100 protein-coding genes, 1 tRNA gene and 4 pseudogenes (2 of these 105 running past the window's edge) are annotated in these 113,369 nt (G+C 71.8%); 59 read left to right on the top strand and 46 right to left on the bottom strand.

Features of this window, described 5'->3' with window-relative positions; genetic code table 11:
- Together IG90_RS0115900 and IG90_RS0115895 are read left to right on the top strand one after the other, a co-directional pair.
- Positions 1–73: the final stretch of a helix-turn-helix transcriptional regulator gene (locus IG90_RS0115900; RefSeq protein ID WP_030583956.1), read on the top strand. It extends 893 nt beyond the left edge of the window; 73 of the gene's 966 nt are visible here — the last part of the coding sequence; its start codon lies beyond the left edge, outside the window; its stop codon occupies positions 71–73.
- Between the two features lie 388 nt (positions 74–461).
- Positions 462–677 carry an I78 family peptidase inhibitor gene (locus IG90_RS0115895; protein WP_030583953.1) on the top strand — a complete coding sequence of 72 codons (216 nt, stop codon included), beginning with the start codon at positions 462–464 and terminating at the stop codon, positions 675–677.
- A 101-nt stretch (positions 678–778) separates the two neighbouring features.
- Here IG90_RS0115895 and IG90_RS0115890 read toward each other — a convergent pair whose 3' ends face one another.
- Positions 779–1,804 carry a phosphatase PAP2 family protein gene (locus IG90_RS0115890; protein WP_030583950.1) on the bottom strand — a complete coding sequence of 342 codons (1,026 nt, stop codon included), beginning with the start codon at positions 1,802–1,804 and terminating at the stop codon, positions 779–781.
- A 498-nt stretch (positions 1,805–2,302) separates the two neighbouring features.
- Between IG90_RS0115890 and IG90_RS0115885 the strand changes: the two genes are divergently transcribed.
- Together IG90_RS0115885 and IG90_RS0115880 are read left to right on the top strand one after the other, a co-directional pair.
- A complete protein-coding gene (locus tag IG90_RS0115885) occupies positions 2,303–4,054 on the top strand; it encodes an MFS transporter (protein ID WP_030583947.1) in 1,752 nt (583 codons plus the stop codon).
- A 102-nt stretch (positions 4,055–4,156) separates the two neighbouring features.
- The gene (locus IG90_RS0115880; protein WP_030583944.1) at positions 4,157–5,389 is read left to right on the top strand and encodes an acyl-CoA dehydrogenase family protein; all 1,233 of its coding nucleotides are present in this window, start codon (positions 4,157–4,159) and stop codon (positions 5,387–5,389) included.
- 64 nt (positions 5,390–5,453) lie between these two features.
- On the opposite strand, the gene IG90_RS0115875 is transcribed toward IG90_RS0115880, so the two are convergent.
- A complete protein-coding gene (locus tag IG90_RS0115875) occupies positions 5,454–5,897 on the bottom strand; it encodes a cell division protein SepF (protein WP_030583941.1) in 444 nt (147 codons plus the stop codon).
- Between the two features lie 310 nt (positions 5,898–6,207).
- On the opposite strand from IG90_RS0115875, the gene IG90_RS0115870 reads away from it, so the two are divergent.
- Positions 6,208–7,419, top strand: a complete 1,212-nt coding sequence (locus IG90_RS0115870; RefSeq protein WP_030583938.1) for a DUF5685 family protein — start codon at positions 6,208–6,210, stop codon at positions 7,417–7,419.
- A 41-nt stretch (positions 7,420–7,460) separates the two neighbouring features.
- On the opposite strand, the pseudogene IG90_RS0115865 reads toward IG90_RS0115870, so the two are convergent.
- Positions 7,461–7,659: pseudogene (locus tag IG90_RS0115865) on the bottom strand (ABC transporter substrate-binding protein); the annotation flags it as partial.
- Positions 7,660–7,726: 67 nt separating this feature from the next.
- Here IG90_RS0115865 and IG90_RS0115860 point away from each other — a divergent pair.
- From IG90_RS0115860 to IG90_RS0115850, 3 genes are all read left to right on the top strand, one after another.
- Complete coding sequence (locus IG90_RS0115860) at positions 7,727–8,548, top strand: DUF1684 domain-containing protein (protein ID WP_030583932.1); 822 nt, start codon at positions 7,727–7,729, stop codon at positions 8,546–8,548.
- Positions 8,549–8,778: 230 nt separating this feature from the next.
- The gene (locus tag IG90_RS0115855; protein WP_030583931.1) at positions 8,779–9,678 is read left to right on the top strand and encodes a S1 family peptidase; all 900 of its coding nucleotides are present in this window, start codon (positions 8,779–8,781) and stop codon (positions 9,676–9,678) included.
- Between the two features lie 187 nt (positions 9,679–9,865).
- Positions 9,866–10,345, top strand: coding sequence for a hypothetical protein (locus IG90_RS0115850; RefSeq protein ID WP_030583928.1), 480 nt, complete (start codon positions 9,866–9,868; stop codon positions 10,343–10,345).
- Positions 10,346–10,392: 47 nt separating this feature from the next.
- Here IG90_RS0115850 and IG90_RS0115845 read toward each other — a convergent pair whose 3' ends face one another.
- A complete protein-coding gene (locus tag IG90_RS0115845) occupies positions 10,393–11,319 on the bottom strand; it encodes a DUF4231 domain-containing protein (protein ID WP_030583926.1) in 927 nt (308 codons plus the stop codon).
- A 545-nt stretch (positions 11,320–11,864) separates the two neighbouring features.
- On the opposite strand from IG90_RS0115845, the gene IG90_RS45860 reads away from it, so the two are divergent.
- From IG90_RS45860 to fxsT, 5 genes are all read left to right on the top strand, one after another.
- Complete coding sequence (locus IG90_RS45860; protein WP_233436032.1) at positions 11,865–12,134, top strand: hypothetical protein; 270 nt, start codon at positions 11,865–11,867, stop codon at positions 12,132–12,134.
- A 367-nt stretch (positions 12,135–12,501) separates the two neighbouring features.
- The gene (locus IG90_RS44305) at positions 12,502–12,675 is read left to right on the top strand and encodes an FXSXX-COOH protein (RefSeq protein ID WP_157846324.1); all 174 of its coding nucleotides are present in this window, start codon (positions 12,502–12,504) and stop codon (positions 12,673–12,675) included.
- Between the two features lie 30 nt (positions 12,676–12,705).
- Positions 12,706–15,066, top strand: a complete 2,361-nt coding sequence (fxsBH, locus tag IG90_RS0115830) for a radical SAM/SPASM protein FxsBH, inactivated beta-hydroxylase extension form (protein ID WP_051860154.1) — start codon at positions 12,706–12,708, stop codon at positions 15,064–15,066.
- 75 nt (positions 15,067–15,141) lie between these two features.
- Positions 15,142–16,482, top strand: coding sequence for an FxsC protein (fsxC, locus tag IG90_RS0115825; RefSeq protein WP_157846325.1), 1,341 nt, complete (start codon positions 15,142–15,144; stop codon positions 16,480–16,482).
- Positions 16,479–20,414 carry an FxSxx-COOH system tetratricopeptide repeat protein gene (gene fxsT / locus IG90_RS0115820; protein WP_030583918.1) on the top strand — a complete coding sequence of 1,312 codons (3,936 nt, stop codon included), beginning with the start codon at positions 16,479–16,481 and terminating at the stop codon, positions 20,412–20,414. Before fsxC ends, fxsT begins: the two co-directional genes overlap by 4 nt.
- A 19-nt stretch (positions 20,415–20,433) precedes the next feature.
- On the opposite strand, the gene IG90_RS0115815 is transcribed toward fxsT, so the two are convergent.
- On the bottom strand, positions 20,434–21,345 hold the full coding sequence (locus IG90_RS0115815) for an alpha/beta fold hydrolase (protein ID WP_030583915.1): 912 nt from the start codon (positions 21,343–21,345) through the stop codon (positions 20,434–20,436).
- A gap of 418 nt (positions 21,346–21,763) precedes the next feature.
- Between IG90_RS0115815 and IG90_RS0115810 the strand changes: the two genes are divergently transcribed.
- A complete protein-coding gene (locus IG90_RS0115810) occupies positions 21,764–22,849 on the top strand; it encodes a S1 family peptidase (RefSeq protein WP_030583913.1) in 1,086 nt (361 codons plus the stop codon).
- A 59-nt stretch (positions 22,850–22,908) separates the two neighbouring features.
- On the opposite strand, the gene IG90_RS0115805 is transcribed toward IG90_RS0115810, so the two are convergent.
- Both IG90_RS0115805 and IG90_RS0115800 read right to left on the bottom strand, forming a co-directional pair.
- Positions 22,909–23,406, bottom strand: coding sequence for a phospholipase (locus IG90_RS0115805; protein WP_030583910.1), 498 nt, complete (start codon positions 23,404–23,406; stop codon positions 22,909–22,911).
- A gap of 240 nt (positions 23,407–23,646) precedes the next feature.
- Complete coding sequence (locus IG90_RS0115800) at positions 23,647–24,717, bottom strand: membrane protein (RefSeq protein WP_030583907.1); 1,071 nt, start codon at positions 24,715–24,717, stop codon at positions 23,647–23,649.
- Positions 24,718–25,033: 316 nt separating this feature from the next.
- On the opposite strand from IG90_RS0115800, the gene IG90_RS0115790 reads away from it, so the two are divergent.
- On the top strand, positions 25,034–25,375 hold the full coding sequence (locus tag IG90_RS0115790) for a hypothetical protein (RefSeq protein ID WP_030583905.1): 342 nt from the start codon (positions 25,034–25,036) through the stop codon (positions 25,373–25,375).
- Positions 25,376–25,549: 174 nt separating this feature from the next.
- The gene (locus IG90_RS0115785) at positions 25,550–26,443 is read left to right on the top strand and encodes an esterase/lipase family protein (protein ID WP_030583902.1); all 894 of its coding nucleotides are present in this window, start codon (positions 25,550–25,552) and stop codon (positions 26,441–26,443) included.
- 129 nt (positions 26,444–26,572) lie between these two features.
- Here the strand turns inward: IG90_RS0115785 and IG90_RS0115780 are convergent, their stop codons facing one another.
- Positions 26,573–27,628: a lytic polysaccharide monooxygenase auxiliary activity family 9 protein gene (locus IG90_RS0115780; protein ID WP_030583899.1), complete on the bottom strand. Its 1,056-nt coding sequence runs from the start codon at positions 27,626–27,628 to the stop codon at positions 26,573–26,575.
- A 377-nt stretch (positions 27,629–28,005) separates the two neighbouring features.
- Here IG90_RS0115780 and IG90_RS0115775 point away from each other — a divergent pair, with 377 nt between their 5' ends.
- Both IG90_RS0115775 and IG90_RS0115770 read left to right on the top strand, forming a co-directional pair.
- On the top strand, positions 28,006–29,499 hold the full coding sequence (locus IG90_RS0115775; protein ID WP_078585331.1) for a trifunctional class I SAM-dependent methyltransferase/NUDIX hydrolase/VOC family protein: 1,494 nt from the start codon (positions 28,006–28,008) through the stop codon (positions 29,497–29,499).
- A gap of 243 nt (positions 29,500–29,742) precedes the next feature.
- Positions 29,743–30,126, top strand: a complete 384-nt coding sequence (locus IG90_RS0115770; protein WP_157846326.1) for a hypothetical protein — start codon at positions 29,743–29,745, stop codon at positions 30,124–30,126.
- Between the two features lie 155 nt (positions 30,127–30,281).
- On the opposite strand, the gene IG90_RS0115765 is transcribed toward IG90_RS0115770, so the two are convergent.
- Complete coding sequence (locus IG90_RS0115765) at positions 30,282–30,794, bottom strand: ribonuclease FAU-1 family protein (RefSeq protein ID WP_030583891.1); 513 nt, start codon at positions 30,792–30,794, stop codon at positions 30,282–30,284.
- Positions 30,775–31,695: a GNAT family N-acetyltransferase gene (locus IG90_RS0115760; protein WP_030583888.1), complete on the bottom strand. Its 921-nt coding sequence runs from the start codon at positions 31,693–31,695 to the stop codon at positions 30,775–30,777. The genes IG90_RS0115765 and IG90_RS0115760 overlap by 20 nt, the downstream gene beginning before the upstream one ends.
- Before the next feature lie 70 nt (positions 31,696–31,765).
- Here IG90_RS0115760 and IG90_RS0115755 point away from each other — a divergent pair, with 70 nt between their 5' ends.
- Complete coding sequence (locus IG90_RS0115755; protein ID WP_030583885.1) at positions 31,766–32,140, top strand: GntR family transcriptional regulator; 375 nt, start codon at positions 31,766–31,768, stop codon at positions 32,138–32,140.
- 186 nt (positions 32,141–32,326) lie between these two features.
- Here IG90_RS0115755 and IG90_RS0115750 read toward each other — a convergent pair whose 3' ends face one another.
- Positions 32,327–33,421, bottom strand: a complete 1,095-nt coding sequence (locus IG90_RS0115750; RefSeq protein ID WP_030583883.1) for a DUF5925 domain-containing protein — start codon at positions 33,419–33,421, stop codon at positions 32,327–32,329.
- Between the two features lie 235 nt (positions 33,422–33,656).
- Here IG90_RS0115750 and IG90_RS0115745 point away from each other — a divergent pair, with 235 nt between their 5' ends.
- Both IG90_RS0115745 and IG90_RS0115740 read left to right on the top strand, forming a co-directional pair.
- Positions 33,657–34,460, top strand: coding sequence for an SGNH/GDSL hydrolase family protein (locus IG90_RS0115745; protein ID WP_030583875.1), 804 nt, complete (start codon positions 33,657–33,659; stop codon positions 34,458–34,460).
- Between the two features lie 267 nt (positions 34,461–34,727).
- Complete coding sequence (locus IG90_RS0115740) at positions 34,728–34,991, top strand: hypothetical protein (RefSeq protein ID WP_030583873.1); 264 nt, start codon at positions 34,728–34,730, stop codon at positions 34,989–34,991.
- Positions 34,992–35,040: 49 nt separating this feature from the next.
- Here IG90_RS0115740 and IG90_RS0115735 read toward each other — a convergent pair whose 3' ends face one another.
- The 4 genes from IG90_RS0115735 to hmgA all read right to left on the bottom strand — a co-directional run bounded on the left by IG90_RS0115735 (position 35,041) and on the right by hmgA (position 39,946).
- A complete protein-coding gene (locus IG90_RS0115735) occupies positions 35,041–36,237 on the bottom strand; it encodes a CaiB/BaiF CoA transferase family protein (protein WP_030583871.1) in 1,197 nt (398 codons plus the stop codon).
- A 68-nt stretch (positions 36,238–36,305) separates the two neighbouring features.
- Positions 36,306–37,613, bottom strand: a complete 1,308-nt coding sequence (locus IG90_RS0115730; RefSeq protein WP_030583870.1) for a type ISP restriction/modification enzyme — start codon at positions 37,611–37,613, stop codon at positions 36,306–36,308.
- A gap of 71 nt (positions 37,614–37,684) precedes the next feature.
- Entirely contained in the window at positions 37,685–38,590 is a 906-nt protein-coding gene (locus IG90_RS0115725) for a GntR family transcriptional regulator (RefSeq protein WP_030583867.1), read from the bottom strand.
- Between the two features lie 36 nt (positions 38,591–38,626).
- Positions 38,627–39,946 carry a homogentisate 1,2-dioxygenase gene (gene hmgA, locus IG90_RS0115720; RefSeq protein WP_030583864.1) on the bottom strand — a complete coding sequence of 440 codons (1,320 nt, stop codon included), beginning with the start codon at positions 39,944–39,946 and terminating at the stop codon, positions 38,627–38,629.
- A gap of 246 nt (positions 39,947–40,192) precedes the next feature.
- Between hmgA and IG90_RS0115715 the strand changes: the two genes are divergently transcribed.
- The 3 genes from IG90_RS0115715 to IG90_RS0115705 all read left to right on the top strand — a co-directional run bounded on the left by IG90_RS0115715 (position 40,193) and on the right by IG90_RS0115705 (position 44,847).
- Positions 40,193–40,813 carry a TetR/AcrR family transcriptional regulator gene (locus IG90_RS0115715; RefSeq protein WP_030583861.1) on the top strand — a complete coding sequence of 207 codons (621 nt, stop codon included), beginning with the start codon at positions 40,193–40,195 and terminating at the stop codon, positions 40,811–40,813.
- A 239-nt stretch (positions 40,814–41,052) separates the two neighbouring features.
- Positions 41,053–43,257, top strand: coding sequence for a molybdopterin-dependent oxidoreductase (locus IG90_RS0115710; RefSeq protein WP_030583858.1), 2,205 nt, complete (start codon positions 41,053–41,055; stop codon positions 43,255–43,257).
- Between the two features lie 138 nt (positions 43,258–43,395).
- The gene (locus IG90_RS0115705) at positions 43,396–44,847 is read left to right on the top strand and encodes a CitMHS family transporter (protein WP_030583854.1); all 1,452 of its coding nucleotides are present in this window, start codon (positions 43,396–43,398) and stop codon (positions 44,845–44,847) included.
- A gap of 421 nt (positions 44,848–45,268) precedes the next feature.
- Here the strand turns inward: IG90_RS0115705 and IG90_RS0115700 are convergent, their stop codons facing one another.
- A complete protein-coding gene (locus IG90_RS0115700) occupies positions 45,269–45,622 on the bottom strand; it encodes a VOC family protein (RefSeq protein ID WP_206434067.1) in 354 nt (117 codons plus the stop codon).
- Positions 45,623–45,801: 179 nt separating this feature from the next.
- Positions 45,802–46,302 (bottom strand): DinB family protein, encoded by a 501-nt coding sequence (locus IG90_RS0115695; RefSeq protein WP_030583848.1) that lies wholly within the window; start codon positions 46,300–46,302, stop codon positions 45,802–45,804.
- Positions 46,303–46,567: 265 nt separating this feature from the next.
- Between IG90_RS0115695 and IG90_RS0115690 the strand changes: the two genes are divergently transcribed.
- Both IG90_RS0115690 and IG90_RS0115685 read left to right on the top strand, forming a co-directional pair.
- Positions 46,568–47,962 carry an aldehyde dehydrogenase family protein gene (locus IG90_RS0115690; protein ID WP_030583845.1) on the top strand — a complete coding sequence of 465 codons (1,395 nt, stop codon included), beginning with the start codon at positions 46,568–46,570 and terminating at the stop codon, positions 47,960–47,962.
- A gap of 63 nt (positions 47,963–48,025) precedes the next feature.
- Positions 48,026–49,105, top strand: a complete 1,080-nt coding sequence (locus tag IG90_RS0115685; RefSeq protein ID WP_030583842.1) for a Zn-dependent alcohol dehydrogenase — start codon at positions 48,026–48,028, stop codon at positions 49,103–49,105.
- A 7-nt stretch (positions 49,106–49,112) separates the two neighbouring features.
- On the opposite strand, the gene ppk2 is transcribed toward IG90_RS0115685, so the two are convergent.
- From ppk2 to IG90_RS0115665, 4 genes are all read right to left on the bottom strand, one after another.
- Entirely contained in the window at positions 49,113–50,177 is a 1,065-nt protein-coding gene (gene ppk2, locus IG90_RS0115680; protein ID WP_030583840.1) for a polyphosphate kinase 2, read from the bottom strand.
- A complete protein-coding gene (locus IG90_RS0115675; RefSeq protein WP_030583837.1) occupies positions 50,146–51,126 on the bottom strand; it encodes a DMT family transporter in 981 nt (326 codons plus the stop codon). The genes ppk2 and IG90_RS0115675 overlap by 32 nt, the downstream gene beginning before the upstream one ends.
- Before the next feature lie 368 nt (positions 51,127–51,494).
- Positions 51,495–52,244 carry an ArsR/SmtB family transcription factor gene (locus tag IG90_RS0115670; RefSeq protein WP_030583834.1) on the bottom strand — a complete coding sequence of 250 codons (750 nt, stop codon included), beginning with the start codon at positions 52,242–52,244 and terminating at the stop codon, positions 51,495–51,497.
- Between the two features lie 14 nt (positions 52,245–52,258).
- The gene (locus tag IG90_RS0115665; protein WP_030583831.1) at positions 52,259–52,948 is read right to left on the bottom strand and encodes a TetR/AcrR family transcriptional regulator; all 690 of its coding nucleotides are present in this window, start codon (positions 52,946–52,948) and stop codon (positions 52,259–52,261) included.
- A 91-nt stretch (positions 52,949–53,039) separates the two neighbouring features.
- Here IG90_RS0115665 and IG90_RS0115660 point away from each other — a divergent pair, with 91 nt between their 5' ends.
- The 3 genes from IG90_RS0115660 to IG90_RS0115650 all read left to right on the top strand — a co-directional run bounded on the left by IG90_RS0115660 (position 53,040) and on the right by IG90_RS0115650 (position 55,326).
- Positions 53,040–54,191 (top strand): acyl-CoA dehydrogenase family protein, encoded by a 1,152-nt coding sequence (locus tag IG90_RS0115660; protein ID WP_030583828.1) that lies wholly within the window; start codon positions 53,040–53,042, stop codon positions 54,189–54,191.
- A gap of 109 nt (positions 54,192–54,300) precedes the next feature.
- A complete protein-coding gene (locus IG90_RS0115655; protein WP_030583825.1) occupies positions 54,301–54,591 on the top strand; it encodes a YiaA/YiaB family inner membrane protein in 291 nt (96 codons plus the stop codon).
- A 102-nt stretch (positions 54,592–54,693) separates the two neighbouring features.
- Positions 54,694–55,326 (top strand): TetR/AcrR family transcriptional regulator, encoded by a 633-nt coding sequence (locus IG90_RS0115650; RefSeq protein ID WP_030583822.1) that lies wholly within the window; start codon positions 54,694–54,696, stop codon positions 55,324–55,326.
- A 30-nt stretch (positions 55,327–55,356) separates the two neighbouring features.
- On the opposite strand, the gene IG90_RS0115645 is transcribed toward IG90_RS0115650, so the two are convergent.
- Positions 55,357–55,818 (bottom strand): MaoC family dehydratase, encoded by a 462-nt coding sequence (locus tag IG90_RS0115645; RefSeq protein WP_030583819.1) that lies wholly within the window; start codon positions 55,816–55,818, stop codon positions 55,357–55,359.
- A 113-nt stretch (positions 55,819–55,931) separates the two neighbouring features.
- Here IG90_RS0115645 and soxR point away from each other — a divergent pair, with 113 nt between their 5' ends.
- The 3 genes from soxR (at position 55,932) to IG90_RS0115630 (ending at position 58,168) form a co-directional block, all read left to right on the top strand.
- Positions 55,932–56,399, top strand: coding sequence for a redox-sensitive transcriptional activator SoxR (gene soxR, locus IG90_RS0115640; RefSeq protein ID WP_030583816.1), 468 nt, complete (start codon positions 55,932–55,934; stop codon positions 56,397–56,399).
- Between the two features lie 621 nt (positions 56,400–57,020).
- The gene (locus IG90_RS0115635; RefSeq protein WP_051860155.1) at positions 57,021–57,389 is read left to right on the top strand and encodes a hypothetical protein; all 369 of its coding nucleotides are present in this window, start codon (positions 57,021–57,023) and stop codon (positions 57,387–57,389) included.
- Positions 57,390–57,511: 122 nt separating this feature from the next.
- A complete protein-coding gene (locus IG90_RS0115630; RefSeq protein ID WP_051860156.1) occupies positions 57,512–58,168 on the top strand; it encodes a helix-turn-helix transcriptional regulator in 657 nt (218 codons plus the stop codon).
- A 108-nt stretch (positions 58,169–58,276) separates the two neighbouring features.
- Here IG90_RS0115630 and IG90_RS0115625 read toward each other — a convergent pair whose 3' ends face one another.
- On the bottom strand, positions 58,277–59,311 hold the full coding sequence (locus IG90_RS0115625; protein WP_030583807.1) for a methyltransferase: 1,035 nt from the start codon (positions 59,309–59,311) through the stop codon (positions 58,277–58,279).
- A 97-nt stretch (positions 59,312–59,408) separates the two neighbouring features.
- Positions 59,409–60,311: a phytanoyl-CoA dioxygenase family protein gene (locus IG90_RS0115620; RefSeq protein ID WP_030583805.1), complete on the bottom strand. Its 903-nt coding sequence runs from the start codon at positions 60,309–60,311 to the stop codon at positions 59,409–59,411.
- Positions 60,312–60,707: 396 nt separating this feature from the next.
- Between IG90_RS0115620 and cmdF the strand changes: the two genes are divergently transcribed.
- Genes cmdF through IG90_RS0115600 form a run of 4 tightly spaced genes read left to right on the top strand, consistent with a single transcriptional unit; the run spans position 60,708 to position 65,956 of the window.
- Positions 60,708–62,315, top strand: a complete 1,608-nt coding sequence (gene cmdF / locus IG90_RS0115615; RefSeq protein ID WP_030583802.1) for a tyrosine 2,3-aminomutase — start codon at positions 60,708–60,710, stop codon at positions 62,313–62,315.
- A 49-nt stretch (positions 62,316–62,364) separates the two neighbouring features.
- Positions 62,365–63,465 carry a phenylacetate--CoA ligase family protein gene (locus tag IG90_RS0115610; protein ID WP_030583799.1) on the top strand — a complete coding sequence of 367 codons (1,101 nt, stop codon included), beginning with the start codon at positions 62,365–62,367 and terminating at the stop codon, positions 63,463–63,465.
- Positions 63,465–64,898 (top strand): aldehyde dehydrogenase family protein, encoded by a 1,434-nt coding sequence (locus IG90_RS0115605; protein WP_106972957.1) that lies wholly within the window; start codon positions 63,465–63,467, stop codon positions 64,896–64,898. Before IG90_RS0115610 ends, IG90_RS0115605 begins: the two co-directional genes overlap by 1 nt.
- Before the next feature lie 14 nt (positions 64,899–64,912).
- Positions 64,913–65,956, top strand: coding sequence for an alcohol dehydrogenase catalytic domain-containing protein (locus tag IG90_RS0115600; RefSeq protein ID WP_030583793.1), 1,044 nt, complete (start codon positions 64,913–64,915; stop codon positions 65,954–65,956).
- A gap of 250 nt (positions 65,957–66,206) precedes the next feature.
- Here IG90_RS0115600 and IG90_RS0115595 read toward each other — a convergent pair whose 3' ends face one another.
- On the bottom strand, positions 66,207–66,821 hold the full coding sequence (locus tag IG90_RS0115595; RefSeq protein WP_030583790.1) for a hypothetical protein: 615 nt from the start codon (positions 66,819–66,821) through the stop codon (positions 66,207–66,209).
- Positions 66,822–67,054: 233 nt separating this feature from the next.
- On the opposite strand from IG90_RS0115595, the pseudogene IG90_RS39465 reads away from it, so the two are divergent.
- Positions 67,055–67,536: pseudogene (locus tag IG90_RS39465) on the top strand (GNAT family N-acetyltransferase).
- A 50-nt stretch (positions 67,537–67,586) separates the two neighbouring features.
- Here the strand turns inward: IG90_RS39465 and IG90_RS0115585 are convergent.
- On the bottom strand, positions 67,587–68,867 hold the full coding sequence (locus tag IG90_RS0115585; protein ID WP_030583786.1) for an exo-beta-N-acetylmuramidase NamZ family protein: 1,281 nt from the start codon (positions 68,865–68,867) through the stop codon (positions 67,587–67,589).
- Positions 68,868–69,101: 234 nt separating this feature from the next.
- Here IG90_RS0115585 and IG90_RS0115580 point away from each other — a divergent pair, with 234 nt between their 5' ends.
- The 4 genes from IG90_RS0115580 (at position 69,102) to IG90_RS0115565 (ending at position 73,855) form a co-directional block, all read left to right on the top strand.
- On the top strand, positions 69,102–69,872 hold the full coding sequence (locus IG90_RS0115580) for an SDR family oxidoreductase (protein WP_030583783.1): 771 nt from the start codon (positions 69,102–69,104) through the stop codon (positions 69,870–69,872).
- Positions 69,869–71,551, top strand: coding sequence for an AMP-binding protein (locus tag IG90_RS0115575; RefSeq protein WP_030583779.1), 1,683 nt, complete (start codon positions 69,869–69,871; stop codon positions 71,549–71,551). Before IG90_RS0115580 ends, IG90_RS0115575 begins: the two co-directional genes overlap by 4 nt.
- A gap of 49 nt (positions 71,552–71,600) precedes the next feature.
- A complete protein-coding gene (locus tag IG90_RS0115570; protein ID WP_030583776.1) occupies positions 71,601–72,194 on the top strand; it encodes a TetR/AcrR family transcriptional regulator in 594 nt (197 codons plus the stop codon).
- Between the two features lie 323 nt (positions 72,195–72,517).
- Positions 72,518–73,855 (top strand): M28 family metallopeptidase, encoded by a 1,338-nt coding sequence (locus tag IG90_RS0115565; protein WP_030583773.1) that lies wholly within the window; start codon positions 72,518–72,520, stop codon positions 73,853–73,855.
- Between the two features lie 78 nt (positions 73,856–73,933).
- Here IG90_RS0115565 and IG90_RS0115560 read toward each other — a convergent pair whose 3' ends face one another.
- Positions 73,934–75,148, bottom strand: a complete 1,215-nt coding sequence (locus IG90_RS0115560) for an acyl-CoA dehydrogenase family protein (RefSeq protein ID WP_030583770.1) — start codon at positions 75,146–75,148, stop codon at positions 73,934–73,936.
- A 5-nt stretch (positions 75,149–75,153) separates the two neighbouring features.
- Positions 75,154–76,176 (bottom strand): phosphotransferase family protein, encoded by a 1,023-nt coding sequence (locus tag IG90_RS0115555; RefSeq protein ID WP_030583766.1) that lies wholly within the window; start codon positions 76,174–76,176, stop codon positions 75,154–75,156.
- Positions 76,177–76,413: 237 nt separating this feature from the next.
- On the opposite strand from IG90_RS0115555, the gene IG90_RS0115545 reads away from it, so the two are divergent.
- The gene (locus tag IG90_RS0115545) at positions 76,414–77,349 is read left to right on the top strand and encodes an NADP-dependent oxidoreductase (RefSeq protein WP_030583763.1); all 936 of its coding nucleotides are present in this window, start codon (positions 76,414–76,416) and stop codon (positions 77,347–77,349) included.
- Between the two features lie 51 nt (positions 77,350–77,400).
- On the opposite strand, the gene IG90_RS0115540 is transcribed toward IG90_RS0115545, so the two are convergent.
- From IG90_RS0115540 to IG90_RS0115530, 3 genes and pseudogenes are all read right to left on the bottom strand, one after another.
- The gene (locus IG90_RS0115540; protein WP_030583761.1) at positions 77,401–77,712 is read right to left on the bottom strand and encodes a DUF202 domain-containing protein; all 312 of its coding nucleotides are present in this window, start codon (positions 77,710–77,712) and stop codon (positions 77,401–77,403) included.
- Positions 77,709–77,993: pseudogene (locus IG90_RS0115535) on the bottom strand (YidH family protein); the annotation flags it as partial. The gene IG90_RS0115540 and the pseudogene IG90_RS0115535, both read right to left, overlap by 4 nt.
- 133 nt (positions 77,994–78,126) lie before the next feature.
- Positions 78,127–78,636, bottom strand: coding sequence for an NUDIX domain-containing protein (locus tag IG90_RS0115530; RefSeq protein WP_030583756.1), 510 nt, complete (start codon positions 78,634–78,636; stop codon positions 78,127–78,129).
- Between the two features lie 118 nt (positions 78,637–78,754).
- Here IG90_RS0115530 and IG90_RS0115525 point away from each other — a divergent pair, with 118 nt between their 5' ends.
- Positions 78,755–80,413 carry an FAD-binding dehydrogenase gene (locus IG90_RS0115525; protein ID WP_030583753.1) on the top strand — a complete coding sequence of 553 codons (1,659 nt, stop codon included), beginning with the start codon at positions 78,755–78,757 and terminating at the stop codon, positions 80,411–80,413.
- A 62-nt stretch (positions 80,414–80,475) separates the two neighbouring features.
- Here the strand turns inward: IG90_RS0115525 and IG90_RS0115520 are convergent, their stop codons facing one another.
- A complete protein-coding gene (locus tag IG90_RS0115520) occupies positions 80,476–80,901 on the bottom strand; it encodes an ASCH domain-containing protein (protein ID WP_030583750.1) in 426 nt (141 codons plus the stop codon).
- Positions 80,902–81,104: 203 nt separating this feature from the next.
- Here IG90_RS0115520 and IG90_RS0115515 point away from each other — a divergent pair, with 203 nt between their 5' ends.
- Together IG90_RS0115515 and IG90_RS0115510 are read left to right on the top strand one after the other, a co-directional pair.
- A complete protein-coding gene (locus IG90_RS0115515) occupies positions 81,105–82,076 on the top strand; it encodes a hypothetical protein (RefSeq protein WP_030583748.1) in 972 nt (323 codons plus the stop codon).
- Positions 82,077–82,129: 53 nt separating this feature from the next.
- The gene (locus IG90_RS0115510; protein WP_030583745.1) at positions 82,130–83,701 is read left to right on the top strand and encodes an APC family permease; all 1,572 of its coding nucleotides are present in this window, start codon (positions 82,130–82,132) and stop codon (positions 83,699–83,701) included.
- Between the two features lie 85 nt (positions 83,702–83,786).
- Here IG90_RS0115510 and IG90_RS0115505 read toward each other — a convergent pair whose 3' ends face one another.
- Both IG90_RS0115505 and IG90_RS0115500 read right to left on the bottom strand, forming a co-directional pair.
- Positions 83,787–85,184 carry a GntP family permease gene (locus IG90_RS0115505; protein ID WP_030583742.1) on the bottom strand — a complete coding sequence of 466 codons (1,398 nt, stop codon included), beginning with the start codon at positions 85,182–85,184 and terminating at the stop codon, positions 83,787–83,789.
- A gap of 11 nt (positions 85,185–85,195) precedes the next feature.
- Complete coding sequence (locus tag IG90_RS0115500; RefSeq protein WP_030583739.1) at positions 85,196–85,705, bottom strand: gluconokinase; 510 nt, start codon at positions 85,703–85,705, stop codon at positions 85,196–85,198.
- A gap of 131 nt (positions 85,706–85,836) precedes the next feature.
- Between IG90_RS0115500 and IG90_RS0115495 the strand changes: the two genes are divergently transcribed.
- The 3 genes from IG90_RS0115495 (at position 85,837) to IG90_RS0115485 (ending at position 88,359) form a co-directional block, all read left to right on the top strand.
- Positions 85,837–86,538 (top strand): FadR/GntR family transcriptional regulator, encoded by a 702-nt coding sequence (locus tag IG90_RS0115495; protein ID WP_030583736.1) that lies wholly within the window; start codon positions 85,837–85,839, stop codon positions 86,536–86,538.
- 106 nt (positions 86,539–86,644) lie between these two features.
- Positions 86,645–87,730, top strand: coding sequence for an S-(hydroxymethyl)mycothiol dehydrogenase (locus IG90_RS0115490; protein ID WP_030583733.1), 1,086 nt, complete (start codon positions 86,645–86,647; stop codon positions 87,728–87,730).
- Complete coding sequence (locus tag IG90_RS0115485) at positions 87,730–88,359, top strand: MBL fold metallo-hydrolase (protein ID WP_030583731.1); 630 nt, start codon at positions 87,730–87,732, stop codon at positions 88,357–88,359. Before IG90_RS0115490 ends, IG90_RS0115485 begins: the two co-directional genes overlap by 1 nt.
- Before the next feature lie 13 nt (positions 88,360–88,372).
- Here the strand turns inward: IG90_RS0115485 and IG90_RS0115480 are convergent, their stop codons facing one another.
- Together IG90_RS0115480 and IG90_RS0115475 are read right to left on the bottom strand one after the other, a co-directional pair.
- A complete protein-coding gene (locus tag IG90_RS0115480; RefSeq protein ID WP_030583729.1) occupies positions 88,373–89,311 on the bottom strand; it encodes an RluA family pseudouridine synthase in 939 nt (312 codons plus the stop codon).
- A 62-nt stretch (positions 89,312–89,373) separates the two neighbouring features.
- Positions 89,374–89,461, bottom strand: a tRNA-Leu gene (locus IG90_RS0115475).
- Between the two features lie 184 nt (positions 89,462–89,645).
- Between IG90_RS0115475 and IG90_RS0115470 the strand changes: the two genes are divergently transcribed.
- The 3 genes from IG90_RS0115470 (at position 89,646) to IG90_RS0115460 (ending at position 92,322) form a co-directional block, all read left to right on the top strand.
- Positions 89,646–90,980, top strand: a complete 1,335-nt coding sequence (locus IG90_RS0115470) for a M20/M25/M40 family metallo-hydrolase (RefSeq protein ID WP_030583727.1) — start codon at positions 89,646–89,648, stop codon at positions 90,978–90,980.
- 153 nt (positions 90,981–91,133) lie between these two features.
- Positions 91,134–91,367, top strand: a complete 234-nt coding sequence (gene chpH, locus IG90_RS0115465) for a chaplin ChpH (protein WP_003970136.1) — start codon at positions 91,134–91,136, stop codon at positions 91,365–91,367.
- Positions 91,368–91,506: 139 nt separating this feature from the next.
- Entirely contained in the window at positions 91,507–92,322 is an 816-nt protein-coding gene (locus tag IG90_RS0115460; RefSeq protein ID WP_030583724.1) for a chaplin, read from the top strand.
- A gap of 71 nt (positions 92,323–92,393) precedes the next feature.
- On the opposite strand, the gene IG90_RS0115455 is transcribed toward IG90_RS0115460, so the two are convergent.
- A complete protein-coding gene (locus tag IG90_RS0115455) occupies positions 92,394–92,582 on the bottom strand; it encodes a DUF5703 family protein (RefSeq protein ID WP_003970138.1) in 189 nt (62 codons plus the stop codon).
- A gap of 47 nt (positions 92,583–92,629) precedes the next feature.
- Here IG90_RS0115455 and IG90_RS0115450 point away from each other — a divergent pair, with 47 nt between their 5' ends.
- Positions 92,630–93,289, top strand: coding sequence for a hypothetical protein (locus IG90_RS0115450; RefSeq protein WP_030583721.1), 660 nt, complete (start codon positions 92,630–92,632; stop codon positions 93,287–93,289).
- 124 nt (positions 93,290–93,413) lie between these two features.
- Here IG90_RS0115450 and IG90_RS0115445 read toward each other — a convergent pair whose 3' ends face one another.
- Together IG90_RS0115445 and IG90_RS0115440 are read right to left on the bottom strand one after the other, a co-directional pair.
- A complete protein-coding gene (locus tag IG90_RS0115445; protein WP_030583717.1) occupies positions 93,414–95,765 on the bottom strand; it encodes a helix-hairpin-helix domain-containing protein in 2,352 nt (783 codons plus the stop codon).
- Complete coding sequence (locus tag IG90_RS0115440; protein ID WP_030583714.1) at positions 95,762–96,745, bottom strand: aldo/keto reductase; 984 nt, start codon at positions 96,743–96,745, stop codon at positions 95,762–95,764. Before IG90_RS0115440 ends, IG90_RS0115445 begins: the two co-directional genes overlap by 4 nt.
- Positions 96,746–96,883: 138 nt before the next feature.
- Between IG90_RS0115440 and IG90_RS0115435 the strand changes: the two genes are divergently transcribed.
- Both IG90_RS0115435 and IG90_RS0115425 read left to right on the top strand, forming a co-directional pair.
- The gene (locus tag IG90_RS0115435) at positions 96,884–97,933 is read left to right on the top strand and encodes an LLM class F420-dependent oxidoreductase (protein ID WP_030583711.1); all 1,050 of its coding nucleotides are present in this window, start codon (positions 96,884–96,886) and stop codon (positions 97,931–97,933) included.
- A 243-nt stretch (positions 97,934–98,176) separates the two neighbouring features.
- Positions 98,177–98,965, top strand: coding sequence for a hypothetical protein (locus IG90_RS0115425; protein WP_030583707.1), 789 nt, complete (start codon positions 98,177–98,179; stop codon positions 98,963–98,965).
- 26 nt (positions 98,966–98,991) lie between these two features.
- On the opposite strand, the gene corA is transcribed toward IG90_RS0115425, so the two are convergent.
- Complete coding sequence (gene corA / locus IG90_RS0115420; RefSeq protein ID WP_030583705.1) at positions 98,992–99,984, bottom strand: magnesium/cobalt transporter CorA; 993 nt, start codon at positions 99,982–99,984, stop codon at positions 98,992–98,994.
- Between the two features lie 54 nt (positions 99,985–100,038).
- Between corA and IG90_RS0115415 the strand changes: the two genes are divergently transcribed.
- The 5 genes from IG90_RS0115415 to IG90_RS0115395 all read left to right on the top strand — a co-directional run bounded on the left by IG90_RS0115415 (position 100,039) and on the right by IG90_RS0115395 (position 106,753).
- Positions 100,039–100,761 (top strand): histidine phosphatase family protein, encoded by a 723-nt coding sequence (locus IG90_RS0115415; RefSeq protein ID WP_030583700.1) that lies wholly within the window; start codon positions 100,039–100,041, stop codon positions 100,759–100,761.
- Positions 100,762–100,832: 71 nt separating this feature from the next.
- A complete protein-coding gene (locus IG90_RS0115410) occupies positions 100,833–101,423 on the top strand; it encodes a DUF3090 domain-containing protein (protein ID WP_030085580.1) in 591 nt (196 codons plus the stop codon).
- Positions 101,387–102,226, top strand: a complete 840-nt coding sequence (locus IG90_RS0115405; RefSeq protein ID WP_030583693.1) for an SCO1664 family protein — start codon at positions 101,387–101,389, stop codon at positions 102,224–102,226. The genes IG90_RS0115410 and IG90_RS0115405 overlap by 37 nt, the downstream gene beginning before the upstream one ends.
- Before the next feature lie 114 nt (positions 102,227–102,340).
- Positions 102,341–103,570: a cysteine--1-D-myo-inosityl 2-amino-2-deoxy-alpha-D-glucopyranoside ligase gene (mshC, locus tag IG90_RS0115400; protein ID WP_030583689.1), complete on the top strand. Its 1,230-nt coding sequence runs from the start codon at positions 102,341–102,343 to the stop codon at positions 103,568–103,570.
- A gap of 126 nt (positions 103,571–103,696) precedes the next feature.
- Entirely contained in the window at positions 103,697–106,753 is a 3,057-nt protein-coding gene (locus tag IG90_RS0115395; RefSeq protein WP_030583687.1) for an NPCBM/NEW2 domain-containing protein, read from the top strand.
- Between the two features lie 90 nt (positions 106,754–106,843).
- Here the strand turns inward: IG90_RS0115395 and IG90_RS0115390 are convergent, their stop codons facing one another.
- The 6 genes and pseudogenes from IG90_RS0115390 to IG90_RS0115365 all read right to left on the bottom strand — a co-directional run.
- Positions 106,844–107,896, bottom strand: coding sequence for a PAC2 family protein (locus IG90_RS0115390; RefSeq protein ID WP_051860158.1), 1,053 nt, complete (start codon positions 107,894–107,896; stop codon positions 106,844–106,846).
- 129 nt (positions 107,897–108,025) lie between these two features.
- Positions 108,026–108,238 (bottom strand): annotated as a pseudogene (locus tag IG90_RS45855) (hypothetical protein); the annotation flags it as partial.
- Between the two features lie 229 nt (positions 108,239–108,467).
- Positions 108,468–110,078 carry a glycerol-3-phosphate dehydrogenase/oxidase gene (locus IG90_RS0115380; protein WP_030583679.1) on the bottom strand — a complete coding sequence of 537 codons (1,611 nt, stop codon included), beginning with the start codon at positions 110,076–110,078 and terminating at the stop codon, positions 108,468–108,470.
- A gap of 14 nt (positions 110,079–110,092) precedes the next feature.
- Entirely contained in the window at positions 110,093–111,637 is a 1,545-nt protein-coding gene (glpK, locus tag IG90_RS0115375; RefSeq protein WP_030583676.1) for a glycerol kinase GlpK, read from the bottom strand.
- A gap of 45 nt (positions 111,638–111,682) precedes the next feature.
- Entirely contained in the window at positions 111,683–112,474 is a 792-nt protein-coding gene (locus IG90_RS0115370; protein WP_030583673.1) for an MIP/aquaporin family protein, read from the bottom strand.
- A gap of 369 nt (positions 112,475–112,843) precedes the next feature.
- Positions 112,844–113,369, bottom strand: partial view of an IclR family transcriptional regulator gene (locus IG90_RS0115365; protein WP_030583670.1) — the 3' portion only. Its footprint extends 239 nt past the window's final position; the window shows 526 of its 765 coding nt (coding positions 240–765); the start codon falls outside the window, past its right edge; the stop codon is at positions 112,844–112,846.

Raw genomic sequence — 113,369 nt, 5'->3', positions numbered from 1 at the left:
CGAGCCGCCCGAGCTGTCCGAGGTCCTGCGGGAGGCGCGGGACCGGCTCACGCGTGCGCTCGAGGGACCGTGAGACTCCGTCCCGTGAGATGTTCCCCCTCACCCCGTCCGGCGGGCGGCGTGAGGGAAACGTAACGAAAGGAAAGGCCGGTTTAAGGGTGCGGGAAATTCCGGTGTCCCGGCCCTTAGGGCGGTACTCACCGCGATGGCAGAAGAGGCAGGTCGCCCCGTGATTCCGGAAGGTTTCCGGTACCCCCGTCACGCCGGTGAACGGGGTTCTCGGTTATTGCGTACAGATGCTTCCGGCCGGGCCGTTCGAGTGAATGGAAACGCATGGAAACGCGTATACGTGTGTGGGGATCCTGTGACACAAGCGTGACCGCCACGGCATGTGGAGATGCAGGGGAAGCCCGTTCCGGTCCGGCCTTCCGTCACGGTCCGGGGCCGCCTACGGTGAAGGCATGGCATCTCTACCGACCCCTCCAGCACAGCCGGACGACGCCGCCGAGTCGTACGTCGGCCTCGCCGTCGACGCCGCCGAGCGGCAGGCCAGGAGCCGCGGCTGGGACACGGTCCGGGCCGTTCCCCCGGGCACCTTCCTCACCATGGAGTTCCGCCACGGCCGCATCAACTTCCAGGTCGAGGACGGCACCGTGACGCGCTGCTGGGTGGGCTGACCCGCAGGCCGCACCAGGGTGCCCCCGACGGCCGAAGGCCCCGACCGCGGTCGGGGCCTTCGGCCGTCGGGCATCCCCGTGGTTCCGGGGGAGCGGTGTGGTCAGCCGCCGGACATCGGGCGGGCCGGGCTGCCGGCGGCGCGCGGGCCGCGCTCGGTGTGCGGCGGCGGACGGCGGACGCCCGCCGGGGCGACCGGCATCCCGCCCGGACGCGCCGGGTGCCCCCCGTGGGCCCGCGCTCTGGCGCCCGCCGCCGGATGTCCGGCGGGGAGCACCGGCTCGACCGGGGCGGTCACCGCCTCGGCGGTGAGGCCGTCGGTGGCCATCGACTGCGGCAGCAGCACCGGCTGCGGCCCGGCCTCCGCCCCGGTCACGGTCGCCGGACGGGCGTCGCCGCGACGCTCCCGCAACCGCTCGCGCATCGCGAAGATCCAGGCCTCGGTCCGGGCGATCAGCGGCTCGAACCAGGGTAGCGCCAGCAGGATGAGCAGCCCGGCCGCCCAGCCCAGCACGACATCGCTCAGCCAGTGCGTACCGATGTACACGGTGGTCAGGCCGACGCCCAGCGAGACCGTCGCCGACACCGCCGACAGATAGCGCCTGGCGCGTGGCGTGGTGGCCAGATAGGCGAGGATTCCCCAGGTCACGACGGCGTTCGCGGTGTGCCCGGAAGGGAATATATCGCCGCCGGCGAACATCTCGGCCGAGCCGATCTGGGTCGCGTAGTGCGGGCCCAGACGTCCGAGCCCCAGCTTGACCGCGCCCACCGTCACATTGAGCAGCAGCAGGGACGTGCCGAGGACCAGCAGCGGCCGGAGCGTGTGCTGACGCCAGGAGCGCCAGCCCAGCCAGCAGGCGACCATCACCGCCGTGGGGCCGCGCTGGCCGAGCACGACGTAGTAGTCCAGGAAGGCGTGGAGTTCGGGCCACTGCTGGTAGGGCCGGAACAGCATGACCTTCCAGTCCAGGGCCACCAGCCAGGACGTGATCAGCACCGCCCAGACGATGGCGAGATAGAACGCCAACGTCCCGCCGAAGAGGGCGATGCGGTGACGGCTCATCCGCGGTGCCTCTATCTTCGGCGGTTCCGGCTCCCGGTCCAGCCGGGCAAAGATGTCGGTACGCACCCAATCGACGTTACAGCGAGTGAGTGTGTGAGCAGGCCAATCCGGGCTCTTTGTGATGACGATGTGATGTGGACTTTGTCTCGGAACGGCGTCTTTTCCGGGCCCGCCGAAGAATCTCCGTGATCTTGCGCCCAATAGTCCGCCGGTTCCGATCGCAAGCGTGTTTGATCTCTCGAAAAAGGGGCCGCACGGGAATCCGCGGCAATTGATCCCGCCATTCGGGGGAGGCGCACGCCGTCGCGCCGCGTCCCGCCCCGAGCGCCCGGACCCCCGCCCCGACGGAGCTCCGCGGCCCCTCGGACGGGAGCCCCCGACCCGGCCCGGAATGGCGTACGCCACACTGTGCGGCGGACCGGGGTATGACGTGGACCACGTCTGACCACACCGAACTCGCGTACGCTGACGGATCACTCGCCCGCCGATGCCGGGCCCGAGGGACGCACACCCCACGTCACCGTCGGTCCGCCGAGCGCGAGGGACTCATCGGGAGGTACGCAGATGTCCGGGACGACCACGGCCGGGGTCCGGCTGCGCAAAGCCGCCGACGACGCCAACCGCTGGGTCGTCCTCGTGGTCCTCTGCCTCAGTCTCCTGGTCGTCGCCCTCGACGCGACCGTGCTGCACGTCGCCGTTCCGGCCGTCACCGAGGACCTGCGCCCGAGCGGCACGGCCCTCCTCTGGATCGTCGACGCCTACCCCCTCGTCTGCGCCTCGCTGCTCATCCTCTTCGGCACGCTGGGTGACCGGATCGGCAGACGACGCGTACTGCTCCTCGGCTACGCGCTGTTCGGCGTCGCCTCCGCGCTCGCCGCCACGGCCGACACAGCCGCCGTCCTGATCGCGGCCCGCGCCCTCCTCGGCGTCGGCGGCGCGATGATCATGCCCGCCACGCTGTCGATCCTGCGCCAGGTCTTCCCCGACCGCCGGGAGCGGGCGCTCGCCATCGGCGTGTGGACCGCGGTCGCCGCGGTCGGCGCCGCCACCGGACCGGTCGTCGGCGGCTTCCTCGTCGAGCACTACTGGTGGGGCTCGGTCTTCCTGATCAACATCCCGCTGATGGCCGTGATCCTGCCGCTGGGCCGCTGGCTGCTGCCCGAGTCGCGCGGCGGCGGCGACGGCCCGTGGGACGTGCTGGGCGCACTGACCGCCGCGGCGGGCGTGCTCTGCGTCGTCCTCGGCGTCAAGCGCCTGGGCGGCGGCGCGGGGCTCCTCGACCCGGTCTCGCTGGGCCCGCTGACCCTCGGACTCGCACTGCTGATCTTCTTCGTACGCAGGCAGAGGCGCCGCAGGCATCCCCTGATCGACATCGCGATGTTCGCCCGCCCGGCCTTCTCCACCGCCGTCGGCTGCATCGTGCTCGCCATGCTGGCGCTGGTCGGCCTCCAGCTGATCGCCGTCCAGTACCTCCAGCTGGTGCTGGGGCTCAGCCCGCTGGAGACCGGGCTGCGGCTGCTGCCGCTGACCTTCGCGGCGATGGCCGCGGGCGCCACCGGCTCGTACACCCTGCGGCGCATCGGCCCCCGCCGCATGGTCGGCTGGGGCTTCGTCCTCACGGCGTCCTCGGTGCTGCTGCTCACCTCGATGGGCCAGCACGACCGGCCCGCGCTGCTGACCTGCGCCTTCGTCCTGCTCGGCTTCGGACTGCAGACCACGCTCTTCGGGGCGTACGAGTCGATGCTCAGCGACGCCCCGCCGGAGCGGGCGGGCGGCGCGGCGGCGATCGGCGAGACCTCCTACCAACTGGGCGCGGGCCTCGGCATCGCCCTGCTCGGCAGCGTCATGAACGCCGCCTACGCCCCCGGCCTCGCCTCCCTGCACGAGAAGGGCGTCCCCGCCCGGGCCGGGGCGGAGGCCTCCCACTCGCTGGGCGAGGCCTACCAGGTGGCCGCGCAGCTCGGGGGCCCGATGGGGGACCTGCTGCGCTCCACGGCCCGGCACGCCTTCATCGGCGGACTCCACGTCACGCTCTTCGTCAGCGCGGGGCTGCTGCTGCTCGGGGCGCTGGCCGCCCTGCGGCTGCCGAAGGTCATGGACTGCCCGCCGAAGGAGGACCGTCTCCGGAGCGGGCCCGACGCCGCCGGGTCCCATGCCGCCGCACCCGGGGCTTTCGAGGTCGCGGCCCCCGTGATCACGGCTTCCGCGGCCTCCGGCCACCAGGCCCCCGAAGCCGCCCGCCCGGCCCCGCGCCCGATACTGCCCGCGCGGCGCGAGCCGGCCGAGGCGACCGGCTCTGGACGAGCGGCACACTGAGCCGTAACGTCAGCACGACGCCCTGACTACCACTGCTAGTTTTCGGAGGGCGGGCGTCTCCCGGTCCCTCCGAGCACCGTGCGAGCCGCCGGAGGCACCCTCATGTCCAGCACCGAGTCCAGCACCGAGTCCGCGAAGCCGTCGAAACTCCCGCCGTTCGACGCCTCGGATCCCCTCGGCATCGACGACCTGCTCGGCCCCGACGACCTCGCGATCCGCGACACCGTCCGCACCTGGGCCACCGACCGCGTCCTGCCGCACATCGCCGAGTGGTACGAGAAGGGCGAGCTGCCCGGCATCCGCGAGCTGGCCCGCGAGCTCGGCGCGCTCGGCGCGCTCGGCATGTCGCTGGAGGGCTACGGCTGCGCCGGGGCGAGCGCCGTCCAGTACGGGCTCGCCTGCCTGGAGCTGGAGGCCGCCGACTCCGGGATCCGCTCGCTCGTCTCCGTACAGGGGTCGCTCGCGATGTACGCGATCCACCGCTTCGGCTCCGAGGAGCAGAAGCAGCGGTGGCTGCCCGGCATGGCCGCCGGCGAGATCATCGGCTGCTTCGGTCTGACCGAGCCCGACCACGGCTCCGACCCGGCCGGGATGCGGACGTACGCCAAGCGCGACGGCGAGGACTGGATCCTCACCGGCCGCAAGATGTGGATCACCAACGGCTCGGTCGCCGGGGTCGCCGTCGTCTGGGCACAGACCGACGAGGGCGAGGACGGCCGGGGCATCTCGGGCTTCGTCGTACCGACCGACGCCCCCGGCTTCTCCGCCCCGGAGATCCACCACAAGTGGTCGCTGCGCGCCTCGGTCACCAGCGAGCTGGTCATGGACGAGGTGCGGCTGCCGGCCGACGCGGTCCTTCCGGACGCGCGGGGGCTGCGCGGCCCGCTCAGCTGTCTGAGCCACGCGCGCTACGGCATCGTCTGGGGCGCCATGGGTGCGGCGCGGGCCAGCTTCGAGTCGGCCCTCGACTACGCGAGGACCCGGGAGCAGTTCGGCCGGCCGATCGGCGGCTTCCAGCTCACCCAGGCCAAGCTGGCGGACATGGCCCTGGAACTGCACAAGGGCGTCCTGCTCGCCCACCATCTGGGCCGCCGGATGGACGCCGGCAGGCTCCGGCCGGAGCAGGTCAGCTTCGGCAAGCTGAACAACGTGCGGGAGGCGATCGAGATCTGCCGCACCTCACGCACGATCCTCGGGGCCAACGGGATCTCGCTGGAGTACCCGGTGATGCGGCACGCCACGAATCTGGAGTCGGTGCTCACCTACGAGGGAACCGTGGAGATGCACCAACTGGTACTGGGCAAGGCGCTCACCGGTCTCGACGCCTTCCGGTGAGAGCACGTCCGAAGGGGCGCGCCGACCGGAGACGCTGACCGGATCTTTCCGGCGAGCGCCCTGCTCAGCTCTGGTTGAAGAAGCCGTCGGCCTTGCGGCCACCGGCTTCGCCCGCCACTACCTGGGTGTCGGCGGGGGACAGCAGGAAGACCCGGGTGGCCACCCGGTCGATCGAGCCGCGCAGGCCGAAGATCAGCCCGGCGGCGAAGTCCACCACACGCTTGGCGTCGGCGGGGTCCATGGCCGTGAGGTTGACGATCACCGGGACGCCGTCCCGGAAGAGCTCGCCGATGGCCCGTGCGTCCCGGAAGCTGTCCGGGGTCACCGTGGCGATCCGGCGGTCCTGCTCCTCGGCCGCCTCCGCGGCCACCTGCGCCCGCGGGTCGGTGACCCAGGCCTGATTGCCCGTACCGGTCTCCGCACCCTCGGAGTACTCGTCGTCGTAGTACCGCTCGTCGTTGTCCTCTACGAGGCCCAGCCAGGCACTCGCCTTGCGCACCGATCCCATGGACGCCTCCTCTCACCGCGGTTCCTTGGTGTTCCGCATCTCTTTCGTAACCCTATGGTCGTCCATGATGCGGATACCGCGCCAAGTGGATAGTCGGCGCGCAGGTGATTCGTGACGGTACTGGTGCAGAAGATGTGGCGGTTCGTCAGGGTTCCTCCTGCATAAGAGGGCTTGCGGAAGGAAAATATGATGCTCCGGGCCGTACGGGTGATCCGGGGGACGTACGGGTGAACTGCTCACTCGATACGATGCACGACGCTTCGGTGCAGCGAGCGGCGCGCACCGGCTGAACGGCTCTCGGGGGATCGTCGTGTTCGGAATAGTCAGGCCCTGTACCCACCGGCTCTCCGAAGGCCTCAGGGTCGAGTGGATGGCTCATCTCTGCGGTCTCTGCCTGGCCCTGAGGGCCGATCACGGACAGTTCGCCCGTATCGTCACGAACTATGACGGTCTGATCGTCTCCGTCCTGACGGAGGCTCAGGCGGGCCGTACGCCCGAGGGGCGCCGCACCGCCGGCCCCTGCCCCCTGCGCGCCATGCGCACCGCGCCGGTAGCCAAGGGGGAGGGGGCGCGGCTCGCCGCAGCCGTCTCACTCGTCCTGGCCTCGGCCAAGGTCCGCGACCACGTCGCCGACCGGGACGGGCTGCTGGCCCGCCGCCCGGTCGCCGCCGCCGCGCGCCGGGTGGCCGCGGGCTGGGACCGGGCGGGAGCGCGGACCGGGGCGGCCCTCGGCTTCGACACCGCGCTCCTGGTCGACGCGGTCGACCGGCAGACCGGGATCGAGACGCTCGCCGGGCTCGGCACCCCGCTGCTGACGGTCACCGAACCCACCGAGACGGCCACCGCCGCCGCCTTCGCCCACACCGCGGTACTCGCCGGGAAGCCGCAGAACGCTGCGCCGCTCGCGGAGGCCGGCCGGCTCTTCGGGCGGCTCGCGCATCTGCTGGATGCCGTCGAGGACCGGGAAGCTGACGCCGCGTCGGGCGCCTGGAACCCACTCACCGCCACCGGCACCCCGCTGTCCGAGGCGCGCCGCCTCTGCGACGACGCGCTGCACGGCGTACGGCTCGCGCTGCGCGAGGTGGAGTTCACCGACGGCAAGCTCGTCCACCTCCTGCTCGCCCATGAGCTGCGGCGCTCGGTCGACCGGGCGTTCGGCACCTCCTCCTGCTCGCACCAGGAGGGCCAGGGGCTGCTGGCGCCCGACGGCTCCTTCGGGCCGCCGCCGGGGAATCCGTACGGCCCGACCCCCGGCCATCCGTACGGTCCGCCGCCCGGCGGCCCGGCCGCCCCGCCCCCGCCGCCCCGCGACCGGCGCGGACTGATCGCCGGATGCCTGGTGTGGGCCGGGCTGGCCTGCACCTGCCAGATGTGTTGCGGGACCTTCGAGGACCCCTGGAGCAGGGAGCGGCGGCAGGCGCCGTGCAACGACTGCGGCGACTGCTGCGAGGCGTGCAACTGCTGCGGCCAGTGCGGCGAGGGCTGCTGCTGTTGCGGGGACTCCTGCGGCTGCGACTGCTGAGGCCCGCCCGCGGGCCCGCCGCCCGCCGCGCCGGCGTCAGGTCACTTCAGCCCGGGCGGAGAGATCGGAGGTCTCGATCGCGGACTCGGTGGTGCCCCACTTCTTCAGGATGCGGTCGTGGGCCCCGTCCTCCTTGAGCCGGTTCACCGCGGCCTGGAAGGCGGGGGCCGACGGGGTGCCCTTCTTGAAGGCCAAGCCCTCGACGAGCCGCTTGAACTCGTTGAGGTAGCGCAGCCCCTCTGCCGGCTCACCGCGTAGCACATCACCACATCGGGTTCCGCTGGAGCCGCTATGGAAAGGTCGACGCATGAGCACGGACGCACAGCAGCAGGAGCAGGGCGGCGGGCCGGACGCCGCACGGGACTGGCAGCGGTGGCACGAAGGGCGCGTCGTCGCCGTAGCCGCCCCGTACGGCCCCCTCTCCCTGACCGGAACCCACTGGCTCTCCGACTACCCGGAAGGGCGAATTCCGGCCGTCCCGGGGCACTGGCGTGACGGCGGCGACGAAGTGGTTCTCACGGCCGCCGCCGAGGACGGCATCGTCATCGACGGCAAGCCGCTGACCGGCGAGATCAGGCTCGGAGCGGACCGCGGGCCCATCGACGACTCCCGGGTGGCGCAGGGGCAGCGCCGACTGGTGGTGCTCCGCCGCGAAGGGCTCTGGGCGGTACGGGACTTCGACCCGGGATCGGCCGCCCGGCACGCCTTCTCGACCATCGAAGCCACCCCGTACGACCCCCGCTGGGCGCTGCCGGGGACCTTCCGTCCGTACGACGGGGAGCGGACCGTACGGGTGGCCAACGCGGACGGGGCCGAGCGCGGTCTCGGGCTCGGCGGCGAGATCGCCTTCACGGTGGACGGCGACGAGCACACGCTCCAGGTCGCGGTCGAACCCGACGGGTCGCTGTGGGCCGTCTTCGCCGACGCGACCAGCGGGAACAGTAGCTACCGCTTCCGTTTCCTGCGGCCCGGCGCGCCCGCCGCCGACGGCCGGGTGGACGTCGACTTCAACCGTGCGCTGCTGCCGCCGTGCGCCTTCGCCGATCACTTCATCTGCCCCTTCCCGCCCCCGGGCAACACGCTCACCGCGGCGGTCCCGGCGGGGGAGCGGAACCGGATCGACGCCTGACCCGCGGGCGGACCCTCCGGCCCCGGCAGCCCCACGGCTCCCGGGGCCGGATGCGTAGGTGATCCAGGTGGCCGAAAGGCATTCTTGCGCCTCCTGTCCGGCCCCCTCGATACTCCGGTCAGCGATTGTCAGGGGCACGGCAACTCCGGAATCCGGACAGGCCCCCGACTGCGCCTCACGGGCCCGCCACCCCACAGGAGGGCCCCCGATTCCCCTCGGAGGAACCCGAAGTGAGGATCAAGCGCACCAACAACCGCTCCAACGCGGCCAGACGCGTCCGTACCACGGCCGTGGTCGCGGGGCTCGCCGCCGTCGCGGCGATGGCCATCCCCACCGCGAACGCGGAAACCCCCCGTACGTTCAGCGCCAACCAGCTGACCGCGGCGAGCGACGCCGTGCTCGGCGCCGACATCGCGGGCACCGCCTGGAACATCGACCCGCAGTCCAAGCGTCTCGTCGTCACCGTGGACAGCACGGTCTCGAAGGCGGAGATCAACCAGATCAAGAAGTCGGCGGGCGCCAACGCCGACGCCCTGCGCATCGAGCGCACCCCGGGCAAGTTCACCAAGCTGATCTCCGGCGGCGACGCGATCTACTCCAGCACCGGACGCTGCTCCCTCGGCTTCAACGTCCGCAGCGGCAGCACGTACTACTTCCTGACCGCCGGTCACTGCACCGACGGCGCGAGCACCTGGTGGGCGAACTCGGCCCGCACCACCGTGCTCGGCACGACCGCCGGATCGAGCTTCCCGAACAACGACTACGGCATCGTGCGCTACACCAACACCACCATCCCCAAGGACGGCACGGTCGGCGGCCAGGACATCACCAGCGCAGCCAACGCCACGGTCGGCATGTCCGTCACCCGCCGGGGCTCCACCACCGGCACCCACAGCGGTTCGGTCACCGGACTCAACGCCACCGTCAACTACGGGGGCGGCGACGTCGTCTACGGCATGATCCGCACCAACGTGTGCGCCGAGCCCGGCGACTCCGGCGGCCCGCTCTACTCCGGCACCCGGGCGATCGGTCTCACCTCCGGCGGCAGCGGCAACTGCTCCTTCGGCGGAACGACCTTCTTCCAGCCGGTCACCGAGGCGCTGAGCGCGTACGGCGTCAGCGTGTACTGACCGGTCCCGCCCCGGCCAGGTACGGAGCAGTCCGTACATACGTGCCCCCGTCCGGAACTCCGGACGGGGGCTCCCGCTCGCCCGGGGCTCTTGAGAGGATGTCGCCAGGACGGGGCGTCGCGACGGGGCGACGGGGGCGGTCCCGCCCCCGAGGCGCGCTCCGCTGGCATCAGGGGGTAGCTGGTCCGTGAACCGCATCGGAGTGACCGGTCACCGCTCCATCCCCGCCGAGGCCGAGGCCCATGTGCTCGCGGGCCTGCGGGCCGCGCTGTGCGGCCTCGACGGCGCGACGCAGGCGCTCTCCAGCCTGGCCGTCGGCGCCGACCAGCTCTTCGCCGACCTCGCCCTCGCCTGCGGCGCCGAACTGACCGTCGTGATCCCCAGCGGCGACTACGAGGCCTGCTTCGAGAACGCCGCCGACCTCGCCCGCTACCGGAAGCTCAAGGCCCGCGCGGCGCAGGAGGTCCGGCTCGGCTTCCCGCACTCCACCGACGAGGCCTACTACGCGGCGGGCGCCTACATCGCCGACCACTGCGACCGGCTGCTCGCGGTCTGGGACGGCCTCCCGGCCCGGGGCCTCGGCGGCACGGCCGACATCGTGACGTACGCCCGCACGCTGGGCCGCCCGGTCACCGTGATCTGGCGCGACGGAGTGCTCCGCGGCTGACCGGAAGCGCCTGCCGGAAGAGACCGGTTCAGCCCTCCCGGCACGGCTCATACGCGATGCCTGACCAGCCAGTCGGTGTGCTCGGGCGACACGATCCGCTCGGTCTCGAACACCGCCGCCGGCCAGTGCCGCTCGGTGAGGGTCGTCTCCATGGCGGCCTGCATCGACTCCAGGTCCTGCTCCACCAGCGAGTGCGCCGAGATCAGCGGATGGTGCCGGCGCATCTCGTTCCAGGCGAGACAGGCCGCCGCCGCCGCGGACAGCGCCCCCGTCAGGCCGAACGACCGGCCCACCCCGAAGGTCTGGAACACGCTCAGCGCCAGCGCCGGGAGCGTCAGCGCGACAATGGCGCCCGACCACAGGAGCGCCCCGCGCCGGGAGGCCTGCTGGCGTCTGCGGTACCACCGCCGCTGTTCGATGAGCCGGTCCCGTACATACGTTTCCTTCCGGACCGTGTAGGCCTTGTTCCGTAACGCGCGCATGGATTCCGTGATGAGGCCGCCGGAATCCGGCAGTTCCTCGCGCGGATCGGCCCAGCCCACCTTCCGCAACTCCTGGAGGCCGTCCTCCAGGCGATTGGCGAACAGCGCCTCCGGATGCCCGGACGCGCTGTCGAACGGCGCGCCGTGGACCGCGTAACGCCAGCAGTTGGACTTGATGAACTCGGCGGCGGAGCGGTTCAGTTGCCAGTGTGACTTTGCTTTGCGCTGGGAGGCCAGGAAGGTCACGAAGAGCACCCCCAGGTAGGCCAGCACCGCGGCGCCGTACAGGGCCCGGGCCGCCGGACCGTCCTCGGCGTGCCAGGGCAGCGCCGCGGGCACGGTGCCTGCCACGAGCAGCGCCAGCTGCACCCGGGTGGTGTTCACGGCCTCGCGCTGGCGCGCCACGGCGACCGCGTCCGTGTGATGGAACAGGGCCGGCAGGTCGTCGTTCCTGAAGACCATGGATCTCAGCGGCTCGGGCAACGCCGTCATGGTCGCCTCCGTCTGCAGTTGTCGTTTGACCCGGCCGGTCGTCGCGCCTGCCCCGCCCGGGGCCACGAGAGTAGGGGGGAGGGCCGGACGCGGCAAGAGCGTCCCGGCTCCTCGGACCGCTGCTACGGCGGGGTTCGGCCACTTCCGCGCGCAGGCGTTCTTCCTCGCCCGGCGACGCTGTGGCAAGGTAACCCAACTGGACTGAGAGGCATATGAGTTGACGCACCCCGCAGTGGTCTCGCCCGGCGTCCGGGACGACTGGCCCCGGCGCCAGCAACTGCTGGACATGGAGGCGCTCGGGAGCCTGCCGGCCGTGGCGGCCGGCGCCGTGCTGGCGAGGGCGCAGTACGCCCGTACGGTCCGGCCCCACCTCGGCTGGCGCGGCTCCTGGCGCGAGGGGCTGCTCGCCGAGGGAGAACCCGCGTGGCGCGTGGGGCTACAGAACGGCGGCCAGCACATCGCCGTGATCGAGAGCTGGGAGTGCCGCGTGGTGCTGCGGCGGGTCCGGCGCGGCGAGGGCGCCCTGGGTCGCCGTCCCGGACGTCGTGGCCACCCTGACGGCGGACGGTCTCACGGTGGGGCGGGACTACCAGCTCATCGCCTTCGGGACGGGCTGTCCGCTGGTCGGCACCGGGAACTACGACACCGTGCCGGTGGGGGTGTTCTCGCAGCGGTTCGTCGACCGGGTCGAGGCGCTCCACATCCGGGTGAGGGTCACGGACGTCGTGGGCGACAGCCACGAACGCGTCCTGGACTGCATGCGTGGCTCCCGGACGGAACACAACGTGCCCGGCCCGGAACCGGTGAACGAGTGAACCGCCCTCCCCGCCGAAGCGTTCCGGCGCGTACGGCCGGGGTCGTGCCGGGCGCGTCATGATGCGCCCGCCCGGCACCTGTGCTGATGGCTTCGCCGGTGGCGGGAAGCCTTCCACCTGCAAGGGCCGGCGAAAGAGCGGCCGGCTCTCCGGCCCGCCGATTCCGCCGCCCGTCCCCCGCTCACCCGAGCGGCCGGACGGAAGGCGTGATTCGACTTTCGAAACCCGGTGTGAAGGCTCGTCCGCCGGCATGTGGATGGGCCTCAGCGGTAGTAAAGTGCGCGTGCCGGGCCGTGTGATGACGCGGAATCCGTGCAGCGTTTCAATGTCCGGAAACAGACCCCTTCAGGATCCCCCTAGGACGGCCGTGAAGACCTACGGAACCACCCCCGCCTTCGCCCCCGCGAAGACCCGCACGACGCGTACGACCCTCGCGGCGACCGACGTCCGCAGCGCCGAGGCAGCCAGGAAGCTCAGCCGTGCAATCGGTTCGACAACGGCCCGGTCCACCCGGATCTCCACTTTCAGTTCGGCTCTCTGAGCCGGCGTCAGGAGTGTCTAGAATGGCGGAATGACAGGACCCCTGGTCCCCTTCCGTGAATTCGTGCTCAAAGTGCACAGCAGGTGTGATCTTGCGTGCGACCACTGCTATGTCTACGAACATGCAGATCAGAGCTGGCTGACCCGCCCCAAAACCATCTCTGACGAAGCGATTTCCTGGACTGCCCGGCGTCTGGCCGAGCATGCGAGGACTCATGCGCTTCCCTCCGTCACAGTGATCCTGCACGGCGGGGAACCGCTCCTGGCAGGGCCCGCGCGACTGCGACGGGTCTGCGAGGAGCTCGGCTCGTCCCTGAACGGCATCGCTGAGCTGGACCTCAGGATCCACACCAACGGCGTCCAGCTCAGCCCCCGTTATCTCGACCTGTTCGACGAGTTCCACGTCCGGGTAGGGATCTCGCTCGACGGCGACCGCGCGGCCAACGACCGCCACCGCCGATTCGCCAACGGACGCAGCAGCCACCCGATGGTGATGCGAGCCGTCGGACTGCTCCGCGAGGAGCGCTACCGCCACCTGGACCTCGGCCTGCTGTGCACGGTCGACATCCACAACGATCCGGTGGCCGTGCACGACGCCCTCGCCGGGCTCGAACCCCCGCTCGTCGACTTCCTGCTGCCGCACGCCACCTGGGACGACCCGCCGGCACGGCCGGACGGATCCCCCACCGCGTACGCCGAGTGGCTCCTGACGGTCTTCGACCGCTGGACGGAACAGGGCCGCCCCATGCCCGTCCGGATGTTCGCCTCGGTGCTCTCCAGCCTGAACGGCGGACCCAGCCTCACCGAGTCCCTGGGCCTCGCCCCCACCGACCTCGTCGTCATCGAGACCGACGGGAAGCTGGAACAGGTCGACTCGCTCAAGAGCGCCTACGAGGGCGCGGCCGCCACCGGGTTCGACGTCTTCCGCAACACCTTCGACGAGGTCGCGGCCCACCCCGGTGTGCAGGCGCGCCAGCTCGGTCTGGCCGGAGTCAGCGAGACCTGCCGCCGCTGCCCGGTCGTGCGGTCGTGCGGCGGCGGGCTCTACACCCACCGGTACCGCTCCGAGCACGGCTCCGACAGCGGCTTCGACAACCCGTCGGTCTACTGCGCCGATCTGGCCGCCCTGATCCGGGGCATCGAGGAGCGGACGGCCGCAGCCACCGAGTCGCCCGCCGTCCGGGCGCCGGACGAACTGCGCGCCGCCCACCAGGACCTGACCCGCACCCTGCTCGCGGTGCTCCACGACACCCTCGACGGACAGGGCGGCGAGCTCTGGGACGACGCCTGGCGGCTCGCGGCGACGGTGGAGGCGGACGCCCCGGGAGCCGAGGCGCTCGACGCGGTGCTCGCGCACCCCTACACCCGCACCTGGCTGGTCGGCGCCCTGGAGGACGTCCAGGCAGGCCGGGGCCTGACGGAGCCGGCCGCCGAACGGCTCGCCGCGACCGTGGCCGCCGCCGCCGTCCGGGCCGGACTCGACCTGCCCGTGCCGGTGGCCTACCGGGACGGAAGCCTGCATCTGCCCACCCTCGGCACCGTGGTCATCGGCGACCCGGGGGAGCGGGGAGGGGCCGTGGTGCGTGCCACGGGCGACGGATTCCTCGTCCGGCGGCAGGACGCCACGCCTGGAGCTCCAGGCGCTCCCGGTGCTCCCGGCGCGGAGCTGCGTATCCCACGCGAGGGACCCGGGGGCCCGCACTGGCGGCCCGTGCGCGTCCTGCGGCAGGCGCCGGCCCCCGCCCTCCTGCTGGACGACCTCGATCCCTTGCGCGACTGCTTCGACATCCCTGCCACCGGCCGGCTCGCGGCGGAGCGGGCCGACGCCTGGGCGCACCGGATCGCCGGGGCCTGGACGCTGCTGGCCGACGCCGTTCCCGACCAGGCGGCCGAGGCGGCCCGGACGCTCACCACGGTGACCCCGCTGGCCGCCGGCGCGGCCGAGCCAGGGCGGCACGGACACGGCGCGCTCGGCGTCGGGGAGACCGCCGACGGGAAGGAGCTGGCACTCGGCCTGCTGAGCGGATTCCGCCGGGCGAAACTGCGGGCGCTCGGTGAAGTGACGGATCTTTACGCCTTGGACGGTACCTGGGAACATCGGACGCCTTGGGGGAGCGGTCACGTGACGTTCTCCCGACTGCTGGCGGAGACATTCGAACGGGCGGGGCTCGGGCTTTACGACCCACGCTTCCTCGAAGGCGTTCCGGAGGCACTCGACATGATCGAGAACGCGGCGGAGGTGACGGTCGACGGAAAACAGCTGATCACCGCTGTCCGCAAGGAGATCAGCGGAACACGGAGTGCGGCCGGGAAGAATCAGGGCAGGAACGTCCCGCCGTCCGGTCGTGCGGCGAACGTCCTGGAGTCTGACCGGAAAGTGACGTTCGAATGACCGAACGGCAGGGGGGTGGAAAGCGGTCCGCTCCGGAATGATGAGTTCGCTTGCACTCCCTTCCTCCTTTCCGGGATGCGGGTGCTCACACAGGACGGGGGTCGTGTGCACGCATCGGGGCAACAGCGAGCGGTGGGCCATCGGCCGTATTTCTTTCTGAGTTACGCCCACACGCCGGGGTACGGCGGCGGCACGGACCCCGATATGTGGGTCGAGCGGCTGTTCCAGGATCTCTGCGGCCATGTGATGGCCATGACCGACTTACCCGCGGGCGCGCCCGCGGGATTCATGGACCGGGAGATACGTTCCGGCGAGGGCTGGTCGGAGCGGCTCGGTGACGTCCTCGCCACCTGCCGGGTCTTCGTGCCGCTGTTCTCGCCCCGCTACTTCGCCAGCGAGATGTGCGGCAAGGAGTGGTACGCCTTCGAACAGCGGGCCATCCACCACCGGGCCCGCTCCAACCAGCCGGCCGAGGCCATCGTCCCGGCGCTCTGGGTGCCGGTACCGCCGAGCCAGCTGCCCGGCTCCGCCGAGCGACTGCAGTTCAACCACCGCGACTTCGGGGAACGGTACGTCAGCGACGGCCTCTACGGCCTGATCAAGCTGCGGCTCTTCGCCGAGGAGTACGAACGGGCCGTCTACGAACTGGCCAAACGCATCGTCAGCGTCGCCGACTCGGTCCGCATCGACACCGGCCGGCCGGTCGACTACCGCCTCGCGCCCAGCGCCTTCGGCTCGCCCAGCAGCGGAGTCGGCGCACCCCGGCCGATGCAGATCACCATCGCGGCGCCCACCCGGCACGATCTGCCCGAGGGGCGCAACAGCGACCACTACGGCGACCACCCCCAGGACTGGAACCCCTACTACCCGGCCGCCGCCCGCCCCCTGGCCTATGTGGCGGAGGAACTGGTCCGGTCGCTCAACTACCAGGCCGTCATCACCTCGTTCGACGAGGACCGGCACGACGGCAAGGCCCCGCCCAGCACCCCCGAGATCCTGCTCGTCGACCGCTGGGTCCTGAGGGACGAGGACCACCGCCGCAGGCTCGCCGCCTTCGACGCCGAGAACCGGCCCTGGGTGACCATGGTCGTGCCGTGGAGCCGTGACGACCACCAGAGCAGAGCGGCGGAGACCGAGCTCATCGAGAAGCTCGAAGCGACCATGCCGATCAAGATGGGTCAGGGCCGGGCCCTCTGCCGTGCCGCGGCGAAGGGAGTGCCCACCATGGAGGCGTTCGGCCAACTCCTGCCCCAGGTGGTCGAAGTGGCCGCCCAGCAGTACCTCAAACACGCGAAGGCCTACCCTCCCGGCTCCGGCGGCGGCTCCGGCGAGCGGACCCGGCTCACCGGCCCCATGGGCAGTACGAGCTACATACCCGACCCGCACGACCCTGCGACGGAAGCGGAGGACCTATGAGTGCCGGTCGTGACGGGCGCATCGTCACCTTCTACTCGTACAAGGGCGGCACGGGGCGCACCATGGCGCTCGCCAACACCGCCTGGATCCTCGCGGCCAACGGCAAGCGGGTGCTGGCCGTCGACTGGGACCTGGAGGCCCCCGGGCTGCACCGGTTCTTCCACCCCTTCCTCGACCCGGCCACGCTCGGCGCCACCACCGGCGTGATCGACCTGATCACCGAGTACGCCTGGGCCGCGACCAGCCCCGCCCAGCGCGCCGAGGACTGGCACCGCGACTACGCCCGCATCCAGCCGCACGCCGTGTCGCTGACCCCGGAGTCGCTCGGCTGGGAGTTCCCGCAGGGCGGCACGCTCGACTTCGTCTCCGCCGGACGGCAGAACCGCGAATACTCCGCGACCGTCTCCACCTTCGACTGGGACAACTTCTACGACCGGTTCGGCGGCGGCCACTTCTTCGACGCGCTGCGCGACGACATGAAGGCCAACTACGACTACGTCCTCATCGACAGCCGGACCGGCCTCAGCGACATTGCCGACATCTGCACCGTCCACCTCCCGGACGTCCTCGTCGACTGCTTCACCCTCAGCGACCAGTCCATCGACGGCGCGGCCTCCGTCGCCCGCCAGATCGCGGAGCGCAACACCGGCCGCCCCATCGCCCTCTACCCCGTCCCGATGCGCATCGACGAGGGCGAGAAGGAGAAGGCGGACGCCGGGCGGGCGCTGGCCCGGCTCAAGTTCGACCGGCTGCCCCGCGACCTGTCCGGCGACGAACTCACCGCCTACTGGGGCGCGGTGGAGATCCCCTACCGCCCCTACTACGCCTACGAGGAGACGCTCGCCACCTTCGGCGACGAGGCCGGACTCAGCAACTCGCTGCTCTCCGCCTTCGAACGTCTCACCGCGGTCATCACCGACCGGGAGATCACCTCGATGCCCCCGATCGGCGAAGAGGTCCGCCTGCGGATCCGCGACGCCTTCACCCGGCGCAGGCCCGCCCTGCCCGCCGACCTCCACCTCAGCTATGTGGCGGAGAACCGGATGTGGGCCGACTGGCTCGAGTCGATCCTCACCCGGGCCGGCTTCCGGGTGGTTCCGCGCGACGTCTCCGCCGGACACCCCCCGCAGGAGGACGCCGACGCCACCGCTTCGAGCGCCGCGCGCACCGTGGTGCTGCTCTCCAGCGCGTACCTGAAGTCGCAGCGCGCGGTCGAACTGTGGGAACGCACCGCCGCCGAGGCCATCGGCAGCGGCCGGCGCCGGCTGGTCCCCCTGCGGGTCGGGGACGTACGCCTGAGCGCCCCGTACATCGACCGCAACCCGGTCGACCTCTTCCGGCTGGACGAGGTGCACGCCACCACCGCCGTGATGCGGGCCCTGGACCGCCCGGTGCAGGTGGCCGACGGGGTGTCGCCCGGGCCCCGCTTCCCCGGCACCGTGCCGAGGATCTGGAACGCGCCGCCCCGCAACCCCGGCTTCACCGGCCGCTCGCTCGTCCTGGAGCGGATGCGCGACCAGCTCGGCGGCGGCCTGGCCGTCGTCCTGCCGCAGCCGCAGACCCTGTACGGACTCGGCGGCGTCGGCAAGACCCAGGTGGCCCTGGAGTACGTGCACCGCTTCATGGCCGACTACGACCTGGTCTGGTGGATATCGTCCGAGCAGCCCGACGACGTGGTCGCCTCGCTCGCCGAACTCGCCGTCCGGCTCGGCGCCCAGGGCGGCGACGACATGGCGGCCGCCTCGCAGGAGGCCGTCGACCTGTTGCGGCGCGGCGTGCCCTCGGACCGCTGGCTGCTGGTCTTCGACAACGCGGACGACCCCGAGCAACTGCGCCGCTACTTCCCGCAGGGCGGCTCCGGCCACATCCTGGTGACCTCCCGCAACCAGAGCTGGTCGCAGCACGGGGACGCGCTGCCCGTGGACGTCTTCCTCCGCGAGGAGTCGATCGAGCACCTCCAGCGCCGGGCCCCCGGGCTGAGCGACGAGGACGCCGACCAGGTGGCGACCGCGGTGGGCGACCTGCCGCTCGCCGTGGAGCAGGCCGCCGCCTGGATCGCGGAGACCGCCACCCCCATCGACGCCTATCTCGAACAGCTCGCCCAGCAGGCGCCCCAGGTCCTCGCGCTCAACCAGCCGGCCGGCTACCCGGAACCGGTCGCCGCGACCTGGAACATCTCCATCGCCCGGCTCAAGGAGCGCTCGCCCGCCGCCGTACGGCTGCTCCAGCTCTGCGCCTTCTTCGCCCCGGAACCGATCTCCGCGAACCTCCTCTACAGCAAGCAGATGATCGACGCGCTGAAGCCGTACGACTCCTCGCTCCAGGAGAAGCTGGTGCTGGGCCGGGTCATCCGGGAGATCGGCCGGTTCGCGCTCGCCAAGGTCGACCAGGTCTCCAACTCCATCCAGGTGCACCGCCTCGTCCAGGCCGTGATCAAGGCACAGCTCAGCGAGGAGGAGCAGCGCGAGGCCCGGCACGTCGTCCACCGCATCCTCGCGGGCGCCCGGCCCGACGACGACGAGCCGATCGACAACCCGGAGACCTGGCCGCGCTTCGCGACGATCTGGCCGCACCTCGGCCCCTCCGACGCCCGCAACTGCAAGGAGCCCGAGACCCGCAGGCTCCTGATCGACCGGGTCCGCTACCTCTGGAAGCGCGGCGACGTCAGGACCGCGGGGGCGCTGGGCAACGAGCTGCGGGAGATCTGGCAGGAGAAGCTCGGCGAGCGGGACCTGCAGTATCTGTACCTCTGCTTCCACCTCTCCAACATCCTGCGCACCCGCGGGCGTTACGTGGAGGCCAAGGAGCTCGACGAGATCACCCTGGAACGGCAGCGGGCGGTGCTGGGACCCGAGCACCCGCACACGTACATGACCACCAGCAGCCTGGCGATCGACCTCGGCCTGCTGGGGGACTACGCCCGGGCGATCGAGATGGCGACCGAGGCCCACGAGGGGTTCGGGCAGATCTTCCACGACTCCCACCCCCGGACCCTGGCCGCCGCCAACAACCTGGCCCTGAACCTGCGCAGCGTCGGCCAGTACGCCCGCGCCCGGGAGATCGACCAGGACGTCTACGACCTCCGGTCCCAGGTCCTGGGACCGGAACACCCCTACAGTCTGTCCTCCGCCATGAACCTCGCCCGTGACCTGCGGGAGGTCGGCCGGTACGAGGACTCGGTGGGGCTGCTCAGCACGACGTACAACAGCTTCAAGGAGACGATGGGCCGCAGCTTCCCCGCCACGCTGAGCGCCGCGAAGAGCCTCGCGGTGTCGTTGCGCAGGGCGGGCCGGCTGGAGGACGCCCGCCGTCTCACGGTGGCGACCCGCGCCCGCTACCGGGCGAAGTACACCACCGCCAACCCCGATTCGCTGGCCTGCGACCTCAACCTCGCCGCGGACCTGTTCGCGGCGGGCGAGAGTGCGGAGGCGAGGGACGCGGCGCAGGAGGTCGTCGACCAGTACATGAAGGTGCCGGGGGAGAAGCACCCGTACACCCTGGCGGCACAGAACAACCTCGGCGTCTACCTGACGGGGGCCGGGGAGCCCGAACGGGCGGAGCGGGTGCTGGAGCTGGTCGTCGCCTCCATGCGGGAGACGTTCGGCCGCGAGCACCCGAGCACCTTGTTCTGCGTGATGAACCTGGCCAGCGCGACGGCGGACCGGGGGGAGCTGGACATCGTGCTGGAGACCGAGAAGCGGCTGTCCGCGCAGATGCGCGGGGCGCTCGGGGCGCACCACCCGGAGACCCTGGCCATGACCTCGAACATGGCGGTCACGCTCGACGCCTTGGGGCGGGAGGACGAGGCGGCGCAGTTGCGGGCGGAGATCGTCGTGGAGCTGTCGCGCCAGCTCGGTGACGACCACCCGCTGGCGCGGGTCGCCCGGACCGAGGAACGGTTCCGGCGGGAGCTGGAGCCGATGTCGGTGTGACCGTCCGTGCCGGGAGGGCTCACCCTCCCGGCACGGAGGTCGGCAGCGTCCGGTCCGGGTGCTCCCGCTCGTCCAGCAGCCAGTCGAGGACGCGGGGGAGCATGGGGAACGCGTCGAAGTGGGCTGCCTTCGGTTCCAGTACGGTGGTGGCGCCCGGGATCTGCCCGGCCAGCCAGCGGGAGTGGCCGACCGGGGCGAAGACGTCCTTCACCCCGTGCCAGAGCAGCACCTCCCCGGTGATCCGGGCCGGCTCGAACCCCCAGGGGCTGCAGAACGCGATGGCGTCGTCGATCCAGCCGTAGGCCGAGGCGCGCAGCCCTTCGCTGTAGTTGCGCAGCAGCATGGTCCGGATCCCCGCGTCGTTGACCACCACCCGGTCGGAGTCGGTCAGCTCCCGGCGCAGATCGTCCAGGAGCCTGACCGGGTCCCGCCGGATCTGCGCGGAGCGGACGATGAAGGACTCCGCCAGGCTGTCCGGGTCGTCCGCCGCCGTGGAGTACGCGAGTACGTTGGACGCGGTCATGCCGTCGAACCAGTCGAGACCGGCCGCGTCCGGGGGCGCGAGACTGACCAGAGCCGCGGTCCGGGTGATCCGTTCCGGCATCAGCGCCGCGCAGGCCAGGGCGTGCGGGGCCCCGCCGGAGCGGCCCACCACGGCGAACCGGTCGAGGCCCAACGAGTCGGCGATGGCCCGGACGTCCTCGGCGACGTCCCTGACCCGGCGGCCCTCGTGCCGGTCGCTGCAGCCGTACCCCGGGCGGTCGTAGGTGATCAGCTGCGTATGGCGCTGGTACAGCACCATGCCGCGGGGAGCGGGCCCGAGCCTGCTGCCCGGAGTGCCGTGGAGGAGGAAGACCGGTCTTCCCCGCGGGTCCCCCATCCGCTCCACCATCAGATGCCGCCCGTCCGCCGCGAGCACCCGATTGCGCACCCGTGCCTCCTCCGCTCGGCCACCCGGCGGGCGTGTGCCGCCTTTTCGATGATGACCCATCAGAGGCGTTACGGGGACAGTTCGGCGACAGGAACTGTGAAGGTCCTGGGAGGCTCCCGGTGGACGATTTCCGTCGGCATCCGGACGGGTGGGCACAACATCCGGACCGGCAGGGGCGAAAACCGGACAGGCCTAGTCCTCACCCAGGGGCGGCCGACGGTTGCACCGGGTGTTCGCGAACGGAACCGACGTGGCATGACCCGGGGTAGGTGAACACCTCGCGTGCGAAGCGTCTGTGTCGTGTGCACGTCTGGAAGTCGGCCTTGTGTGCGTTTCCCGGCCTCGGAATAGTGGGCGCCCCATCCTCCGTGTACGAGCACCCCACTTGCTCCGTGCACGGCCCCACAGGAGGTCGAAGTTGAAGCATCGACGCATATCCAAGAAGCGCGCGACGCTGGCCGGCTCGGCCGTCGTCGCGCTGGTCGCAGCGGGATTCACGTTCCAGACTGCGAACGCCAGTGACGATGTGCCGGAGTTCACGGCCAAGACCCTCAGCGCGGACGCGGCCGGAAAGCTGGCCACCGTTCTCGACCGTGATCTGGGCGCGGACGCGGCAGGCTCGTACTACGACAGCACGGCGAAGGCCCTCGTCGTGAACGTCGTCGACGAGGCCGGCGCCGAACAGGTCCGCCAGGCGGGCGGCAAGGCCAGAATGGTGGAGAACTCCCTCGCCGAGCTGAAGTCGGCGCGGCAGACCCTCACCGACAAGGCGACCATCCCGGGCACCTCCTGGGCGGTCGACCCGGTGAGCAACAAGGTGCTCGTCACCGCCGACAGCACGGTCGACGGCGCGGCCTGGAAGAAGCTCTCGGCCGTGGTCGAGGGTCTCGGCGGCACGGCCGAACTCAACAAGACGGCCGGCGAGTTCAAGCCGCTGATCGCGGGCGGCGACGCGATCTGGGGATCCGGCTCCCGCTGTTCGCTCGGCTTCAACGTGGTCAAGGACGGTGAGCCGTACTTCCTGACCGCGGGCCACTGCACCGAGTCGGTCACCAGCTGGTCGGACACCCAGGGCGGCTCGGAGATCGGGGCGAACGAGGGCTCCAGCTTCCCGGAGAACGACTACGGCCTGGTCAAGTACACGTCGGACATCGCGCACCCGAGCGAGGTCGACCTGTACGACGGCTCCACCCAGGCGATCACCCAGGCGGGCGACGCGACGGTCGGCCAGGCGGTCACCCGCAGCGGCTCCACCACCCAGGTGCACGACGGTGAGGTCACCGCGCTGGACGCCACGGTCAACTACGGCAACGGCGACATCGTCAACGGCCTCATCCAGACGACGGTCTGCGCCGAGCCGGGCGACAGCGGCGGCGCCCTCTTCGCGGGCGACACCGCGCTCGGCCTGACCTCGGGCGGCAGCGGCGACTGCTCCTCGGGCGGCACGACCTTCTTCCAGCCGGTTCCAGAGGCACTGGCCGCCTACGGCGCCGAGATCGGCTGACGCACCACCGCATGACGGCGTAAGGAAGGGCCCCCGTTCGGCGGGGGCCCTTCCCGTGCTCAGGCAGCCTGGGGCAGATGGCCGGCTTCGGCCTTGGCCGGGGCGACGCCGAAGATGTTCACGGCCTGGTAGTAGGTCCAGGCCGTGCTGTTGCACGACGTCTTCGTCGCGCCCGAGTAGCCGGCGCACACCCGCTTGAGGTCCTCGTAGAAGGCGGAGTCGATACGGGCCTTGTTGGCGGGGAAGATGCCGGCGGCCTTGTGGTTCCGGTAGCCGAAGTCGTGGCGGGCGCAGGACTTCTGGAAGGGGAAGCCGAACGGGTTGTCGGGGGAGCTGCTGCAGTAGTCCGTCGACCAGTCGAATCCGTACGCGGACCAGGCACCCTGGTTGTTGCGGGCGGTGTTCCACGCGTTGTAGCTGGAGGCGCTCGTCTGGGTCCAGGAGCTGAGCACCTGGGGCTTGTCGGCGGGAGCGGCCGAGGCGGAACCGGCGGTGATCAGGGTGAGCGGGAGCGACAGCGCGACCGCGGCGAGCGGAGCCATGAATCGACGACGCATGAGCGACCTCCGTGGGGGTGGAAGGAGTGGTCCTGACCGTGTTCCTCGTCGGGTGGTACGAGGCCGCTCCAGCATGTCGTCATGCACCTGTCATGACTAGGGGTAGCGCTGACCGGACATCAGGAATTGGGGCACACGTCAGATGAGGCCGCCAACAGGGCGGCCCCACGGTCCGATCATCGCGGCTGAAAAGGGGAGGGGCGGGGCGGGGCGGGGCGGCGCCAAGGGATGGGCCCGGAGTCAGGCCGCGGTCGACCCGCCGGTACCGGGTGCCGGGGCGGCGGCCGTAGCCGTGCCCGTACTGTCCGTCGGATCCGCTTCCGACCGCTTCCGCATCGACAGCAGCAGGGTCAGTGCCGTGCCGACGACCGCCCAGGCGGAGAGCACCAGCAGTGGACCGGTGACCGCGTTGCCCCGGAAGTAGGCGATCGAACGGGCCGCCCAAGTGCCCGCGCCCGGAGGGAGGGCCGGGCCGATCGCCCGCCAGAAGTCCGGGAGCATCGGCAGCGGGAAGGCGCCGCCCGCGCTCGGGTTGCCCGCGATGACGATGATCAGGACGGCCAGGCCGATGCCGATGATGCCGGTGAGGGCCTGCAGGGCGAGCGTGGTCATGCCGACCGCGAAGACGACCAGGGCGCCCAGACCGGCCAGCCCCCAGAAGCTGCCCGGCAGTGCGCCGAGGATCGGCCCGACGACGATCGCACCGCCGATGCCGCCGACGATCGAGTACAGCGCCATGGTCCCGGTCCGGATCGCCGCGCGCTGCCGGTCGGCGGGTTTGGCACCGGCGCTGATCGCCAGGATCGAGGCGCAGAGATAGCCGCCCACGCACCAGCCGACGACCAGATAGAAGGACGAGAGTCCGTTGAAGTCCTCGCCGGAAGCCGGGGCGACGTCCACGGTCCGCACGGCCCGCTGCTGGGAGCCCTCGACCTCGGTGAGGATCCGCTCCAGGGAGGTGGCCAGGGCGGTTCCGCCGCCGGAAGCGACCAGCAGGGTGTCGGTACGGCCCTCCGCCGCGACGACCAGGGCCCCGTCGATGTCGCGGTTCATGATCTGCTCGCGCGCCTCGGCCGCGCTGCTCACCGTACGGGGGTCCAGCGGTCCGCCGGGGAGCCCGTCCAGCCGGTCGACGAGCTGCCGGGACATCTGCTGCGGGGCCACCACCCCGAAGGCGACATCCGTCGGCTTCGGCTTGTGCAGCGCTCCGACGTAGGACGCGATGAACAGCATCTGGAGTCCGAGCACGCCGATGACGAGCAGGGCGGCCCGTGGGGTGACGGCGTTCTTCACCTCGTCGACGAAAGTCATGCCCCCACGGTCCGGGCGGGGCGGTGTTGGCGCAGGCGGGGCGGGGCCGAACGGCGTAGGGCGTGTCCGGCGGATCAGGGCCGGTCCGCGGAGAACCCGACGGACACGGAAACGGCCCTGGGGTGCGTGAGTCGATCGGCGTGCTGCTGGAGGCCTTCCGGTGGGGGTCGGTCTTCCTCGTGGCCGTGCCGGTCATGGTGTCCCCGCTGATTGCGGGCCCTGGTGCTTCCGGAGGCCCCTAACCCCAAGGCCGGCTCGACGTGACCAGCGTCGCGATGTCGCCGGCCGCCATCTCGGCATCGCGGTCCTCGGCAGCGTGCTGAACGTCGCGTACCGCAGCGGGATGGCCGGCTCGGTGCCGGACGGCGTACCCGCCCCCGCCCGCGAGACGGCCACCGGTAACCTGCCCGCGGCCCTCGAAGCCGCCGGCGAGCTGCCCGCGCGGACGGCGGCTCAACTCACCGCCGTACCGCGGGACTCCTTCGCCCAGGGCCTTGCCCGGATCGCGATGGGGGCCGTACCGGTCATGCTCGCGCCGGCCGTCACGGTCACGATGCCGCTGCGGAACGTGGGGCGCGCGGACGGAGGCGCGGACGGCGAAGGGGCGGGGGACGAGGCGGGGGAGGTGGCGTCCACGGCGGGGAGGGCGGCGTCCTGACCGCCCGCCACCCCGCTACTCGATCTGCGGTGAGGCCGCGACAGTTTTTACCGACGCGTAACTTCCCTCTCCACCTTACTCGTGCGTAATTTGGCATGAGCACATAAAGCTTGTGGTCCGGGCCACAGGGCGCACCGCCATCGCACCTCCCTTGAGCCGCAAGGAGACCACACGATGCTGCCCTGGATCCGTGCCGCGCGCGTTCCCCGCGCGCGCGGCCTGCTCGTCGCCCTGCTCCTCTCCCTCACCGTTCTCGTCGCCCCCACGGCGACCGCGAGCGCGGCTTCCCCAGCCGCCGCCGCGGCCACTTCGCGTGGCTGGAACGACTACTCCTGCAAGCCCTCCTCCGCCCATCCCCGCCCCGTCGTCCTGGTCCACGGAACCTTCGGGAACTCGATCGACAACTGGCTGGTCCTCGCCCCCTACCTGGTCAACCGGGGCTACTGCGTCTTCTCCCTCGACTACGGCCAACTCCCCGGCGTGCCGTTCTTCTACGGACTCGGCCCCATCGACAAGTCCGCCGAACAGCTCGACGTGTTCGTCGACAAGGTGCTCGACGCCACCGGAGCCCCGAAGGCCGACCTCGTCGGCCACTCCCAGGGCGGCATGATGCCGAACTACTACCTGAAGTTCCTCGGCGGCGCCGACAAGGTCAACGCCCTCGTCGGCATCGCCCCGGACAACCACGGCACCACGCTGCTCGGCCTCACCAAGCTGCTGCCGTTCTTCCCCGGCGTCGAGAAGTTCATCAGCGACAAGACCCCCGGACTCGCCGACCAGGTCGCCGGATCGCCCTTCATCACCAAGCTCACGGCGGGCGGCGACACCGTCCCCGGCGTCCGCTACACCGTCATCGCGACCAAGTACGACCAGGTCGTGACCCCGTACCGCACGCAGTACCTGGACGGACCGAACGTACGCAACGTCCTCCTCCAGGACCTGTGCCCGCTCGACCTCTCCGAGCACGTGGCGATCGGGACCATCGACCGCATCGCCTTCCACGAAGTGGCCAACGCCCTCGACCCGGCCCGTGCCACCCCGACCACCTGCGCCTCGGTCATCGGCTGACCCACCGCGCAACGGCGGGCCGGGGCCCGGCGTCCGATGGGGCGGACGGCGGACCCCGGCCCGTCACGGCCTGCCGCGCCCGACGTCCCGGAGGGACGCGGCAGGGGTACCGAACGGGGTGCTGCGCGATCAGCGGCTGTGGCGGCCCATCGACGCGGCGGCCCGGCGGCGCTGCGAGGCGAACAGCACGGCCGCGCCGGCGGCGAGGACTCCGGCGCCCCCGATCGCCAGGTACGTGCTGCTTCCTGAACCGCCCGTCTCGGCCAGCACCTCCTCGGTGCCGGCCGCGTTGACCTCCGGGGCATTGCCCTCGGCCCTGCCCTCGTTCTCGACCACAGGGGCGGCCGGAGCGGCGGCGTTGACCTTCGCCCCGGTGCTCGCGTCGTCGTCGCCGTGGCCGTTGTGCTCGACCGACGACTTCACGGAACCCTCGGCGATCGCCTCCTCGGACGGTGCGGAGGGGGCCGGCGCGGGAGCCTCGGCACCGGAGTCACCGCCGGAACCCTGCTGCTCCTTCCCGTCCTCCTGCTCCGCCCCGCCGCCCGCCGAAGCACCGCCGAACGTCACGTCGGAGCATGCGTAGAACGCCTCGGGAGAGTCGGAGCGCTGCCAGATCGTGTAGACCAGCTGCCGCCCGGAGCGCTCGGGGATCACCCCGTCGAAGACGTACGAACCGTTCTCCAGCACCGGGTCGGTGACCTCGGCGAAGGGCTTCGCCTCCAGGTCCGACCAGGCCAGCGGCTTCGTGGCGTCGTAACCGGGCTTCGTCATGTACAGCTCGAACGAGCCCTTGTGCGGGGCCGTCGCGCGGAACCGGAAGGTGTGCTCGCCCGCCGACAGCGCGGTGGCCGGCCAGTCGGCGCGCGGGAGGTCGAGCCCCTTGAACTTGTCGTTGGCCGCGCTGCACAGCTCGCCGTCCGGGATCAGCTCACGGTGCTTGCCCGCCGCGTTGGCGATGTTCACCCCGTTCCAGTCGTACAGCGCCTGGGTCCCGCCCGCCGCGACCGCCGCCTGGCACGCCGCCGACCTCGGGCTCTCCGGACCCTCGGCGAAGCACGCGGACACCCGGCTCACGGGGTCGGTGAGCGAACCGTGCGCGACGGCCGGGGCGGCGGTCAGGCCGGCCAGCGCGAGCGGTGCGAAACCGAGGGCGAGGATCCCGGCGGCCTTGCGACGAACGGTCATGGATGGACTCCTTCTGAACGGCACAGCCAAGGCACGGCTGTTGGGGGGTGGCGATCAGCAAGCTAGCCGCTCGGAGGACCGAAAAGGCCTGCTGGGGATGGGTGATGGCGATCCTTATGGTGGCTTTAAGGCACGGCTAAGAGGGCGCTCAGAAAGCGAGGTCCGCGATACTCGACGGCGAAGGGCGCAGAGGCCAGGGGGACTGCGATGGTCAACCGATGGGGCGAGGACGAGGCGGTGCGGGACGAGAGTCTGCCGCTGGAGTACGACGACCGTGGCCTGGCCGCTGATCAGCCGGCTGATCGTACGGCTGCGCGGTGGCCGGAAGACGGCAGAGGAGTCCCGCACTGTCAGTGGTGGCTGAGAGCATCGGCACCATGACCACGATCGACTGGGACGCGGCTGCCGGATCCTTCGACGAGGAGCCCGACCACGGGCTCCTCGACCCCGCGGTGCGCGACGCCTGGGCCGGGCGGCTGGAGAGCTGGCTGCCCGCCACCCGAGGCGACGTGCTGGACCTGGGGTGCGGCACCGGCAGCCTCTCCCTGCTCGTCGCGGGCCAGGGCCACCGCGTCACCGCCGTCGACCGCTCGCCCCGCATGGCCGAGCGGGCCCGTGCGAAGCTCGCCGGGACCGGTGCGGAGGTCCTCGTCGGGGACGCCGCCCGGCCCCCGGTCGGGGAGCGGGCGTTCGACGTCGTCGTGGCCCGGCACGTCGTCTGGCTGCTGCCCGACCCGGCGGCGGCCCTGGAGCACTGGTTCGGCCTGCTGAAGCCGGGCGGGCGGCTCGTTCTCGTCGAAGGGGTGTGGGGCGGCGCCGGTCTGTCCGCCACCGCGCTCACCGCCCTGCTCTCCGCGCACACCGAGCGCATCCACCACGAGGATCTGGCCCCCGACAGCCGGCTGTGGGGCAAGAAGGTCGACGACGAGCGCTATGCGCTGGTCGCCCGCGCGATGCCGCCGCACCGGCACACCGAGGTCGTCGACGTCCACCTGATCCTGCGCCGAGGCCCGGAGGTCCTGCTGGCCCGTCGCTCCGACACCGGATATGCGGACGGACTGCTCCACATGCCCTCCGGCCACGCGGAGGACGGCGAGGACGTCCGCGAGGCGATGATCCGGGAGGCCGCCGAGGAGATCGGCCTCGATCTGGACCCCGACGAGCTGCGGGTTGCCGTGGTGATGCAGCACCGGGGCCCCGGTGGCGGGGCGCGCATGGGCTGGTTCTTCGCCGCGGAGTACGACCCGGCCCGCCCGCCGCGCAACGCGGAGCCGGAGAAGTGCTCCGAGCTGGCCTGGTTCCCGCTGGCCGCGTTGCCGGACGACATGGTCGCGTACTGCCGTGCGGGCCTGGACGGTTACCGGGCGGGCGAACACTTCATGATCCACTGGCACCGGGACGGGGAGCCGATCGCGTACGTTCCCGGCGGCCCCGGCCGGGCCGTCCCGCTGCCCGCCGCCGGGGAGACCACCGGCCGGGTGCACCACATCGAGCTGTGGGTGGCGGACCTCGCGGAGGCGGAGCGCAGTTGGGGCTGGCTGCTGGGACGGCTCGGCCATGTCCCGTACCAGCACTGGGCCCACGGCCGCAGCTGGCGGCGCGGCGACGCGTATGTCGTGCTCGAACAGTCGCCGGACCTGGTCGCCGGCGGCCACGACCGCCGCCGCCCCGGGCTCAACCACCTGGCGTTCCACATCGGTGACCGGGCCGCCCTCGACGCCCTGACGGCCGAGGCCCCGGCGCACGGCTGGCGGCTGCTGTTCCCCGACCGCCATCCGTACGCGGGCGGCGACGGGCACCACGCCGCCTATCTGGAGGACCCGGCGGGGTACGAGGTGGAGCTGGTCGCCGACTCCCGGCCCCGCCCCTGAGGCGCCCGGCGGTCCGTACGAGCCGCCGCCGGATCGCGCTCGGCCGGAAGCCGTCTGCAACCCGTCCGCGACGTCGTGCAGGCGCGCGCAGCCTAAGCCGTTCGGGCACATCCAGCTGCCCGAGGAGGACGCCGGAGCCCGTCCGTGCACTTCGAAGGTGCCGGGGTGTCAGGGGGCCGCCGTCTTTCCCATGAGCTGTCCGTGATGGACTGGTGTGCGTTCACGGATGGTCAATGGGGAGAGATGACAGCTGACGAGACCACGCCACCGGCACCCGCCCCGGCATGTGCCGCACCGGGGCAGGCCCAGCGGGATGCCCGCCGGATCGACGCCTGGTCGATCGCGTGGATGTTCCTGGCCCTGGTGATCTGGGGATGGTTCGCGTTCCTGATGCTCGCCGACTACGGCCCCGAGTCAGGCTCCGGAGCGATGTGTCGGGGCCCGTTGGTCGGCCCGCCGTCCGAAAGCGTCCTCTGCCGCAGCGAGCTGCGGCAGTGGCCCGCGCTGCTGGGCATCCTCGCGCTGGCGGTCATGGCGACCGTCGTCGCGGCGGCGACCACGGTGTACGCCAGGCTTCTTTCGCGTCTGGCCCGCCGTGACGGGCCCGGCGCGCGGCCGCAGGGCTGAGCGCTGCTCCGTGAACCTCCGTGCGCCGGAGCGTCGGCCATCGGGTGCTGCGGACCGGGCAGTCGTACGGCCCCGCCTCTGAGCCGCCCGGCGGTTCGTACGAGCCCCGCCCCCGAGGCGTACGGAGGCGGGCCGGGCGTACGGAGGCGGGCCGGTCAGGCGAGGAGACCGGCCAGACCCTCCGTCCGGGCCAGGCGTTCCAGCTCGTCCAGGGCCGAGACCGCCGCCCCGGCCGCCGCCGGATCGCGCTCGGCCAGACCGCTCTCCTCGAACTCGTCCTCGTCCAGCCGCAGCACGGACGAGCCGTCGGCCGACACCCACAGATCCAGATCCAGGTCCTCGACCGCCAGCACCCCGTCCGCGAGCGCGGCGGGCCGGGTGATGTCGCAGTACCAGCCCTTGAGCCGGCCGTCGCCGGTGCGGACCTCCTTCACCGCGAACCACCGGTCCCGCCAGTAGTGCTCGGTGAACACGTCGCCCGGCTCGAACCGGACGAAGCCGAAGTCCCGCACCCCGGGCGCGGCCCACGGCGCCCGGACGGTGACGCGGACGCCGTCGTCCCGGACCAGCTCCGCCGGATACCTGATCTTGGTGCGTCCCGCCTTGGACAGGGCGACGACGACGCCCCTCGTCCGGCCGGCGCGGGGCTCAGGGGAGGGTGCGGACATGGCGGACCTCCGTCGCGCAGACCGTGTAGCCGAACCATCGGTTGACGGCCAGCATCGGGCCGTTGCCGGTGTCGTTGGAGGTGTAGGCGTCCGTGTATCCGGCCGCCCGCGCCCGGTGCAGCGAGTCGTTCTTCGTCAGCTTCGCCAGGCCCCGCCCCCTGAAGTCCCGCAGGGTCCCGGTCATGGCGCTCAGATAGGTCCGCAGGCCGTCGGTGGTGGCGGCGCTGAACGCCGCCACCTTCCCGTCCACCAGCGCCACCGAGGTGAGACCCTGGTCGAAGGCAGGGTGCCGCCAGGTGTTCGTCAGCCAGTCCGCGTAGTCGTCCAGCTCGGAGGTGATGTCGCCCGGCTCGTCGGCCGTCACCTCGGCGTCCGCTTCGAACAGCGGACGGGGATCGTCCGCGAAGTCGGACCCGGTACGCAGCTCGACGCCTGCCGGGAGCTCCTGACGCGGCGGCAGGGTCCCGGCCCCGAGGCAGAGATGCTGGAAGTGCGCGGAGCGGCTGGGCCGGTAGCCCCGCCTACGGGCGAACTCCAGGCTCTCCGGGTTGTCCAGGACCCACGCGTACACGACGCTGGCCCCGGCCTCGGCCAGGTGCTCCTCCGCCGTGCGCAGCAGCAGCGAGCCGGCGCCGCGGTGGGTACGGCCGGGAAGCGTCTGCGGTGTGAAGTACCCCTGCCCCGGCTCCGAACTGTCGTGGGCGATGCCCGCCTGCGCCGTGGCGATGATCTCGCCGTCCTCCTCGGCGACCAGCAGCCTGTAGTGCCGGTCCGGATGGGCGTGGGCCAGGTCGTGGACGACCTGTTCGGGGGTGGCCACCATCCAGGGGACCGAGGCCCGGCGGGCGTGGGTCCACGCCTCCGCGTCGGACGGCCGGAAATCACGCACGATCACAGTCATGCGGTGGACCGTATGCGCCGCCGCCTCCCGGACGCCTCCCCTTTTTCCGCCGGTGGGGGAGAATCGGCCCGTGACTGACAAGATCGTCCTCGACCCGGACTCCGGCATCGCGCCGTACGAGCAACTGCGCACCCAGCTCTCCGAACTGGCCCGCTCCGGCGCGCTGCCCGTCGGCCACCGGCTCCCGACCGTACGCGGCTTCGCCGAGGAGCTGGGTCTCGCCGCCAACACCGTCGCCAAGGCCTACCGGGCCCTGGAGGCGGACGGAGTGATCGAGACCCGGGGCCGCAACGGAACCTTCGTCGCGGCCGCCGGTGGAGCGGCTGAACGGCGGGCAGCGACCGCCGCACAGCTGTACGCGGAGACCGCCGAACGGCTCGGCCTCACCCGGCAACAGGCCCTGTCGCTGGCCAAGGACGCGGTACGCGCCGCGTACGGGGACTGAGAGCCTGTCGGGTGGCCTCTGACCGGGCGGCCACCCCCTGGCACGCACGCTTCCGGCGTTGCCGAGATGCCCTGGAAGCTCCGCTACGAGGACCTGTCGGCGCCTTGGAACCGCACGCACCGGACCGCGTCCGCTTTCCGGTCGAAGGCCACCCGACAGGCTCTGAGGCGCCCGCCCGCAAAGCCCTTACAGATACAGTCCCGCGTCCGACCCCGCGTCCTGCTTCGGCACCGACGCGGGGCCGATGCCCCGGCGCAGCGCGTACAACTCGGCCAGCGAGTTGCCCTCCCGGCTCACCCCTTCGTCCGTGCCCAGCCAGGCCACCGACTCCTGACGGGTCAACGGGCCGACCTCGATCCTGGCCAGGCAGCGGCCGGGCCGGACGACCGCCGGGTGCAGCCGCTCCAGGTCCTCGTTGGTGGTGACCCCCACGAGCACGTTGCGGCCCTGCCCCAGCAGACCGTCCGTCAGGTTCAGCAGCCGGGACAGGGCCTGGCCCGCCGTGTGCTTGGCCTCGCCGCGGATCAGCTCGTCGCAGTCCTCCAGGAGCAGGAGCCGCCACCGCCCCTTCGCCGTGCCGTCGTCCTCACCGATCGCGATGTCCATCAGATAGCCGACGTCGTTGAAGAGCCGCTCGGGGTCCAGCACGCAGTCCACCTGGCACCAGTCGCGCCAGGAACGGGCCAGGGTGCGCAGCGCGGACGTCTTGCCGGTGCCGGGCGGACCGTGCAGCAGGAGCAGCCGGCCCGCGATGTCGTCCGGCGTCACCTTCATCAGCCGGCCCATGGCGTCCGCCACCGGCGCGGTGTAGTTGGGGCGGACCTCGTCCCAGCTGCCGGCGGTGATCCGGCGCGTGGTTCGGTACGGGCCGCGGCGCGGGGAGACGTACCAGAAGCCCATGGTCACGTTGTCGGGCTGGGGCTCCGGTTCGTCCTGTGCCCCGTCCGTGGCCTGGCCGAGGACCTGCTCCGCCAGTTCCTCGCTGGTCGCGGTGACGGTGACGTCCGCGCCCCGGTTCCACCGGGATGCCAGCAAGGTCCAGCCCTCGCCCTCCGCGAGCGTCGCGCTGCGGTCGTCGTCACGGGCGGCCCGCAACACCGTGGCGTCCGGCGGCAGCAGGGTCGCCCCGGCCTTGACCCGGTCGAGGGAGGAGCTGTGCGAGTACGGCTGCTCGCCCGTCGCGAAGCGGCCGAGGAAGAGCGCGTCGACGACGTCGGACGGTGAATCGCTGTCGTCGACGGTGAGCCGGATCGGCAGAGCGGATTCGGGGGAGTCTGGCATGGCGCCCATGATCCGGCACGGGCGCACCCCGTGCACCCGGGTTTCGCAGGCTCGCGCGGGACGCGGGCGGCGGCCCGGAAACCGACGGGGCGACAGGGGGAAGTCAAGGAGCGCTCGTTGAAACCCCGGGGGCGGACGGAAGCACACCACTTCTATTTTTGGCATGAACACTTCCGGTGCGGTGGGCGGACTGCTACTACGGAGTAGGTAGATATCCCCTGCTCAAGGAGGTCCCATGAAAATGTCCAGACTCGTGGCGTTCTCGTCCTCTCTCCTGCTCGGTGCCGCCCTCGCCCTCACCGGTGCCGGGATCGCGAACGCCGACTCGTCCGCCGCGGCCGTCGACTACGTCGCCCTCGGCGACTCGTACTCCTCCGGCGTCGGAGCCCGCAGCTACGACGGCTCCAGCTGCAAGCGCAGCAGTCGCGCCTACCCCGCCCTCTGGGCGGCCGCCAACTCCCCGTCCACCTTCGACTTCGCCGCCTGCTCCGGGGCCAGGACCGGAGACGTCACGGGCGGTCAGCTCGGCCGGCTGAACGCCTCGACCGACCTCGTCACGATCTCCATCGGCGGCAACGACGCGGGATTCGCCGACGTCATGACGACCTGTGTGCTCCAGTCCGAAGCCACCTGTCTCAGCCGCATCGCCACCGCCCGCGCCTACGTCGACTCCACCCTGCCCGGCCGGCTCGACTCCGTGTACACGGCCATCCGCTCCAAGGCGCCCTCCGCGCAGATCGTCGTCCTCGGCTACCCCCGCTTCTACCAGCTCGGCGGCGGCTGCATCGCCGGTCTGAGCGAGAAGGAGCGCTCCGCCATCAACGGGGCGTCCGACCACCTCAACACGGCCACAGCCAAGCGGGCGGCGGACCACGGCTTCACCTTCGGTGACGTCAGGACGACCTTCACCGGGCACGAGATCTGCTCGGGCAACGCCTGGCTGCACAGTGTGAACTGGCTCAACATCGGCGAGTCCTACCACCCCACCGCCGCCGGACAGTCGGGCGGCTATCTCCCGGTCCTCAACTCCGCTCTCTGACCCGGGAGAGCGTTCCGCCGCCCGCCGTCCCCCACGCGGGAGACCTCGTCCTCCGAGGCCTCCCGCCGCACGGCCCGGCGATGGGTGACGCAAGGGGCAAACCAACTGAACTGTCCCAAGCCGCCCTGGAATCGCGCGGATTCGGTAACGGGCCGTCAACCTCCGTATGTGTGTGCGCAATCCTGTGGCCGGGATACACGGGTGTCACCGCGGGACGATAGGGTTAACCTGCCCGGACCGGGTGCCCTCGTACGGGTGGGGAGTGACATGGAACAGATAACGGTGCGAAGCAGGCCGCGTGTGCCTGCCATCACATGCGGGAGCGGTGCGACCAGTACGCGCCTCGACCGCCATCTCGCGGTGCTCGGCGGCCCTGTCGTCCCGCAGCGCGACTCGGCGGAAGCGACGCTGCTGATGCGTGAGCTGACCTCGCGTGATGCCGCGCACACCCACCGGAGCAGGAGCGCACGCGTGTCGCTCTTCGCGCCGCTGCGGCGACTGCGGCGCTCGCTCTTCGGCAGCCGCCGCTGACCCACGGCACGGCATCGTCCGTCCGGACCGGCCCGCCGCTCGGGACGGCTCAGGCGATCACTCCGTCCCGGCGCAGCACCGACGCCTGCTCATCCGTCATCCCCAGGGCTCGCAGCAGCGCATCGGTGTGCTCACCCAGCGCCGGTACGGCACCCATCCGGGCCTCCTCGCTCCCGGGCAGCGTGATCGGCGGCAGAAGCGCCCGCAACGGCCCCACCGGTGACTCCACTTCCCGCCACCGGTCCCGTGCCGCGAGCTGCGGGTGGGCCGCCACATCGGCCACCGTGTTCAGCCGGGCACAGGCGATGCCCGCCGCCTCCAGCCCGGCCAGCGCCTCCCGCCCCGTCAGGCCTGCCAGCGCCCGGCCCACCACCGCATCGGTCCGCTCCCGGTTCGCGGTGCGTGCCGCGTTCGTCGCGAAGTCCGGATCCTGCGCCAACTCGGGCCGCCCGAGCACCTGTTCCGCCAGCCGCCGCCACTCCCGGTCGTTCTGCACGGAGAGCAGCACCCGCTCGCCGTCGGCCGTGGGATAGGCGTCGTACGGGGCGATCACCGAGTGCGCGAGACCGGTGCGCGCCGGGGGAGCGGAGCCGTGCATCCCCTGGTGCAGCGGGTGCCCCATCCACTCGGCCAGCGCGTCCAGCATGGAGACCTCCACCGGGCCCCCATGGCCGGCGGTGGCCCGCCGCAGCAGTGCGGCGAGTACCCCGGAGAACGCGTACATGGCCGCCGCGATGTCCGCCGCGGGAACGCCCGCCTTCACCGGCTGCTCCGCCGTCCCCGTCACCGAGACCAGGCCGGCCTCGCACTGCACGAGCATGTCGTAGGCCCGTTTGTGCGCGTAGGGACCCTCCGCCCCGTAACCGGAGATGTCGACCGCCACCAGACGCGCGTGCGCCGCGCAGAGTGAGGCGGCGTCGAGCCCGAGCCGGGCCGCCGCACCCTGGGCCAGATTCTGGACGAACACGTCCGCCCCGGCGACGAGTTCACGGACCACCGCCAGTCCACGCGGGTCCTTCAGATCGACGGCGAGGGACTCCTTGCCCCGGTTGCACCAGACGAAGTGCGAGGCGAGACCGCGCGCCGCCGTGTCGTAGCCGCGTGCGAAGTCGCCGCCGTCCGGGCGCTCCACCTTGATGACCCTGGCTCCGAGGTCGGCGAGCTGCCGGGTGGCGAAGGGGGCGGCGACCGCCTGCTCGACGGCCACCACGGTGATGCCGTCGAGGGGGAGTGGTGAGGTGTTCATGGCCCGTGCTTACCCGGTGACCGGATCTTTCGCCACCTCCGGCCCCTCTTCGGCTCCTCGCCCCGCCGTCAGAGGAGCGCGAACTGCCCCTCCGGGCCCTCCTCCTGGTGTCCGAGCACCGATGCGGGACGCCGTGCCGAGGGCGGGACCGGCAGTACGCCGGCCGCCCGCAGTTCGGCGGGCCCGATCAGCGGCCCCGACTCCAGCCGGGCTCGCACATCCTCGCGGGGCCCCGCCGTGCCGTCCAGGAGGGCCAGTACGGTGATGAGTTCGAGCAGCTCCGAGGTCCACTCCCGGGGCCAGCCGCGCGCACCGACCGCGTCGAGACCGTCCGCGGACGCCCCGTCCGGCCTCCGGCCCGACGCGGCCGCCGCCCGGCGCCCGAACCAGAGCTCCAGCACCCGCACCCCGCCCACCGTGAACTCCCAGGCCGCCGCGGGCACCGGTGAGATCCGGCCGTCCCCGACGATCAGCGCCTCGTCCCCGGCGTCGTACACCAGCTCCGTGGGGCGGGCCGGGAGCGCGGCCCGCACATAGGGCCTGCGCCCGCCCGGCAGCCGGGGGCGCTCCCCGCGGGCCCCGCGCGACTGGAGCCGCATCAGCTCCCGGCCGAGCGCCACCCCCGACGACCACACCTCGGCGCCGGCCGGCAACGGGACCCGGAGGCCGGCGGGGGAGGGCCGGGCGGCGGCCAGGGTCCATGCCAGCACCGCTTCCGGGGTGAACGCGTCCGGGGCCTCCGAGCCGCCGAGCCGCCTGCGCAGCAGGTCCAGGAGACCCGGTGCCAGATTGGGTTCGGTGCCGCCGGGCCTGCGGTAGAGCGGCCTGATCCGGCCGGGCCGCCCGGCGGGGGAGTGCCCGGCGGGCAGCAGCGCGGTCACCGACAGGGCGGGCCCGGCATCCTCGGGGGCGGAGCTGTGGTCGACCGCGAAGAGCTGCTGCCCGTCGGCGACCCGCCACAGCTCCGGACGGGCCGCGTCGATCAGCCGGTGGTCGGGCAGCAGCCACTGTTCGTCGTAGGGGCCGTGCAGGATCCGTACGGGGTCGGGGCAGGGGCCCGGGTCCCGGGCGAAGCGGCCCGTTCCGGCGGACCGGCCGGGCAGGGCCGCCACCGAGGTGTGCGGCGTACGGGAACGGGTGGGCGCGAACAGCCGCTCCTGCTCGGCGGCTTCGGCGGCGGCCACCCGTTCCCAGCGGGCCCGGAGCACCACGGGGTCGGGGCCGCTCACCCAGGCGCGGCCGGTTCTCAGCGGCCTCACGGACCACGGCATCAGCTCGTCCAGCGACACGAGCCCGTCCGGCGGCACGGACGTCCCCGGAGACGAGGACCGGATGTTCCCGTCGCCGCCGGCCGCCGCCGTCCCGTGCGCTGTCACCTGCCCGTCCTCCCCTGCCCGCCGTGCCCCTTTCGCATCGTAACGGCGGGCGGCGTTCCCGGGGGGCGGGGTCAGTGGGCCTCCACCGTCACGGAGAAGGAGAACCGGTCGCCCCGGTAGCGGATCCGGGCCACGTCCACCACGCGCCCCTCCGCGTCGTACGTCACGCCCGTGTAGTGCAGGATCGGGCTGAGCAGCGGGACCTGGAGCAGCTCGGCGGTGACCGGGTCGGCGAGCCGGGCCTCCACCGTGTCGGTGATCCGGGAGATCCTCACCCCGACGACGTCACGCAGGACCTTGGTCATCGGCCAGCGTTCGAGGTCGGCCACGTCGATCTGGGCGGCGATGTCGGGGCGGACCGCGTTCTCCGCCCAGTTGGTGGGCTCGTCGCTCTCGCCGTCGCGGCGCAGCCGCCGGTAGCAGGTCACCTCGGCGCAGTCCGGGAAGAACTCGGCGAGATCACCGGGCACCGCCGTCGGGCCGTGCCCGAGAACGGCCGTCGCCTCCCCGGACTGCTGGGCGACGATCGCGTCGACCGAGCCCAGCAGCCGGACCGGGGAGACCCGCCGGGCGCGCGGCTCGATGAACGTGCCGCGTCGCCGGTGCCGGCTGATCAGCCCCTCCGTCTCCAGTTCCTTGAGCGCCTGGCGCATGGTGAGCACGCTGACCCCGTAGTGCGCGGCGAGCTGCTCCTCGGTGGGCAGCCGGGCGGAGGCGTCCTGCGGACGGCCCAGTATGGAAGCCCGCAGGGACTGGGAGACCTGGTACCAGAGCGGCAGCTTCCGGTTCAGGACGAGGGAGTCGGGGGCGAAGGCGGGCGGGTGCGGTACCGGGTCCGTCTTGGCGGCCGAGCCGGGCCCGTCCGCCGCGTCCCCATCGCTCGCCCCGGTCGTGGTGTCCCCGTCGCTCGCCCCGGCCCCGGTCTCCCCGTGGGTTCTCCGGGCGTCCGCCCCGGCGTGCCCGTGGCTCTCTGTCACGTCGTCCCCGTCCCGTCCCCTTGGGCCGTCCGCCGTCTACGGCCGGAAGTTGCGGCTCAGACCCTGCCACACGTCGTCGTAGCCGCGCTGCAGATGGCCGGCGGCGGCCGCCTGCGCGGTCGCCGTGACCGGCCACCGGGTCTCGAACATGAAGGCCAGACCGTCGTCGATCTTCTGCGGCTTCAGCTCGGCCGCGCTCGCCCGGTCGAAGGTCTCCCGGTCCGGTCCGTGCGCCGACATCATGTTGTGCAGGGAGCCGCCTCCGGGCACGAAGCCGTCCGCCTTCGCGTCGTACGCCCCGTCGATCAGCCCCATGTACTCGCTCATCACATTGCGGTGGAAGTACGGCGGGCGGAAGGTGTCCTCGCCGACCAGCCAGCGTGGCGCGAAGACGACGAAGTCGACTCCGGCCAGCCCCGGGGTGTCGGACGGCGAGGTCAGCACCGTGAAGATCGACGGGTCGGGGTGGTCGTAGCTGATCGTGCCGATCACGTTGAACCTGCGCAGGTCGTAGACGTACGGGGTGTGGTTGCCGTGCCAGGCCACCACATCGAGCGGCGAGTGGTCGTACGTCGCCGACCAGAGGTTCCCGCAGAACTTGTTGACCACCTCCACCGGGCCCTCGTGGTCCTCGTACGCGGCGACGGGGGCGAGGAAGTCCCGGGCGTTCGCCAGGCCGTTGGCGCCGATCGGGCCGAGGTCGGGCAGCGCGAACGGGCGGCCGTAGTTCTCGCAGACGTACCCGCGCGCGGTCTCCTCCAGCAGCTCCACCCGGAAGCGGACGCCGCGCGGGATCAGCGCGACATGGCCCGGTTCGGCGCGCAGCAGGCCCAGTTCGGTGCGCAGCAGCAGGCCGCCGCGCTCCGGGACGATCAGCAGCTCGCCGTCGGAGTCGCTGAAAACCCGGTCCGTCATCGATGTGTCGGCGTTGTACAGGTGGATCGCCATGCCGGCGCGCTGCGCGGCGTCGCCGTTGCCGCCGAGCGTCCACAGGCCGCTCAGGAAGTCCGTGCCGGGCGCGGGGTCGGGCAGCGGGTTCCAGCGCAGCCGGTTCGGGTCCGGCACGGTCTCCGTGAAGGGCGCCGAGCGCAGGCCCCCGTTGTCGGTCCGGGTGAACGCCGGGTGGGCGGCCGAGGGGCGGATCCGGTAGAGCCAGGAACGGCGGTTGTCCGCGCGCGGCTCGGTGAACGCGGAGCCGCTCAGCTGCTCCGCGTACAGCCCGAGCGGGGCGCGCTGGGGGGAGTTGCGGCCGTGCGGCAGCGCCCCGGGAACCGCCTCCGAGCTGTGCTCGTTGCCGAAGCCGGAGGAATACGCCAGCCCTTCGGCCGTCTTCCTCGCCTGGTCGATCGCGCTCATCCCGCACTCCCGGTGTGCCCAAGAAAGCCATCGGATCCGCCGGACGACGAATCCTATGCACCACCGTAGGAATAGGAGCGGGGCGCGTCAACGGCATACATCGCGCCATTCGTGGTGTGTGCCGCACTCTCCGGGGCAGCTGCCGCGCTCTTCAGGGCGGGTGCCCCGCTCTTCGCGGCGGGTGCGGGAAGGGGAGGGCCCGGCCGGTTACGGCTGCTGTTCTCCGGGCGGAGGGGGCACGGCATCATGGGGCCCGTGCCCCCTGTCAACCCGAATCTCCGCCGCGCCCCCGTGCAGCAGCGCAGCGCCGACCGCCTGGCCCGGATACTCGACTCATGCGCCGGGCTCCTCGACGAGACCGGCTACGAGCAGCTCACCACCCGGGCCGTCGCCGAGCGCGCCGATGTGCCCATCGGCTCCGTCTACCGGTTCTTCTCCAACAAGCGCGCTCTCGTCGACGCCCTCGCGCTGCGCAACCTGGACGTCTACGCCGAACGCATCACCGCCCGGCTCGCGGATCTCCCCGCCGCCGACTGGCGCGCCGCCATCGACGCGGTGCTCGACGAGTACCTGGCGATGAAGCGGAGCGTCCCCGGCTTCGCGCTCGTCGACTTCGGACCGCCGTTTCCCGCCGAGGGTGCGGCGGACGACGCCAACCGGCGGCTGGCGGACCGGCTCGCCGTCCTGCTCGCCGGCCACCTCGGCCGCCGGCCCGACGAGGGGCTGTCCCGGGCGATCCTGGTGAGCGTCGAGGCCGCCGACGCGCTGCTCCAGCTCGCCTTCCGTACGGAACCTTCGGGGGACGCGGCCATCGTCGCCGAGACCCGGACCCTGGTCAGGTCCTACCTCGCCCAGACACTCGACTGACCGGTGCCCTTCTGACCGGTGCCCTTTCCGGCCCGTGCTCGTCCGACCGCTGCCCGTCCGGGCGACGGTCCTGAGGGGTGACCCCAGGTCGGGGGCCCGTCCGCCTCCTCCGCCGTCTTCTCCTCCGCGCAACACCTCCCCACCATGCGTACCGGTCGGTATGCTCGGTCGGGCCGGGGCTCCCACGCCCGCCCGGCCCATGTCCACGTGCCGTCGCCGCAGCCGCCCGGGGAGGGCCCATGTCCCACGAATCCCGCACCGCACCACGCATCTGCCCGCTCTGCGAGGCCACCTGCGGCCTCACCCTCACCATCGAGGGGACCGCCGTCACCGGTGCGCGCGGCGACCGGGACGACATCTTCAGCCGGGGCTTCATCTGCCCCAAGGGCGCCTCCTTCGGTGGGCTCGACGCCGACCCCGACCGGCTGCGCGTCCCCCTCGTGCGCGGCGACGACGGGGAGCTGCGCGAGGCTGCCTGGAGCGAGGCGTTCGACCTGATCGCCGCACGGATACCGGCCCTGACGAAGGACCACGGGCCCGGGGCCGTCGGCGTGGTCCTCGGCAACCCCAACGTGCACACGATGGCGGGCTTCCTCTACCCGCCCCTGCTGCTCGGCGCCCTGCGCACCCGTAACGTCTTCACCGCGAGCACCCTGGACCAGATGCCCAAGCACGTCTCCAGCGGCCTGCTCTTCGGTGACGCGCACGCGATCCCCGTACCGGACCTCGACCGCACCGACCATCTCCTGCTGATCGGCGCCAACCCGCTGGAGTCCAACGGCAGCCTCTGCACCGCTCCCGACTTCCCCGGCCGGCTCAAGGCCCTGCGCAGGCGCGGCGGCACCCTCACCGTCATCGACCCGCGCCGCACCCGCACCGCCCGTCTCGCCGACCGGCACGTCGCGATCCGGCCCGGCGCGGACGCCCTGCTGCTGGCCGCGCTCGCGCAGACGCTGCTGGCGGAGAAGCTCGCCGACCCCGGCCCGCTCGCCGAGCACCTGGAAGGAATCGACGAACTCGCCGCGGCCCTCGCGGACTTCACCCCGGACGCCGTCGCCCCCGCCTGCGACGTGGACGCGGACAGCATCACCGCCATCGCCCGCGAACTCGCCGCCGCCCCCACCGCGGCCGTCTACGGGCGCATCGGCAGCTGCACCGTCGAGCACGGCACGCTGGCCAGCTGGCTGGTGGACGTCCTCAACATCCTCACCGGCAACCTGGACCGGCCCGGCGGTGCGCTGTTCCCGCTCTCCGCCACCGCACGCGCCCCACGCGCCGCCGAACCCGGGACCCGTGAAGCGGCCCCGGGCAAGGGCTTCGCGCTCGGCCGCTGGTCGAGCCGGGTGTCCGGGCACCCCGAGGCCAAGGGCGAACTGCCCATCGCCGCCCTCGCCGAGGAGATCGACACCCCGGGCGAGGACCGTATCCGCGCCCTGGTGGTCATCGCGGCCAACCCCGTGCTCTCCGCGCCCGACGGCGACCGTCTGGACGCGGCCCTCGCCGAAGGGCTCGACTTCATGGTCAGCGTCGACCCGTATCTGAACGAGACCTCCCGGCACGCCGATGTCGTCCTGCCCCCGCCGCCGCCCTCGCAGAGCGCCCACTTCGACTTCGCGCTCAACAACTTCGCCGTCCACAACCAGGTCCGCTACACCCGTGCCGCCGTGCCGCTGGAGGACGGGCGGATGGACGAGAGCGAGATCCACGCCCGTCTCGTCCTCGCGGTGAGCGGTATGCACGGCGCCAAGCCCTCCGCCGTCGACGACCTGGCCATCGACACCGCGCTCACCCGCGCCGGAGTCCCGAAGGAGCAGGCCGCCGGGCTCACCGGCGCGAACGGCCCCGAACGCCGCCTCGACCTCATGCTGCGCCTCGGCCCGTACGGACTGACGCTGGAGCAGCTCCTCGCCCACCCGCACGGCATCGACCTCGGCCCGCTGAAACCCCGCGTCCCCGACGTCCTGCGCACCCGCTCCGGCCACATCGAACTGCTCCCGGAGCCGATCGCCGCCGATCTGCCGCGCCTGCGCCGGGCGCTGGGCGACCGGCCCGCCGCGCTGGTCCTCGTCGGCCGCCGCCACCTGCGCTCCAACAACAGCTGGATGCACAACGTCGGCTCGCTCACCGGCGGGTCCAACGTCTGCACCCTCCAGATCCACCCCGACGACGCGGCCCGCCTCGGGCTCGTGGACGGGGCCACCGTCCGGATCGAGTCGTCGGGCGGCGGGATCGAGGCCCCCGCCGAGATCACCGACACCGTGCGGAGCGGGGTGGTGAGCCTGCCGCACGGGTGGGGCCACAGCCGCCCCGGCACCCGCATGGCGGTCGCTGCCGCCCACCCGGGGGCGAACGTGAACCAGCTGCTCGACGGCACGCTCCTGGATCCGTTGTCCGGCACCGCGGTGCTGAACGCCATTCCGGTCTCCGTCACCCCAGCTCATTAGCATCACCGCGTTGACCTGGGGTTTTGCTCGTATTGCTCACACGTCGACATCTTGTTAACGCTGCGAGAGGGCCCCTAACGTCATCCGGACCGACCGCCGAGACCGGTGGGAGTTCAAGGATGAACGTTAGGTATCCCCATGCTGACAATCCTCGGGTTCGCCATGATCGCGACCTTCCTGGTCCTGATCATGACGAAGAAGATGTCGCCGATCGCGGCGCTGGTACTGATCCCCGCACTGTTCTGTGTCGCCGTCGGACAGGGAGCGCAGCTCGGCGACTACGTCATCGAAGGCGTCGGCAACCTCGCGCCCACCGCCGCCATGCTGATGTTCGCCATCGTCTACTTCGGCGTGATGATCGACGTCGGCCTGTTCGACCCGATCGTCCGGGGCATCCTGAAGTTCTGCCAGGCCGACCCGATGCGCATCGTCGTCGGTACGGCGGTGCTCGCCGCGATCGTCTCGCTGGACGGCGACGGCTCCACCACCTTCATGATCACCGTCTCGGCGATGTATCCCCTCTACAAACGCCTGAAGATGAGCCTGGTCGTCATGACCGGTGTCGCGGCCACCGCCAACGGCGTCATGAACACCCTCCCCTGGGGAGGCCCCACCGCCCGCGCCGCCACCGCCCTCGAGCTGGACGCCTCCGAGATCTTCGTGCCGATGATCCCGGCGCTGGCCATGGGGCTGCTCGCCGTGTTCGTGCTGGCGTACGTGCTCGGCCTCCGGGAGCGCAAGCGCCTGGGGACGCTCACCCTCGACGAGGCGCTCGCCCGGAAGCCGGAGCCGGAGCCGGAGACCGTGTCCACCGGTGCGGGCGGCCCCGGTGGCGAGGACCGCCTCCGCAAGGCCACCGCCGGCTCCGCATCCGCCTCCACCGGCGGTACGGGCACGGGGACGGGGTCCGGCACCGACGCCGGCCCGGCCGACGGGGGCGACGACGAGTTCCGGGGCCTCGACCCGAACCGGTCCACGCTCCGTCCGAAGCTCTACTGGTTCAACGCCTCACTCACCGCCGCCCTGCTGGCGGCGATGATCATGGAACTGATGCCGATCCCGGTGCTCTTCCTGCTCGGCGCGGCCCTCGCGCTCACCGTCAACTTCCCCCACATGCCCGACCAGCGGGCCCGGATCGCCGCGCACGCCGACAACGTCCTCAACGTCTCCGGCATGGTCTTCGCCGCCGCCGTCTTCACCGGGGTCCTGACCGGCACCGGCATGGTGGAGAACATGGCCGACTGGGTCGTCGGCGCGGTCCCCGAGGCGATGGGTCCGCACATGGCCATCGTCACCGGCCTGCTCAGCCTGCCGCTCACCTACTTCATGTCCAACGACGGCTTCTACTTCGGCGTCCTCCCCGTCCTCGCCGAGGCGGGCGCGGCCCACGGGGTCTCGCCGCTGGAGATCGCGCGCGCCTCCCTGGCCGGCCAGGCCCTGCACATGTCCTCGCCCCTCGTGCCCGCCGTGTACGTCCTCGTCGGCATGGCGAAGGTCGAGTTCGGCGACCACACCCGCTTCACCGTCAAGTGGGCCGTGCTCACCTCGCTGGTGGTGCTCGCCGCGGGGATCCTGTTCGGCATCATGTGATGGCACCCGCACCGCTGACCGGGCCCGGAAGGGGCCGGCTGCTGCGCCTCGTCATCGCCTTCGCGCAGGGGGGGGGCGGTGTCGATGGCCGCCCCCGCGCCGGGCCCGGTCCACCGCGCTCGCCCTCCGGCTGACCGGCGACCGGCTCGGCGACCCCGTTCCGGCTCGGCCTCCATTCGGTGCCGTTCCGGACGGTCGGCGCACGGGCCCGCCGCCCGGCGGTGTGTCCTGCGGTACGGCGGTGGGCGGCACCGGCCCCGGCGGGGTGAGGGCGGGCTCCGTGAGTCGTATCCCGTCATCCGCGAGCACGACGAACGACGGGTGGCGGGCATCCCAGGTCAGCTGCCCTGGACGCGTCCGCCCCGGACGCTGACGATCGAGCACGCGCATCGGACCGCGACCGCTCCTTTTCGGTCCCCGCTCAGCTCTTCCGATCACTCAGGACGCAGAACTCGTTGCCCTCCGGGTCGAGGAGGGTCACCCAGTGCCGCCCGTCCTGCACGGTGTCGACGCGCCGGGCACCGAGGGAGAGCAGCCGCACAACCTCGGCCTCCTGGTCGTCAGGGCGGAAGTCGGGATGGAGCCGGTTCTTCGACGCCTTGCCCTCGGGGACAGGCACGAAGAGCAGGCCAGGCATCTGGTCCGGCTCGGGCCGGATCTCGATGATCTCCTCGGATTCGTCCACCACAACCCAGCCGAGAGCCTCGGCCCACCAGCGCCCGAGAGCGACGGGGTCGGCGGAGTCGACGATGATCTGTTCCCATTCCAGTGCCATGGGCCTGAGCATAGGCAGACTGGTGGCCCACCCCGCAGGGCCGCCACTCTTCCCCGTCGGCCAAGTCCTCCGCCGCCGCCTCAGGCCCCCACCGGCTCGTCCAGCGGTCCCCACGCCCGTGCTCCATCAGCCCGGACGGCCGCTCGACGCTCGCCGACTCCGCCGAGGTGACCGCCCGGTCAGCGTCCGGTCGAGCCGTCGATCAGCTCGCGGAGGATGTCCGCGTGACCGGCGTGGCGCCCGGTTTCCTCGATCATGTGCGTAAGGGCCCAACGGACGCTGGGGGCAGGGTCCTCAGATCGTGGGCGGGGCACCGGCGCGCCGAGGTCGGTGCACCTGTCGAGGACGCCGTTCGCCTCAGCGACCGACTCCCGGTAGCGGGTGACGACGTCGCTCACGCCGTCCGCGGGCGCGGCGTGGAAGGTCGTCGGCCAGTCGCCGACCCGCTCCCCGAGGAAGACGGCCCGCTCGACGAAGGCCAGATGGTTGAGCAGGCCGAGCAGGTTCGTGCCTGACGGCACCTCGGCGGTGCGGACCTCCGGTTCCGGGGCGCCCTCGACCTTCGCGGAGACCGAAGTGCGCAGATAGTCGAGGAAGCCGCGCAGCACCTCGATCTCGCTTCCCCCGGTCCGGGGCGGCGGGGTGTCCCGGCGGCGCCGGGGGCGGGCTGTGGCGGTCATGGCGCCTCCTCGGTGGATGATCCTGGTTCGCGGGCCCGTCCAGTCTTGCCCGGCGGACGGCCGTCAGGGCAAGGGACCATGCCGTTCCGGCAAGACGGCCCGGGTGGGGGGTGCCCGCGCCGGGGCGTGCGCGCCGGGCGTGACCGGTGTCTCGGGAGGCTCCCTGGCGTCAGAAAACTAACGGCGCTAGTTTGGGCGGGTGCGACGTGTGCCCCGCGCCGCACGGCTTCGGCGCTCCGCACAGCACGTCCGGGAGGAAACAGCCATGAAGGCCCATGACCAGATGTACATCGACGGTTCGTGGCGGCCCGCCGTCGGCCGGGACACGATCGCGGTCGTGAACCCGGCCGACGAGCAGGTCATCGCCCACGTACCGGCGGGAACGGCCGAGGACGTCGACGCGGCCGTGCGGGCCGCGCGCGCCGCCTTCCCCGCCTGGGCCGCGACCCCGCCCGCCGAGCGCGCCGCCCGGCTCACCGCGCTCGCCGACGCGCTGGCCGCCCGCAAGGACGTGCTGGCCGAGACCATCACGGCCGAGCTGGGCTCACCCCTGGCGCTGTCGCGGACGGTCCACGCGGGCGTGCCCGTGCTGGTGGCCGCCTCGTACGCCGAACTGGCCGCCCGCCACGCCTTCGAGGAGCGGATCGGCAACTCCACCGTGCTGCTGGAGCCGGTCGGCGTGGTCGGCGCGATCACCCCCTGGAACTACCCGCTCCACCAGATCGTCGCCAAGGTCGCGCCCGCGCTCGCCGCGGGCTGCACCGTCGTCCTCAAGCCCGCCGAGGACACCCCGCTCACCGCCCAGCTCTTCGCGGAGGCCACCGAGGCGGCCGGTCTGCCGCCGGGGGTCTTCAACCTCGTCACCGGCCTCGGACCGGTCGCCGGCCAGGCGCTCGCCGCCCACGAGGACGTCGACCTGGTCTCCTTCACCGGCTCCACCGCAGTCGGCAAGCAGATCGGCGCCACCGCGGGGGCCGCGATCAAGCGCGTCGCCCTCGAACTCGGCGGCAAGTCCGCCAACGTGATCCTGCCCGGTGCCGACCTCGCCAAGGCGGTCAACGTCGGCATCGCCAACGTGATGACCAACTCCGGCCAGACGTGCAGCGCCTGGACCCGGATGCTGGTGGACGCCGAGCGGTACGACGAGGCCGTGGAACTCGCGGCGAACGCCGTCACCAAGTACGTCGCCGGGGACCGGGTCGGTCCGCTCGTCAACGCCAAGCAGCAGGCCCGGGTGCGCGGTTACATCGCCAAGGGCGTCGAGGAGGGCGCCCGGCTGATCGCGGGCGGCCCGGACGCGCCGCTGGAGACCGGCTACTACGTCAGCCCGACCGTCTTCGCCGACGTCACCCCGGACATGACGATCGCCCGCGAGGAGATCTTCGGCCCGGTGGTCTCGATCCTGCGGTACGAGGACGTCGACGACGCCCTGCGGATCGCCAACGACACCGTGTACGGGCTCGCCGGGGCCGTGTGGGCCGCGGACGACGAGGAGGCGGTGGCCTTCGCCCGCCGGATGGACACCGGGCAGGTCGACATCAACGGCGGCCGCTTCAACCCGCTTGCCCCGTTCGGCGGTTACAAGCAGTCGGGGGTGGGGCGCGAGCTGGGGCCGCACGGTCTGGCGGAGTACCTCCAGACCAAGTCGCTCCAGTTCTGAGCCCCGTAACGGTCTTCTGACCCCCGTAACCGTCCGAGAAGTCGCTCACCGAGGAGTCTGCTCGTGGTCCGCGCCGCCGTACTGCCCGCCGTCGGAGCTCCGTTGGAGATCACCGACATCGTCCTGCCGGAGCCCGGCCCCGGCCAGGTGCGCATCGCGCTCGCCGCCGCGGGGGTCTGCCACTCCGACCTGTCCCTGTCCAACGGCACCATGCGCGTCCCGGTGCCCGCCGTCCTCGGACACGAGGGTGCCGGTACGGTCCTGGCGGTCGGCGAGGGCGTGACGCATGTCGCCCCGGGCGACGGCGTGGTCCTCAACTGGGCCCCCTCCTGCGGTGCCTGCTTCCACTGCGGGATCGGCGAGGTCTGGCTCTGCGCCGACGCCCTGAAGGGGACCGCCAACCACCACGCCCGTACGGCGGACGGCACCGACCTCCACCCCGGCCTCAACGTCGCGGCCTTCGCGGAGGAGACAGTCGTCGCCGCCAACTGCGTGCTCCCCGCGCCCGACGGCATCCCGCTCACCGACGCCGCCCTCCTCGGCTGCGCGATCCTGACCGGCTACGGGGCCATCCACCACAGCGCGAGGGTCCGCGAGGGTGAGAGCGTCGTCGTCTTCGGGATCGGCGGCGTCGGTCTCGCCGTGCTCCAGGCCGCCCGGATCGCGGGCGCGTCCCGGATCATCGCGGTCGACGTCTCCCCGGCCAAGGAGGAGCTGGCCCGGCAGGCCGGGGCGACCGATTACGTCATCGCCTCCGCCACCACCCCGCGCGAGATCCGCAAGCTCACCGGCGGCCAGGGCACGGACGTCGCCGTGGAGTGCGTCGGCCGCCCCGCGACCATCCGGGCCGCCTGGGAGTCCACCCGGCGCGGCGGGCGCACCACGGTCGTGGGGATCGGCGGCAAGGACCAGGAAGTCACCTTCAACGCCCTGGAGATCTTCCACTGGGGCCGGTCGCTGACGGGCTGCGTCTACGGCAACAGCGACCCGGCCCGCGATCTGCCCGCCCTCGCCGACCACATCCGCGCTGGCCGCTTCGACCTGTCGATGATGGTCACCGAGCGCATCGCCCTGGAGGGCATCCCCGCCGCCTTCGACAACATGATCGCGGGCAAGGGCGGCCGCGCGCTGGTGGTGTTCTAGAGCCCTACTAGTAGTCCGTGGTCCGGGACGTCGACGTCACCGGGCCCAGCAGCCGGGCATCCATCTCGCCCTCCTCGAACAGCCGGGAGGCCGGGCCCACGATCAACGGGTCCGGCACCCCGACCACCTCCGGGTCCTTGCCCGGGTAGTCGAAGCGGTCCAGCACATGCCGCATCGCCTCCAGCCGGGCCCGCTTCTTGTCATTGCTCTTCACCACCGTCCAGGGCGCGTCCGCCGTGTCGGTGTGGAAGAGCATCAGCTCCTTCGCCTCCGTGTACTCGTCCCACTTGTCCAGCGAGGCCAGGTCGACGGGGCTCAGCTTCCACCGCCGTACGGGGTCGATCTGCCGGATCATGAACCGGTTGCGCTGCTCGTTGCGGGAGACGGAGAACCAGAACTTCACCAGGTGGATGCCGTCCCGGGCGAGCATTCGCTCGAAGCCCGGCGTCTGGTGCATGAACTCCAGGTACTCGCGGGTCGTGCAGAACCCCATCACCCGCTCGACCCCGGCCCGGTTGTACCAGGAGCGGTCGAACAGCACGATCTCCCCGGCGCTCGGCAGATGCGCCGTGTAGCGCTGGAAGTACCACTGGGTGCGCTCGCGCTCGGTCGGCTTCTCCAGCGCCACCACCCGCGCGCCACGCGGATTGAGATGCTCGGTGAACCGCTTGATCGTGCCGCCCTTGCCCGCCGCGTCCCGGCCCTCGAAGAGGATCACCAGCCGCTCGTCGCGCTCCTTCACCCAGTGCTGGAGCTTCAGCAGTTCGATCTGGAGCGCCCGCTTGGCCTGGTCGTAGTCGCGGCGGAGCAGCTTGCGGTCGTACGGGTAGTCCTCGCGCCAGGCGTCGCGGGCGTGACCTTCCGGCGTCACGAGGACCGGATCGTCGTCTCCGCTGTCGGCCACGCTGAACCCGTCCAGATACGGCCCGCCGTAACGGGCCGCCCGCTCGCTCGCCCCGGGGGCGGCACCGTTCTCGGGCCCGCTCGCCCCGGGGGAGGGGGCGTCCCGGTCCCGGCCCGCCGTGCCTCCGGCCTTCCCGTTACGTCCGTTCCGCTTGGCGCTCCTCGTCATGACGGGGTCCCTCCACCGGCCGGGCCGGATTTCCGCGTGTGGGCCCAGTCTGCTGACGGCTCCGGGAGACCGCCACCCCGGCCAGGCAGAGCACGCCGCCGACGATGCCGAGCGGGGTCGGCACCTCGTCCAGCAGCACCCACGCCATGCCCACGACGAGCGCCGGGACCGCGTACGTGGTCGCGCCCATCTTTCCCGCGGTGGTCCGGGCCAGCGCGTAGCCCCAGGTGGTGAAGGCCAGCGCGGTCGGGAAGACGCCCAGGTAGACCATGTTCAAGGTGGCGGACAGCGGCGCGTCGGCGGCCTCGGATACCAGCACACCGGTGAACGGCAGGCAGGCGACGGCGCCGATCAGGCAGCCGAAGGTGTTGATCTGGAGCGAGGACCCGTGCGCGAGAGCCGGCTTCTGGCTCACCACGCCCGCCGCGTACGCCACGGCGGCCAGCAGGCACAACGCCACGCCCAGCACGGATGAACCGCCGTGCCCGGACATCGCGAGGCCGACCACGACCGCGCCCGCGAACGAGACGCCCATTCCCAGCAGCAGCCGGCGCGGCAGGCCCTCGCCGAGCATCCGGGCGCCGAGCAGGGCGATCAGGATCGGTCCGATGTTCACGAGCATCGCGGCCGTTCCGGCGTCGACCTCCTGCTCGCCCCAGTTCAGGACCACCATGTACAGCCCGAACCAGAGGACCCCCGAGGCGATGATCCCCGGCCAGGCGCCCCGCCGCGGGAGCCCCTCCCGGCGGACGAGCAGGATCGCGCCGAGCACCAGCGTGCCCGCCAGCAGCCGGCCCAGGGCCAGCGCGCCGGGGGAGTAGGCCTCGCCCGCACTACGGATGGACACGAAGGCTGAGGCCCACAGCACGACGGTGGTGCAGGCGGCGGCGGGGGCACGCCAGCGGTGGGCCGGCGGGGAGACCGGAAGCGGTGTCGGGGTCGTCGTCATGGCCACGACCGTAGGCCCGGAACGCTTCGGCCCCCACCGAATTGTCGATGCCCGTCAATCGACGCCCGTCCGGACCCGTCCGCCCCGTCCGGCTGGTGAGGACGGACCCGTCCGCCCCGTCCCGTCCAGCCCTTGAGGACGGAACCGGGCCACCCCCAGCGGGTCCGGCGCTTGAGGACGGGCCGCTGCCACCCCCGGCCCGTCCGGCGTTTGAGGACAAAACCGTGGCGGTGGCACCGGGCGACCCCTCCGTGTCCGGGAAGCAAGGGCGCCGCCCATCCCGAGCACCGGTTCCGTCCTCGAGCGCCCGGACGGGCCGAGTGGGCACCGGCCCGCAAAGCGCCGGACGGGCCGGCCAGGCTCGGGCGTCAGCCGTAGGTGCGGTCCCTGATCGACGCGGGCTCGATCCCCAGCAGCTCCGACAGCGCCCCCGCCCCCGACGGAGTCACCCGCACCGCCCGCCCCGACCCGAACCGCTCGCACCAGCCCGCCTCCAACACGTGCGCGCACAGGGCCGCCCCCGCCGCCCCCGCGAGGTGCGGCCGCCGCTCCGTCCAGTCCAGGCAGCCCCGCACCAGGGGCCGCCGTCCGGACCGGTCCAGGGGGATGCCGAGCGTGCCGAACCACGCCAGGCCCGCGTCGGTCAGCGCGAATCCGGTGTCCTGCCGCAGCAGTCCCCGGGCGGTCATCGCCTCGGTGATCCGGATGCCGAGCCGTCCGGCGAGATGGTCGTAACAGGTACGCCCGCGGGCCAGCGCACTGCTGACGCTCGCCGCCCGCAGGGACCGCGGCCGCTCCGGGGCTCCGGACACCGCGTGTGAGGCCAGCTCCTCCACCAGGTGTGCGACCCGCTCGTCGGCCAGCCGGACGTACCGGTGCCGGCCCTGCCGCTCCTCGGCGAGCAGTCCGCCCGTGACCAGCCGGCCCAGGTGCTCGCTGGCGGTGGACGGGGCGACGGAGGCGTACCGGGCCAGTTCACCCGCGGTCCAGGCCCGCCCGTCGAGCAGGGCCAGGCAGAAGGAGGCACGGGTCTCGTCCGCGAGGAGGGCGGCCAGTGCGGCGAGTCGCGGGGCCGCCGCGTCATGCGGTCGCGGCCGTGGTCGCGGGGAACGGTCCATGCGTCCAGGGTGCGTCAGGGACGGTTCGGCGCCGGTCGAACCGTGACCGTGCGATCGCCCGCAGGCCGTGCGTACTCCTCGTACTGGAGCGCCAGCCCGTCCAGCAGTGCCCGCAGCCCGGTCTCGAAGGCCCCTTCGTCGACCTGGCTGCGGTGGTCGGCCAGCAGGTGGGCCTGGCCGAGGTGCGGGTAGTCGGCGGGGTCGTAGGCGGTCTCGTCGTCGACGAAACCCCCGGCGAACGACCCCAGCGCCGAACCGGTGATGAAGTAGCGCATCAGCGCACCGATCCGGGTGGCCTGTGCGGGCGGCCAGCCCGCGCCGGTCATCGCCCCGAACACCGCGTCGGCGACCCGCAGCCCCGCCGGCCGGCGGCCGGGCCCCCGGGCCAGCACCGGGACGATGTGCGGGTGTGCGGCGAGGGCGGCCCGGTAGGACAGCGCCCAGTCGTGCAGGGCCTCGCGCCAGTCGCGCGGGTCCGACTCCTCGAACATCGACAGATCGACCTGTACGGAGACCGCGTCGGCCACGGCGTCGAGGATCTCCTCCTTGTTGCGGAAGTGGTTGTAGAGCGAGGGCCCGCTGACCCCCAGCACGGCCGCCAGACGGCGGGTGGATACGGCGTCGAGCCCCTCGGAGTCCACGAGCGCGCTCGCCGCCTCGACGATGCGGTCTCTGCTGAGGAGGGGCTTGCGCGGTCGGGCCATGCGGCTCATAGTAGGGCCTGCGAACCAGAAACTAGCAGTGCTAATTAAAGTGCGCCCGAGTGGCGCTCGTGAGAGGCGGTGGGTGGGCACGATGGACCTGACACTCAGCGAGGAGCAGGAAGCCGTCCGGAAGCTGGCCGAGAACTTCGTCGCCCGCGAGGTCTCCCCCCACGTCGTCGCGTGGGACCGCGCCGAGAGCGTCGACAAGTCGATCGTGAAGAAGCTCGGGGACCTCGGCTTCCTCGGTCTCACCGTCCCCGAGGAGTACGGCGGCTCCGGAGGCGACCACCTCTCCTACTGCCTGGTCACCGAGGAGCTGGGGCGCGGCGACTCCTCGGTGCGCGGCATCGTCTCCGTATCGCTCGGTCTGGTCGCCAAGACGATCGCGTCCTGGGGCGACGAGGAGCAGAAGCGGACCTGGCTGCCCCGGCTCACCTCCGGCGAGGCGGTCGGCTGCTTCGGCCTCACCGAGCCCGGCACCGGCTCGGACGCCGGGAACCTCGCCACCAGGGCCGTCCGCGACGGCGGCGACTACGTCGTCAACGGCACCAAGACGTTCATCACCAACGGCACCTGGGCCGATGTCGTCCTGCTCTTCGCGCGCACGAACGACGCCCCCGGCCACCGGGGTGTTTCCGCCCTCCTCGTCCCCACCGACACCCCCGGCCTCACCCGCCGCACCATCCACGGCAAGCTCGGCCTCCGCGGCCAGGCCACCGCCGAACTGGTCCTCCAGGACGTCCGGATACCGGCGTCCGGCCTCCTCGGGCCCGAGGGCAAGGGCTTCTCCATCGCCATGTCCGCCCTGGCCAAGGGGCGCATGTCGGTCGCGGCCGGCTGCGTGGGCATCGCACAGGCCGCCCTGGACGCGGCCGTGCGCTACGCCGGCGAGCGCGAGCAGTTCGGAAAGCCCATCGCCCGTCATCAGCTCGTCCAGGAACTGCTCAGCGACATCGCCGTGGACGTGGACGCCGCCCGGCTGCTCACCTGGCGGGTCGCCGACCTGATCGACCGGGGCCAGGAATTCGCCACCGCCGCCTCCAAGGCCAAGTTGTACGCCTCCGAGGCCGCCGTCCGCTGCGCCAACAACGCCCTCCAGGTCTTCGGCGGCTACGGCTACATCGACGAGTACCCGGTCGGCAAGCTGCTGCGCGACGCTCGCGTGATGACGCTCTACGAGGGCACCAGCCAGATCCAGAAGCTGATCATCGGCCGCGCGCTGACGGGCGTCTCCGCGTTCTGAACGGCACTCGGGGCTTCCGGCCGGCACTCGGGTTCGTACGGTTGTCTGAGTACGGACCTGAGTACGGGCGCGGATGTGGCGTGCGCCACGTCGGGCGGATGCTGAACCCATGAGTGACACGACATCCGTCAAGCAGCAGAGCACCGCCGCCTTCTACGGCCAGGCCGTCGCCTCCTTCATGGTGGCGATCGGTGCGGTGGCCCTCGGTATCTTCTTCCTCGACGCCGATGCCTGGGTGCGCGGCTTCCTCGCCATCGGCGTGCTCTACCTCGTCACGTCCTGCTTCACGCTCGCCAAGGTGATCAGGGACCGCCAGGAGGCCGGGCAGATCGTCAGCCGGGTGGACCAGGCCCGGCTGGAGAAGATCCTCGCCGAGCACGACCCCTTCCAGAAGCTCTGACCCGGCAAGGCCCGCAGGGCGAGACCGGCAGGGCAGCCCCTAAGCGCTTGCTCAGGTTCGGGGTATGGTGTTCGTCCTGCTGACGGAGAGGGGCCCTGGGCGATGTGTACGGCGGAGGAGACGAGCGGCGAGGACGCGCCGTGGGGCGAGGTCACTCCCGAGGCGGCCAGGCGGCTCCTCGTCGCCGCCGTGGAAGCCTTCGCCGAGCGCGGTTACCACGCGACCACCACCCGTGACATCGCGGGACGGGCCGGGATGAGCCCAGCAGCGCTCTACATCCACTACAAGACCAAGGAAGAGCTGCTCCACCGGATCAGCAAGATCGGCCACGAGCGGGCGCTGCACGTCCTCGACGCCGAGGCGGACCGGGACGGTTCGGCCGCCGAACGGCTCGCCGGGGCCGTCCGTTCCTTCGTCCGCTGGCACGCGGAGCGGCACACCACCGCCCGGGTCGTGCAGTACGAGCTCGACGCCCTCGGCGAGGAGCACCGTACCGAGATCGTCGCCCTGCGGCGCAGGAGCGACGCGGTGGTGCGCCGGATCATCAGCGAAGGGGTGCGGGACGGCGAGTTCGACGTCCCCGACATCCCCGGGACCACGCTCGCGGTGCTGTCCCTCTGCATCGACGTGGCCCGCTGGTTCAACGCCCAGGGCAGCCGTACGCCCGACGAGGTCGGCGAGTTGTACGCCGACCTCGTCCTGCGGATGGTCGGAGCCCGGCAGGCCCAGAAGTAGCCCGGCAGGTCCAGCAGTGGTCCGACGGGTTCAGAAGTAGTAGCGGGACACCGACTCGGCGACACAGGCCGGCTTCTCGCTGCCCTCGCGCTCGACCGTGACGACCGCAGTGACCTGCACGCCGCCGCCGACCTCCTCGACGCCGCTGAGCACCGCCGTGGCCCGCAGCCGCGAGCCGACCGGGACGGTCGAGGGGAAGCGGACCTTGTTGGTCCCGTAGTTGATGCCCATCTTCATGCCCTCGACCCGCATCACCTGCGGTACCAGCGCGGGCAGTAGCGAGAGCGTCAGATAGCCGTGCGCGATGGTCGTGCCGAACGGCCCGTCCTTCGCCCGCTCCGGGTCCACGTGGATCCACTGGTGGTCGCCGGTCGCCTCGGCGAACAGGTCGATCCTCTTCTGTTCGATCTCCAGCCAGTCGCTGTGTCCCAGCTGCTCGCCCACTCCGTCCCGCAGCTCCTGCGCGGACGTGAAGATCCTCGGCTCTGCCATGTTCCCGGTCCCTGCCTTCCGGCTCGACGCACCATCCGGCGCGATGTCTAAGCGCTTGCTCAGCATCGTTGTGCGGCGCGTTCCTGTCAACGACATGGCAGTAGGTTTGAGGGGTGCCACAGATCCCGCAGACACTCCACGAACTCTCGGTCGGCCAGCTCTCGGCGCGCAGCGGCGCCGCCGTCTCGGCCCTGCACTTCTACGAGTCCAAGGGCCTGATCAGCTCCACCCGCACCAGCGGCAACCAGCGCCGCTACTCGCGGGACGCGCTGCGCCGGGTCGCCTTCGTCCGGGCGGCCCAGCGCGTAGGCATCCCGCTGGCCACGATCCGGGACGCTCTCGCCGAACTGCCGGAGGAGCGCACGCCCAACCGCGAGGACTGGGCCCGCCTCTCCGAGGCCTGGCGCAAGGAACTGGACGAGCGCATCGGGCAGTTGCACCGCCTGCGCGACCATCTGACCGACTGCATCGGATGCGGCTGTCTGTCGCTGGAGACCTGCGTGCTCTCCAACCCCGACGACATCAACGGCGAGCGGATCACCGGTTCCCGTCTGATGCCCGAGCGCAAGCGGTCCTCCTGAACACCGTCGCGGGACCGTGGGTCCCGCGATCCTGGTGCGACCGGCCATAAGGGCTTGCCCCGACCGGCCGGTTCGGCGACGTGCCGACGTGGACCCGGCCCCGGCGGCCGACCGAACGAAACGGGCAGAAGCGGTCCGCCCGATCGGTGATACGGGCGCCCGCGGGCGGGGTGCCGGCGCGATGGGGCGGCGGAGAGGGGAAGTGTGCGGCCCCGAATCGGAAGCGATTCTGCGGCAAACAAACAGTGAGGGACCGGAACTTTCTCAGGTCCCGTTAAGTGTGGCGCGATACCACGGGGTCGCTGGCTGATATCTGATCGATTTCATTCTGGCCGTTCTGGTGGCACGCCTGGAATGTCTCGGATCGGTATCAGTAGGCTGGGTGGAGTGAGGCCGGGTCACCCGCTCACTTTTTCTTCTCGGGCGTGTTGGTAACCATCCGAAATCGATGCTGCTGCGACCCACTGGAGTCATGCCGCCATGTCAGTAAGCGAATTACAGCATCATGAACGGCAACTTCATGACCTCGCCAGTGAATTCGAGGCTCTCCATGTCCGTGTACGCGATGTCTCCTACACCCCGGGAGCCGATGCTCTCCGCCGGATCGGCCCTCTCCTGCTCGTGGCGCAGGACCTGACCGCCACTGCCCTCGTCCGGCTGAACGCCCTGCACAACAGCACGTTCGCCGCCGTCGCCGGCAGACGTTCCAGCCTGGAGCGGCTGTCCTCGGTCCTGGTCGCCTCCTCCCTGGTCAACAACGCCCTGGCCCTCGCCCTGCAGGCCAACCCGGGTGAAGGAGAGCTCCCCTCCGGCAGCCGGCCGCACGACGGGCCGGCGGGCACCGCTCGCCAGGCCGAGGGGATCCTGCTCATCGTCGGTCATCTCGACGAGGCGGCCTCCCGGTTGGAGAGGAGTGCGACCGCGTGCCGTCATCTCGCGGCCGACATCGTACGCGATCTGACCGGGGTGGAATCCTGCCGTACGCATTGACGGCGTCGCAACCACCTTGACGGCGTCGAAACCACGGGGATCGATCCGCTCGAATGTGTCAACAGTGTGTGCATATACGGAGGACAGGCTTGTCGAGTTCAGTCGCCACGAACCCTGCGGGAATGGTGAATTCTGTGGACCGTCATCCGGAACCATTCGAGCCGCGAGTGCCCGTGGTGGTACACGCTCGGGACCCCATATCCCGGGAGGGTGTGCTGAGTGCTCTTGACCGGGACGCCCGCATCGAAATACGCGAGCGGAAGAGTCCGGGCGGCGTGATCCTCCTGGTCGACCATGTGCTCAGCCAGGGCACGCTGACCCAGATGCGCAGGGCTGTCGGAGGCGACGGATCGAAGGCTGTTCTGGTATTGGACACCTTGCAGGACGATGAGTTCCACGAGATCGTGAGCTACGGGGTCAGCGCAGTCGTCTGGCGCCACGAAGCCACCCGGAACCGCCTGATCCAGGCCGTGCTGGCCGCCGCACGCGGCGACGGGGACCTCCCTGCCGATCTGCTGGGCCGGTTGATCCGTCAGATGGGTACGGGTGCGTCACCCGCCGCGGCCGGCGGGCCGGGATTTCCCACCTGTGGGCTGACTCCCCGCGAAGTCGAGGTCATGCGACTGGTCGCCGAGGGGTTCGGCACCGCGAAGATCGCTGCGGAACTGTGCTACTCCGAACGCACGATCAAGGACGTCATGTACAAACTGACGACCCGTCTGCATCTCCGCAACCGAGCACACGCCGTGGCCTACGCCCTGCGAGAGGGGTACATCTGACGGCACGCCCTCGGCCCCGGCCCGCCGATGGCGGACCGGGGCCGAGGGCACGACGGAGACATGGCCGGCCCGAGCCGCTTCGCCGGGGCTACCGTTCGCGCCGCGGGCTCACCGGGGCTTCCGGGCGATGACGACCCCGTTGGCGGCCGGGGCGTCGAACCGGCGTATCTCCACCTCGGTGAAGCCCGTCTCCAACAGCCACTCCCGATACTCCGCGCCGGTGTAGTTCCGGCCGAAGGTCTCCACGAGCATGGACAGACTCATCAACGTGGCGTCGAGCGGCCCGTCCTTGGTGTCGGAGACCAGCAGTTCGCTGATCAACAGGCGCCCGCCGGGGGCCAACGCGTCGTAGCAGCTCCGCAGGATCCTCCTGCACTGGTCGACGTCCCAGTCGTGAAGGATCATCGAGAGCAGCACGGCGTCCTGACCGGCGGGCAGCGGGTCGGAGAAGAAGTCGCCGGCGGCGAAGGAGATGCGGTCGGCGTAGCCCGCCTGCTCGACCTTCTTCTGCGTCAGGTCGCAGACGAAGGGCAGGTCGAAGACGGTGGTGCGCAGGGACGGGTACGCCCCGCTCAACTCGATCGCGTAGGCGCCGCCGCCTCCGCCCACGTCCAGCAGGGAGAGGTCACCCGAGAGATCGACGCTCCGGGCCAAGGTCCGCGCGGTGGGCCGGGAGATCGCGCTCATGCCCTCCCAGAACGACTCCACGACCACGGGGTTCTCGTCGTCGAACAGTGAGTCGCGGCGCTCGCTGTCCCAGGCTGTCGGGCGGTTCGTCCGCAGCGCCTCGTCCAGTCGCAGCCAGCCGGGGTAGTCGTGACGGGAGACGATCTCGACCCAGCCGCCGACGTAGTCCTCGCCACCGCGGAGCAGGTACCGGGTGGTCATGGGCGTGTTGCGGTACCCCTCGCCGTCGCGTTGCAGCAGACCCAGCGCCGCACACGCGGTGACCAGTTGCTCGACGGGGCGTTCCTCCAGATCCAGCAGGCCGGCGAGTTCGGCCGGTGTCAGGCCCGGACGTTCGGCGAAGCGCCCGAACAGATCGCGCTCGTGGGCGGTCACGAGTGTCTGGGACACCCACAGGCCGTAGACCATGTTCATGATCGGCATGACCGATACGGGTTGTTCTTCCGTGGACGTCATCGTCACCTCTCGGTTCGGCGCGGAGTGCGGAAAACGGGCCCGCCGGACGGCGGCGGGTCGAGCCCCGGCAGGCCGGGGCGGGAGCGGCAGGGAAAGATCACACGGTGCGCTGGGCGACGTCCTGGCTCCACTGGCGCGCCCTCTCGCTGGCGGCACCGCGCGTGGCCTCCGACGGCACGATCGGGGTGGCCGTCCTGCGGCCGAAGAGCACGTCCATCGGCTCCTCGATGTCCCCGGCGTAGCCCATGGCGAAGCAGCCTTGCTGGTAGCCGATCATCCTGAGGACCTCTTCGGAGAACGTACGGGCTACCTCCGGCGGGGCGACGAGGTACTGGTTCTCCTCCTGCCGGACCCACCCGGAGCAGTAGCTCGTGATCAGACCCTGTCGCACCTGGTCCGAGCGGTTGGTTCCGCCGCCGTGCACCACCTTCCCGTTGAAGACGAAGACCGACCCCTTGCGCATCTCGACCGGGATCGTGTCCTCTTCCGTGATCTCCGAGGGGTCGATCGTGTCGCTGCCGGGCGCCACACGGGTGGCCCCGTTCTCCTCGGTGAAGTCGGTGAGCGCCCAGAAGAACTGGCACATCACATGGTGATCGGCCGCGAACGGGAAGAAGTCCCAGACGAGTTCGTCCTTGTGGGGCTTCTGCGCGACCGATCCCGGGTGGGCGCTGATGAGCTGGGTCTGCGACAGCTGGAACGCGGTCGACGACGCGAGCACTTCCCCCGCTATCCCCTTGATCAGCGGGTGCACGATCAGTTCGCGGGCGGTCGCCGAACGGGCGACGAGGCTTCCCGTTCGCTTGGTCCGCTGGCCGGCGAACGCGTCCGGCCCGAACGGTGTGGCGTCGATCCAGGGCGTCATCTCGCCCAGCAGGGCGTCCACCGTTTCGTGCGGAAGCACGTCCTCGACAACCGCGTATCCGTTCTCGCGCATGCTGTGCATGATTTCTTCGATGCGGGCGTCCCTGCTGAAACGGTCATGTGTCTTCGGCTTCATTCTCTGTCCCCTCCTTGTCGGGATCGCTCTCCGGGTGCGATGGAGAAAGAATTACCCGACTCCGATTCTGTGACAACAAGGTGAGAGCGAGGACCCTTTGGCCGGCTCTGGGCGTCGGAGTCGAGGGGGAGAGGCGTTCATACAGGTCAGGGAGGTTCAATGCCTGGTTCGGCGGCTACCGGTCGATCGCCTTCCGGGCACGTCGATGCGCCCCGAAGTCGTCATGGCACAGCCATTCATCCGTTTGCGTATGCCCTGAAGTACATTCCGCGCTGTCCCCGCGGGCGTTTCGGCATCGGATACCTCGATGGTCGAATCACCGGGTACCGAAAAACGCCGGAACCCGGTGCGACGCATTCCGTCACCGGGCCCGATCGACGCGAGGAGTAGCCCACCATGACCACGATCGACACCGCGACGGCCACCATTACTTTCGACGGGGAGAACCTCGGCATCGACGACGTCCGGTCCGTAGCGGAGGAGCACACCCGGGTCACGGTGAGCCCCGAAGTGCTGGACAAGGCGGCGGCGAGCCGGAAGCAGTTCGAGGACATCGTCCGCCAGGGCGCCTCGGTGTACGGGGTGACCACCGGCTACGGCGAGATGATCTACATGCAGGTGGAGCCCTCCAAGGAGGTGGAACTGCAGACGAACCTGATCCGCAGCCACAGCGCCGGTGTCGGCCCGCTGTTCGCCGAGGACGAGGCCCGCGCCATCCTCGCCGCCCGCCTCAACGCCCTCGCACGCGGATACTCCGCGGTGCGGCCCGAGGTGCTGGAGCGCCTGGCCCTCTACCTGAACGAGGGCATCACCCCCGCGATCCCCGAGATCGGCTCGCTCGGCGCCAGCGGCGACCTCGCGACCTTGTCGCACATCGCCATCACCGTGATCGGCGAGGGGTACGTGCTCCGCGACGGCGGCCGGGTCCCGACCCGTGAGGTGCTGCGCGAGCGGGGCATCGAGCCCCTGGAGATGCGCTTCAAGGAAGGCCTCGCGCTGATCAACGGCACCTCCGGGATGACCGGACTGGGATCGCTCGTGGTCGGCCGCGCCCTCGACCAACTCCACCAGGCGGAGATCGTCTCCGCCCTGCTGCTGGAGGCCCTGAAGTGCTCCACGAGCCCGTTCCTCGCCGAGGGCCACGAACTGGCCCGTCCGCACCGCGGCCAGATCGACTCGGCGGCGAACCTGCGCACGCTGCTCGCCGACAGCCGGCTGGCCGTGTCGCACGCGGAGATCCGCGGCGAGGTGGAGAGCAAGCGGTCGGGCGACGACGTGACCCGCACCGACGTCTACCTCCAGAAGGCGTACACCCTGCGGGCCATACCCCAGGTGCTCGGCGCGGTGCGCGACACCCTGCGGCACGCGGCGAGCACCCTGGGAACGGAGCTCAACTCCGCGACCGACAACCCGCTGTTCTTCCCCGGGCAGGAGGTCTTCCACGGCGGCAACTACCACGGCCAGCCCGTCGCGTTCGCCATGGACTTCACCACGATCGCCCTCACCCAGCTCGGCGTGCTCTCCGAGCGTCAGACCAACCGCCTGCTCAACCGGCACCTCAACTACGGGCTCCCGGAGTTCCTCGTCGCCGGGGAGCCCGGTCTCAACAGCGGCTTCGCCGGCGCCCAGTACCCGGCCACCGCGCTGGTCGCGGAGAACCGGACCATCAGCCCGGCCAGTACCCAGAGCGTCCCGTCCAACGGCGACAACCAGGACATCGTCAGCATGGGTCTGATCTCCGCCCGGAACGCGCGGCGGGTGCTCTCCAACAACACCAAGATCCTCGCGGTGGAGTTCCTCGCGGCGGCCCAGGCCGTGGACCTGAACGACTGTTACGGAAAGCTCAGCACCGCGGGCAGGGCCGCCTACGACGCCGTGCGCGCGCTGGCCCCGTCCCTCGACCGCGACCGGTACATGTCGGACGAGCTGGAACTCGTGGCCGACGCGGTCGAGCGGGGCGACTTCCTGCGCGCCGTCACCTCTGCCGGGATCACGCTGCGGTGAACCGGCGGCACCCGGTACCAGCACCTGACGGCGGATTTTGGGAGGCAGGATGAAGACGGCGAGCGCGCTGGCGGTCCTGGACGCTCCGGTCGACGCGGACGTCGACCCGGACGACCTGGTCCGGGCGGCCATGCAGTGGCACTTCTCCCCGGAGACCGGCACACCGTTCTGGCTTCGGCGGCAGGAGACGCTGGGCTTCGACCCGCGCACGGACGTGCGCACCATGGCGGATCTGCATCTGTTCCCGCAGGTCGTCGACGACCTGCGGTACACCCCGGTGGAGGATCTGCTGCCCCGGGGCTACGGAGGAGCCGCCGAGGTCATCGGGGTGTTCGAGAGCGGCGGCACCACCGGTGTGCCCAAACGGGTCCTGTACCTGGCCGACTGGATGGAACGCGAGATGGCGGGCGCCATGGCCGCCATGGACGAGCGGGGCTACCCGCGGGGGGCGAACTGGCTGTCGCTCGGCCCGAGCGGGCCGCACGACTACGCCGAGCTGACCGGCCAGCACGCACGCCGCCGGGGCGGGTTCCGCTTCGCCGTCGACTTCGACCCCCGCTGGGTACGCCGGTGCCTGCGGGAGGGGCGTGACGAGGAGGCCGACCGGTACCTGGACCATGTGCTCGCCCAGGCGGCCGACGTGCTCCGCAGCCAGCGGACCGGGGCACTGCAGGCGCCCCCGCCGGTGCTGGAGCGCCTCGCGCGCGACGAGCGGCTGGTCGACCTCGTACGGGACCGGGTCGAGGTCATCACCTGGTGCGGGACCAGCATGGACCGGGACACCCGGGACCTGCTGCGCGGCGAGGTCTTCCCCGGGATACCGCTGTTCGGTCTCTACGGAAGCACGATGGCGCTGGGCGCCGCCTTCGAGCGCGTGACCACCGAGGACGGCGACTCCGTGTTCGACTCGCCCTCGCGGCACGTCACGTACGCGGTGGTCGACCCCGGAAGCGGCGAGCCGGCCGCCGTCGGGGAGACGGGCCAGGTCGTCATGCACCACCTCAGCAAGTCGGCCCTGCTGCCCAACAACCGCGAGCGCGACATGGCGCGGCGGGTGAGCGCGCCGCCGGCGGCGGCCGGACACTCCGTGGCGGACGTGCGCCCGCTCGAAGCCTTCACCGGCGTCCCCGTCATCGTCGGGGCCTACTGATGGGGACCGCACCGGGCGCGGCGGACACCGCACCGCCGGGGACCGTGACCGGATCGCTCCCCTTCGTCGACGCCCTCGTTCCCGCCGGCGCCTACCGCACCGGCAGGCGGGAAACAGTCCGGGACGTGGCGGGGGAGCCGCTCGCGGAACTGTCGCTCGTCCCGGGCCTGTTCATCGCCCGCACCCTGGACCGGCTGCGCCGGGAGCCGGCCCCCTCGGGCGGTCGGTCTCCGGCCCGGCTCGGCCGCCGGCTCCGGTCGGCGGGCGCGGCGTTCGCCTCGGACACGCTGGGCGGGCTGACACGGCAGGAGCACGACGGACTCGTGGCCCGCTCGACCGGCGTCCCGGTGTCGGTGATCCGGGCCGCCACGGCGACCATCGCGGACGTGCTGGCCGGCGTGGTCGACACCGCGGCGGGGGCCAGCCCCCGGGCGGTGCTGCCACCGGGCCGGCGGGACGTCCCCGACACCGGCGCCGTCGTCTGGCGCCGCCGCGGCAGGCTGCTCGGCGTCAACGCGTCCGGGAACCACCCAGCCGTCCACTCGCTGTGGCTGGAGGCGCTGGCCCTGGGGTACCGGGTCGCGGTGCGGCCCTCGCGCCGGGACCCGTTCACGCCCCACCGGCTGGTGCTGGCCCTGCGGTCGGCCGGATTCGCCGACGACGAGGTGCTCACGCTGCCATGCGACCACAGCACCGCCGAGGAACTGGTCGGCGGCAGCGATCTCGCCATGGTCTTCGGCGGGGACGCGACCGTACGCCGCTACGCGGGCGGACGGTACGGGACGCCGGTCCTGACCCAGGGGCCCGGCCGGGTCAAGGTCCTCATCAGGGGCCGGTGGGACCCGTATCTCGACGTGGTCGCCGACTCCGTCGGCGGACTGGGCGGCGTCTCGTGTCTCAACGCGACCGCCGTACTGGTCGAACACGACCCCAGGGGTTTCGCCGAGGCCCTGGCAAAGCGGCTCGCGGCCCTGCGGCCGGGGCCGCCGGTGGAGGAGGACACCCAGCTTCCGTGCCTGCCCCTGGCAGAGGCCCGGAGGGTCGAGGACGCCCTGCGCCGAGGTGCGGCCGGCTGCGAGCCCGTCCTCGGCGACACCGTCGTGCACGACCTGGGCGACGGCAGTGCCGCGCTCGGGCCGGCGGTGCACCTGGTGGACGATCCCACGGCCGAACAGATGGGCCTGGAGATGCCGTTCCCCTGCGTCTGGGTCGCCCCCTGGTCCCCGGACCACGGGGCGGCGCCGTTGCGCGGATCCCTGGTGGTCGGTGTCGCCGGCGGGAACACCGCTCTGGTGGACGCGTTGCTGGACGAGCCGTCCATCCGCAACGTCTACGGCCTGGACCGGCCCACCTGGTGGTTGCCGCCGGAGATGCCGCACGACGGGTACCTGGCCGAGTTCCTCATGCGCAGCACCGCCCTGGCCGGAATCTGAGAGGAGGACACGCTGTGCTCGCTGTGGTCATTCACGCCCCGGGCGACGTACGCGTCGAGGAGGTGCCCGAACCTCGCGTCGAGGAGCCCACGGACGCGCTGGTACGCGTGGTGGCGGCCGGTGTCTGCGGCTCGGACCTGTCCGTGCTGCGAGGTCTCTCGCCCCTGCCGCGGCCGGTCCGCAGCGGCCACGAGTTCGTCGGCGTCGTCGAGGACGTGGGCGCGGGCGTGACGGCTCTGCGCCGGGGGGACTTCGTCCTCGCTCCGTTCAGCACCTCGGACGGCACGTGTCCGCACTGCCGCCGCGGAATGCCGATCGCCTGTGAGAGCGGCATGCTGTTCGGCGAGTTCGGACCCGATGGATCGGTACTCGACGGCGGACAGGCCGAGTTCGTCCGCGTACCCCTGGCCGACACCACGCTGCTGGCCGTTCCCGGGACGCCGCCGCCCGATCTGGTCCCGTCGCTGCTGGCCCTGACCGATGTGATGTCCACCGGACACGAGGCGGCGGTGCACGCCGGAGTGGGCCCGGGGGCCACGGTCGTGGTCGTCGGCGACGGCGCCGTCGGCCAGTGCGCGGTCCTCGCCTGCCGCAGGTTGGGGGCGACACGGATCGTCGTCATGTCACGCGCCCCCGTGCGCCGACGGCTCGCCCGCGCACACGGGGCCACCGACGTGGTCGCCGCCCGGGGGGAGGAGGGGGCGGCGGAGGTGGTGGACCTGCTCGACGGCGGCAGCGGCCACGTGATCGAGGCGGTCGGGACGCTGCAGTCGGTACGGCAGGCGATCGGCTGCGCACGCCCGGGCGGCCGCATCGGCTGTGTGGGCCTGCCCTGGGGCGTCACGCTGCCGCTGTGGGAACTGTTCGGCAAGAACCTCACCTTCGGCGGCGGCGGGGCGAACGTGCGCGCCACGATGCCGGGGCTGCTCGGCGACGTGCTCGACCGCGCGTTGCGGCCGGGCGATGTGTTCGACGCGGCCTTCTCCCTGGCCGACGCGCCGAAGGCGTTCCACGCCATGGACGCCCGCCGCTGCGTCAAACCCATCCTGCGCCCCTAGGGTGCCTGTCTGACGATCCGTCGTCGCCCGCAGGGCGGCCGCGCGGCGTCAGGTGCGTGCTCTCGGCGTGCCGGTCCCAGGCCCTCGTGCTGGACGTACGTGGGTCTGAGGTCGGTGCGGCGCGAGTGCGTGCATCGCGTCGTGAGGCAGACGGGAATGGTCACACAGGGCTTGGGGCCTCCCGGCCTTCCGGGAGGCCAAGCCGACGAGTGGCCGGGCGGTGGCGCGGTCGCGGCGGGGCCCCGGGGCCTCACGCCGCGTGCGCGGCCGGCGTCCGGTGCCGTGGCAGCCGGGCCCTGGCCAGCGTGCGGTCGGTCAGGGCCGGCTGCGGCACCGCGATCCCGCAGCCCGTGCACACCGGGCCCGCCCACGGCTCGTCGCCCCGCTCCTGCCGCCACTCGATGCCGGTGCCCGCGCAGACCGGGCAGGCGGAGCCGGGCCCGGAGCCGAGCGCCGCGATCAGGCGGCGCAGGACCTCGGCGAGCGGCTCGGTCGGGTGGATGCCCGGGTCGGAGCAGCGGGCCACCCCGTGACCGCCCCAGGTGCGGCGGTGCCAGTCGTCGAACGCGCCGGGCCGCCGCAGCCCCGCGTGCTTCTCGCGCCGCCGCCGTTCGGCGAACCCCGCCTCGTACGCGAGCCAGACGGCCCGCGCCTCCTCCAGCTCGTCCAGCGCGCCCACCAGGCGCACCGGATCGGGCGCCCGGTCCTCGGGATCGATCCCGTGCCGGGCGCACAGATGGTCCCAGGTCGCCCGGTGCCCGTACGGGGCGAACCTCTCCAAACACTTGCGCAGTGAATACCGCCGCAGGGCCAGATCGCCCCGCGGATCGCGGACCTGTCTCGCAAGACTCCGGAAACCGGCCATGACACCGCCACCTCCGTCGCTCGTCCTTGGACGTCAAGGAATGGACGTACGCCTGCCCGTTTCGGCTCCATCGAAAGATGAAGTCCGTCCATTGGCCGAGACGCCCCATGTGGGACGGGGTGCCGCGGGCGGAAGCGGAGCGGCGCACGGGTGGGTGGTGCGAGGGTGTCCGGTCCTCGCACGGGTGGCCAGAACCGATGGCGGCGTCACGGTCCGTGGGGTTGGGTTCCCCCATGACAACAGCTCGCCCGCGCCTGGAGAAGGTCACCCCCGACAATGTGCTCGCCGCCTGTCGGCTGGAAGTCGCACCCAGCAGCGTGTGTTCGTCGCCCCGGTCGCGCGGTCGCCGGCCGAGGCCCCTGTGCATCCCGACCTCGCCTGGCCACGGCTGATCTGTGACGGTGATCGCGCCGTCGGCTTCGTGATGGCGTACTTCGGCCTGAAGTTCGACTCCGGCGCCGACGTGCCGGACGCCCCGCCCCGCTCCGGGCTCTGGCGGCTCGCCGTCGCCGCCGACGAGCAGGGCCGGGGCTACGGACGGTTCGCCGTGGGGGCGGTGAACGAGGAGCTCCGCCGGCGGGGCGGGACGGTCTCGACCGTGACCTGGAAGCCCGGCGGGGGCGGCCCCGAGGAGTTCTGCCTCCGGCTCGGCTACCGCGAGCGGGGCCTCACCGACGACGGCGAGTACCTCGGCGACCTGGACCTGGCCGGCTGAACAGCTGAAGAGCGCGGCTGAGCGGCCGGTCCGGGTCCGGGCCGGCCGCGCTACCCGCCGTACCGCAGATACCTCCGCCGCTTCGCCCGGAACGCCGACAGGTCCCGCTGCCACGCCCGTACGACCTCGTCGGTGTCCGCGCCCGCGTCGATCATCGTGCGGACCCGGGTGTTCCCGGTGAGCTTGTCGATCCAGTTGTCCGGCCGCCAGGCGAAGCCGCTCCAGGTCCGCTTCGCCGTCACCAGCAGGGCGATCCCGGTGCGGACCGGGTCGAAGACCTCCCGGTCCCGGACGTGCACCTGCACCCCGCCCACCGTCTTCCCCGCGAACTTGGAGAACGTCGGTGCGAAGTACGCCTCGCGGAACGCCACCCCCGGCAGCTCCAGCGCGTTCGCGGCGGCCGCCCAGCTGCGGTCGATGCCCTCCGCGCCAAGGAGTTCGAAGGGGCGGGTGGTGCCCCGGCCCTCGGAGAGGTTCGTGCCCTCGAAGAGACAGGTGCCGGAGTAGACGAGCGCCGTCTCGGGCGTCGGCATGTTCGGGCTCGGCGGCACCCACGGCAGCCCGGTCTCGTCGAAGAAGTCCGAGCGCCGCCACCCCGACATCGTCACCACGTCCAGCCGCACCGGATTCTCGTGCAGGAACTCCGCGTTGAAGAACAGCGCCAGCTCCGCCACCGTCATCCCGTGCGCCTGGGCGATCTCCCGGCGGCCGACGAACGTGGCGAACGCCGGGTCCAGCACCGGCCCGAGCGCCGCCCGCCCGGTCACCGGATTCGGCCGGTCCAGCACGACGAGACGCTTGCCTGCGAGCGCGGCCGCCTCCATGCAGTCGTACAGCGTCCAGATGTACGTGTAGAAGCGCGCGCCCGCGTCCTGGATGTCGAAGACGACGGCGTCCACACCCGAGGCGGTGAAGATGTCCGCGAGGTCCTGCCCGCTCTTGAGGTACGTGTCGTAGACCGGCAGCCCGGTCGCCGGGTCGTCGTAGCGCCCCTCCGAGCCGCCCGCCTGCGCGGTGCCCCGGAAACCGTGCTCGGGGCCGAAGACGGCGGTCAGGTTCACGCGCGCGTCCGGGTGCATCACGTCGACGATGTGCCGGACGTCGGCGGTGATGCCGGTCGGGTTGGTGACGATGCCGGCCTTCTGGCCTTGTAGCAGCCGGTAGCCGTCGGCCGCCAGCCGGTCGAAGCCGGTACGCACCCGGCCGCGCCCGGGTCCAGAGCCGCGTCCGGGGGCGGTCGACGCGGCGGCGGGTCCGGTGCCGGCCGTCGTCGCCGCGAGCGCTCCCAGGGCGCCTCCCGCGGCCAGCACACCACGTCGGGACAGGTTCATTCCGCTACCTCCATGATCGCGCCGACTGTCATGGCCACGCACGCTAGCGCGGGCCGGGGCCGCACGGAACGACCTGGGCCGCGCCGATTCCCCCAGCCGGTCCCCGCACTCCTCCCGTGCCCCGTCCGGACTCTTCCGGACTCCTCACCGCCCGCCGCCCGGCCCGTTCCCGGCCCTTCCCGGATCACATACCGACCGGTTAGTCTGCCGATCCAGCCGGATGGGAAGGGCGGGATGACGATGGATACGGTGCAGGGCGCCGGCGTAGTGGTCACAGGGGCCGGAGGCGGCATCGGAGCCGCTCTGGCCCGCAGGTTCGCCGCCGGGGGAGCGCGGGTCGTCGTCAACGACCTCGACCCCGCCCGGATCGAGCCGCTCGCGAAGGAGATCGGCGGCTTCGCCGTCGCCGGCGACGCCTCGGGCGTCGTGGACGCGGCCCGGGAGGCGCTGGACGGCACGGTGGACGTCTACTGCGCCAACGCGGGCCTGGCCTCGCCCGGCGACGTGTTCGCCGACGAGGAGGTCTGGGCCGCCGCCTGGGACGTCAATGTGATGGCCCACGTCCGCGCGGCCAGGGCGCTGCTTCCGGAGTGGCTGGAGCGCGGCAGCGGCCGCTTCGTCACCACCGCCTCCGCCGCCGGGCTGCTGACGATGATCGGCGCGGCCCCGTACAGCGTCACCAAGCACGGCGCGGTCGCCTTCGCCGAGTGGCTCTCGCTCACCTACCGCCACCGCGGCGTCAAGGTCCACGCGATCTGCCCGCAGGGCGTACGCACCGACATGCTCACCGCCGCGGGTTCGGCCGGCGAGCTGGTCCTCGCCCCCGGCGCCATCGAGCCGGACGCCGTCGCCGACGCCCTGTTCGAGGCGATGGACGCCGACCGCTTCCTGGTCCTGCCGCACCCCGAGGTGGCCGGCTACTACCAGGCCCGGGCCGCCGATCCCGACCGGTGGATGGGCAACATGAACCGCCTCCAGCAGAAGTGGGAGGCGAGCGGCGCATGAACGACGCGACCTCCACCGGCTCCATCTACGCGGCCCAGCCGTGGCTCGCGCTGCTCAGCGACGCCCAGCGGGCCCCCCTCACCCCGCCCCCGACCGTGCTGCACGCCTTCCGGGACGCCGTCGGGCGCGCGCCCGAGCACCCGGCCCTGGCGTACTTCGACGGCCGCCTGAACTACCGCGAGACCGACGAGCTCTCCGACTCGGTGGCCGGGCACCTCGCCGCCCGGGGGCTGCGCCGGGGCGACCGGGTCGCGATCATGCTGCAGAACAGCCCGCACTTCGCCCTCGCGCTGCTCGGCGCGTGGAAGGCGGGGGCCACCGTCGTACCGCTCAACCCGATGTACAAGTCCGGCGAGGTCGGCCATGTCCTCGCGGACGCCCAGGTCACCGCGCTGATCTGCTCGGACCGGGCGTGGGAGACGTATCTGCGGGACACCGCGGCGGCGGCCCCGGCCCTCACCATCGCCCTCACCGCCTGCGAGCTGGACCTCCAGACCGAGAACGACCCCCGCGTCCTCGGCTTCGAGCGGCTCCCGGCGCCCGGCCCCGACGACGTCGCGGACGACCTGCTGACCGTCGCCCGCGCGGGGAACCCGGCCCCGGCGGCCCGGGAGCTCACCGCCGCCGACGTGGCGCTGATCAGCTACACCTCCGGGACCAGCGGCACCCCCAAGGGCGCGATGAACGCCCACGGCAACATCATGGTCAACGCCGAACGCCAGCGCACCGGCCATCCGGTCGCCGAGGGTTCCGCCTACTTCGCGCTCGCCCCGCTCTTCCACATCACCGGCATGGTCTGCCAGCTCGCCGCCTGCGTCGCCAACGCGGGCACGCTCGTGCTGGCCTACCGCTTCGAGGCGGGCGTCGTCCTGGAGGCCTTCGCCGCCCACCGCCCCGCCTACACCGTGGGCCCGTCGACCGCGTTCATGGCCCTGGCCGCGCACCCGGACGCCACCCCGGACCACTTCGCCTCGTTCCGGGTGATCTCCTCCGGCGGCGCGCCCCTGCCGCCCGCGCTCGTGGAGAAGTTCCGCGCGGGCTTCGGCCCGTACATCCGCAACGGCTACGGACTCACCGAGTGCACCGCCCCCTGCGCCTCGGTCCCGCCCGAGCACGAGGCCCCCGTCGACCCGGTCTCGGGCGCGCTGTCCGTCGGCGTGCCGGGACCCGACACCGTCGTACGGATCCTCGACGAGGAGGGCCGGGAGGTGCCCTTCGGGGAACAGGGCGAGATCGCGGTGCGCGGCCCCCAGGTGGTCTCCGGCTACTGGAACCTCCCCGAGGCCACGGCCGCCGCCTTCCCGGACGGCGAGCTGCGCACCGGCGACATCGGGTTCATGGACGCGGCGGGCTGGCTGTACGTCGTCGACCGCAAGAAGGACATGATCAACGCCTCCGGGTTCAAGGTGTGGCCCCGCGAGGTGGAGGACGTCCTCTACACCCACCCGGCGGTGCGCGAGGCGGCCGTCGTGGGGGTGCCCGACGCGTACCGGGGGGAGAGCGTCCGGGCGTACGTGAGTCTGCGTCCGGGGACCTCCGTGGAGCCCGGCGAGCTGGGGGCGTACTGCGAGGAACGGCTCGCCGCGTACAAGTATCCGCGTGAGGTGGAGATCCTGACCGAGCTGCCGAAGACGGCGAGTGGGAAGATCCTCAGGCGGGAACTGCGTTCCTCTCGCTAGAACCGCGTCGAAACAGCGCACGCACGGTACGAAAGGAAGGTGGCGGCTCATGGCCAAGGCGACGGATCAGAACGGCACTCCCGTCCCTCAGAGGCTGCTGGCCGCCGCCACCCGGCTCTTCGCCGAGCGCGGGTACGACCGCACCTCGGTCCAGGAGATCGTCGAGGCGGCGGGCGTCACCAAGGGGGCCCTGTACCACTACTTCGGCTCCAAGGAGGACCTGCTCCAGGAGGTGTACGCCCGGGTGCTGCGGCTCCAGCAGGAGCGCCTGGACGCCTTCGCGGACGCCGAGGCGCCCATCGAGCAGCGGCTGCGCGACGCGGCGGCCGACGTGGTCGTCACGACCATCGACAACCTGGACGACGCGGCGATCTTCTTCCGCTCCATGCACCACCTGAGCCCCGAGAAGAACAAGCAGGTGCGCGTCGAGCGCCGCCGCTACCACGAGCGCTTCCGGGCCCTGATCGAGGAGGGCCAGCGCAGCGGTGTGTTCTCCTCGGCCACCCCCGCCGACCTGGTCGTCGACTACCACTTCGGCTCGGTCCACCACCTCTCCACCTGGTACCGCCCGGACGGCCCGCTCAGCCGCCAGGAGGTCGCCGACCACCTCGCGGACCTGCTGCTGCGGGCCCTGCGTCCGTAACGCGGAGGTCGCGCCGGTACGGAGCAGGGCCGGGTCCACCCCACTGGCCCGCTCCACCGACCTGGGCGAGCCTGGATATATGCGGTATGTCCGGCCTCCCGATGAGGCGCCAGGGTTCACGGGTACACCCCTGTTCGTTAATAGAACGGTTCTGTCCGGTTTCCGCTCTTGACGGAGCACGGTCACTTCCTTGAGCATCGGTCACGCATTGCGCACCTCTGGGCCCCTTGGCGGGCCCACGCTCCAGGACCCGGCCGGATCACCACGCGGCCGGGGACCCCCCGCACGTTCCGTCAGTCCCCAACGGAATCCGGAGCCCGTGAATGAGACCGAACCGTTTCACCCTGCGCAGATCCCCGGCGGCGGCCCTGGCCGTCGCCCTCGCCGCCGTCCTCGCCGCCGGAGCACCGGCAGCCCAGGCGGCCGGGGCGCCGACACCGGCGGCAGCCGCCGCGGCGGCGCCCGACATCCCCCTGGCCAACGTCAAGGCCCACCTCACGCAGTTCTCGACGATCGCCGCGAACAACGGCGGCAACCGCGCCCACGGCCGCCCCGGCTACAAGGCCTCCGTCGACTATGTGAAGGCCAAGCTCGACGCGGCCGGATACACCACCACGCTCCAGCAGTTCACCTCCAACGGTGCCACCGGCTACAACCTGATAGCCGACTGGCCCGGCGGCGACCCGAACGAGGTCCTGATGGCCGGGGCCCACCTCGACTCGGTCTCCTCCGGCGCCGGGATCAACGACAACGGCTCCGGCTCGGCCGCCGTGCTGGAGACCGCCCTCGCCGTCTCCCGGGCCCAGTACCAGCCCGACAAGCACCTGCGGTTCGCCTGGTGGGGCGCGGAGGAGCTGGGCCTGGTCGGCTCGAAGTACTACGTCAACAACCTGCCGACCGCCGAGCGTTCCAAGCTCTCCGGCTATCTCAACTTCGACATGATCGGCTCGCCCAACGCCGGCTACTTCGTCTACGACGACGACCCGGTCATCGAGAAGACCTTCAAGGACTACTTCGCCGGTATCTCGGTCCCGACCGAGATCGAGACCGAGGGCGACGGCCGCTCCGACCACGCCCCGTTCAAGAACGTCGGCGTCCCCGTCGGCGGACTCTTCACCGGCGCGGGCTACACCAAGTCCGCCGCCCAGGCGCAGAAGTGGGGCGGGACCGCGGGGCAGGCGTTCGACCGCTGCTACCACTCGTCCTGCGACACCACGAGCAACATCAACGACACCGCCCTGGACCGCAACAGCGACGCCGCCGCCCACGCGATCTGGACCCTGTCCGCCGGCACCGGCGAACCGCCCACCGACGGAGACGTGTTCAGCAACACCACCGATGTCGCCATCCCGGACGCGGGAGCCGCGGTGACCTCGCCGATCGCGGTCACCGGACGGACGGGCAACGCCCCGGCCGCCCTTCAGGTCGGCGTCGACATCAAGCACACCTGGCGCGGCGACCTGGTCGTCGATCTGCTGGCGCCGGACGGCAGCGCGTACCGGCTGAAGAACTCCAGCAGCGGCGACTCGGCCGACAACGTCATCACGACGTACACGGTCAACGCCTCCGGTGAGGTGGCCAACGGCTCCTGGAAGCTCCGCGTCCAGGACATCGCCCGCCAGGACACCGGCTACATCGACAGCTGGAAGCTCACCTTCTGAGTCCTGCTGTACCAGCACAGGCACATGTACGGGTACGGGTGCGGCCCTCGCTCAGCGGCGGGGGCCGCACCCCGTTCGTCACACGTACCGCTTGATCTCCCGACGGGCCAGCGACCGCTGGTGCACCTCGTCAGGGCCGTCCGCCAGCCGCAGCGTCCGCGCCGAGGCCCACAGCTCCGCCAGCGGGAAGTCCTGGCTCACCCCGCCCGCGCCGTACAGCTGCACCGCGGAGTCCAGGATGTCCACCACCGCGCGCGGGGTGGCGATCTTGATGGCCTGGATCTCGGTGTGCGCGCCCCTGTTGCCCACGGTGTCCATCAGCCAGGCCGTCTTCAGCACCAGCAGCCGCAGCTGCTCCACCGTGACCCTGGCGTCCGCGATCCAGTTCTGCACGACGCCCTGCTGGGCGAGCGGCTTGCCGAACGCCGTACGGGCCACCGCCCGCCGGCACATCAGCTCGATGGCCCGCTCCGCCATCCCGATCAGCCGCATGCAGTGGTGGATCCGGCCCGGACCCAGCCGCGCCTGCGCGATGGCGAAGCCGCCGCCCTCCTCGCCGATCAGATTCGCCGCGGGCACCCGCACATCGTGGAAGACCACCTCGGCGTGGCCGCCGTGCGAGTGGTCCTCGTACCCGTACACCTGCATGGCGCGCCGCACTTCGAGGCCCGGGGTGTCGCGCGGGACCAGGATCATCGACTGCTGGCGGCGGACGTCCTCGCCGTCCGGGTCGGTCTTGCCCATCACGATGAAGACCGCGCAGTCCGGGTTCATCGCCCCGGAGATGTACCACTTACGGCCGTTGATGACGTAATCATCGCCGTCCCGGACGATCCCCGTCTCGATGTTCGTCGCGTCCGACGACGCCACGTCCGGCTCCGTCATCGCGAACGCGGAACGGATCTCCCCGGCGAGCAGCGGCTCCAGCCACTGCTTCTTCTGCTCGTCGGTGGCGAACTGGAAGAGCACCTCCATGTTCCCGGTGTCCGGGGCCGCGCAGTTCAGCGCGGTCGGCGCGAGGTGCGGGGAGCGTCCGGTGATCTCCGCGAGCGGGGCGTACTGGAGGTTCGTCAGCCCGGCCCCGTACTCCGCGTCGGGCAGGAAGAGGTTCCACAGTCCCTGCCGCCGCGCCTCGGCCTTCAGTTCACCGACGATCGCGGGGGTGTCCCACGGCGAGGCGAGCTGGGCCCGCTGCTCCTCGGCGACCTCCTCGGCCGGATACACGTGCTCGTCCATGAACGCGAGCAGCCTGCTCCGCAGCTCCTCGGTACGGGCGTCGAATGCGAAGTCCATGGGGTTCAGCCTTCCTGGAGGGTGGTGAGGCCGTGCTCGATGAAGACGGGGACGAGATCGCCGATCCGGTCGAAGCCCGCGCCGACGGTCTGGCCGAGGGTGTAGCGGTAGTGGATGCCCTCCAGGATCACGGCGAGCTTGAACCAGGCGAACGCGGTGTACCAGGAGATGGCGGAGGTGTCCCGGCTTGAGCGGGCCGCGTAGCGCTCGATCAGCTCGGCGGGGGAGGGGTGCCCGGCCGCGCCGCTGGTGGTGGAGACGGGGGAGTGCGGCAGGTCGAGGTCGGAGCTGTACATGACGAGGAGCCCGAGGTCGGTCAGCGGATCGCCGAGCGTGGACATCTCCCAGTCGAGGACGGCCTTGATCCGGTCGTCGGAGCCGAGCAGCACGTTGTCCAGGCGGTAGTCGCCGTGGACGACGGTGGCCGCGGGGGAGGCGGGCAGCTCGCGGCCGAGGGAGGCGTGCAGCTCGTCGATGCCCGCCAGGTCACGGTTGCGGGAGGCGTCCAGCTGCTTGCCCCAGCGCCGCAGCTGCCGGTCCAGGAAGCCGGCGGGCCGCCCGAAGTCGCCGAGCCCCACCGCCTCCGGATCCACGGCGTGCAGGTCGACCAGGGTGTCGACGAGCCCGAGGACCGCCGCCCGGGTGCGCTCGGGGCCCAGCGGGGCGAGCTGCTCGGCGGTGCGGTACGGGGTGCCCTCGACGTACTCCATCACGTAGAACGGAGCGCCGATCACCGTGTCGTCCTCACAGAGCAGCAGTGGCTCCGGCACGGGGACGGCGGTGGGGTGCAGGCCGCTGATCACGCGGTGCTCGCGCGCCATGTCGTGCGCCGTGGCCAGCACATGGCCGAGCGGAGGTCTGCGGACCACCCACTGTCCCGTCCCGTCGCCGACGATGTACGTGAGGTTCGAGCGGCCGCCCTCGATCAGCCGCGCTTCGAGGGGTCCGCTCACCAGCCCCGGCCGCTCGCGGTCGAGATGGCCGCGCAGCAGCTCCGGGTCGAGACCTGGTGGGGGGACTGAGCTCATGGTGCGTACCTCCGGGGCGACGGAACGATCGGGAACCATGATGCCGACCAGTCGGTATGTCGTCCAGTGCCTCCCCGGAACCGGTGGCCGGGAAGTCCGCCGAGCGCGACGACGCGGCGGCGATGCGCGCCGTCGACCCGCGGTGGGTGACGTGGGCGGCCCCGCGCTGGTGAGGGGCGGCCCCACGGCCGTACCCCCTGAGTTGCGGCGACCCTGACCTGCACGGAAGGTCGAGGGATGAAGGCGATCAGCTACAGCGCGTACGGCTCCGCCGACGTCATGGAGTACGGCGAGCGGCCCGACCCCAAGGTCGGCCCCGACTCGGTCCTGGTGAAGGTGCGGGCCGCCGCCGTCAACCCGGTCGACTGGAAGGCCCGCGAGGGCTACCTCCAAGGGGGCCTCGAAGCCGTCTTCCCGGTGATCCCCGGCTGGGACGTCTCCGGGGTCGTCGTGCAACCGGGTCTCGCCGTCGACGAGTTCGCGGTGGGCGACGAGGTCATCGGCTACGTACGCGAGGACTTCCTCTCCCGGGGCACGTTCGCCGAGTACGTCGCCGCCCCCGTGCGCACCCTCGCCCGCAAGCCCCTGCGCCTGAGCTTCGAGGAGGCCGCGGGTCTGCCGCTGGCCGGGCTGACCGCGTACCAGGTGCTGCACCGCACCCTGAAGGTCCGCGACGGCGACACCGTCCTGGTCCACGCGGCGGCCGGCGGCGTCGGATCGCTCGCCGTCCAGATCGCCCGGCACGCCGGCTGCCGGGTGATCGGCACCGCGAGCCCCCGCAACCACGAACACCTCCGCAGCCTCGGCGCCGAGCCGGTGGAGTACGGCGAAGGCCTCGTCGACCGGCTGCGCGAACTGGTCCCGGACGGTTTCGACGCCTCCTTCGACACGGTGGGCGGCGACGCCCTGCGGGCCTCCGCCGACACCCTCGCGCCGGGCGGCCGGCTCGCCTCCATCGCGGACAGCGAGGTCTTCTCCTACGGCGGCCGCTACGCCTTCGTGCGCCCCGACGGACACGACCTGGCCCAGGTCGCGGAACTGGCCGAGCGGGGCATCGTCACCGTCCACGTGGACCGGGTGTTCCCGCTGGAACAGGCCGCCGACGCGTACCGGCTCAACGAGGAGGGGCGGACCCGGGGCAAGATCGTGGTGACGGTGGACTGGGACGCCTGAGGATTCCGGGAAGCCCGTGCAGTCCGGGAGCCTTGAGGAGTCCTGCCGGGCTCAGAACAGCATCGCCGCCGCGAACACCGCCAGCGCCACCGTGCACAGCGTCGCCGTCAGCGCACCGCGCGGCGCGAGCGGCTCCGGCCGCGCCACCCCCATCCGCAGTATCCGGCGGTGGGCCACCAGCAGGAACCCCAGCCAGGCCGGCGCGCTCAGCGCCACCGCGATCAGGGCGGCCGGGGTCGCCCCGTTGTGCAGCGCCTGCCGCACCGCGAGCAGTGCGACGACCGTGGCGGACAGCGTCGTGCGCCGCCAGGCCAGCCGAGTGCGCTCGGGCTGCAGCCCGGGATCCCGGTCCGCCGCCGTCACACGCCCTCCCAGCCGAAGAGGACCACCACCACCATCGCCACGGCGGCGACGGCGACCACGAGACTCAGCAGCGTCGGGAACCGGGACACCGGCAGGTCCTCGCCCCGCCGCATCGCCAGCTCGCACCGCACCCAGTGGTTGACCGCCCGCAGCGCGCAGAGCACCCCGGCGGCCAGCAGCCCGAGCGCGAGCCCGGCCCGGACGCCCCACACCAGCTCCGGCAGGAACTGATCGACGGCGAACCCCCCGCCGATCAGGGCCAGAGCCGTCCGGATCCAGGCCTCGCCGCGTTGTCGGAACATCCACATACATCCAGTATGCGGATGCCCCTCCGCCTTGCGATGCACCGCATCTGACGCCGCGCGCTGATCCACCGGGAACTGCGGGACAGCCCTTGGGCGGTGTGCGCGGCGATCAGGCGGACCGGAACTCCCGCAGCCGCCGGTAGGCCTCCACCCCGTCGGGCACCCAGGACCACTCGCCGAGCCGCCGCTCCAGCTCCGCGTCGTCCAGGAACGTGTGCCAGGCGACCTCCTCGACCTGCGGGGCCACCGGCAGCTCGCACCGCACCTGGTAGACGGCGGACCACCAGGTGTGCCCGGCGTCGGCGTAGAGGAACCGGAACAGCGGCTCGGGCTGCGGCAGCCCCGAGACCCCCAGCTCCTCCTCCGCCTCGCGCAGCGCCGCCTCGTCGTAGGACTCGCCCGCGCCCACGACCCCGCCGACGAACATGTCGTGACGCGAGGGGAAGACCAGCTTCGTGGGCGTACGCCGATGGACGAAGACCCGCCCGTCCGCATCGCGCGCCTCGACGAACACGCAGCGGTGGCGCAGCCCCCGCGCGGTCGCCTCACCGCGCGGAGCCTGCCCGATGACCTCGTCGTTCTCGTCGACGATGTCCAGAATCTCTTCGGATGGCGTCATACGCCGCATCCAACAGCACCCGGACGGTTGACGTGGCCCCGGCGGGTATCCAAGATCTGACGCACGGGTAACTTGAACACCGCTCCCGCCGCTGAACCACCCCGACAGGATGGAACCCATGGCGTACGACGCTGATGTGATCGTGATCGGGGCAGGACTCGCCGGGCTCGTGGCCACCGCCGAACTGGTCGACGCCGGCCGTTCCGTGATCGTCCTCGACCAGGAGCCCGAGCAGTCCATCGGCGGCCAGGCTCACTGGTCCTTCGGCGGTCTCTTCCTCGTCGACTCGCCCGAACAGCGCCGGCTGCGGATCAAGGACAGCCGGGAGCTGGCCCTCCAGGACTGGTACGGCACGGCCGGCTTCGACCGCGAGACGGAGGACCGCTGGCCGCGCAGGTGGGCCGAGGCGTACGTCGACTTCGCCGCCGGTGAGAAGCGCTCCTGGCTGCACCAGCAGGGGCTGCGCATCTTCCCGGTCGTCGGCTGGGCGGAACGCGGCGGTTACGACGCGACGGGCCACGGCAACTCCGTACCCCGCTTCCACATCACCTGGGGCACCGGCCCCGGCGTCGTCGCCCCCTTCGAACGGCGGGTCCGCGAGGGCGTCGCCAAGGGGCTCGTCCAGATGAGGTTCCGCCACCGCGTCACCGGCCTCGCCCGCACCGCCGGGGCGCTCGACACGGTCACCGGCGAGATCCTGGAGCCCAGCGCGGCCGAGCGCGGCACCGCGAGCAGCCGGGAGGTCACCGACGCCTTCGAGCTGAGGGCCCAGGCGGTGATCGTCACCTCCGGCGGCATCGGCGGCAACCACGACCTGGTCCGCTCCCAGTGGCCCGAGCGCCTCGGCACCCCGCCCGAGAAGCTGCTGTCCGGGGTGCCCGCGCACGTCGACGGTCTGATGCTCGGCATCGCCGAGAAGGCGGGCGCGCACCACATCAACCGCGACCGGATGTGGCACTACACCGAGGGCATCGAGAACTGGAACCCGATCTGGGCCAAGCACGGCATCCGGATCCTGCCCGGCCCCTCGTCCCTCTGGCTGGACGCGCGCGGCAAGCGGCTGCCGGTCCCGCTCTTCCCGGGCTTCGACACGCTCGGCACCCTCGAACACATCATGGGCTCCGGCCACGGCTACACCTGGTTCGTGCTCAACCAGCGGATCATCGGCAAGGAGTTCGCGCTCTCCGGCTCCGAGCAGAACCCGGACCTCACCGGCAAGTCGGTCCGCGACGTGATCGGCCGGGCCCGCGCGGACGTGCCCGCACCGGTCAAGGCGTTCATGGACCACGGCGTGGACTTCGTCGTCGAGAAGGACCTCGGCGCGCTGGTCCGGGGCATGAACGCGGTCACGGGGGAGGACCTCATCGACGAGGAGAGCCTGCGCCGCGAGATCACCGCCCGCGACCGCGAGATCGCCAACCCCTTCACCAAGGACCTCCAGGTCACCGCGATCCACGGCGCCCGCGCCTACCTGGGCGACCGCCTGATCCGCACCGCGAAGCCGCACCGCGTCCTGGACCCGGCGGCGGGCCCGCTGATCGCCGTCCGCCTCAACCTCCTCACCCGCAAGTCCCTGGGCGGCCTGGAGACGGACCTGTCCTCCCGCGTCCTGACCGCCGAGGGCGCCCCACTTCCCGGCCTGTACGCGGCGGGCGAGGCGGCGGGCTTCGGCGGCGGCGGAGTCCACGGCTACCGCTCCCTGGAGGGCACGTTCCTCGGCGGCTGCATCTTCTCGGGCCGAGCGGCGGGCAGGGCGGCGGCGGAAGCGGTCGCCTGACGGGGCCGGGCCCGCGGTCCTTCCGGCGATCGAGGAGCGGGGTCCGGGCGGAGCCCCGGCAGTCAGTCCAGCCGCTCGACCACCCGAAACCGCTCCGCCACGATCATCGTCCCGTCGTGCACCGTGAACGACGGATCCCCCACCGCCTCCCGCATCTCCGCGCTGTGCCAGAACGCCTCGTGCCCCGCCCGCCACTCCGCCACCGAGGCGTACCCCTCGCCCTCGTCCAGCGCGTGCCGCAGATCGACGGCCCCCAGCGGCAGCACCCGTACCTCGGTCAGCTCGATGACCGCGACCTCCCGGCCGTCCGAGTCGATCAGCGCGGAGCGTTGGCCCACCGGCGGCAACTCCTCCTGCTCCAGCTCGTATTCGCACAGCAACCCGGTCGTGGACACCTTCTCGCCGGAGAGGACCGCCGCCACCAGCCGATCGCGCAACGGCCCGGGAAAGGCGAGGAGGAAGGGGCTGAGGGGTTCGCGAGGTTCCATGACCTCAGTGTGTCAGGCGTCACCCCGGCCCGCCCTCCCCGCCCGCACGCTGCGCCGATGTCCTCGACGGTTCGGCCAGTTCAAGCCAACTGGCCTGTAAGCCGGAGCAGTTGCCGGACAACGCCCCTTGACGTGGAGCATTGCCTGCCGCTTTGCTGTGCGCGATCATCTGCTCGCACACCGCATCGAAAGAAGTCTGCGGCATGCCCCCGCCTCCGCCGCCCCTGGGCCGCTCCCGCCGTCGGGGCAGCCGCTCGGACCACGTGTTCGACCCGGCCCTCGACGACGACGAACTCATCGCCGCACGCGGCCGGTTCACCCAGGGGAGATGGTCCGAGGCCCGCACCCTGCTGGTGGCCACCGGGCGTGACTGGGACCGCCGCGGACATCGATTTCTGGCCCTCGCCCAGACCTCGTCCGCCGTGGACTGGGCCGGTGACTGGCTGCTCGTCGAACCCGAGAGCGCCGACGCCGCCACCCTGCTCGGCTGCGCCCGGGTCGCCCGCGCGCTGCGGCCCAAGGCCAAGCCGAACGACGCCGTCCGCGCCCGGGAAGCCTGCCTGGCCGCCGCCCGCCTCACCCCCGACGACCCCACCCCCTGGCTCGCGCTGCTCCTCCTGGACCGGGGCCGCGACGACGGCGCGGACGAGACCGGCAGGCTCTTCGAGGAGGTGCGCTCCCGCCATCCGGACCACCACCACGCCCACCACGTGATGACCGCCCTGCTGGCCGAGAGCAACCCCGAAAGCGGCCACGACCCCCTCCACGAGGTGTACGACTTCGCCGCCTGGGCCGCCGAACTGGCCCCCGCCGACTCCCCGCTGGCCGTGCTCCCGGTCGTCGCCCACGCCGAGCGCTACCGCGTCCTGGTCGCCGCCGGCATCGAGCCCGACGACCCGGCGGCCTCCGAGCACTGGTCCGGGCGCCGGGCCCGCCAGGTGATGAAATCCGCCTTCGACTGGTGGCTGGAGTGGGAGCGCGATGACCATCCGCGCCACCGCCTCGACCTGAACTTCCTCGCGCACGCCAAGGTCTGCGAGGGCCGGCCCGCCGAGGCCGCCGCCCTCTTCCACCGCATCGGCCCGTACGCCACCGCCGCTCCCTGGTCGTACTCCGGGCGGGAGCCCCACGCCGCGTTCACCGGCGCGCGCACCTACGCGCTCGGCGCCGCGTGAAGCGCGAAGGACACCACCCCACCTCGCCTCACCAAGAAGGGACCAACCCCGCCATGTCGACCGGCAGTTCATTTTCCAGTGAGACCGGCACCACGAGGGGAACGGCCGATACCGGCGGGATCAACACCTACAAGGGCGAGGAACGCGCCCTGCGCGCGAACCGGCTCGGCACCCCCGGCCTCCTGCTGTCGGTGGTCGCGGCCAGCGCCCCCCTGATGGTGGTCGCCGGGGTGATGCCCACGGTCTTCGGTGTGATGGGCATCGTCGGCCAGCCGCTGCTCTACATCATCCTCGGCATCGTCCTGATGCTGTTCAGCGTCGGATACGCGGAGATGAGCAGGCACGTCCACAACGCCGGCGCGTTCTACGCGTACATCGCCCGCGGGCTCGGCCCGACCGCCGGCGCCGGCGCCTCGCTCGTGGCGCTGGTGGCGTACAGCGCGATGCAGGTCGGCATCTACGGGATCCTCGGCTTCGAGGTCTCCGGCATCTTCGCCACGTACCTCGACATCGAGCTGGTGTGGTGGATACCGGCCCTGTTCGCGGCGGCCGTCGTCGGCGTCCTGGGCTGGCTGAAGATCGACCTCAACGCCAAGGTGCTCGGTGTCCTGCTGGTCATCGAGTGCGCCCTCGTCGTGATCTTCGACATCGCCGCCGTGAGCAAGCCGGGCCCCGAGGGCCTGTCGCTGCACGCCTTCAACCCGGAGACCCTCACCGGCGCCGGGCTCGGCACCGCACTCTGCTTCTGCATCGCCGCGTTCGTCGGCTTCGAGCAGGCCCCCGTGTACGCGGAGGAGACCAGCCGCCCGCAGATCGTGGTGTCCCGGGTGATGTTCCTCGCGGTGGGCTACGCCGCGCTGTTCCTGGCGATCAGCTCCTGGGCGCTCACCGTCGCCGCCGGGCCCGGATCCATCGCCGACACCTCCCTCAAGGAGGGCCCCGGCATGCTGTTCGGCCTCACCGAGGAGCGGCTCGGCTCCACCTTCACCGACGTCCTGCACATCCTCTTCGTCACCGGGATGTTCGCGGCGCTCCTCAGCTTCCACAACGTCGTGGCCCGCTACGCCTTCGCGATGGGCCGCGAGGGCCTGCTGCCCGCCCGCTTCGGCCGCACCAACCGGGCGAGCGGCGCTCCGGGCACCGGCTCGCTGCTCCAGACCGCCGTCTCCGTCGTCATCGTGCTGGCCTTCGCCTTCACCGACGACAACCCGGTCGGCGACCCCACCGCCCCCGTCCTGCGCCTGTTCACCTGGATGGGCAACGTCGGGGCGCTCGGCGTCATCCTGCTGATGGCCGCCGCGTCCTTCGCCGTCATCGCCTTCTTCGTCAAGCGCGGCGCGGGCCGCGCGCAGGCCCCGCGCCTGGTCGCCTCCGCCCTCGCCGGCCTCGCGCTCCTGTCGATCGCCGTCTTCACCGTCCGCGACTTCGACGTCCTCGTCGGCTCCGGCCCAGGCTCGGCCCTCAACTGGCTGCTGCCGGGCGTGATCATCCTCGCGCTGGTCGGCGGTCTCGTGTACGGGGCGGTGCTGCGCTCGGTCAAGCCCGAGGTACACGCCCGGATCGGGCTCGGCAACGAGGCGTTCCAGCTGGAGAAGGCTGCCGGGAGCGAGTCCGCCAGCCGCTGACCCACTCCCGTACGCACATGAACGCGCCCGCCTCCGGACAGCCCGGAGGCGGGCGTGCACATGTGTACGAGGGGGTGGGGCCCCGCTACAGCAACAGCGACAGCAGCAGGATGAAGGCCATGGCCACCACGGAGATGATCGTCTCCATCACCGACCAGGTCTTCACCGTCTGACCGACGTCCATGCCGAAGTACTCCTTCACCAGCCAGAACCCGGCGTCGTTCACATGGCTGAAGAAGAGTGAACCGGCGCCGACGGCCAGCACCAGCAGGGCCGCGTGCGAGGTCGGCATATCGGCGGCCAGCGGGGCGACCAGACCGGCGGCCGAGATGGTGGCGACGGTGGCCGAGCCGGTGGCGAGGCGGATCGCGACGGCGATCAGCCAGCCGAGCAGCAGGGCCGGGATCGACCAGTTCTCGGAGAACTCCAGAATCATCTGGCCCACCCCGGCGTCGATCAGCGTCTGCTTGAAGCCGCCGCCCGCGCCGACGATGAGCAGGATTCCGGCGATCGGGGCGAGGGACTTCTCCACGGTGCCGGCGAGCCGGTCCTTGGTGAACCCGGCGGCCCGGCCGAGCGTGAACATCCCGACGAGAACGGCCGCGAGCAGGGCGATCAGCGGCGAGCCGATGACCGCGGTGACCTTCTGGAGACCGTTCTCGGGGTTGTCGACCACGATCTCGACGAGGGCGTTCAGCAGCATCAGGACGACCGGCAGCAGGATGGTCGCCAGGGTCGCGCCGAAGCTGGGGCGGCGGTCCAGGTCCTCGGAGGGGCGCTGCGGGATCATGTTCTCCGGGGGTTCGATGTCCACCCAGCGCGCGGCGTAGCGGGAGAACACCGGACCGGCGATGATCACCGTCGGGATGGCGACCAGCACGCCGAGCGCCAGCGTCACGCCGAGGTCGGCGTCCAGGGCGTCGATCGCGACCAGCGGGCCGGGGTGCGGCGGGATCAGCCCGTGCATCACGGAGAGCCCCGCCAGCGCGGGGATGCCGATCCGCATCAGGGAGTAGTCGCCGCGCTTGGCGACGAGCAGGACGACCGGGATCATCAGCACGATCCCTACCTCGAAGAACAGCGGCAGACCGATGATCGAGGCGATCAGGACCATCGCCCAGGGCATGACCCGGCCGCTCGCCCTCGCGAGGATGGTGTCGACGACCTGGTCGGCCCCGCCCGAGTCGGCGAGCAGTTTGCCGAGGATCGCGCCGAGCGCGATCAGGACGCCCACACCCGCGACGGTCGAGCCGAGGCCCTTGGTGAAGCTGAGAATCGTGTCGGCCGGCGCGGCTCCCGCGAAGGAGCCGAGCGCCAGCGAACCGATGGTCAGCGCCAGGAACGCGTGCATCCTGAGCTTGGTGATGAGGAGAACGATGACGGCGATGCCCGCCAGGACGGCGATGCCCAGCTGAGCGTTGCCTGCCGAGGTGATCGGTTCGGCGGCTTCCGCTGCCAGCATCTCGACGCTGAGACTGGTCACGGTGATGGTCCTTAGGTATCGAGCCGGCGCAGCGCGGCCACGGCTCGCTGGGTGATTTCCTCAGGGGTGCCGGACACGTCGACGCTCGCCCCGGCCTCGTCGGCCTGGAGCGGCTGCAGCGTCGCGAACTGCGAGTCGAGCAGCGCGGCGGGCATGAAGTGGCCCTGGCGGACCGCCATCCGCTCCTCGATCAGCGCCCGGTCACCGGTCAGATGCAGGAAGACGGCGTCCGGCGCCCCCTCCCGCAGCCGGTCCCGGTAGACCCGCTTGAGCGCGGAGCTGGAGACGACCCCGCCGAGCCCCGCCCGCCCGTGCGCCCACTCGCCGATGGCGTCCAGCCACGGCCACCGGTCGTCGTCGTCCAGGGGGGTGCCGGCCGACATCTTGGCGATGTTCGCCGGGGGATGGAAATCGTCTCCCTCGGCGTACGGAACGCCGAGTTCGGCGGCGAGCAGGGGACCGATCGTGGTCTTGCCGGTTCCTGCTACGCCCATCACCACGACGACGCGGGGGGTGCTCATGGGGTGCCTCGCTGTCTTCTTCGACATCGGTCCGTCGCGCTACTGAAACCCATTAGGTACGACTTATTCAAGAGTCTGTGATGTAAACGTCGTACTTATTGTTTCCGGGGGTCGCCCCGTAGGCTTGACCCATGACCACACAGAGCCAGGGGCTGCATACACATGTGCTGGACACCCTGGGTCTGGAGATCTCCTCCGGCCGGTGCCCGCCCGGCAGCGTCCTGCGCACCGACGAGCTGGCCCAGCGCTTCGACGTCTCCCGTACGGTCGTCCGCGAAGTGGTCCGGGTCCTGGAATCGATGCACCTGGTCGAATCCCGGCGCCGCGTCGGCGTGACCGTCCGCCCCACCGAGACCTGGAACGTCTACGACCCCCAGGTCATCCGCTGGCGCCTCGCCGGCGCCGACCGCCCGCGTCAGCTGCGCTCGCTCACCGTGCTGCGCTCCGCGATCGAACCCGTCGCCGCCGGCCTCGCCGCCCGCCACGCCACCGCCGAGCAGTGCGCCGAGCTCACCGAACGCGCCCTCGGCATGGTCGCCACCTCGCGCGGCCAGCAACTGGAGGGCTACCTCGAACACGACATCGCCTTCCACCGGATCGTCCTCAACGCCTCCGGCAACGAGATGTTCGCCCGGCTGGGAGACGTCGTCGCCGAGGTGCTCGCGGGCCGTACCCACCACCAGGTGATGTTCGAGGACCCCGACCCGGCCGCCGTCACCCTGCACGTCCGGCTCGCCGAGGCGGTCCGCGAAGGCGACCCGGAGGCCGCCGAACGGATCACCAAGGACATCGCGGTCGGCGCCCTGCACGAGCTGGACGTCCTCGCCCCGTAGGCCTGCCGCGCCCCTTCCGCGCGACGCGGCGCGGGACCCGCCCCCGAGGCGTACGGTTGTCCGCGATCGATCTTCGCGAAAGCTCAGGAGCAGGGAGAGCACGGTTATGGCGCAGCAGGTGCAAGGGGTCATCGCACCGGGGAAGAACGAGCCGGTCAGGGTCGAGACGATCGTGATCCCGGACCCCGGCCCCGGCGAGGCGGTCGTGAAGATCCAGGCGTGCGGCGTCTGCCACACCGACCTGCACTACAAGCAGGGCGGCATCAACGACGAGTTCCCCTTCCTCCTCGGCCACGAGGCCGCGGGCGTCGTGGAGTCGGTCGGCGAGGGCGTCACGGACGTCGCCCCCGGCGACTTCGTCGTCCTCAACTGGCGTGCCGTGTGCGGCCAGTGCCGGGCCTGTCTGCGCGGACGCCCCTGGTACTGCTTCGACACCCACAACGCGCAGCAGAAGATGACGCTGCTCGACGGCACGGAGCTGTCGCCCGCCCTCGGCATCGGCGCGTTCGCCGAGAAGACCCTCGTCGCCTCCGGCCAGTGCACCAAGGTCGACCCCGAGGTCTCCCCGGCTGTCGCCGGACTGCTCGGCTGCGGTGTCATGGCGGGCATCGGCGCCGCCATCAACACCGGCCAGGTCGGCCGTGGCGACTCCGTCGCCGTCATCGGCTGCGGCGGCGTCGGCGACGCGGCCATCGCCGGATCCCGGCTGGCCGGCGCGGCGAAGATCATCGCGGTCGACATCGACGACCGCAAGCTGGAGACGGCGAAGAGGATGGGCGCGACCCACACCGTCAACTCCCGTTCCACCGAACCGGTCGAGGCTATCCGCGCCCTCACCGACGGCAACGGCGCCGACGTCGTCATCGAGGCCGTCGGCCGCCCGGAGACCTACCAGCAGGCCTTCTACGCCCGCGACCTCGCCGGAACGGTCGTCCTCGTCGGCGTTCCCACCCCGGACATGAAGCTCGAACTGCCGCTCCTGGACGTCTTCGGCCGCGGCGGCTCGCTCAAGTCCTCCTGGTACGGCGACTGCCTGCCCTCCCGCGACTTCCCGATGCTCGTCGACCTCCACCAGCAGGGCCGTCTCGACCTCGCCGCCTTCGTCACCGAGACCATCGGCCTGGGCGACATCGAGCAGGCCTTCGCCCGGATGCACGACGGCGACGTCCTCCGCTCGGTGGTGGTGTTCTGATGACCGCCCGCATCGACCACCTCGTCACCTCCGGCACCTTCGCCCTCGACGGCGGCGAGTGGGATGTCGACAACAACGTCTGGATCGTCGGCGACGACACCGAGGCGATCGTCATCGACGCCGCCCACGACGCCGCCGCCATCGAGGCGGCGCTCGGCGGCCGGACGCTGCGCGCCATCGTCTGCACCCACGCGCACAACGACCACATCGACGCCGCCCCCGCCCTCGCGGCAGCGACCGGCGCCCCGATCCTCCTCCACCCGGACGACCTGCCGCTCTGGCAGCAGACCCACCCGGACCGCGCCCCCGACGGCGCCCTGACCGACGGCCAGGAGCTGGAGATCGCCGGCACCACCCTCACGGTCCTGCACACCCCGGGCCACGCCCCCGGCGCGGTCTGCCTGTACGCCCCCGGGCTGGCCACGGTCTTCACCGGCGACACCCTCTTCCAGGGCGGCCCCGGCGCCACCGGCCGGTCCTTCTCGTCGTTCCCGACGATCATCGACTCGATCCGGGACCGGCTGCTCACCCTGCCCGGCGACACCGCCGTCCGCACCGGCCACGGAGACCCCACCTCCATCGGCGCGGAGGCCCCGCAGCTCGACGAGTGGATCAAGCGCGGCCACTGAAACGCCGCGCACCTCACCCCTCCGGCCAGGCGGAGAGCCGCAGCCCGCTCGCGAAGCGGCGCGGCTCCCCGCCGACCGGATCGGTGAACTCCAACACGCGAGCCAGCAACTGCAACGGCCGTGAGAAGTCGTCAGTGGCCCCTTCCTCCTCCACCACCGGATACAGCGGATCGTGGAGGATCGGCACCCCCAGGGCGTTCATATGGACCCGCAGCTGATGTGTCCGCCCGGTGGCGGGCAGCAGCCGGTAGCGCCCGACCCCGCCCCGGTGCTCCACCAGCTCCACCCGACTCTCACTGTTCGCCACACCCGGCTCCTCCCGGGCGGCGAGCACTCCGCGCTCCTTCACGATCCGGCTGCGTACGGTCCGGGGGAGGAGGAGCTCCGGGTCGTACGGGGCCACCGCCTCGTACTCCTTCCTCACCAGCCGGTCCCGGAACAGCGTCTGGTACGCGCCCCGGTCCTCGGGCCGCACCACGAACAGCACGAGCCCCGCGGTCAGCCGGTCCAGCCGGTGTGCGGGCTGCAGCGCGGGCAGGTCCAGCTCCCGCCGCAGCCGGGCCACCGCGGTCTCGGTGATGTGCCGCCCCCGGGGCGTGGTCGCCAGGAAGTGCGGCTTGTCGGCGACCACGATCCGCTCGTCCCGGTACACGATCCCGACCGGGAAGGGCACCGGCTCCTCCGCAGCGAAGTCCCGGTGGAACCAGAGACACCGCCCGGCGGCGTACGGCTCATCGCCCCGCACCGCGACCCCGTCGGCCCCCACGAACCGCCCGGCCTCCAGCATCTCCGCCACCCGGCCCGCCCCGATCGCCCCGCCGAACCGCGCGACCAGATGCTCCCCGACGCATGCCCAGGCCCCGTCCGGATCCTCCGGCAACCGCACCCGCACCGCGTCGATCCCGTCCCGCTGGGGAAGCGGCGAGGCGGGCGGCTTCCTGCGGCCCCTCATGGTCGTACCTCTCCGTCGCGGGCCGGTGACGCAAAAGAGCCCCACCGAAGTGGGGCTCCTGCTGGTGTCCGAGGGGGGACTTGAACCCCCACGCCCGATAAAGGGCACTAGCACCTCAAGCTAGCGCGTCTGCCATTCCGCCACCCGGACAAGGTGTCTGTCTCGCGGGCCCGTGCCCGTTCCGACGTGGAAAACCATAGCAAACTTTCCGGGGTGCTCGATCACGTCCCGATGGCTGTGAACGGGGCGTGACGGGGGGTGAGCGGCCTTGGGCGTACGCCGTGGGCGCGGGAGGATGAGGAGGAGCGCCACAGCGACAGTGGAAGGAACCAGCGTGAGCGAGAGCAGCACGGGCAAGGCCGTCACCGGCGGCAACGCCGAGAGGGAGGTCGTCGACCTCTGTCGTGACCTGATCCGGATCGACACCAGCAACTACGGCGACCACTCGGGCCCCGGTGAGCGGCTCGCGGCCGAGTACGTCGCGGAGAAGCTCGCGGAGGTCGGCCTGGAGCCGCAGATCTTCGAGTCGCACAAGGGGCGGGCCTCCACCGTCGCCCGGATCGAGGGCGAGGACCCCTCCCGTCCGGCGCTCCTCATCCACGGGCACACCGACGTCGTCCCCGCCAACGCGGCGGACTGGACGCACGACCCGTTCTCCGGGGAGATCGCGGACGGCTGCGTCTGGGGCCGGGGTGCGGTCGACATGAAGGACATGGACGCGATGACCCTCGCGGTCGTCCGTGAGCGGATGCGCACCGGCCGCAAGCCCCCGCGCGACATCGTGCTCGCCTTCCTCGCGGACGAGGAGGCCGGCGGTACGTACGGGGCGCGCTACCTCGTCGACAACCACCCCGGGCTCTTCGAGGGCGTCACCGAGGCGATCAGCGAGGTCGGCGGCTTCTCCTTCACCGTCAACGAGAACCTGCGGCTGTATCTGGTGGAGACGGCCCAGAAGGGCATGCACTGGATGAAGCTCACCGTGGACGGCACCGCCGGACACGGCTCGATGATCCACAAGGACAACGCCATCACCGAGCTGTCCGAGGCCGTCGGGCGGCTGGGCCGGCACAAGTTCCCGGTGCGGGTCACCAAGACGCTGCGGCACTTCCTGGACGAGCTCTCGGACGCGCTGGGCACCGAGCTGGACCCGGAGAACATGGACGAGACGCTCGCGAAGCTCGGCGGCATCGCCAAGCTCATCGGCGCCTCCCTCCAGAACACCGCCAACCCCACCCAGCTCGGCGCGGGCTACAAGGTCAACGTCATCCCGGGCCAGGCGACCGCCCACGTCGACGGCCGCTACCTGCCGGGGTACGAGGAGGAGTTCCTGGCCGACCTGGACCGGATCCTCGGTCCAGGCGTGCGGCGCGAGGACGTGCACGCGGACAAGGCCTTGGAGACCACGTTCGACGGCGCCCTGGTCGACGCCATGCAGACCGCGCTGGTCGCCGAGGACCCGATCGCCCGTGCCGTGCCGTACATGCTCTCGGCCGGCACCGACGCGAAGTCCTTCGACGACCTGGGCATCCGGGGCTTCGGCTTCGCCCCGCTGAAGCTGCCGCCGGAGCTGGACTTCGCCGGGATGTTCCACGGCGTCGACGAGCGGGTCCCGGTCGACGGTCTGCAGTTCGGCGTGCGGGTGCTCGACCGGTTCATCGACCACTCCTGACCGCTCCCTGACCGATTCACCGTTGATTCGTCCACCTGTGCGGACATGTCCGAACGAGTGAAACGGGCCGTTCACACGTAGCCCCGCCAAATCCTCCTCGTTACAAGGTTTGCGGTCCGCGGCTGGGACCGCATTTTCCAACTAGGAGGAATCATGATCAAGAAGGTCGTCGCAGTTGCGGCTGCTACGGGTGGCCTCGTTCTCGCGGGTGCGGGCATGGCTTCCGCCGACGCGGGCGCCCAGGGTGCTGCCATCGGCAGCCCCGGCGTGCTCTCCGGCAACGTCGTCCAGGTTCCGGTCCACGTGCCGATCAACGTGTGCGGCAACACGGTCTCCGTGATCGGTCTGCTGAACCCCGCCTTCGGCAACACCTGCGTCAACGCCTGACGTTGAACGTCAACCCGTAAGGGTTTGAGCTCGACCGGTCCCGGAGTGCACTCCATGCACTCCGGGACCGTTCGGCATTCGGCTCCCGCACGGTCGTGTCCGGGGGTTTTTCGGAAGCCAGAAGGCAGGAAACGAACCTATGCGACAGGTCACTCGTAAAGGCCTGATCACCATGGCGGCCGCGGGCGGAGTGCTCGCGCTCGGTGGCGGATACGCCCACGCCGACTCCGGGGCGGCCGGTACGGCGTCCGGCTCGCCGGGCGTGCTGTCCGGCAACTCGGTCCAGGTCCCGATCGACATCCCGGTCAACGTCTGCGGCAACTCCGTCAGCGTCGGCGGACTGCTCAACCCCACCAGCGGAAACGACTGCGGAAACGGATCAGCGGAATCCGGCCGCTTTGGTGACCGCTCGGCCGCTCCGGAGACCCGCTCGGTCCCCGGAGGCTCCGGCGACGGCGCCCAGGGCGGCGACACCACCGCCTCGGACCGGAGCTCCGGCGCCTCGGACCGGCACTCCGAGCCCGGTACCGGCCGTCACCGGGCCCCGGGCGGCGGCGCCACGGCCGAAGGGACCGCCCAGGGCTCGCCGGGCATCCTCTCCGGCAACGCGATCCAGGCGCCGATCGACGTCCCCGTGAACCTCTGCGGGAACAGCGTCACCATCGGCGGGCTGCTGAACCCCGCCTTCGGCAACAACTGCTTCAACGATGCCGAGCTTCCGCCCCCGCCGCCCGAGGAGCCCGAGGTTCCCCCGGTCACGCCGGAGACGCCGGTCACCCCGCCGGGCAGCCAGCCGCCCGAGCCGAACGCTCCCGAGCCCCGGAACATTCCGCAGCAGCCGCAGCTTGCCCAGACCGGTGGGGGCGGGCTCGACCTGCTCATCCCGGCCGGCGCCGGTCTGCTGCTCGCCGGTGCGGGATCGGTTCTCTACCGCCGCTCGCGCAGCGCCGCCTGACCCGGGCGCGCGCCGCACGGCGTAGCCCACGAAGAAGGAGCGGGCCCCGCGACCGCGGGGCCCGCTCCATGTCACCAGGTGGCCCGTAGCTGACGGATGATCCGTCTGCGCAGCCGCACCCTGCGGCTGCCGTCCCTGCGGAGCGTCAGGCGGTCCAGTTCCCAGTGTCCGTACTCGGCGTGGTCGGTCAGGAGTCGGGCCGCTTCCTTGCGGGAGACCCCGCGCGGCACGTACACGTCGACGAATTCGTATTCCGGCATCGCATCTATTGTGCGGGCGGAGCCCCGGTACGGATAGCGTCTGCACTATGTCTGATGCTGCGCAGCCCACCGCTGCCGAGGTACGTGCCGCCGCCGAAGCGGTCAAAGCCGCGATCGACCGTCACCTCGACGCGGTCGAACGCCGTACCGGGGACGACGACCCCGCCGTCTACGACGCGTTCAACGCCCTTGCCGCTGCCGCCGAGGTCTACGACGAGCTCCTCTACGACCGCTACGACGAAGTCACCCCCTTCGAGATCCCCGGTGCGGACGACTCCCTGCCTCCCTACGCCGGTCCCGCGGAGCCCAGCGCGCTCAGCGTCCTGATCCGGCGCGACTACGTGGTCGCGGAGCCCCCGCGCCTCCTCGCACAGGCCCAGCGCCTCGCGGACCTCGACACGGGTCCGGGAGACGGCACGGCCGCGGTGGTCGGCACCAGCGTCCACTCCGCGCTCGGTGTTCTCTTCGGCGAGTACGAACCGGACGAGATCGCCTCCCGTCACAAGGAGTTCGGTCTGGAGGAGGGCGACTCCACCCTTTGGGTCTCGGCCGGGGAAGCGCCGCCGGAGCCGGGGGAGTGGCTCGGCGCCCCGTTCGAGGACGCCGACCCCGAACTCGTGGTCTGCCGCTTCGACGTCAGCGCGGTCTTCGACGAGGAGGACGAGTCGGACGAGGACTTCGCCGGCCCGGCGGTGGGCGGCCTCTGACCTCACTCCTTCGACTTCTCTCCCGCACCGGACGTGACGGTGGGGCCCCGGTGCACCGGGGCCCCACCGCTGTCCGGATCAGCTCCTCCGCTCATCCGCGTAGCCGCTCAGGAAGCCGGTTCGCTCAGGAAGCCGCGTCTGCCGTGGGGAGTGCTTCCAGCAGCGGGCGAAGCCGGGTCGTCCGCTCCGGGGCCGGAACCCGCGCCACCGCGTGTGGGAGCGCCTGGTCGACCCCGTGGACCACGGACAGATGCCGCTCGCCCCGGCCGAACGCGGTGTACACCCACGGCCGGCTCAGCCCCTGCGCGGCGTCGCCCGGCAGCACCACGACGGCGGCGCGCCAGCGCATCCCGGCCGCCTGATGGGCGCTGAGGGCCCAGCCGTGCCGCACCGACGACTCCACCCGCTCCTGCGGTACGACGACGGGGACGCCCCCGCAGTCCAGCCGCAGCCCCTCGGCGTCGGCCGAGCGCACCACCCCGGGCACCGCACGACCGGGCGCGGGCACATGGACCACCCGGTCGCCCGGGTCGAAACCGCCGAACCGGCCGGGGCCCGGGTTGAGCCGCTGCTTCAGCGCCTCGTTCAGCGCCCTGGTCCCGGCGGCCCCACCGTGGCCCACCGTGATCACCTGGGTTTCCTCGGCGGGGATGCCGAACGCCCGGGGCACCGAGTCGGCGACCAGCTGCACGGTGCGGTGGACCGCCTCGCCCGCGTCGCGGACCGGGACGATCACCACCTCCTTGCCCGGGGCGTCGACCTGGTTCAGCTCGCCGACGCCGATCCCGGAGACCAGCTCGCCGATCGGTCCCGGGTCCGGGGTGCGGGAGACGACCTGCGGGCAGGCGCGGGCGGCCAGCACATCGGCGAACACCCGCCCGGCCCCCGCCGAGCCCAGCACGCCCGGGTCGCCGCTCAGCACCAGCCGGGTGCCGTCGGCCAGTGCCTCGACCAGGACCGCCGCACCCTCCACGTCCAGCTGCGGGGCGTCCAGCACGACCAGCAGGTCCAGGGCCAGGGCCCCGTCCTCGTCCCGGCCGGGGCCCTGCGCCCCGGACAGCAGGCCGGCCAGGGTGACCGCCGTGTCCGGGTCGCCGGTGGCCGCCGCGAGCCGTCGGCGGCCGTCCTCGCTGTGGGTCGCGCCCAGGGCCCGCAGGCCCAGGCCGCGCGCCGCCGCGATCAACGCGGCGGGCTCGGCCCGCGCCGCCTCACCGCCGCAGTGCGCGACGAGCCCGGCGGCGGCGGTGGTACGGATCAGCTCGGCGGCCGACGGACTCGGGGCGGCGGCCGCCGCCTCCGTCCAGTCGGCGGCCTTCTCACAGGCGTTGACCAGCCGGGCCAGGCCGTCGGCGAGACTCTCCTCGGCCAGGGCGTAGCGGTCCAGGCCCAGCAGCACCTGGACCGGCTCCCGGACAGCGTCGCCGTCCTCCGCGAGGCGCGCCCCGTCCGCCCCGTCCGCCCCGTCTGCTTCGTCCCCTTCGCCGTCCGCCGCCTCGCCGCCGTCGCCCAGCTCCAGCTCGTCGCCTTCCTGGAAGAGCAGGGCGACACCTTCCTCGACGGCGTCCCGCACCGCCGCGTCCGGATCGCCGACCGCACGCTCGGCGAGCGCCGCCCGTACGGCCCCGGCGTCCAGCGCCGTGTGGCCCTGGAGGGCGGCGCGCTCCAGCAGCCAGCCGACCAGGGCCGATGTCCTGCGCCCGTCGTCCGGGCCGCAGCCGGCGCCCAGCAGGGCCCGGGCGAAGCCGTCGGCCTGTTCCGGCCGCACACCGGGCACGGCCAGCAGCTGCCAGGGGTCGGTGCGCAGCAGCTCGGCGGCCTGCTCGCCCAGCGCGCCGACGGCCGGGCGGGCCAGTGCCTCGGGGGCCCCGCCCTCCACGAGCACCGCGCGCACCGCGTCCAGGGCCTCCGGCGAGGCGGCCTGCGCCGCCGGGGCGGCGGCGGGCACGGGGGCCCGGGGCGGCTGTGCGGCGGCCGGGGCGGGACGCCGGGAGGCCGGCGCGGGGGCGGGCGAGTCGAAGAACGCGGTGCCCGCCTTCTCGCCGCTCTCCACGGCCCGGACGGCCGCGAGCAGATCGGCGGCCGTGCCGCTCAGACCGGTGCCGGCGGCGATGGGCGCGGCCTTCTCCGCCTTGCGCTTCTCGATCCGCTCCCGCAGCTCGCGCTGGGCGGCCAGCTCGGCCTGCGCCTCCGAGAGCTCGGCGGTGGGCGGCGCGTCGGCGGTCTTGTCGGCTGTGCCGCCGGCGCCGTCAGCGCCGGCGGCCGGTCCGTCAGCAGCCGTCTCAGTCGCCTCGGCGGCCCCGTCGTCCTCCGCGTCGGTCTCCGCGCCCTCCGCGCCGACCCGGGTGTCCGACGGCTCGGCGGCTTCGGGCGCTTCGGCGTGCGCGGGGCCTTCGGCACCGGTGTCCGGCGGGGACACGGCGTCCTGTGGTGTGTCCGTGCCGACGGTGCCGGGGGTCTCCCCGGGAAGCGCAGTCACAGCGTGCTCCAGTCCTGATCGGGATAGCGGTGCACGGGCGCCGACACATCGTCGAGCGCCTGGCAGATCTCGTAGGGAAGACTAAGCGCCTCCACCGACAAAGCCTCCGCGAGCTGACCGGCGTTGCGCGCACCGACGATCGGCGCTGCCACCCCGGGCCGGTCCCGGACCCAGGCGAGCGCCACCTGGAGCGGGCTCGTCGCCAGGCCGTCCGCCGCCGTCGCCACCGCGTCGGTGATGCGGGCCGCCGCGTCGTCGAGATACGGCTCGACGAACGGGGCGAGCCGGTCGGACGCGCCCCGGGAGTCGGCCGGCGTGCCCTGTCGGTACTTGCCGGTGAGCACCCCGCGTCCCAGCGGAGAGGACGGCAGCAGCCCGATCCCGAGGTCCAGCGCGGCGGGCAGCACCTCGCGCTCGATGCCCCGCTGGAGCAGCGAGTACTCCATCTGCGTACTGGCCAGCCGGGTGCGCACCCCGGGTGCGGCGAGCTGCCAGGTGGCGGCCTTCGCCAGCTGCCAGCCGCAGAAGTTCGACACGCCCGCGTAGCGGACGCGGCCGGAGGACACGGCCAGGTCCACCGCCTGGAGCGTCTCCTCCAGCGGGGTCGCCGGATCGAAGGCGTGGACCTGCCACAGGTCCACGTAATCCGTGCCGAGCCGCTCCAGGGACGCGTCCAGGGCGGCCAGGAGGTGCCCGCGCGAGCCGTTGAAGCGGCGGTAGGGGTCCGGGACGTTGCCCGCCTTCGTGGCGATGACCAGATCCTGACGGGGGACCAGGCTGTCGACCAGCCGCCCGAGCAGATGTTCGGCCTCGCCGCCCCCGTACACATCGGCGGTGTCCACCAGGGTGCCGCCCGCGTCCCAGAAGGCTTTCAGCTGGTCGGCGGCGTCGTGCTCGTCCGTGTCCCGGCCCCAGGTGAGGGTGCCGAGCCCGATCCGGGACACGCGAAGGCCGGTACGGCCGAGATGCCTCTGCTCCATGGGCGCTGAGATTACTGGCCATGGCCCCACCGGGCGGAGGCCTGTGGACAACCGGAGGTCCGCCGGGCCTGCCGGATCGCCGCCACCCGCGCTAGAGTCCGGAGGAAGCGACGTTACTGATCAGTAAGGGGAGCGGTTATGCGGCTCGGCATCAATCTCGGTTACTGGGGCGCCGGCATGGACGGCGACAACCTCGCCGTCGCGCAGGAGGCCGACCGGCTCGGCTACGACGTCTGCTGGGCGGCCGAGGCGTACGGCTCCGACGCCCCGACCGTGCTGACCTGGGTCGCGGCCCAGACCGAGTCGATCGACGTCGGCTCCGCGATCATGCAGATCCCGGCCCGTCAGCCCACCATGACGGCGATGACCGCCGCCACCCTCGACTCGCTGTCCGGCGGCCGCTTCCGCCTCGGCCTCGGGGTCTCGGGCCCGCAGGTCTCCGAGGGCTGGTACGGCGTGAAGTTCGACAAGCCGCTGGCCCGCACCCGCGAGTACGTGGAGATCGTCCGCAAGGCGATGACCCGCGAGCGCGTGTCGTACGAGGGAGCGCACTGGACGCTGCCGCTCCCCGGCGGCCCGGGCAAGCCGATCAAGCTCACCGTGCACCCCCAGCGCGAGCACATCCCGCTCTACATCGCCGCGATCGGCCCCAAGAACCTGGAGCAGACCGGTGAGATCGCCGACGGCGCCCTGCTGATCTTCCCCTCCGCCGAGCACCTGGAGGAGACCGCGATCCAGCCACTGCGCGCGGGCCGGGAGAAGGCCGGGAAGACCATGGAGGGCTTCGACGTCAGCCCGACGCTGCCGCTCGCCGTCGGCGACGACGTGACCGGCCTCGCCGACATGTTCCGCCCGTACACCGCCCTGTACGTCGGCGGCATGGGCAGCCGGAAGCAGAACTTCTACAACCAGCTCGCGCAGCGCATGGGGTACGAGAGGGAGGCCGCCGAGATCCAGGACAAGTACCTCGGAGGGGACAAGGCGGGGGCCGCCGCTGCCGTACCGCACCAGCTCATCGACCAGACCGCGTTGCTCGGCCCCGTCGAGCGGATCGCCGACCGGATGCAGGCGTACGCCGCCGCCGGGGTCACCACGCTCAACCTCGCCCCGGCCGGCTTCACCCTGGAGGAGCGGCTCACCGCCCTGCGCGCCGGCACGGACGCCCTGGAGCGCTCCGGCCTCGCCTGACGGGTCCCGGGACAGCACTACGGCCGTGGTGGGGGCTCGGGGTCTTCCCCGCCACGGCCGTCACCTGGAACAACGCGCCGCACGCCCAGGGGTTACGCCCGCCGCGCGCTGCCCGTGACCGGGTCGCTGACCGGCTCCGTGACCGTTCCGGTTGCCGACTGTCCCGCGGCGCATTTGACTCTCCGTGCGGACTACTGCCCGCGGACTTCGGCTCCGCGGGCAACGGGTACGGAGGTGGCCGTCATGCTCTCAGCACAGACCCTGTTCCAGGAGATTCTGGACAACGACGAGTCCTACCGGCTCTTCTGTTCCATCGCCGCGAGCGGCGAGGCCCAGGGCGGCTGGGAGAACGCCCGCATCGCCGCCCTCGTCCCGGAGAGCCGCCGCGACCTGGCTCCCAAGATCGTCCGGCACGGCGCCGACGAGGACAAGCACGGCCGGATCTTCGACGCCCTCCTGATGAAGCGCGGGCTGCCGCCCGTCGAGGTCCCGCCGGAGACCGACTACACGATGCTCCTGGAACAGCAGGGCATCGGCCTCGCGCACTCCCGGCTGCGCGGCGAGGAGCGGCTCACCGAGCGCGACATCATCACCTATCTGGCCCACAGCCGCGTCACCGAGCAGCGCGCCTCGGAGCAGATGCGCCTGCTGCGCCGTTACTTCGCCGACCACCCCGACATCGGCCGCGCGGTGAAGATGATCTCCGACGACGAGGACAACCACCTCGCGTACTGCCACGAGGAACTCCTCGGCCTCGCCCGCGCCGGACACGGCCGGACCATCCAGCGGATCATGCGCGAGTGCGCCCTGGCCGAGATCCGGGTCCACCGTGACGTCAGCCTCGCCGTGATGGCCAACATGGGCCGGGTGCTCGGCTGGTCGCGCCCCAAGGCCGCCGTCCTCGCCGCGGGCATCCACGCGATGTACGCGTACGAGCGTCTGATCGGCTGGCGGCGCATGGTGAGCCTGGAGATGCCGCAGCGGCGCGACGCACTCGGCAGCCCCGCCGTACCGGAACACGAATTCGTCTGAGGCTCCCGGCTCGCGACCCCGGGCCCTCAGAGCCAGCCGCGCCGCTTGAACAGCCGGTGGAGACCGAACACGGCGCAGCCCATCAGCGCGACCACGGCGGGGTACGTCCACGCCCAGTGCAGCTCCGGCATGTGGTCGAAGTTCATGCCGTAGACGCCCGCCACCATCGTCGGGACGGCGGCCATCGCCGCCCAGGCCGAGATCTTGCGCATGTCGTCGTTCTGCCGCACGCCCATCTGCGCCAGATGCGCCGCGAGGATGTCCGAGAGCAGCCGGTCCAGCCCCTCCACCTGCTCGTTGGCGCGCGTCAGGTGGTCGGCCACGTCACGGAAGAACGGCTGCGCGTGCTCGTGGACGAACGGCACGCCCGCCCCCGCGAGCCGCGCCATCGGCACCGCCAGCGGGCCGGTCGCCCGGCGGAACTCCAGCACCTGCCGCTTGAAGGTGTAGATCCGGGCGGCGGTGTTCTTCGAGTTGCCGCCGCTCGGCGCGAAGACCTGCGCCTCCAGCTCCTCCAGGTCGACCTGGAGCTCGGCCGCCACGTCCATGTAGTGGTCCACGACCGCGTCGCTGACCGCGTACAGCACCGCCGTCGGGCCGTGCTTCAGCACCTCGGGGTCGGCCTCCAGCCGGCGGCGCACGGCCGCCAGCGGGGCGCCCTCGCCGTGCCGGACCGTCACCACGAACGAGTCCCCTATGAAGACCATCAGCTCGTCGGCGCTGACCGTGTCGCTCTCGGGCTCGTAGACGATCGGCTTGAGGACCGCGAACAGCGAGTCGTCGTAAACCTCCAGCTTGGGCCGCTGGTGCGCCCGCAGCGCGTCCTCCACGGCCAGCGGGTGCAGTCCGAACTCCACATGAACGCGCTCGAACTCCTGCTCCGTCGGCTCGTGCAGCCCGATCCAGAGGAACGCCTCCGGCGAGGCCCGCGCCTCGTCCAGGGCCTCGGAGAAGTCGTCGGGCCGTTCGGTGCGGCGCCCGTCCCGGTAGATGGCACAGTCCACGATCACGGCGGGCATTCTTCCCCGTGACCGGCTCCGGTGCACCTTCGCCGTCCCTCTACGCTGGCGAGTATGCCCACGCTGATCCTCGTACGCCACGGACGCTCCACCGCCAACACCGCCGGAGTGCTCGCGGGCCGCACCCCCGGCGTCCTCCTCGACGAGCGCGGTGCCGAACAGGCCGCTGCCCTCCCCGCCCGGCTGTCCGCCCTGGCCCCGGTCCTCGCTGTCAGCAGCCCTCTGGAGCGCTGCCGGCAGACGCTCCAGCCGCTCCTCGACGCCCGCCCCGGCCTGCCCCTGCACACCGAGGACCGCATCAGCGAGTGCGACTACGGCCACTGGTCGGGACGGAAGCTGGCCGAACTCGCCGACGAGCCCCTGATGTCCGTCGTCCAGCAGCACCCCTCCGCCGCCGCCTTTCCCGGTGGGGAGTCCATGCGCGCGATGCAGGCCCGCGCCGTCGACGCCGTACGCGACTGGAACGACCGCGTCGAGGCGGAGCACGGTGAGGACGCCACCTATGTCATGTGCTCGCACGGCGACATCATCAAGTCCCTCGTCGCCGACGCGCTGGGCATGCACCTGGACCTCTTCCAGCGCGTCCACGTCGACCCCTGCTCGGTCACCGCGATCCGGTACACACGGCTGCGCCCCTTCCTGCTGAGGCTCGGCGACACCGGCGACCTCGCATCCCTTGGCCCCCGCGAGAACTCCGTCGGGGCGGACGCCGCCGCGTCCTCCACGGGCGACGGCGCGGCGGACGCGACGGTCGGGGGCGGCGCGGGCGCGCCGTGATCTCTCCGGGCAGTAGGGTGGACGCGCCGTAGCGCCGCCCAACCAACCATCGAAGCTCAAGGGAGCAGGACGTGTCCCGTCAGGTGTTCCTCTACGACCCACCGGACCGATTCGTGGCCGGTACGGTCGGGCTGCCTGGCCGCCGTACGTTTTTCCTGCAGGCGTCCTCTCAGGGCCGGGTCACCAGCGTGGCCCTGGAGAAGACCCAGGTCGCCGCTCTCGCCGAGCGGATCGACGAACTGCTCGACGAGGTCGTGCGCCGTACCGGGGGCAACAGCCCGGTGCCCGCCGTGGCCCCCACCGACGTCTCCGACACCGCGCCCCTCGACGTCCCCGTCGAGGAGGAGTTCCGGGTCGGCACCATGGCCCTGGCCTGGGACGGCGAGGAACAGCGCATGATCGTCGAGGCACAGGCCCTCGTCGAACTCGACGCCGACTCCGAGGACGACCTCGCGGAGGCCGAGGAGAAGCTCCTCCAGGACGAGGAGAACGGCCCGCCGATGCTCCGCGTCCGGCTCAGCGGCGCCCAGGCGCGCGCCTTCGCCAAGCGGGCCCTGGACGTCGTCAACGCCGGCCGCCCGCCGTGTCCGTTGTGCAGCCTGCCGCTCGATCCGGAAGGACACGTATGCCCGCGCCAGAACGGATACCGTCGCGGAGCCTGACGGACACCGAGCTGCTGACCCTGCTCACCGAGGGCACGATCACCGTTCTCGGGCAGGTCGGCGGGGCGTCCAACGCGGTGCTGCACTGCACGGTGGCGTACGAGGGCGAGGAGCGCACCTGCGCGTACAAGCCGGTCGCGGGGGAGCAGCCGCTGTGGGACTTCCCCGACGGGACCCTCGCCCAGCGGGAGGTCGCCGCGTACGAGATCTCCCGGGCGACCGGCTGGGACCTGGTGCCGCCGACCGTCCTGCGGGAGGGGCCGTACGGGCAGGGGATGTGCCAGCTCTGGATCGACGGACCCGAGCCCACCGACGGCGTACGGGAACTGCTCGCTCTCGTCGAGGACGACGAACCGGGCGATGGCTGGAAAGCCGTGGGCTTCGCGGACGTGGGGGAGGGGAAGACCGCGCTGCTGGTGCACGCCGACGACGCCCGGCTGCGGCGGCTCGCCGTGCTGGACGCGGTGATCAACAACGGTGACCGCAAGGGCGGCCACCTGCTGCCCGCCCCCGGCGGACGGCTCTTCGGCATCGACCACGGCGTCACCTTCAACGCAGAGGACAAGCTGCGGACCCTGCTCTGGGGCTGGGCGGGTGAGCCGCTGACCGAAGAGGCGCTGGCGGTGCTGGGCCGGCTCGCCGCGGAGCTGGCGCCGGGGACCACCCTCGCCACCCGGATGGCCGAACTCATCACGCCGGCCGAGCTGGAGGCCCTGCGGGAGCGGGTCGCCGGGCTGGTCAGGAGCGGCGTGCACCCGCAGCCGAGCGGCCGGTGGCCCTCCATCCCCTGGCCGCCGGTCTAACGCGGAGGCAAAGCCCCCTTACCGCCCGCCAGGTGTGCTCCGCAAGAAGGCCTCTTCGGACAGGTTTCCGGTGCCGGTTCGTATCCGGAAGCATCGTCCGGTTACGCTCATGACATGCATGCCTGGCCCGCTTCTGAGGTCCCCGCCCTGCCTGGCAAGGGCCGCGACCTTCGGATCCACGACACCGCGACCGGCGGACGGATCACCCTTGACCCCGGTCCCGTCGCCCGCATCTATGTCTGCGGCATCACGCCGTACGACGCGACCCACATGGGTCATGCGGCGACCTACAACGCGTTCGACCTGGTTCAGCGCGTGTGGCTCGACACCAAGCGGCAGGTCCACTACGTCCAGAACGTGACCGACGTGGACGATCCGCTGCTGGAGCGGGCCGTGCGCGACGGCCAGGACTGGACCGAGCTCGCGGAGCGCGAGACGGCACTCTTCCGCGAGGACATGACCGCCCTGCGGATGCTGCCCCCGCGGCACTACATCGGGGCGGTCGAAGCGATACCGGGCATCGTGCCCCTCGTCGAACGCCTCCGGGACGCGGGCGCCGCCTACGACCTGGACGGTGACATCTACTTCTCCGTCGACGCCGACCCGCACTTCGGCGAGGTCTCCGGCCTCGACGCCGAGGCGATGCGCCGGCTCTCCGCCGAGCGCGGCGGCGACCCGGAGCGCCCCGGCAAGAAGAACCCCCTCGACCCGATGCTCTGGATGGCCGCCCGCCCGGGCGAGCCGAGCTGGGACGGGGCCTCGCTCGGCGCGGGCCGCCCCGGCTGGCACATCGAGTGCGTCGCCATCGCGCTCGACCACCTCGGCATGGGCTTCGACATCCAGGGCGGCGGCTCCGACCTCGCCTTCCCGCACCACGAGATGGGCGCCTCCCACGCCCAGGCGCTGACCGGCGAGCACCCGTTCGCCAAGGCGTACGTCCACGCCGGCATGGTCGGCCTGGACGGCGAGAAGATGTCCAAGTCCCGGGGCAACCTGGTCTTCGTCTCGGCCGTGCGCCGCGACGGCGTGGACCCGGCGGCCATCCGGCTCGCCCTGCTCTCCCACCACTACCGCTCCGACTGGGAGTGGACCGACCAGGTGCTCGCCGACGCCGTCGAGCGCCTCGCGCGCTGGCGGGCCGCCGTCTCGCGCCCCGACGGGCCGTCCGCCGACGCGCTGGTCGAGGAGGTCCGCGAGGCCCTCGCGGACGACCTGGACAGCCCCGCCGCGCTCGCCGCGGTCGACCGCTGGGCCGTGCTCCAGGGCGCGGAGGGCGGCACGGACGAGGGTGCGCCCGGCCTCGTCTCGCGTACGGTCGACGCCCTCCTCGGAGTCGCACTGTAGGGCGGAGGACGGCACCCGCTCGGCCTGATCCGATCACCCGGACCGGCCTCGGACTTCTCTACGGAGTTCGGGGCCGGTTCCTTTTTGTCCATGGTCATGTGCTCGAAGTTGCGCTAAAAGCTCACTATGCAAACATCAACGCGCATGAGAGCGGCAGTGGTTGCTGCACTGCTCGGACTGATCGCGGTCCTCACGGGGCCCGGCGGGGCCCACGCCGACGAGGCCCCGCCGACGGGCACGGAGACCACCACGGTCGGGGACGTGACCGGATTCCGGGCGGACGGGGCGGTGTACCGGCTGAGCGCCGGGCAGGCCGAGGCCAAGGTCAGCTTCGTCTCGGAGGAGACCTTCCGCATCGAGCTGGCCCCCGACGGGAAGTTCACCGATCCCACCGGCGACGACATCGTCCTGCCCCAGGGCAACCCGCCCCGCACCCGCTGGAAGGACCGCGGCGACCGCTACGAGCTGTCGACCGGCGAGGTCACCCTGCGGGCCTACAAGAAGCCGCTGCGCTTCGCCCTGCACCGGGCCGACGGCAGCCTCGTCTGGTCCGAGGCGAAGGGCTTGAGCTGGACCGGCGAGCAGACCGTCCAGACGCTGGCCCGGGGCGCCGGGGAGCAGTTCTACGGGGCCGGGATGCAGAACGGCCGCGGCAACACCTCCCACCGCGACCAGACCGTCGAGGTCGCCGTCGACTACAACTGGGACGACGGCGGCCACCCCAACTCCGTCCCGTTCTACCTCTCCTCGGCCGGCTACGGCGTCTTCCGCAACACCTACGCCCCGGGCACCTACGCGTTCACCGACCCGGTGACGACCAGCGCGAAGGAACAGCGCTTCGACGCCTACTACTTCGCGGGCGACGGGGCCAAGGACGTCATCGGCCAGTACACCGACCTCACCGGCAAACCGTTCCTGCCGCCCGTCTACGGCATGGAGATCGGTGACGCCGACTGCTACCTCCACAACGCCAACCGGGGCGAGCGCCGCACCCTGGACGCGCTGAAGGTCGCCGACGGCTACGTCGAGAACGACATGCCCAACGGCTGGATGCTCGTCAACGACGGCTACGGCTGCGGCTACGAGGACCTGGAGGAGACCGCCCAGGGGCTGAAGGACCGCAACATGGAGCTCGGCCTGTGGACCGAGGACGGCATCGAGAACCTCGCCGCGCAGGTGAAGGCCGGGCAGCGGGTCGCCAAGCTGGACGTCGCCTGGGTCGGCGAGGGCTACAAGTTCGCCCTCGACGGCTGCAAGGACGCGTACAAGGGCATCGAGGACAACAGCGACGCCCGCGGCTTCACCTGGGCGCCCGAGAGCTGGGCGGGCGCGCAGCGCTGCGGAGTCCAGTGGTCCGGCGACCAGTCCGGCACCTGGGAGTACATCCGCTGGCAGATCCCCACCTACGCGGGCGCCACGATGTCCGGACTCGCCTACACCACCGGTGACGTCGACGGGATCTTCGGCGGCAGCGCCAAGACGTACACCCGCGACCTCCAGTGGAAGATGTTCCTCGGCACGACGATGACCATGGACGGCTGGGCCGCCATGGACAAGCAGCCGTTCCGCTACGGGGAGCCGTACACCTCGATCAACCGCGACTACCTCAAGCTCAAGGAGTCGCTGCTGCCCTACCAGTACTCCTACGCGCACGAGGCCACCAAGACCGGTGTCGGCATGGTCCGCCCGCTGGTCCTCGAATACCCCGACGACCCGAAGGCGTCCACGGAGGCGCCGAAGTACGAGTTCCTCTCCGGCGAGCACTTCCTCGTCGCGCCCGTCTACCAGGACACCACCGAGCGCCAGGACATCTACCTCCCCAAGGGCACCTGGATCGACTACTGGAGCGGCCGCACCTACGAAGGCCCCACCACCATCGACACCTACGGCGCCCCGCTCGACACCCTGCCGCTCTTCGTGAAGGCCGGCGCGGCCGTCCCGATGTGGCCGGGTATCCGCTCCTACCGCGACCGCACCGCCGACTCCCCGCTGGCCTGGGACGTCTACCCGCAGGGCGACAGCTCCTTCACCCTGTACGAGGACGACGGCGTCACCCGGAAGCACCGCGACGGCGAGTACGCCACCCAGCGTGCCGACGTCCGGGCCCCCGAGCGCGGCCCGGGCGACGTCTCCGTCACGATCAACGAGAGCCGGGGCAGTTTCACCGGCAAGCAGACCGTGCGCCCCTACGAGTTCACCGTCCACACCGGCTCCGAGCCCCGCTCGGTGAAGCTGGACCGGACGCTGCCCGAGCTGACCTCGGAGAGCGCGTACGAGAAGGCCCGGCAGGGCTGGTGGTACGACCGCGACGACCGGGGCGGCGTGGTGCACGTGAAGACCGCGCCCGTGAGCACCGCGAAGAAGTTCACGGTGAACCTCCTCGGCACCAGTGCGGTCGGCGGCAAGAAGGCCTCGGCGGCCGCCGTCCTCACGGCCCCCGCGGGTCAGGAGGCCGGAGCCGGTACACCCGGCACGGTCCTGGTCGACGTGACCGCGGGCAGCTCCGCGCTCACCGACACCACGGTCTCCCTTCAGGTCCCCGAGGGCTGGAAGACCGCCACGGCGAAGGTGCCCGGGCGGATTCCGGCAGGCGCCACCCGCCGGGTCGAGGTGGCGCTCACCCCGGCGAAGGACGCCGAGGTACGCGAGAGGACGCTGACGGCGCTGGCCCGCTACCGGGCCGCCGGTGACGCCCGTACGAGTCAGCAGCGGCTCGCCGTCTCCGTCCTGCCGCCGGCGCCGGAGGGCGAGGCCTGGGCGAGCGATCTCGTCTGGCTCTCCGAGACCAACGGCTACGGTCCGGCCGAACGCGACCGCTCCAACGGGGAGTCGGGCGCGAGCGACGGGAAGACGCTGACGCTCGCGGGAACGGCGTACGAGAAGGGCATCGGCACCCACGCCGACTCCGACATCGCGCTCCACCTCGGCGGCCGGTGCACCGCGTTCACCGCCGACGTCGGGATCGACGACGAGATCGACGGCTACGGAGAGGTGGCGTTCTCCGTGGAGGGTGACGGCAAGGTGCTGTGGACCTCGCCGAAACTGACCGGCGCCTCGGCGACCCTGCCGGTGGACGTGAAGCTCGACGGCGTACGCCAGGTGCGGCTGAAGGTCACCGACACCAACGGGTCCAGGACCGGGGACCACGGCGACTGGGCGGCGGCGAAGTTCCACTGCGCCTGAGCCGGGACCCGTAGAACGGCCCGCGGAAACAAGGGGGCGCCGCCCGGGATCGTCTCCCGTGCGGCGCCCCGCCGTTCGTCACCGCTCCGGTCAGTCCTCCTCGGAGGTGTTCCCGGGGCCTTCGTCGGAGTCGCTGCCCGGCGCGTCGTCAGAACCCCTGCCGCCCTTGTCGTCGGCGGTCCTGCCCTGCCCCGTCTCCGGACGGGGCGGCTTCGGCGGGCGGGTGCGGCCGCTGGAGGGGTCGCGCAGATACGACACGTCCCCGGACTCCGTCGCATGGCCGCCCGGCCCCTGCCCGGGTCCACCGTCCCGCCGCCGCAGATAGCGCTCGAACTCCCGGGCGATGGCCTCGCCGGACGCCTCGGGCAGCTCCGCGGTGTCCCGCGCCTCCTCCAGCGTCTGCACGTACTCCGCGACCTCGCTGTCCTCCGAGGCCAGCTGGTCCACCCCGAGCTGCCAGGCCCGCGCGTCCTCGGGCAGCTCGCCCAGCGGGATGTGCAGCCCGATCAGGTCCTCCAGCCGGTTCAGCAGGGCCAGCGTCGCCTTCGGGTTCGGCGGCTGCGACACATAGTGCGGGACCGCCGCCCACAGGCTGACCGCGGGCACCCCGGCATGCGTGCACGCCTCCTGGAGGACCCCGACGATGCCCGTGGGGCCCTCGTACCGCGTCTCCTCCAGGTCCATCGTCCGCGCCAGATCCGCGTCGGAGGTGACTCCGCTCACCGGCACCGGCCGGGTGTGCGGGGTGTCGCCGAGCAACGCGCCCAGGATGACGACCATTTCGACGCCCAGCTCATGGGCGAAGCCGAGGATCTCGTTGCAGAACGACCGCCAGCGCATCGACGGTTCGATCCCGCGCACCAGGACCAGGTCCCGGGGCTTGTCCCCGCCGACCCGCACCACGGACAGCCGCGTCGTCGGCCAAGTGATCTTCCGCGTGTTGCCGTCCAGCCACACCGTGGGCCGGTTGACCTGGAAGTCGTAGTAGTCCTCGGCGTCCAGCGCCGCGAACACCTCGCCCTTCCACTCCCGGTCCAGATGACCGACCGCTGTGGAGGCGGCGTCCCCGGCGTCGTTCCAGCCTTCGAACGCGGCCACCATGACCGGGTCGATCAGCTCGGGCACCGACTCGAGCTCGATCACCCGGGCCTCCTTCCGATGTCTCCATACGTACGGAGCAACCTTACGGCTTCCGGGGCCCCCCGCCGCAGCCCTCGTGCACGGCCGGGTGAACCCTGCCACCAGGAGTGGATCATCGGCTGGATCAGTGCATCATGGCCCCCGCGCCACCGCGGTGGCCGGCTCCGCGTCAGTACCGCAGCGAGGGCGGCGCCTCTCCCGCCGCACCACCGGGGCGGCGAACCGCTGGAGCGTCTCCAACTGCTCCGGCCGGCTCAGCCCGAAGCCGTCCACGGTGACCGACCGGAGGTCGTGGCGGTAGACCTCGTGCCGGCCGAGGATCTTGTCGATGATGTGCTGAGGACTGAGGACTGCCGATCAGCCTCTTCGAGCAGGTCGGCGGCGACGGTCGCCGGTCAGCGGGTGCGGGGCGTGAACGATCAGGGAGAGCACGGAGAATCCGATGAACTCCACCGTCCCCGCGGCGCGTTGCACGCGTATGGCGGGTGTGGCGCGTGTGCCGGGCGATCGCCCACGCCGACGGGGGCGGCTCCCGCGAGGAAACCGCCCCCGTCCCGTACCCGTGGGGGGTGGGTCAGTCCCGGTCGGCCAGCAGCTTCTCGACGCCGCCGCGGACCTCGTCCGTCGCCAGGCCGCGGATCGTCAGCGTGGTCCGGCGGCGCAGCACGTCGTCCGCCGTCTCGGCCCACTCGTGGTCGCGGGCGTAGGCGACCTGGGCCCAGATCTCCGGGGCGTCCGGGTGGACGCGCTCGGCCAGCTCCGGGCTCTCGTTGGCCAGGCGGGCGATGTCGAAGGCGAGCGAGCCGTAGTGCGTGGCCAGGTGCCGGGCGGTGTCAGGCGCCATCCGGGGGCCAGGGGTGCCGCCGTCGATCAGCAGCCGGTGCGCGACCGCGTTCGGGTTGGCGATGCCGGGCAACGGCAGCTTCCTCGGCAGCCGGTTCATCGGCTCCATGTCCTCGGCCAGCGGGTGCCCCGGCAGGGCGGCCAGCTTGTTCATGACCGTACGGCCGATGTGGCGGAACGTCGTCCACTTGCCGCCGGCCACCGACAGCATGCCGCCGCGGCCCTCCGTGACGACCGTCTCGCGCTTGGCCTTGGACGTGTCGCCCGGACCGCCGGGCAGCACCCGCAGACCCGCGAAGGAGTACGTGATCAGATCGCGGGACAGCTGCTGGTCCTTGATCGAGAACGCCGCCTCGTCGAGGATCTGCGCGGTGTCGGACTCGGTCACCGCGACATCGGCCGGATCGCCCTCGTACTCCTCGTCCGTGGTGCCGAGGAGCAGCATGTCCTCCCACGGCAGCGCGAACGTGATCCGGTACTTGTCGATCGGGGTGGCCAGCGCCGCCCGCCACGGCCGGGTCCGCTTGAGCACCAGGTGGGCGCCCTTGGAGAGGCGGATGGAGGGCGCCGCGTTCGGGTCCTCCATCTTCCGCAGGTGGTCGACCCACGGGCCGGTCGCGTTCAGCACGAGGCGGGCGGTGACGCCGAACTCCGTGCCGTCGACGCTGTCCTTGAGGTCGGCGCCCGTGACGCGGCCCCGGGTGAAGCGGAGACCGGTGACGGCCGCGTGGTTGAGGACGACCGCGCCCGCGTCGACGGCCGCGCGGACCGTCATCAGGGCCATGCGGGCGTCGTTCATCTGGTCGTCGCCGTAGACCGCGACGGCCTTCAGGTTGTCGGTGCGCAGCTCGGGGACGTCACGCTGCGCCTTGGCCGGGGAGATGACGTGGCCGACGCCGTCGCCGAACGCGGAGAGCGCGGAGTAGGCGAAGACGCCCGCGCCGAGCTTGGCCGCGCCGTGCGGGCCGCCCTTGTAGACCGGGAGGTAGAAGGTGAGCGGGTTGGCCAGGTGCGGGGCGACCTCGCGGGAGACCGCGCGGCGCTCGAAGTGGTTCTCCGCGACCAGCTTCACCGCGCCGGTCTGGAGGTAGCGCAGACCGCCGTGGAGGAGCTTGGAGGAGGCGGAGGAGGTGGCGCCGGCGAAGTCGCCGGCGTCCACCAGCGCCACCCGCAGCCCGGACTGCGCGGCATGCCAGGCGGTGGAGATGCCCAGGATGCCGCCGCCGATGACCAGGAGGTCGTACGTGGCCCGGGACAGCTGCTCCCGGGTCTCGGCGCGGCTCGGCAGCGAGCCGGAGGCCGGGTGCGTTCCGAGGGCGGGAACGCTCTGCAGGGTGGTCATGGTGATGCTCCTCGTCAGCTTTCTTCGTCCTCGATCCAGCCCATGGTCCGTTCGACGGCCTTGAGCCAGCTCTTGTACTCGCGGGCACGGGTGTCCGCGTCCATGCGGGGTGTCCACTCGGCGGCCCGGCGCCAGTTGGCGCGCAGCGCGTCGGTGTCCGGCCAGAAGCCGACGGCCAGGCCGGCGGCGTAGGCGGCGCCGAGGCAGGTGGTCTCGGCGACCATGGGGCGCACCACGGGCGCGTCCAGGAAGTCGGCGAGCGTCTGCATCAGCAGGTTGTTGGACGTCATGCCACCGTCGACCTTGAGCGCGGCCAGCTCGACGCCGGAGTCCTTCGTCATGGCGTCGCTGATCTCGCGGGTCTGCCAGGCGGTGGCCTCCAGGACGGCACGGGCGATGTGCGCCTTGGTGACGTAACGGGTGAGGCCGGCGATCACCCCGCGGGCGTCGGGACGCCAGTAGGGGGCGAACAGACCGGAGAAGGCGGGCACGAAGTACGCGCCGCCGTTGTCCTCGACCGAGGAGGCCAGCGTCTCGATCTCGGCGGCCGACTTGATCAGGCCCATCTGGTCGCGCATCCACTGCACCAGCGAACCGGTGACCGCGATGGAGCCCTCCAGGGCGTACACCGGGGGCTTGTCGCCGATCTGGTATCCGACGGTGGTGAGCAGCCCGTTGTAGGAGTTCACCGGGGTGTCACCGGTGTTCATCAGCATGAAGGTGCCGGTGCCGTACGTGGACTTGGCCTCGCCCTCGGCGAAACAGGTCTGGCCGAACAGCGCGGCCTGCTGGTCGCCGAGCGCGGAGGCGACCGGGATGCCGTCGAGGATGCCGCCCCTGGCGTGGCCGTAGACCTCGGCGGAGGAGCGGATCTCGGGGAGGACCGCGGCCGGGATGCCGATGGAGGAGAGGATCTTCTCGTCCCACGCCATGGTGTGCAGGTTCATCAGGAGGGTGCGCGAGGCGTTGGTGACGTCGGTGACGTGCACACCGCCGTCGGTGCCGCCGGTCAGGTTCCAGATGACCCAGGAGTCCATGGTGCCGAAGAGGATGTCGCCGGCCTCGGCGCGCTCGCGCAGCCCCTCGACGTTGTCGAGCAGCCAGCGGACCTTGGGCCCCGCGAAGTACGAGGCGAGCGGCAGCCCGGTCTCGCGGCGGAACCGGTCCTGGCCCACGTTGCGGCCGAGCTCCTTGCAGAGCGCGTCGGTGCGGGTGTCCTGCCAGACCAGCGCGTTGTGCACCGGCTCACCGGTGTTCTTGTCCCACATCAGCGTGGTCTCGCGCTGGTTGGTGATGCCGATCGCCTTGACGTCGGCGGAGGTGATGCCGGCCTTGACGATGGCCCCGGCGACGACCTCCTGGACGTTCTCCCAGATCTCGGTCGCGTCGTGCTCGACCCAGCCCGGCTTCGGGAAGATCTGCTCGTGCTCCTTCTGGTCGACGGAGACGATCCGGCCGTCCTTGTCGAAGACGATGCAGCGGCTGGAGGTGGTGCCCTGGTCGATGGCCGCGATGAACGGGCCGGTGCCGTGGGTGCCGGTGGTGTGTGCGTCGGTCACGGTGTGCTCCCGGAAGTCTGTGAAGTGGTAGAGGTGCGGCTCGGGCTACGCGAAGGCGAGGTTGTAGAGCCCACCGGCGATGGCGCCGCCGATGAGCGGACCCACGATGGGTACCCATGCGTAGCCCCAGTCCGAACCACCCTTGTTCGGCAGCGGCAGCACCGCGTGCACGATGCGCGGACCGAGGTCGCGGACCGGGTTGATGGCGTAGCCGGTCGGGCCGCCGAGCGAGAGGCCGATGCCGACGACGACCAGGGCGGTGATCAGCGCGCCGAGCACGCCGAGACCGTTGCCCTCGTTGTTGAGGCCCTGGGTCAGGATCGCCAGCACCAGCACGGTGGTAGCGATGACCTCGGTGATCACGTTCTGCACGCCGTTGCGGATCTCCGGACCGGTGGAGAAGATCCCGAGCACCGGGCCGGCCTTCGGGGCGGCCTTCTGGTCGACCATGCCGTCCTCGACGGGCTGGAGGTCGACGATCTCCGGGTCGGTGAGGTGGGCGTGGAACTGCCCGTAGTACACCGCCCAGACCAGGACCGCGCCGATCATCGCGCCGAACAGCTGGGAGACGAGATAGAGCGGTACGTCACCCCACTCGGTGCCGCCCTCGATGGCGAGGCCGACCGTGACCGCGGGGTTGAGGTGGGCGCCCGATACGCCGCCGGCGAGATACGCGCCGGTCAGCACGGCGAAGCCCCACCCGAAGGTGATGGCCAGCCAGCCCGCGTCCCGGGCCTTCGAGCGCTTCAGCGTGACGGCGGCACAGACACCGCCGCCGAGCAGGATGAGTACGGCGGTACCTATGGTCTCGCCGATGAAAATGTCGGAGCTGGACACCCGCGACTCCTTCGTCCTTCGTCCAGGGGAGAGCGGATCACCGGGTCCCGCCCGGTGTTCCGCGCCCCAGATGGGTATCCACGAAGCGTGGGCAACCCATCTGTAAGGGCTTGATCGGCCCTTGGCACTGCCACACCCTAACGCGTATTGCCGTTAGGCGTTCGACAATGCCGACCGTTGAACGGCAGTGTTTCCCCCGAGTGAAGGAAGCGTCAAGGGTTCTGTGGTCCACGACTCGGTGCGCGACGCGATCGTTACCGCGAAGGGCCCGGACGTACCGGACACGCCGGGCGCGGGGGCCGACGTGGGTTCGGTACGGAGTGCGGGTGGTTCGGTACGGGGAGTGGGGGGTACGGGCCGTGCCGGCCGTCAGAAGCGGCCGGCGCCCAGGTCCCGGGAGACCGCGCGGGCGCAGTCGCGTACGGCCGCGATCAGCTCGGGGCGCAGCGTGCCGCCCGGGGCCACCCGCTCCACCGCGCCCGTCACGGCCACCGCGCCCACCGGCATCCTGCGCCGGTCGTGGATCGGGGCGGAGACGGCGGCGACGCCCTCCCAGGTCTCCTCGGCGTCGGCGGCCCAGCCCTGGGCCCGGATCAGGTCGAGCATCGCCTCGAACTCGTCGGCGGCGGTGACGGTACGCCCGGTGAAGGAGCGGCGGTCCGCCTCCATGACCTCGCTGTGGGCCACCGGGTCGTACGCGGAGAGCACCTTGCCCAGCGCCGTGGAGTGCAGCGGCTGCATGGCCCCGACCTCCAGCACCTGGCGGCTGTCGTCGGGCCTGAAGACGTGGTGGACGATCAGTACGCCGTGCTGGTGCAGCACCCCGAGGTGGACGCTCTCGCCGCTGGAGCGGGCCAGGTCGTCCGTCCAGACCAGGGCGCGCGCCCGCAGTTCG

The sequence above is a fragment of the Streptomyces anulatus genome (assembly GCF_000721175.1).
GTDB lineage: Bacteria > Actinomycetota > Actinomycetes > Streptomycetales > Streptomycetaceae > Streptomyces > Streptomyces anulatus_C.
The sequence above is the reverse complement of the archived record's forward strand: the minus strand, read 5'-3'. Positions and strand labels throughout refer to the sequence as shown.

Bases quoted from the DNA above. Each gene is read 5' to 3' on its own strand.
- IG90_RS0115895 (WP_030583953.1), top strand. From the start codon at position 462: ATGGCATCTCTACCGACCCCTCCAGCACAGCCGGACGACGCCGCCGAG.
- IG90_RS0115885 (WP_030583947.1), top strand. From the start codon at position 2,303: ATGTCCGGGACGACCACGGCCGGGGTCCGGCTGCGCAAAGCCGCCGAC.
- IG90_RS0115880 (WP_030583944.1), top strand. From the start codon at position 4,157: ATGTCCAGCACCGAGTCCAGCACCGAGTCCGCGAAGCCGTCGAAACTC.
- IG90_RS0115875 (WP_030583941.1), bottom strand. From the start codon at position 5,897: ATGGGATCGGTGCGCAAGGCGAGTGCCTGGCTGGGCCTCGTAGAGGAC.
- IG90_RS0115860 (WP_030583932.1), top strand. From the start codon at position 7,727: ATGAGCACGGACGCACAGCAGCAGGAGCAGGGCGGCGGGCCGGACGCC.
- IG90_RS0115845 (WP_030583926.1), bottom strand. From the start codon at position 11,319: ATGACGGCGTTGCCCGAGCCGCTGAGATCCATGGTCTTCAGGAACGAC.
- fxsBH (WP_051860154.1), top strand. From the start codon at position 12,706: ATGACAGGACCCCTGGTCCCCTTCCGTGAATTCGTGCTCAAAGTGCAC.
- fsxC (WP_157846325.1), top strand. From the start codon at position 15,142: ATGCGGGTGCTCACACAGGACGGGGGTCGTGTGCACGCATCGGGGCAA.
- fxsT (WP_030583918.1), top strand. From the start codon at position 16,479: ATGAGTGCCGGTCGTGACGGGCGCATCGTCACCTTCTACTCGTACAAG.
- IG90_RS0115805 (WP_030583910.1), bottom strand. From the start codon at position 23,406: ATGCGTCGTCGATTCATGGCTCCGCTCGCCGCGGTCGCGCTGTCGCTC.
- IG90_RS0115800 (WP_030583907.1), bottom strand. From the start codon at position 24,717: ATGACTTTCGTCGACGAGGTGAAGAACGCCGTCACCCCACGGGCCGCC.
- IG90_RS0115785 (WP_030583902.1), top strand. From the start codon at position 25,550: ATGCTGCCCTGGATCCGTGCCGCGCGCGTTCCCCGCGCGCGCGGCCTG.
- IG90_RS0115780 (WP_030583899.1), bottom strand. From the start codon at position 27,628: ATGACCGTTCGTCGCAAGGCCGCCGGGATCCTCGCCCTCGGTTTCGCA.
- IG90_RS0115775 (WP_078585331.1), top strand. From the start codon at position 28,006: ATGACCACGATCGACTGGGACGCGGCTGCCGGATCCTTCGACGAGGAG.
- IG90_RS0115770 (WP_157846326.1), top strand. From the start codon at position 29,743: ATGACAGCTGACGAGACCACGCCACCGGCACCCGCCCCGGCATGTGCC.
- IG90_RS0115765 (WP_030583891.1), bottom strand. From the start codon at position 30,794: ATGTCCGCACCCTCCCCTGAGCCCCGCGCCGGCCGGACGAGGGGCGTC.
- IG90_RS0115760 (WP_030583888.1), bottom strand. From the start codon at position 31,695: ATGACTGTGATCGTGCGTGATTTCCGGCCGTCCGACGCGGAGGCGTGG.
- IG90_RS0115750 (WP_030583883.1), bottom strand. From the start codon at position 33,421: ATGCCAGACTCCCCCGAATCCGCTCTGCCGATCCGGCTCACCGTCGAC.
- IG90_RS0115745 (WP_030583875.1), top strand. From the start codon at position 33,657: ATGAAAATGTCCAGACTCGTGGCGTTCTCGTCCTCTCTCCTGCTCGGT.
- IG90_RS0115740 (WP_030583873.1), top strand. From the start codon at position 34,728: ATGGAACAGATAACGGTGCGAAGCAGGCCGCGTGTGCCTGCCATCACA.
- IG90_RS0115735 (WP_030583871.1), bottom strand. From the start codon at position 36,237: ATGAACACCTCACCACTCCCCCTCGACGGCATCACCGTGGTGGCCGTC.
- hmgA (WP_030583864.1), bottom strand. From the start codon at position 39,946: ATGAGCGCGATCGACCAGGCGAGGAAGACGGCCGAAGGGCTGGCGTAT.
- IG90_RS0115715 (WP_030583861.1), top strand. From the start codon at position 40,193: ATGGGGCCCGTGCCCCCTGTCAACCCGAATCTCCGCCGCGCCCCCGTG.
- IG90_RS0115710 (WP_030583858.1), top strand. From the start codon at position 41,053: ATGTCCCACGAATCCCGCACCGCACCACGCATCTGCCCGCTCTGCGAG.
- IG90_RS0115705 (WP_030583854.1), top strand. From the start codon at position 43,396: ATGCTGACAATCCTCGGGTTCGCCATGATCGCGACCTTCCTGGTCCTG.
- IG90_RS0115700 (WP_206434067.1), bottom strand. From the start codon at position 45,622: ATGGCACTGGAATGGGAACAGATCATCGTCGACTCCGCCGACCCCGTC.
- IG90_RS0115695 (WP_030583848.1), bottom strand. From the start codon at position 46,302: ATGACCGCCACAGCCCGCCCCCGGCGCCGCCGGGACACCCCGCCGCCC.
- IG90_RS0115690 (WP_030583845.1), top strand. From the start codon at position 46,568: ATGAAGGCCCATGACCAGATGTACATCGACGGTTCGTGGCGGCCCGCC.
- ppk2 (WP_030583840.1), bottom strand. From the start codon at position 50,177: ATGACGAGGAGCGCCAAGCGGAACGGACGTAACGGGAAGGCCGGAGGC.
- IG90_RS0115675 (WP_030583837.1), bottom strand. From the start codon at position 51,126: ATGACGACGACCCCGACACCGCTTCCGGTCTCCCCGCCGGCCCACCGC.
- IG90_RS0115670 (WP_030583834.1), bottom strand. From the start codon at position 52,244: ATGGACCGTTCCCCGCGACCACGGCCGCGACCGCATGACGCGGCGGCC.
- IG90_RS0115665 (WP_030583831.1), bottom strand. From the start codon at position 52,948: ATGGCCCGACCGCGCAAGCCCCTCCTCAGCAGAGACCGCATCGTCGAG.
- IG90_RS0115660 (WP_030583828.1), top strand. From the start codon at position 53,040: ATGGACCTGACACTCAGCGAGGAGCAGGAAGCCGTCCGGAAGCTGGCC.
- IG90_RS0115655 (WP_030583825.1), top strand. From the start codon at position 54,301: ATGAGTGACACGACATCCGTCAAGCAGCAGAGCACCGCCGCCTTCTAC.
- IG90_RS0115650 (WP_030583822.1), top strand. From the start codon at position 54,694: ATGTGTACGGCGGAGGAGACGAGCGGCGAGGACGCGCCGTGGGGCGAG.
- IG90_RS0115645 (WP_030583819.1), bottom strand. From the start codon at position 55,818: ATGGCAGAGCCGAGGATCTTCACGTCCGCGCAGGAGCTGCGGGACGGA.
- IG90_RS0115630 (WP_051860156.1), top strand. From the start codon at position 57,512: ATGGTGAATTCTGTGGACCGTCATCCGGAACCATTCGAGCCGCGAGTG.
- IG90_RS0115625 (WP_030583807.1), bottom strand. From the start codon at position 59,311: ATGACGTCCACGGAAGAACAACCCGTATCGGTCATGCCGATCATGAAC.
- IG90_RS0115620 (WP_030583805.1), bottom strand. From the start codon at position 60,311: ATGAAGCCGAAGACACATGACCGTTTCAGCAGGGACGCCCGCATCGAA.
- cmdF (WP_030583802.1), top strand. From the start codon at position 60,708: ATGACCACGATCGACACCGCGACGGCCACCATTACTTTCGACGGGGAG.
- IG90_RS0115610 (WP_030583799.1), top strand. From the start codon at position 62,365: ATGAAGACGGCGAGCGCGCTGGCGGTCCTGGACGCTCCGGTCGACGCG.
- IG90_RS0115605 (WP_106972957.1), top strand. From the start codon at position 63,465: ATGGGGACCGCACCGGGCGCGGCGGACACCGCACCGCCGGGGACCGTG.
- IG90_RS0115595 (WP_030583790.1), bottom strand. From the start codon at position 66,821: ATGGCCGGTTTCCGGAGTCTTGCGAGACAGGTCCGCGATCCGCGGGGC.
- IG90_RS0115585 (WP_030583786.1), bottom strand. From the start codon at position 68,867: ATGAACCTGTCCCGACGTGGTGTGCTGGCCGCGGGAGGCGCCCTGGGA.
- IG90_RS0115580 (WP_030583783.1), top strand. From the start codon at position 69,102: ATGACGATGGATACGGTGCAGGGCGCCGGCGTAGTGGTCACAGGGGCC.
- IG90_RS0115575 (WP_030583779.1), top strand. From the start codon at position 69,869: ATGAACGACGCGACCTCCACCGGCTCCATCTACGCGGCCCAGCCGTGG.
- IG90_RS0115570 (WP_030583776.1), top strand. From the start codon at position 71,601: ATGGCCAAGGCGACGGATCAGAACGGCACTCCCGTCCCTCAGAGGCTG.
- IG90_RS0115565 (WP_030583773.1), top strand. From the start codon at position 72,518: ATGAGACCGAACCGTTTCACCCTGCGCAGATCCCCGGCGGCGGCCCTG.
- IG90_RS0115560 (WP_030583770.1), bottom strand. From the start codon at position 75,148: ATGGACTTCGCATTCGACGCCCGTACCGAGGAGCTGCGGAGCAGGCTG.
- IG90_RS0115555 (WP_030583766.1), bottom strand. From the start codon at position 76,176: ATGAGCTCAGTCCCCCCACCAGGTCTCGACCCGGAGCTGCTGCGCGGC.
- IG90_RS0115545 (WP_030583763.1), top strand. From the start codon at position 76,414: ATGAAGGCGATCAGCTACAGCGCGTACGGCTCCGCCGACGTCATGGAG.
- IG90_RS0115530 (WP_030583756.1), bottom strand. From the start codon at position 78,636: ATGACGCCATCCGAAGAGATTCTGGACATCGTCGACGAGAACGACGAG.
- IG90_RS0115525 (WP_030583753.1), top strand. From the start codon at position 78,755: ATGGCGTACGACGCTGATGTGATCGTGATCGGGGCAGGACTCGCCGGG.
- IG90_RS0115520 (WP_030583750.1), bottom strand. From the start codon at position 80,901: ATGGAACCTCGCGAACCCCTCAGCCCCTTCCTCCTCGCCTTTCCCGGG.
- IG90_RS0115515 (WP_030583748.1), top strand. From the start codon at position 81,105: ATGCCCCCGCCTCCGCCGCCCCTGGGCCGCTCCCGCCGTCGGGGCAGC.
- IG90_RS0115510 (WP_030583745.1), top strand. From the start codon at position 82,130: ATGTCGACCGGCAGTTCATTTTCCAGTGAGACCGGCACCACGAGGGGA.
- IG90_RS0115500 (WP_030583739.1), bottom strand. From the start codon at position 85,705: ATGAGCACCCCCCGCGTCGTCGTGGTGATGGGCGTAGCAGGAACCGGC.
- IG90_RS0115495 (WP_030583736.1), top strand. From the start codon at position 85,837: ATGACCACACAGAGCCAGGGGCTGCATACACATGTGCTGGACACCCTG.
- IG90_RS0115490 (WP_030583733.1), top strand. From the start codon at position 86,645: ATGGCGCAGCAGGTGCAAGGGGTCATCGCACCGGGGAAGAACGAGCCG.
- IG90_RS0115485 (WP_030583731.1), top strand. From the start codon at position 87,730: ATGACCGCCCGCATCGACCACCTCGTCACCTCCGGCACCTTCGCCCTC.
- IG90_RS0115480 (WP_030583729.1), bottom strand. From the start codon at position 89,311: ATGAGGGGCCGCAGGAAGCCGCCCGCCTCGCCGCTTCCCCAGCGGGAC.
- chpH (WP_003970136.1), top strand. From the start codon at position 91,134: ATGATCAAGAAGGTCGTCGCAGTTGCGGCTGCTACGGGTGGCCTCGTT.
- IG90_RS0115460 (WP_030583724.1), top strand. From the start codon at position 91,507: ATGCGACAGGTCACTCGTAAAGGCCTGATCACCATGGCGGCCGCGGGC.
- IG90_RS0115455 (WP_003970138.1), bottom strand. From the start codon at position 92,582: ATGCCGGAATACGAATTCGTCGACGTGTACGTGCCGCGCGGGGTCTCC.
- IG90_RS0115450 (WP_030583721.1), top strand. From the start codon at position 92,630: ATGTCTGATGCTGCGCAGCCCACCGCTGCCGAGGTACGTGCCGCCGCC.
- IG90_RS0115440 (WP_030583714.1), bottom strand. From the start codon at position 96,745: ATGGAGCAGAGGCATCTCGGCCGTACCGGCCTTCGCGTGTCCCGGATC.
- IG90_RS0115435 (WP_030583711.1), top strand. From the start codon at position 96,884: ATGCGGCTCGGCATCAATCTCGGTTACTGGGGCGCCGGCATGGACGGC.
- IG90_RS0115425 (WP_030583707.1), top strand. From the start codon at position 98,177: ATGCTCTCAGCACAGACCCTGTTCCAGGAGATTCTGGACAACGACGAG.
- corA (WP_030583705.1), bottom strand. From the start codon at position 99,984: ATGCCCGCCGTGATCGTGGACTGTGCCATCTACCGGGACGGGCGCCGC.
- IG90_RS0115415 (WP_030583700.1), top strand. From the start codon at position 100,039: ATGCCCACGCTGATCCTCGTACGCCACGGACGCTCCACCGCCAACACC.
- IG90_RS0115405 (WP_030583693.1), top strand. From the start codon at position 101,387: ATGCCCGCGCCAGAACGGATACCGTCGCGGAGCCTGACGGACACCGAG.
- mshC (WP_030583689.1), top strand. From the start codon at position 102,341: ATGCATGCCTGGCCCGCTTCTGAGGTCCCCGCCCTGCCTGGCAAGGGC.
- IG90_RS0115395 (WP_030583687.1), top strand. From the start codon at position 103,697: ATGCAAACATCAACGCGCATGAGAGCGGCAGTGGTTGCTGCACTGCTC.
- IG90_RS0115380 (WP_030583679.1), bottom strand. From the start codon at position 110,078: ATGACCACCCTGCAGAGCGTTCCCGCCCTCGGAACGCACCCGGCCTCC.